Consider the following 111,890-nt stretch of genomic DNA (forward strand, 5'->3'; position numbering starts at 1 on the left):
TTGACCTTTGTTGTACATTTTTGCAGCGGTCTTTGTGCCATCTAGACAAGGCGGATGTTTGACGGTTTAGTGGTTCTAAGTCGAAAACATTCAACGCAGTATAGATGGCACAAAGGCGCTGCCCGAAGGGGTCGTTATAGAAGCCTTTTGCTCTTTGTCACAGCCCTTTAACTTAGCCCACTAGGCTTGCAGGACTATTTCGCGATTAAAAGGCTTCCATTTAGACCAATATTCGTACATTAAAGGTCAACAGGCCCTGATAATTCGCACACATTTCAGGTTTAGTTTTATTAGTATAAAAGCGCAAGTGAGCCGAGCTCGCTGGCACTTCTAATACTTTGAGATATACAGAGAAATTTTACAACCTCTGAAAGTCAATTCTACGAAAGTTTAAATACAGAGTGAATTAAACGCTTTTAAGAATTAGCTGTAAAAGCAAAGATAAGCGGTAGGCGTAGACACTTTTACGTCAAAAGAAGCATCGGCGGGTACATTAAAGCTGGTGCCTGTAGCAAAAGATTGCCATTCGTCACTTCCCGGAAGCTTCACAACTAGCTCACCTTCAACCACTTTCATTAGCTCTTTTTGTGATGTAGAAAATGTATATTCACCCGGCGACATCACGCCCGAGGTGCAGGGGCCGTTTGCAGATTCAAACCCAATCGAGCTCACTTTATTGTCGAAATAATGGTTTACTTTAAAGCTCATAGCTACTCCTTTCATTGATGCAAGAGATGCTTTTCTAGCGTTTTTGCCAAATAAGCATATGGTTATTGGCGGGCATGTCGATTATTTCTTGCAAGCTTAACTCGCCTGCCCAAGCAGTAAGCTCATTGATATCGCGGTAGCCACCATAACCACGCGCTAAAAGCGAAGTATGGAAGGCTTGGTTACTTTCAGAAGTAAACTTACCACTATGTGTAAAAGGGCCATACTGACAGAATACGCCCCCTTTGGGTAAGTGCAACGCTACTGATTCCATGAGTAGCTTCGCCTCTTCTTTTTGCATGATATGCGCGGTGTTTGCCGTAAAAATGCCGTCTATGTCGAGGTTGGGAAAGTCATCTTGCCCAACGGTGAATGCAATGGGAGGTTTCACATTCCCCGTATTTGAATCACTCAGCCACGCGGCAATGCCTTCGTGATAGTGTGGTTGGTCGCTTGTGTGCCAAATAAGATGGGGCAAATGCTCAGCCAAAAATACGGCGTGCTGACCTGTTCCACTCCCTATCTCTAATACCTGTCGGCAATTGGCAAATTTACGTTCAAGCACGCTCAAAATGGCGCGCTTGTTGTTCTCACAAGCCTGACTAAAAGGCTTTTCGATTTGCATACACGTTACCTGCCTTACCAGCATTAATCACTTAAGTTTGGACCCAACCACTTTTCAGCCTCTTCTAAGGTCCAGCCTTTACGTGTGGCGTAATCTTCTACTTGGTCGGCTTGAATTTTGGCGACAGCAAAGTATTTGGCATCAGGGTGAGCAAAATACCAACCCGATACTGACGCCCCCGGCCACATGGCGTAACTTTCCGTAAGCTTCATACCTGTATGCTGCTCTGCTGACAACAAATCCCAAATAAGCTGCTTTTCAGTATGCTCGGGACACGCGGCGTAGCCTGGTGCCGGTCGAATGCCTTGGTATTTTTCGCGAATAAGTTCTTCGTTACTTAGTGATTCGTCAGCGGCGTAACCCCAGTAATGCTTACGCACTTGCTCGTGCAGATATTCCGCAAACGCTTCGGCAAGCCTGTCTGCCACCGCTTTAACCATAATGCCGTTGTAGTCATCGCCAGTCTGAATATAGCTATCAGCAAGCTCGTCTTCACCTATACCGCCGGTGACGGCAAAAGCGCCCACATAATCATTTATGCCACTCGACTTTTCAGCTACAAAGTCTGCTAAACAATAATTAGCGAATTTGTCTTTTAGGGTTTGCTGACGCAAGTGATGGGCAACACCTTGAATCTGGTTTCTCGACTCATCGGTATAAATTTCAACATCGTCATTAACGCGGTTGGCAGGAAACAAGCCGATAACGCCTTTCGCCTGAAGGCTGTTCTCTTCGATAATTTTATCCAGCATGGCGTTGGCGTCGTTAAATAGTGACTTTGCCTGCTCTCCCACCACCTCATCTTCAAGTATACGTGGGTACTTGCCTGCCAAAGACCAGGTTAAGAAAAATGGCGTCCAATCAATGTAGTTGCGCAGCGTAGCCAAATCGGCGGTTACCGGTGTTACACCTAGGTTCGCAGGTTTTACTGGTAAAGTCGTAAAATCTGGCTTAAAAGCGTTTTCTCTGGCCTGTTCTAACGTCACCGGCTTGCTGCGCGGCTTTTTACGGGCGTGCTGTTCACGTACCGTATCGTATTCTTTTGCCAATTCCTGCGCGTAAATATCGCGGGACGTTTTGTTTAGAAGGCGCTGACATACGCCTACTGCTCTACTAGCATTTGGAACATAGGCTACAGGCGCATGGTAGTTTTGTTCAATTTTTACCGCAGTGTGCGCTTTAGACGTAGTCGCACCGCCAATAAGCAGCGGGATATCAAAGCCCTGACGCTCCATTTCTTTGGCAACGTGAACCATTTCATCTAGTGAAGGTGTAATAAGGCCCGACAGGCCTATCATATCAACGTTTTCATCTTTAGCGGTTTGTAAAATTGTCGCCGCTGGCACCATTACGCCAAGATCAATCACTTCAAAGTTATTACACTGAAGTACCACGCCAACAATATTTTTACCGATATCGTGAACGTCGCCCTTTACCGTCGCTAATAGAATTTTGCCGTTACTTTTCGCATCGTCTGACTTTTCTTCTTCAATGTATGGCTGTAAATGGGCTACCGCTTTTTTCATTACACGTGCCGACTTTACTACCTGAGGAAGGAACATTTTACCTTCGCCGAACAAATCTCCCACCACGTTCATGCCGTCCATTAACGGCCCTTCAATAACGTGTAATGGACGCTCAGCTTGCTGACGTGCTTCTTCGGTGTCATCAATGATGTAGTCGGTGATCCCTTTAACTAGGGCGTGCTCTAAGCGCTTATTAACCTCTTGCTCGCGCCAGGATAAATCTTCTTTTGCGACAGCCTTTCCATCGCCTTGATAGTTCGGTGCAATATCGAGCAAGCGTTCAGTGGCATCACTTCTGCGGTTTAAAATTACGTCTTCAACCGCATCTCGAAGTTCAGCCGGTATTTCGTCATATACCTCTAGCTGACCTGCATTCACAATAGCCATATCCATACCCGCTCGAATAGCGTGATATAGGAATACCGAGTGCATAGCTTCACGTACCGGGTTGTTACCTCTGAACGAGAACGAAATATTAGAAAGACCGCCTGAAATATGAGAGTACGGGCAGGTTTTACGTATCTCACGGGTAGCTTCAATAAAATCAACCGCGTAGTTATCGTGCTCTTCAATACCCGTCGCTACTGCGAAAATGTTAGGGTCAAAAATAATATCTTCAGGTGGAAAGCCGACTTCTTCTGTCAGCAGCTTGTAGCTACGCTGACAAATTTCTACTTTTCGAGCTTGTGTATCGGCCTGGCCGGTCTCGTCAAAGGCCATAACTACGGTTGCTGCACCATAACGCTTTATTAGCTTGGCTTGGTTTAAGAAGAGCGCTTCCCCTTCTTTTAAGCTAATAGAGTTAACAATCGCTTTGCCCTGTACACACTTAAGTCCTGCTTCGATAACATCCCATTTAGACGAATCGATCATAATAGGTACGCGGCTAATATCAGGCTCAGAGGCGATTAGGTTCAAAAAGGTGATCATGGCCTGCTTAGAATCAAGCATGGCCTCATCCATATTGATATCGATGATCTGCGCGCCGTTCTCTACTTGTTGCCTTGCGACATCAAGTGCAGTTTCATAATCACCTTCAAGAATAAGTCGTTTAAAACGAGCGGAGCCTGTTACATTGGTACGCTCACCGATATTAATAAATGTAGAAAATTCTGCGCTCATAATGCCCTCCTAGTGTACAAACGGCTCTAGGCCTGACAAACGCATTTTGGGTTCGAACTGTGGCACTTTTCTTGGCGCAATTCCATTGACCGCGTTAGCAATATCGCGAATGTGTTCCGGCGTACTGCCGCAGCAGCCACCTACAATATTCACTAGCCCAGACTGCGCCCATTCTTTGATGTGCTCGGCCATTTCAGGGCCTTCCATGTCGTATTCACCAAACTCGTTGGGTAAACCAGCGTTAGGGTGCGCTGAAATTAAGCACTCACTAACAGTAGCAACTTCATCTACGTATTGGCGCAGTAAGTCTGGTCCAAGAGCACAGTTTAAGCCGAATGAGAATGGACTGATGTGTCGCATGGAATAATAAAACGCTTCCGCGGTTTGACCAGACAGCGTGCGCCCTGAGGCATCGGTAATCGTGCCAGACACCATAACGGGCAGCGATATACCCAGCTTTTCAAAAACCGACTCTACCGCATAGGCTGCCGCTTTCGCATTAAGTGTATCGAAGATGGTTTCGAGCATGATTAAATCTGCACCGCCTTCAATGAGCGCTTCGGTAGACTCGCTATACGCTTCCACGAGTTCGTCAAAAGTAACATTGCGTTTGCCTGGGTCGTTAACGTCAGGCGAAATTGAAGCAGTGCGATTTGTTGGGCCAAGTACACCTGCCACGAAACGGGGTTTGTCTGGTGTCTTTGCTGTGAACTCATCGGCAGCTTTACGCGCCAATTTAGCTGCAGCTAAATTAATATCACGGGATTGAGCCTGCATATCGTAATCGGCCATAGCGATAGTCGTAGCATTAAACGTATTCGTTTCAATAATGTCCGCGCCAGCTTCAAAGTAATCACAGTGAATTTGATAGATGATATCGGGCTGGGTAAGAACCAGCAAATCGTTGTTACCCTTAACATCGCAGTGCCAGTCGGCAAACTGTGTTCCGCGATAATCTTCTTCTTCTAACTTATGGCGCTGGATCATGGTGCCCATGGCGCCATCTAATATAAGGATGCGCTTTTTAGCGGCTTCTGTAAGCGTTGCTTGCGCGCTAGAATTTGGTCTTTGGCTCACGTGCTACCTCTTTGGCTGTGACTTTTCAGCAAGCTGACTTAAATCGTAAGGCGTGGTCTGATAGACATAATAATTCAGCCAGTTTGTAAACAATAGGCTACCGTGTGAGCGCCACTGTACAATAGGAGACTTGGCTGGATCATCCCCTTCAAAATAATTTTTTGGAATTACTGGCGTTTGTCCCGCGGCAATATCTCGAAAATACTCGTCTTTAAGTGTATCTGGATCGTATTCCGGGTGACCCGTTACAAATACCATGCGCTTATCTTCTGACGCCACAATATAAGCGCCTACATCGTCAGACTCTGCAACAACACTAAGTCCATCGACGCTGTTATACAACGAGGTGTTAATATGCCCATAACGGGAATGTGGTGCGTAAAAAGAAGGATCAAAGCCTCTTAATAGCTCATTGTTCGGGTCATTCACTTTATGTTTAAAGACACCTGAAAACTTTTCGTCTCTAAGCTCTCGTGTAATGCCGTAAAAGTGATACATGGCGGCGTGAGCAGCCCAACATAAGTAAAGGGTTGAGTTCACGTGACGCTGCGCCCACTCCAATATGGTGGTCATGGTTTCCCAGTACTTTACTTCCTCGTAATCGATAAGCGCGAGAGGCGCACCGGTGACAATGAGGCCATCGTATTTCTTATTCGCTACCGCTGAAAAGTCGTGATAGAAAGCATCCATGTGCGATTGCGGGGTATTCTTCGGCGCTTGATTATCAATTCGAATTAAATCCACGTTTATTTGCAGTGGCGTGTTCGATAACAGACGAAGTAACTGTACCTCTGTTTCTATCTTGTTCGGCATTAAATTAAGAATACCGACTTCAAGAGGACGAATATCCTGATTGGCAGCCCTGTCCATGTCCATGGTAAAAATGTTTTCACCTAGTAGTACATTCTGCGCGGGTAACTGCTCAGGAATACGAATTGGCATAGAGGGCTCCAGTGATAAATAACAATATCTGTATTGTGTCTATAACTGGCGATATGTCAACATCTTTACGTCTAGACGTCTAAACGTTTTTTTTCTCTGGTGCTCAAAAATACTAATTATTTTGTTTATGCACCATTACCAACATCTCAGCTTCGGCACGAGGAATGTCGCAGGCTTCAATAATTTCATCAATGCTAGCGCCTTGCTTGACTAAGTCCGCCGCACGCTGATATAGGCGTAGGGAAGGATCTTGAAGCTTGAGTTCTCGAAGCTGGTTTTCAATATCAGTTTGCTTTTCGTCTAACTCTTGAAGGTGTCGAGTGATCACCAAGGTGCGTGCTTGCGCCTCAGTTTGTTGATTATTTGCATTTTTAGCAAGGGCTTCAGTGCGGGCAATAGCCTCTGCGTTAGCATGTTCGCTTTCGCTTAATGCAGAACGCAACTGCTTAATGTGTGAATACAGCACACCCATCGCGGCGATGAGTATAACTACAAGAATACACAATATGAGTTCTAATAAGGTAGGTGCAGCAAGCTGCCAATCCATGGACATAACCCTTGGGGAAATGTAGGCAGTATTATAATCAATACCGCCTATTCATTTATTTAGATGTTGCTAAGCTCATCCCACTCTTCGTCGCTTAACAATTTATTAAGATCTACAAGAATAAGCAGTTCGCCGTCGCGGTTACTTACACCTTGGATAAACTTAGCACTCTCTTCAGTACCTACGTTAGGGGCACTATCAATCTCTGAAGATTTCAAGTAAACCACCTCAGCAACACTATCCACCAGAATACCAACCACCTGCTCGTCAGACTCAATAATAACGATACGGGTATTGTCAGTAATTTCTGTTGGCGGTAATCCGAAACGAGCACGTGTATCGATAACCGTTACTACGTTACCACGCAGATTGATAATACCAAGTACATAGTCAGGTGCACCGGGTACAGGGGCTATTTCGGTATAACGCAAGACCTCTTGAACTTGCATCACGTTGATACCGTAAGTTTCTTCACCTAAGCGATACGTTACCCATTGAAGGACTTCGTCGTTGCTGTCGGTGGCGTTATTATTTATTCTTTCGTCGCTCATGAACCTGGCTCCCAATACTATGGCGTCTGGTCGTTACTGCCTAAGCCTTTGTTAAGCATAGATATTAATTCTTCAACGTCAATTAACGCGCACATTTTTTCTTTAACCATCCCTGCTAACCAGGGACGCTTACCTGTGGACTCGCGCCATTTAACATCATCGGTAGTCAAATTGACCGTATTGACTAGCTTTTCACTAGCCAGACCCCACGCACTTTCCCCTAACATTATAAGATATCGGTAGTTAAGCGATTGTGCGAGGTTTTCGTCATATTTTTCTGGCATTACCCATTTTGCAGAGTCAACAACACTTAGTTTAGACTCTCTGTGCAACATTACACCCATAAACCAATCAGGTTTTCCAAATAAAGGGCCAATCTTCTCAATTTGGTGGATCCCACCTAGCGACGTCAAAGGCACCGCAAGTGTTAACCCTGCAACCTCAAAGAATAGCGCCTGAAAGCGAAAACCGAGAGTATCCTTTAGTGGAACTTTTGTTTTTTCAGCGCGGTTTAACGCAGCTTCTTGTTCATTTTCTACTAAAGTTTCTGCGTGAGACTGTTGCTGTTCATCTTCAATTGTCTCTGCTTTTTGCGTTTCAATTAACGATGTAACCTTTTCCGCTATCGCTTCTTGTTCATTCGATTGCGGCTCACTTTCATTGGCGGTAGAAGCAAGTGCCGTTTCAGCCATCTGCTGAGAAGCCTGCTCGAGCAATTTTGCCGTGCGCGCAGTCACATCTTCCGGTGCTTCTGGCTCTTTGAGGAGACTATCAAGGTATGCCTCCATCACTTCTTCACGGGCAAAAGGCGATTGCTTGCTCATGTTCTCGTTATTTCTCCAATACCGCTAATAGTTTCTCGTACGCAGACACACCGCGTGTTTTGGGGTACGCTGCGGAAATGGGAAGCTGTACTAAACTTGCATCCCTGAAGTGCGTGTCGACGGGAATAACTCCTTCCCACACGCGCTCACCATAGTCATTCATTAAGCGCTTTCGCGATGCAAGCGCCGCGTTAGTGCGCTTATCAAACATAGTTGGAATAATCACAGTATCAAAGGATTTGTCCAACGAACGTCCCATGATTTCCATGGTACGAATCATTCTGTCTAGCCCTTTAAGCGCCAGATATTCTGTTTGGGTAGGCACGATAACCTTGTCACACGCTGCAAGAGCGTTAACCATCAGCACCCCAAGCACTGGAGGGCAATCGATGATAGCAACATCAAATTCTCCTGCTATTTTTGCCAACGCTTTTTTTAGGACTAAGCCCATACCTTGTTCGCTACCCATCGTTCTATCTAAGGTCGCGAGCGCCATTGTTGCAGGAAGCACATATAAGTTGTCTAACTTTGTCGGGCACAGACAGTCCATAACATTATCGGCCGTAATGTCATTAGACTTAATAAAAATATCGTAAACTGAATGACTTGACGCTTCTGCATCGATACCGAAGTAATAACTCAGCGATGCATGTGGATCAGTATCAATCATGAGCACTCGCTTGCCTTGCTGTGCAAGCAAGCCGCCAAGGCTCACCGTAGTGGTAGTCTTTCCTACACCACCTTTCTGATTCGCTACTGTCCACACTTTCATATTTGCTGTTCCATTACTGTTCAAACTGCTATCGCATTTCGGTTTGAACGCAACTGCTCATATCATCAATGTTTATATTTTTACTGGATATATTGGCAACGGCTACAGCTTGAGGCATACCGTACACAACACAGGAATCTTGGTCTTGAGCCCAAATCGTTGCGCCTTTTTCCTTGAGCATTCGGCATCCTTCTCTGCCGTCAGCCCCCATACCCGTTAATATAATTCCTAATACATCCCCACCATAAGCTTTAGCCAGAGAACTGAAAGTGAGATCAACACTGGGCTTATAATTCACCTTGTCACTCGCATTTGCGTCAACAATGGCAATGCGTTTATTCGCACCTATGGTTTCTAGCAACATTTGCTTCCCACCGGGAGCAAGATACGCATGACCTGGTTTTAGAATGTCACCGTGCTCGGCTTCTTTTACTCTAATCTTACAGTTTGTGTCTAAACGCTGTGCAAATGCCGTAGTAAATGTTCCAGGCATGTGTTGTACAAGCAAAATGGGGTAAGGAAACTCTGCAGGTAAAGGAGACAGCACTTTTTGAAGCGCCACAGGCCCGCCTGTAGAAGCCCCAATTGCCAAACACTTGTAGTGCTTTCCCGTCGCTCTTACAGACGAAACGGTTGGTTGTTTGGCTGCGTCTTTATGCCCTGATAGCAACCCTGATGTTTTAAAGAACGCCTGCTTTGGCGCATTATCAGGAAGCTTTCTTGCCTCTGTAGAGCGAAACGACGGACGCTTAAGACCAATACCACGACGCGCTATTAAGCGTACTTTTGTACACAACAAGCGCGATGCGTCTTTTCTGTCCTGCGCGATATCTTCAAATTTCTTAGGTAAGAAATCGAGCGCGCCCGCTTCTAACGCATCTAATGTCGCTTGCGCACCATGATGCGTAAGCGAAGAAAACATAAGAATAGGTGTAGGCCGTTTGTCCATTATGGCCTTTACAGCTGAAATGCCGTCCATGACAGGCATTTCAACATCCATCGTTATCACATCCGGCTTAAGCGCTTCTGCTTTTTCAAGTGCATCGCGCCCATTTCTCGCTTCCCCAACAACTTCAAGTTCCCTATCGCCATCGAGTATTTCTTTTACTCGACGACGATAAAAAGTCGAGTCGTCCACGACAAGGACTTTAAAGACCATGGATTATTATTCCTGTTAATTCATCGCCTTACTTGATGGGTTTACGCGCATACCGTTTAAGCAGGCTCGGAATATCTAAAATTAGTGCAATTCCACCGTCTGATGTAATCGTGGCTCCCGCCATACCAGGCGTGCCTTGCAATAATGCATCAAGAGGTTTAATAACCACTTCTTCTTGGCCTATTAGCGCGTCTACTACGAATCCTACTTGTTGTGTACCAATTTGCACTACAACAACGTGTCCCTTTTCTCTATCGATGTTTTTGGGACCTCGAATCAACCATTCACCAAGGAAGAACAACGGAATTGCTTTTGAACGAACTATCATTGTTAGCTGGCCATCGACCGTGTTGGTCTTTTTGATGTCCATATTTATTATTTCGTTCACCGCACCTAATGGTAACGCAAAGGTTTGTTTTCCTACAACAATCATTAGCGTCGGAAGAATGGCTAGCGTTAGCGGAACTTTGATATCCAGTCGCGTGCCTTTTCCTAGCTGTGAATCTATGTTCACGGTGCCGTTAAGTTGGTTAATTTTAGTCTTAACCACGTCCATGCCCACACCGCGACCAGAAATATCACTAATTTCTGTTTTGGTTGAGAACCCTGGCGCGAATATCAAGTTAAACGCTTCAACATCCGACATCCGTGCAGCTGCGTCTGCGTCTAGTACACCGCGACTAATAGCAATTTCTTTAAGCTTTTCAGGATCCATTCCTTTACCATCATCTTCGATGGTTAGAAGAATATGATCGCCTTCTTGAGATGCCGATAGCTGAACCGTACCCATGCGCGGTTTACCCGCTGCAGCACGATCATCAGGCATTTCAATACCATGGTCGACGGAGTTTCTCACCAAATGCACAAGTGGATCGGCCAGTGCTTCAACCAGGTTTTTATCTAAATCAGTTTCCTCACCCACAAGCTCAAGGGTTATTTCTTTCTTCAAGCTTCTAGCGAGGTCTCGAACAACGCGAGGGAAACGACCAAACACCTTCTTGATAGGTTGCATGCGGGTTTTCATTACCGCACCTTGCAAGTCGCCCGTTACCACATCTAAGTTGGCAATGGCTTTGGACATGCTTTCGTCGTTACTGTTGATACCCAAGCTTATTAGCCTGTTTCTCACTAGTACGAGTTCACCCACCATGTTCATAATTTGGTCAAGGCGCTTGGTATCTACACGTACTGTAGTCTCAGCAGGAGGCGCAGCTGGTGCCGCCTTCTTCTCATCTTTTTTAGGCGCTGCTTTTGGTGCAGCAGGTGTGCTTGCTTTAGCTGGCGCTGCGGCGCTAGGAGCAGGCGTCGCTTTTGGCGCAGCTGGCGCTGCTTGTTTCGCTTTTTGAACCGCTTCTGTTGCTGCCTTATCTACAGGAGGCTCTGGCGCCTTTGAAACGGCTCCCTGCTTGGTAGGCCCTTGCCCTGAGCCATGCAGTTGGTCAAGCAGTGCTTCAAATTCGTCATCGGTGATTTCTTCATCACCAGCTTCACTCGGCGTAACTGGTGCTGGAGCTGGTGCATTTGCCTTTGGCGCAGCTTCTTCACCACCAAACTTGCCTTTGCCATGTAAATCATCGAGCAGCGCTTCAAATTCTTCGTCGGTGATATCGTCGTTATCACTAGCGGCAGCAGGTGCAGCAGCCTTTGCAGGTTCGCTTTTAGCCGCTGAGGACTGTCCTGGTGCCCCAGAGCCATGAAGCTCATCAAGCAGCGCTTCAAACTCATCTTCAGTGATTTCGTCAATACCGCCGCTATCACCAGAACTTGGTGCCTGTGCAGTAGGCTCTTCAACAACTAATTCTGGCTCTTCAATCGCGGGCTCAGGTTCTGACACCGGCGCGCTTTGTTCACCAAAAATATTCTCATCTGGAGATTCCGGGCGACTTAGTTTGTGTAACAAGTCTACTAGGTGTGCATCTGCTGGCTCTAATGGATCCCGAGCTTTCACTCGTTCAAACATTTCAACCACCACATCTGTGGCTTGCAGAATAATATCCATCAGTTCAGGGGTTAGTGTTCGTTGACCGTTACGCATTACGTCAAAGACGTTTTCCGCACCGTGACAAATTTCTACTAACTCGGTAAGAGACAGGAACCCTGCTCCCCCTTTAACTGTGTGATAACCACGGAAAATTGCATTTAGCAAATCCGCATCTTCAGGATTGTTCTCAAGATCAACGAGCTGTTCTTGTAATTGTTCAAGTATCTCTCCAGCCTCAACTAGAAAGTCCTGTAATATATCCTCGTCAACATCAAACGACATGCGCCCGCTCCCCTAAAAACCTAAGCTAGACAGAAGATCATCTACATCATCTTGGCCTGACACGACGTCGTCGCGCTTATCGGCATCAATGATAGGGCCTTCTGCCTCTACACCATCAACCTTATCGGCCTTAACGCTAGATGGTTTAGTTTGTTCTGCACCGTCGCGTTCACCAAACATGGTAAGCATGTTAACTAAGCTGTCTTCCACTTCTTTAACCAAGTCGATAACGCGGCGAATAACCTGACCAGTTAAGTCTTGATAACCTTGAGCCATCAATACTTCTGTAAGTAACTGTGTAAGTTTAGCTGACTGTGCCGAACCTTCTTCCAACAATTCGTCTAAGTCTGCGCATAAAGCCTTGAATTCACCCAACTCTATTTGGCGATTCATCAGCTTCTTCCACTCAGGCATAACCTTTTCGATGCGCGCCGACAGCATTTCAGCTATAGGCATGCTCGCTTCAACGGCATCCATAGTAGTATTAGCAGCTTTTTCAGTTTCTTCAATTACGTAGGTTAGGCGGGATTGTGCATCGGGAATATCATCGGTCGCGAGATTTTTAATGCGGTCGTCTATTTGGAAATTATTCAGCGCGTCATGGAGCTGACGCGTCAGTTTCCCTACTTCAGCAAATAACTCAACGTTTTCTTTCATTGAGGCCGCTTCTAGTAGGGCATTGGCTGAAGCGTTGTCACCCTCTTCAAGGTAGGTGACAAGCTGTTTTGCTTCTTCCAACGAAATTGGAACGTTTACATTCGTTGACATCCAGTAAACCTCATTTCTCTGGTGAGCGTCTGGATCAACCTAAACGTTCGAATATTTTATCTAATTTTTCTTTAAGTGTTGCTGCAGTGAACGGCTTAACAACGTAGCCATTAACACCTGCTTGCGCGGCGGCAACAATTTGCTCTTTCTTCGCTTCAGCAGTAACCATAAGTACTGGTAGGTGCTTGAGCTTGTCATCGGCTCTAATCGCGCGAAGCAAGTCAATACCCTGCATTCCAGGCATGTTCCAATCGGTAACTACGAAATCGAAATCACCTTGCTGCAACATAGGCAATGCAGTACTTCCGTCATCCGCTTCCTGGATGTTGGAAAAACCCAAATCTTTAAGTAGGTTTTTGATGATACGTCTCATGGTAGAAAAATCATCGACCACGAGAATTTTCATGCTTTTGTCCAAAATAGCCTCCAGTGAGGGGTTAATTGTTATTAATTTCTATTCTTCGTCAGCTTGCCACGACTTCATTCGTGATTTGAGTTTTAACATGGCCTGACTGTGAATTTGACTGACTCTCGATTCACTTACATCAAGAACCTCACCAATTTCTCTTAGGTTCAGCTCTTCATCATAATACAGCGAAAGAACAATCGCTTCTCTTTCAGGTAATGTCGTAATTGCATGGGCAAGCGCTTTTTGGAAAGCGCCTTGCATTAAATCTTCCAGTGGTGCGTCGCTACCTCGATTTTGCTCTGTCGAAATAACATCTTCTGACACACCTAAATCTTCAATACCTACCAGCTTTCCGGCATTTACTTCATTAAGCATTTGGTGATAGTCCTGCAAGCTTACATTAAGCTTATCAGCAATATCAGAATCTCTAGCATCGCGGCCTGTTTCGCTTTCTACTTGCGAAATTGCTTCAGTGATCGCTCGGCCATTTCGATGAACTGAACGCGGTGTCCAATCCCCTTTGCGAATTTCGTCTAGCATAGCACCGCGAATGCGAATGCCGGCAAACGTTTCAAAGCTGGCTCCTTTTGAACCATCAAAGTTTCGCGCGGCTTCTAATAATCCAATCATGCCTGATTGAATTAAATCGTCTACAAGAACACTAGCCGGCAATCGCGCTATCAAGTGATGCGCTATACGCTTAACCAATGGCGCATGTCTTTCGACTAACTGCGCTTTATCGGTTTGTTGTTGATAAGCGGCTGCCTTGCTGTTCAACGCTGACTTCCTACGGCTTTTTCTGCAACTAATTGTTCAATGAAAAACTCTAAATGGCCACCTGGCTGCGCTGGAATAGGCCATGTTAAGGCTTTACTCGCCAACTGTGTTATTGCAACGGCTGCCGGTGAACCTGGGTAAGCATCGACAATGGCTGTTTGTTTACGCACTGCTTTACGAATGTTCTCGTCAAACGGTACTGTCGCCACTAATTCTAGTGCAACATCTAAAAAACGCCCTGTCACTTTGCTTAATTTACTAAATAGCTCTTGGCCTTCTCGCACGTCGCGCACCATATTAGCCACAACTTTGAAGCGGAAAACACCGTGCTCTCTATTCAGAATTTTTATCAATGCATACGCATCTGTCAATGAAGTAGGCTCGTCACACACAACGACCATGATGTCTTGTGAGGCTTTTGAAAAGCTCAACACCATGTCTGAAATACCTGCCGCTGTATCAACGATTAGCACGTCAATTTGCGAGCGCAGCTCACTAAAGGCACGAATTAGGCCAGCGTGTTGCGTTGGCGACAATTCTGCCATCGACTGCGTGCCTGATGTGGCAGGGGCGATCTTTATTCCGTGCGGACCGGTCACTAATACTTCATCAAGTGTACATTCGCCGGAAAGCACGTGGGATAAGTTTTTCTCAACACGCAAACCTAACATAACGTCTACGTTAGCAAGACCGAGGTCCGCATCGAGAACCATTACACGTTTACCTTGCTTCGCCATGGCGATAGCGGTGTTCAATGTAATGTTTGTTTTACCTACGCCACCTTTGCCACCGGTGACGGCGATTACTTTGATTAACCGTGATTGCTTCATTTTTCTTAAGCTACTCGCTTGGTCGTCAATCATACTGCTTATGCTGTTTTAATTGCGTTGTTACCACTAGTATGATTCAAACCGTACTTTTTATAAAGCTTTGCAGCAGCGGAAACCAAAGATTTCGCTTCTGCAATCTTAATGTCTTCAGGTACTTTTTGACCATCGGTGACATAACTAACCGGTAATTGGTATTCAACCGCTGCACTAAGCACCTCTCCTAAAGAGTAGCACTCATCTAACTTTGTGAAAATACAGCCACTTAGTTCAATATCATCATACGCTTGAATGATTCTCTGCAAAGCAGGATATTGCGTATTTGCTTGCGCTACCAAATATTTTTTAACATTTGGCATTTGTCCGTTATCAAACTGCTTAATTTGTTTAATTAATCGACTGTCTCTTTGACTAAATCCAGCCGTATCAATCAATACTAGTCGCTTATGACGAAGTTGGAATAATAAATCCGCAAGTTCTTCACTAGTCTGCGCTTTTCTCACCGTGCAGCCAATAATCTTTCCGTATGTCGCTAGCTGCTCATAGGCGGCAATTCTATACGTATCGATGGTAATCATCGCAACCGACTCTGCACCGTATTTTTGCGCATAGCGGGCAGCAAGTTTCGCAACGGTAGTTGTTTTACCGGTACCTGTTGGTCCTACTAATGCAACAGCACCTTGTGCGCTAAGTATATCGTTTCCTGTCACATTTATGCGATTAGCCAATAGGTTAAGAAGATATACCCATGCATCTCGTTCGTTGTAATGTGACGGCGTATAGCTAATAAGCTGTTTCGCTAACGCGTTGCTTAACCCCATATCGGTTAAACGGGTGATTAGATATTGATGAACAGGTTTTTGACGTTTGTTCTTAGCTTCCATCAAGTCGGCCACTTGATATTGCAATACATCGCGAAGAGACGCTAGCTCTTCCTTGATTTGCGCAAGCTCCGCTGACTGCGTCACAGCGGTATCATCCATACTTGACGCTTGATGCTCTGGGAAAGCGTTCTGACGAACTGGTTCATGAGAAGACTGCTGTGCTTCTACGTCGTCAATAAAGGCTTCTGAGAAGTCTAAGTGCGAAGCAATTTCATTGGCGTGCTTAGCATTCGCTGTCATTGGTTGGTTGGGTTGCGCGGGACTCGCTACGCCATTATTTCCACCGTGCTGCTTTTCTAGCAGTGCTTTAAGGCTATCAGGACCGTCGTCACCAATGATTTCGCTCAAGCTAGGCACTGCCTTTTGACCAGGTGTTTTTGCAGCGGCTTGTGGAGACGCTTTCGGCGTAAACAACTTCGCTTCAGGTTCTTTGTCGTAGGCTGCGACAAGCTCAATACCGTCAGCGACTTTGCGATTTGACATGATCACAGCGTCACTGCCCAATTCAGCTTTAACTTGGCTTAACGCCTCACGCATATCTTTGCCGAAGAAACGTCTAATTTTCATTGCAACCTCTCCAATCACCCAGTGTCAGATTATTGACCGACCGAACTGACTATTTTTATTTGTTTGTCGTCAGGCACTTCTTGGTAAGACAGAACATGAAGCCCAACAACCGAATATTTTAAGAAGCGAGACAGAACGGGTCGTAGCATGCCTGAGGTAAGGAGTACTGCAGGCTCTCCTTCTAACTCTTGCTGCTGACTGGCTTGCTGCAATGATTTTTGCAGCTTGTCTGCCAGGCCTGGTTCTATGCCAGCGCCATCTTCGCCACCTGCTTGAAGTGACTGGTGCAACATCTGTTCCAACTCTGGCGCCAAGGTTATGACAGGTATCTCTTTTGCACCTTGAGTAATTTCTTGGACAATTAAACGTTTAAGGGCAATACGCACTGCGGACACTAAAACATCGGGGTCTTGGCTGCGCGTGCCGTACTCACTGAGTGTTTGCACGATTGTACGCATATCGCGAATAGGCACGCCTTCAAACAATAAGGTTTGCAGTACTTTCACGACGGTGCTTAGCGGAAGGATGTCTGGTACTAACCCTTCAACCAGTTTCGGATGCTGCTTGGCAAGCATATCAAGAAGTTGTTGCGCTTCCTCGTGCCCTAATAATTGATATGCATTGTTAGAAAGTAATTGGCTTAAATGGGTCGCTACAACGGTCGCAGCGTCTACAACTGTGTACCCAAGGGTTTGTGCATGCTCCCGTTTGTTGGGCTTAATCCATACTGCGTCTAAGCCAAACGCGGGGTCTTTAGTGGCACGCCCTTCTAATTTACCGAACACTTGCCCTGGATTAATAGCAAGTTCTTCATCGTGACTGATGATGGAATCCCCAATCGTTACGCCTAGCATAGCGATGGTGTAAGTGTTGGGCTCTAAATCCAAGTTATCGCGAATGTGGACAGGCGGAATAAGGAAACCCAGCTCTTGCGATAGTTTCTTACGTACGCCTTTAATGCGCGTCAACAACTCGCCACCTTGGGATTTATCGACAAGAGGAATTAAACGATAGCCCACTTCCAATCCGATGGTATCTACCTGCTGAACATCATCCCAGCCAAGCTCTTTCACTTCAGGCGCAACCGATTCATCTTTTACCACATTGTCTGGCACTTTGGGCTCTGCGGCCTTTCTCTTTTCTTGGACCGACTGCCAGTAAGCAAAGCCTGCAATCAAGAATGAGAAGCCTAAGAATGCGATATGAGGCATCCCAGGAATGATACCCATCACAAATAGAACGCCCGAGGCTATATAAAGAGCTTGATTATTACCAAGCTGACCGCGGATTTCTTTGCCCATTTCCTGGGTCTCGTTTTCACGAGTAACGATAATGGCTGTAGCGACCGAAAGTAATAATGAAGGAATTTGCGCCACCAAACCATCACCGATGGTCAATATGGTGTAGATTTCTATAGCGTTACCGAATGAAAGCCCGTGCTGAATCATGCCAATAAAAAGACCACCGACAATATTAATCAGCATGATGAAAAGGCCTGCGACCGCATCACCCTTTACAAATTTTGACGCACCGTCCATCGACCCGTAAAAATCCGCTTCTGCGGTAATCTCTTCACGGCGTTTACGTGCTTGGTCTTGATCTATATACCCTGCATTTAAATCAGCATCTATGGCCATTTGCTTACCGGGCATAGCATCTAACGTAAAGCGAGCGCTTACTTCTGAAATACGTCCTGCGCCTGCGGTTACAACTTTGAAGTTGATAATAAGAAGAATGGCGAAAACAACAATACCTACGGCGTAGTTACCACCAATCACGACCTCACCGAAGGCTTCGATAACTTTACCTGCTGCATCGCCGCCTTCATGCCCGTAAAGTAAAACAACGCGAGTAGAAGCCACGTTAAGCGCTAATCTCAAAACGGTAGCGATAAGTAACACCAAGGGAAAAATGCCGAAATCTACTGGACGCTGGGTAAGTACAGCCACCAAGATAATGACTAGCGACAACGCAATATTAAAGCTAAACAGCACGTCCAGTAAGAATGGCGGCATAGGCAATATAACCATGCCCATAATTGCCAAAAGGACGATGGGTGCGCCTAAACCACTAGTGAAATTTTGCAGCTGATTTTTATCGAATCGCTGAAGATAACCGGATAACTGCATGGCTTGGTGTCTCTCTATCAGAAAATTGACGCTTTACGTGAAACTGAAGGAGAGTTTTCAACTAACGTGCCAGCTTTGTGTATTACGTAAAAGTTATCCAAATCCGAGCTGTAATCATGCGTGATTACTGTCTACAGCGACTTGTATAGAGCGATTAAGATTTTGTATCCGAGGGACATATGAACAGTTTATAATTACGTCACTATTTCTAGGGCCAGCTCTTACCTATGCCCCGCCTTCAAAGTCAATTTTTCACCCATTTAGCGGTTGGGTTAGTGTCGGTACTCTGGTGGGATAGGCAAATCCCGTTTAAGTGGCTTAGGACGTTTGCCCTTACCTGCTTTGTGCGCTTTTAACTGATAAACATGCGCAAGCACCTGCGCTACCGCCATAAATAAAGCGTTAGGAATTTCATCGTCCACTTCAGTGGAGTAGAAAATGGCTCGCGCTAACATGGGTGAAGGGATCAGCGGCACATCGTTGGCGGTAGCAATTTTTCTGATGTGCATCGCTAGCTCATCAGCACCTTTAGCGACCACAACCGGCGCCCTCACTCCCTTCTCATCATACTTGATAGCAACCGAGAAATGGGTCGGGTTAGTCACCACTACGTCTGCTTGTGGTACTTCCTGCATCATGCGCTTGGTTGCAGCCTGATATTGTAGACGGCGAATTCGGCCTTTAACCATAGGGTCGCCTTCCGCATTTTTCCGTTCGTCTTTAACCTCTTGCTTGGTCATCTTCATTTCTTTGTTGTGCTTATACATTTGATAAGGCACATCAATGAGCGCGATAGGGATCATGCCGCACACCAGAATAAGAAACGCCCACTTTAGCATGTCGAGTGCGTGAAAGATGTTTCCCGGATAAAGCTCCATATCAAGGTGGAGCGCTTCATCTTCAAAGAACAGTAACGCTCCGATGGCCATGCCAATTATGACCACCACTTTCGCTATAGACTTGAGTAACTCAACCAAGCCGTTCATGCCGAACATACGCTTGAAGCCTTGAATAGGGCTCATTTTTGAACCCTTAGGTTTTGCACCTTCCCAGGTAAAGTTAAAACCGCCAAGGGCGATAGAGCCATAAATGCCCGCTATCATTGCCACAACCATGTATAGCAGCACGGCAGGGCCTACTGCCGAAAAGGCTTCACCCCATGCGCCAAACATGTGGGTGATATCATAGGTTTCGTCACGAGAGAGAATGAACATTCTCTGAGTAAGTTTAAAAACAGACTCAGCAATCCACCCGCCCACAAACAAGAACATAAAAGCACTGACGATAAGTACTAGGGTCGTAGAGAGTTCACGGGATCGGGCTAGCTGCCCTTTTTTTCGGGCATCTTCGAGTTTTTTCCCCGTGGGGTCTTCTGTTTTTTCGCTTGAACCTGCCATGTTTTCCTACGAACAAATATTCAATAGTTCACACATAAACTGTTCGGCTCTAAACCATTGGGTTTCGAAGTGTGCAGTAAAGTTATCAAGTGTTATCCAAATAATCAGTAATCCCATTACCTGAGCAATGGAAAAACCAATACTAAAAATGTTTAGCTGTGGTGCAGCTTTGGTCATAACGCCAAACGCCAAGTTCACGATAAGCAGCGAGACAATTGGCGCAAGGGAGAGGGTCACTGCCGATATAAACATCCAGCCGGCCCAATGGGCAATATCGCGAAACTGTTCACCGGTCCACCATGCTTCGCCTATGGGAAACGCCTCAAAGCTCATGACTATCATTTGGATCATGGACAAATGCCCATCTAAGGTCCAAAACAATAAGGTTGCTAGAATTAGATAAAACTGGCCGACTGCGGGCACGTTAATACCGTTTACCGGGTCAACGATTGACGCAAACCCCAAACCGGTTTGCATTGCTATAATTTGACCTGCAAGCACGAAGGTATTGAGCACCATCATTGATATAAAACCAATAGCAATGCCTATTAGCAACTGCTGAATAACGATTAAAAATGTGCCCACATCCACCAAATTTTCTATGGGTGACGGGGGCACTACCGGCATGATAATGAGCGTGAGCATTATACCCAACAAGGCTCTTACCTGCGGCGGAATGGATTTAGCACTCAAGCCAATCATGGCCACGAATAAGCCGCTAATGCGCATAAACGGCAGCAGCATGTCTGCTAGAAATTGATTGATGGTCGCAAGTTCGACTTCCACAGCTTTAGCCTTCTATCCCACAACTTGCGGGATCATATCAACCATTCTGAAAGTAAAGTCCATAAGCTGTTGCACCAACCAGTTGCCTCCCCAGCTCAATGCGAGAAGCGTAACAAGCAAGCGGGGCAAGAAACTCATGGTCTGTTCGTTGATACTTGTCGCCGCCTGGAAAACAGCAACAACTAGACCTACGATCAAGCTTGGAACAATCACCGCAGATACCAACACAATAACCATGAACATGGCTTCTCGCAGTATTTCTACAAAGACTTCTGGTGACATAAGCCCTCCTAGACGCCCATACCGAAGCTGGTCGCCAACGTACCGAATATCAGGTTCCAACCATCAACCAACACGAACAACATGAGCTTAAACGGCAAAGATACAATCATAGGTGAAAGCATCATCATACCCATGGCCATCAATATAGACGCTACCACCAAGTCAATAATGAGAAAGGGCATAAATAGCATAAAACCGATTTGAAACGCGGTTTTAAGTTCACTGGTTACAAATGCGGGGATAAGGATGGTTAGCGGTACTTCATTGGTATCAGCGTATTTTCCTTCGTCTCCGGCTATTCGTACAAACGTTTCTAAGTCTTTTACCCGTGTTTGAGAAAGCATAAACGCGCGCATAGGGCCTTTGGCTTGCTCAAGAGCGTCTAAACTGGTGAGTTGCTCGTTAAGATAGGGCTGTAAAGCTCGCTCGTTCACCTCTTCAAACACCGGCGCCATAATAAACATGGATAGAAACAAACTAACGCCAATGAGTATCTGGTTTGACGGTGATTGCTGTAAGCCAATCGCCTGACGCAGAATAGACAACACCACAATAATACGCGTGAAAGAGGTCATCATCATGATAAACGCAGGAATAAGGCTTAGCGCTGTCATGATAAATAGCGCTTGAAGCGTCATGGTATAGTCTTGAGAACCATCTTGATTGGTTGTCACCGTGACTGCAGAAATCCCCTGTTGAGCATAGGCGGGCTCAACGAGAAGTAATAAGGGCAGTATTAAAAGTAGCCAGGCAAACTTACGCATCTCTCGACTCTTCCTTTGTTTTATTCTTTTCTATGTTGGGATTGAGCTTTCCCGCCATGGCAGCAACGAGCTTTTGTTTAAACGCATCGGCGCCATTTTGCTGCTCGCCTGTGGTTTTGTTCACACCTTTCACAGGCACATCGAGATTCTTATCCAATTTGCTTAAATGAGAGATGTTGTGACTGGTTACACCAATGAGGTGCTGCTCTTCACCTACCTGAATCACCATAATTTTTTCTTTTGTGCCAACAACCATGCTGGCCGCGACTTTCATTTGATTTCCACCCATGGCAGTGACATTAAATCGACGCATCACATAAGCCAGGGCGAAAATGACGCCAACAACGACAAGTAAAGAAAGGAAAATTGACAGTACCGAGGTGGGATTGGTGATTGACTGGGTCGACTGTGCGACGGCTATCTGGCTAAATAAAAGGGGCAGCATTGCGCAACCCCTTACTTTATAAGAAGTTTTATCTGAGCTTCTTGATTCTCTCAATTTGACTAATAACATCCGTTAATCGAATACCGAATTTGTCGTTGACCACTACTACTTCTCCATGAGCAATCAACGTGCCATTAACTAATACATCTAGTGGCTCACCGGCAACACGATCCAGCTCCACCACAGAACCCTGGTTCAACTGTAGCAGATTTCGGATACTTATTTGACTACGACCGACTTCCATCGAAATAGTCACAGGAATATCTAGAATAGTATCTAGCTTTTTCTTTTCTTCTTGCGTAATCGGCGCGTCGTCAGTTAATTCGTCAAGTTCAGCAACTTGTACGTCTTCGTTATCGCCAGCCTCTTGTTCCGCTTCAGATTCGGCTTGTTCGGCCATTGCCGCTGCCCAATCGTCCATACCGTCTTCACTCATGGGAACTCCCCTCTACCTTACAGGTCTTCTTCGAGTACTTGCAGTTCTGCGTCATTATCAATAATGCGCCCACCGCGGGTTAATAACTGTAGCTCAGACTTCACTGAAGTCGGTCTTGCAATCTTCTCTACAATTTTCAGCGCCAAATTGTCGCGACTGCGACCTAATTTAGCCCTGAACGTGGGTAAATCTTCAATTAATACTGTGATGGTTTCTGGCATCTCCACAGGGATGATATCGCCAGGTTTAAACTCCATCACATCGCGAAGCGGTACATCAACGTCTAGCATATGCGTAGTTAACGCTACTTTAACGTCCATGATTTCATCGCGAAGGGCCTTACTCCAACGTAAGTCTGTATCTTCTTTATCGCTTTGAACACCCGCATCAAGCAATTCGCGAATGGGCTCTAACATTGAGTATGGCAAGGACACGTGGAAGTCGCCACCGCCGCCATCTAGTTCGATATGGAACGAGCTGATGACCACCACCTCGGTCGGGCTCACAATGTTCGCCATCGCAGGGTTTACTTCTGAGTCCAAATATTCAAACGACACATCCATGACCGGTGCCCAGGCTTCTTTATAATCTTCAAAGATTATTTTAAGCAGCATCTGGATAATACGGCGCTCCGTTGGCGTAAACTCCCGGCCTTCAATCTTCGCATGATAACGTCCATCACCGCCAAAGAAGTTGTCTACCAGAATAAATACCAAGCGGGCTTCCATGGTGATAAGCCCCGTACCTTTAAGTGGACGGAAACGCACCATGTTCAAACTCGTTGGAACGAATAATGTGTGAATGTATTCGCCAAACTTAATCATCTGAATACCGTTAATCGATACTTCAGCTGAACGTCGCATCATGTTGAACAAACTCACACGCATGTGACGTGCGAAACGTTCATTAACTATTTCAAGCGTAGGCATACGCCCACGCACAATTCTGTCTTGCGAGGAGAAGTCGTACTCGAGCGTAGAAGCATCAGAGTCGCTGCCGCCGACCTCTTCTTCTTCTACATCATCTACCCCGTGTAATAGGGCATCGATTTCATCTTGAGATAATAAATCACTCACCGTCTTCTACCTTACTTAGTCAATGCATTACTGCATGACAAACCCAGTGAACAATACGCGCTCAACTACATCGCTGCCCGTAATGTCCTTTAATGCTTTTTGTACTTCTGTTACTGCCTGCTCGCGAAGCTCAATTTTACCGGCTTCGGTAACCAGATCGTCTGCGTTTGAAGTACTAAAAGCCTGTAGTAATGTCCCTTCAATTAGCGGTATATGCGTCTTCGCCAGCTCTTCATTGTCAGAACCGCGCACAAGCAACTGCACTTTTATCTGAACCAACCTGTCTCTTCCTGCGCCCGGCACGTTAAAAACAAATGGTCGCGGCATCGCTACGTAAAGCGCAGTGCCCATTTCAGCTTTCCCTGCTGCTGATGCTGGTGCACTCGCAGCCGCTGCTGCGGCATCAGTCTCGGCAAGCTGTTCGGCTGCTGGCTCATCACCGCCTGCGAACAATAAGAAATAGGCAGCTGCACCGCCTCCTAAAAGAACCACAGCGATAATGATGATCAACATCATTTTGCCTTTCTTTTTACCGCCTTCTTCTACTTGTAATTCTTCTTCAGCCATGTGTAACTCGTCAGTAATGCTCGGAAAAAACGTATTATCAAGGTTCCGTCAAAAATGGCAATGCCATTATTTGAGGAAAACAATATGCGTACGGGTAATTTTTTGCGTCTTCACGCTTCCTATTACCCTCTAATATCACCTACTGCTCACTCCTTTCATTCAAAACATAGCAGCGTTTACGTATTCTCTCTATGCGACCTATTGGTAATAATTCATACGGGATGTGGTTAAGCGTAAAAGTCAATGCCGCCCTTGTCCGCGCGCGAAATCGACTGCTCAATAACCCGCATGCCATCCGTGTCGTCTACACCGTCATTTTCTCCACGATCCCCAGCTCCCTGACCTTGATGACTGTTTCCTGCAAGTTGCTGGCCATTTTCTTGACCAGAAGAATTATCTTTCCTAACTTGGGCGTCGCCTAACTCAATACCCTGTTCTGAAAGCATATCCCTTAGCTTAGGCATAGCATCGGCCAACGCATCTTTAGCTTGCTGTGATTGCACAACAAAGCTCACGCTTGCAGCGTCACCCGCCACATTTACTCTCACCTGCATACTGCCAAGCTCAGGAGGATCTAAGCGAATTTCAGCCATGGTATTTCGCGCATTAACCATCCAGCGAATTTTCTCACTAAGCTGCTGCTGGCCGTCGCTCTTATGAATATTGACCGCTTTATCAAAACCTTCAAACTGCTGCTGAGTTTTTGACGCTTCAGCGCGAAGCTGAGAGTTTTCCTGCATAACCGATTCAGTTGGATTAACCAATCCAGCAATAGCGTGTTGAGCACTTGCTTGAGTTTGCGTCATCAAATTTAAGAATTGACTGGCTTGACCGTCGACACGCGCTGTCATTGAAGCAACCACATCAGCACTTACCGCAGCATCTTTTGCGGCATCGGCAACAATAGTTGATAAATCAATGCCAGGCTCTCTACCTTGCTGAACTTGTTGCTGAAACTCGTTAATGCCAGCGATAATGTTAGCCTTCACCGCTTGTTGCTGCGCACCACCAGGCAGAGCCGCGACTACACGCTCTGCAAACGCTTCCGTTGCCTTTTGCGCGCTTTGTGGCGATAGCTCACTTATCGCTGAAAGCAGGTCGCTTGAAATTTCTGTAGCACCAAAAGAATCAACTACCTTGGTTTGCTCGCCGCTGTTTTCAACGTTTAACAGCCCCTCAGATGATGCTGATTTAGCGTCGTTTGATGCTGCTGCATTTACCGCCACGCTGCCCGCAACAGCTGCCTCTGAAGTTAACTCGGCCAATAACTCTTGAGCCTCGGCGAGATTGTCATCAAGAGATTTTGCCTGAATATTGTTAAGTTCATCTGCTAGTAGACTTAGTACGAGCGATTCATCGGCCGATTTTTTACCGCTTTCAGATAGCCCATTTAACGTTTCTAACATACCGCTTAATGCATTTGCGGCTTCAGTGTCTGACGCTAGACCTTGTTCAGGATTTTCTGTGTTCTCAGTCTGCATGAGCTTGGCAATTAATGCTGAAAGCTCATTGTCATTTTTTACTTTTTTATCTGAATTAGTATTGATATCGGTTTGCGCATTTGAAGACGCATTGTTCGCTTCACTATCACTTCCACTCTGTTGATTGTTAGCGTTGCCACCAGTAAGAAGTGAAGTTAGTGCAGTGAGTGTTTGTTGTGCTTCAGACGACAGGGATTCGATGGCTAATTCACCATCATTGTTACTATTAAGTTGCGACAACAGATGAGCCATGACCGATGGCATATCGCTCGCATCCACATCCTCCGGAAGCTTCCAAAGTTTTCCGCTTTCTTTTATAGATACGACGTTAACTGCCTCGCCTGCAGCTTCAGAGATCCCCTTATCTTCTGTGGTACCTGATTCACCTGAAGATTCATCACTTTTTCCAAAACGATTGGCTACCGTCTCAACGTAGGCAATCCAGTCTGGCTCGCCGTCGTCTTTGCTTGGCTTTCCGTCTGGCGTGCCAGGTGAGGTTATAACGCCAGCCTCGGCATCTTTCCTGCCGCCTTCTCCAATGACATACTGCGCGTCGGTCACGTTTTTTTGTTCAACGGCGCCTTCAGCGTCGTCAATAACGAGATTGGTATTTTCACCGTCAGTCGAGGGCTGCGTTGTCGTTGCTGAACCTTGCGCAACCTCGTGCGCACCATGCGTTGCATTTTCTTCTTGATTTGCATTATGAGAGCCAGCTTCAGACTCAGCTGGAATATCTGTGACTTCGTCACGAACAGGTAAATCTGTATGTCCCGCATCGCGGTCTTTACCATTTTTGATCGTGTCACTGGAGACTGAAGATTGGGGAGCCGCTCTGTCCGAACGGTTTGCTGTTCGAGATTGAGCAACCTGATCTTCTTTTTCGTTTAAAACAAAATCTGACTTGCTCGATTTCGCTTCTTGATAAAGTCGGTTAAATGCTTGGTTATTTTCACTGTTCGCTTCTTGCTGAGTTCCAATACTTGTTCCAACGGCTTTCGCCGTACCAGAAGCAGAGAATGGTAATGCGGCAATGTCTGTTTTATGTGCGGCAACTTGTTGCATATTGTCCTACCGTCCTACATTTAAATCGTCTTTCACCAAGAAGACGTATCGTGATGCGAATGATTCACGTGGCGTTTTATTACAAAAAACTTGATGCCATTTCATCGCAAACCCACCAGCGCTTACTTAAATTACAATCACTTAGCATTTCTTAGTTAGCATGTATCGCTATGATTTTTCGCTACGGCCCTTAGTCGCCCCCGCTGAATTTCAAACGCTATACTGTGTGATGAAACTCAAAGAAACGATGATTTTCCGTAGTAGCGATTGCAAAGTAATTACGTCGCGCTAGTACATTATGAAATGGTTATTGCAAGGGTTGAGCCAAAGTGGCAGAGGCTCGACTAATTATCAGAAAGGCGAGCGCTTAGCTCTGAAAAATCGTTGGGTAGCAAACTCATCCATCATGGCCTGCTCAGCTCTGGCTTCTTTTTTCTGCTCTGCTAACTTTTTCTTATCTAGCAACAAGGTAACAGCTTTCACTTTTTGTTGTTGCTTTAGCCACAGTTGCTTTCGCTGATCCGCCGCCATTTGTGCACGAGCAATCACTTGCATCTGTTGTTCGCACGCTTTATCCAGTTTTCCAACGAAGGATAAATGCTGCTGATAATAGGTGGCGGTAACACCTGCTTGACCGGTTTGTTGAATACCTTTTATGTAGTCAATGCGGTACTGCTCAAGACTGGTTAGCTTTTGCTTTTGCTGATTAACGTTCTGTTGGGCCTGTTTGTAGTATCGGGCTTCTCGCTGCTCTTTTTCGCGCTCGAATTCGGCTAAACGTTCTAGTTGTTTAGACATTATGCGATACCTTTTGGAAAGTTGATGACTTCTGGATCATAGGCAAGCTAACTTGCATTGCAGCACTATACATTAGCCTTGCCCCAGCCCTTTAGCTAACGCAGCCATACCCTCTAAACTTTCGTCATAAGGTATGACTTGTTTCATTCCCTGCTGCAATAAAGCATTGATTGCAGGTTCTGCGCGAATTGCCAGATCAATTCGCGGGTCTGACCCTTTCGCATAAGCGCCAATAGAAATGAGGTCTTGGTTTTGTTTGTAGTTTGAATAAACCTGACGAATACGGCGCGCCATCAATTGATGTTCTTCGCTCACGACCATAGGCATTACACGGCTTATTGACGCCTCGATATCAATAGCAGGGTAATGACCGCTATCGGCAAGGGTTCGCGACAACACTACGTGACCATCTAAAATAGCGCGAGCGGCGTCGGCAATGGGGTCTTGCAAATCGTCACCTTCGGTTAGCACCGTATAAAAAGCCGTTATAGAGCCCTGTCGTTCGCTGCCGTTACCTGCACGTTCTACTAGTGCAGGCAGCCGAGCAAACACCGAAGGCGGATAACCTTTTGTGGCTGGTGGCTCACCCACAGCCAATGCAATCTCACGCTGCGCCATGGCATAGCGAGTTAACGAATCAATCAGCAACAGTACCTTCATACCTTTGTCGCGGAAGTACTCTGCAATCGTTACCGCAGTCTCACATCCTTTCAATCGCATAAGCGGCGAAGTATCGGCTGGCGCTGCCACCACAACCGCCCGTTGGCGTTCTTCTTCTGTCAGTATTTCGTGGATAAACTCTTTTACTTCTCGGCCACGCTCACCTACAAGCCCAACCACGACCACATCGGCTTCACAGCCTCGGGTCATCATGCCAAGTAGCACACTTTTACCCACGCCACTTCCTGCAAAAAGCCCCATACGCTGACCAACGCCAACCGTATTTAACGCATTGATGGCACGTACGCCAACATCCATAGGGGTGTTGATTGGACGGCGAATGAGCGGGTTCATAGGAGGACGCGTAGTGGGAGCTCGCGCTTCGGCATTGATTTCACCCAGTCCGTCAAGTGGCTGACCGTTGCCATCGACTACACGTCCCAACAGTCCCATACCTACCGGCAAACCGCTTTGCCGGTTTAACGGCATAACGCGACTCCCTGGCACAATACCGCGAACCGCTTCAGTGGGCATCAAATAGGTAATATCATCACCAAAGCCAACCACTTCAGCTTCTATTTCGCCTTCGATGGTTTGCACTAAACATTGACTGCCCACCGGCAGCTGGCAACCTACAGCTTCAAGGGTAAGCCCTATGCCCCGGACTAATTTTCCCGCCGCAACAACGGGTGGCGATGTCACTTGTTTAGTAAGTGATTCAAAATGGGCATGCCAAGGGCTAGTCATTAGATAAACCTTGGTTTAAAAGAAACTTATCGATAACGTCGCGGCATCGACGCTCAATCGACACATCTACGGCATTTTGCGCAGTGGTAATGTCACAGCCACCGCGTTCCATTGCTGGTGCTTCAACCAAATTCCAGCCTTTTTTGGTAATTTCCTCTTCACCAAAATGCTCTTTTACCAATTCAATATCTTCAGGATTCATATGAATTTGATAGTCAGCTTGATTAATTGGTAGCGCTTTAATACCTTCGCTTAACGCCTGCATTATAACCTGTTGGTTAGTACTTACCTCTGCTTTAATAACTGCTTTTGCAAGAGTTACGGCGAGTTTTACCAATTGATCTCGGGTTTCATCGTTGGCTTGCGAGAGTGGGTCGTGAAATTTTTCAGCAAGCATTTGCCACACTTCGGCTTGTGCCGTCATTTGCTGGCGGCCTTCTTCAAGTCCTTGTTCAAGCCCTTCGGTGTGACCTTGCTCTTTACCTTCCGCTAAACCTGCTTCAAGACCTTGCGCTTTTCCTTCTTCAAAACCTTTATCTTTGCCTTCCTGATAACCTTCATCGTAAGCAGCCTGACGTATAGCTTCTATTTCTTCAGCGGTAGGCGGCTTAATCTCTTCCTCAACTTCAGGCGGTTCATACTTCCAGTCTGAACGTTTGTTTAACGCGTTGGTCGGCTCGTTTTCTCGGGGTGCAGTGGGGTCATCAACGAAAGGTAGGTCCCATTTTTTAGCTTCATTTACTTCGTTTTCGCTGAAACTTTTTTTGGCAGTCATATATTTACCTAGGCTAAATGAGTGACGGGACTAGCGTTCCTACAGGAACTCTTCGCCACCGCCACCACCAAGCATGATTTCACCAGAGTCAGAAAGTCGACGGGCAACAGAAAGGATCTCTTTCTGCGCTGTTTCCACTTCACTAATACGCACAGGACCGAGCGCTTCCAAATCATCATTAAGCATTTCAGCAGCACGCTTAGACATGTTGCGCATAATTTTGTCTTTAAGCTCTTCGTCAGCACCTTTAATGGCTTTAAGCAGCGCGTCTTGCTGTACTTCGCGCAGTATGGCCTGAATACCCTTGTCGTCTACATCGACTAAATTGTCGAATACAAACATCAGGTCTTGAATTTGCTGGCTCATCTCTTCGTCTTGCTCGCGAATAGCGTCCATTAACTGACCTTCTATCGCGGTATCTAGGTAGTTCATAATGTTCGCTGCCGACTTCAAGCCGCCCATTTTGGCTGCTTGTGTACCCGCTTGACCTGCAAACTGTTTCTCCATGATTTCGTTCAGCTCTTGTAGTGCAGCCGGCTGAACTTCCTCTAGATTTGCTATACGCATTAGCAAGTCGAGTCGCACTTTTTCAGGGAACTGCGCCAATATTTCAGCACTTTGTTCAGGCTCTAAATAAGACAATACGATAGTTTGAATCTGCGGGTGCTCATTGCGAATAATGCTGGCTACTTGCTTAGAGTCCATCCACTTCAATGAGTCTAGGCCTTTTGCACCGCTTCCCATCAGGATTTGATCAATTAGGTTTGCGGCCTTATCTTCACCTAACGCGGCTGTTAGCGCACGTTTAACAAAGTCTTGGCTTTGGAAGCCAATGGTACTGTAATTCTGAATTTCTTCGATAAAGTGCTTATGAACCGCCGTAATTTTGGTTTGCGTCATATCGTCCACTTTTGCCATTTCAGTACCGAGCTTTTGTACTTGCTTGGGCTCTAAGTGTTTCAATATCTGGGCGGCGTCTTCTTCAGAAAGACTCAGCAGCAAGATGGCCGCTTTTTCTACGCCTTCTAATTTACTGACGTCGTATGACGGCTCGTCAACATTGGCAAGTTCTTCAGCCATAATCTTATCTCACTACTCGTCTTGCATTAACCAGCCCTTCACTACTTGGGCTGATAACTCAGGTTCATTGGCCACAAGGGCACGTACGGCTTTAAGTACATCTTCATCTTTGTGCAGGTCAGGCAGCATGAGTGAACCATCTGGCGCAAAGCCTACCTGTCCTTCATCAAAGTCAGACGTTAACATGCTAATGGTGTCATCGCCTAAATCTAAGCCCTCGTCTGCATCAAATTCATCGGCGTCGTTCGACTCATCAGGATTAATAAGACGACGTAGCATAGGACGAATCACGAAGATGATAAGCACTATTATAACCAAGCCACCAACAACTAGCTTTAGAATTGGTAGAAATCCGGGCTGCTCCCAAATAGGCGCGTCTTCAATTTCCCCTGCGTCCATCCGAGTAAAGGGCACGCTTACAACTTCTAACGAATCACCACGGGTAACGTCAAAGCCAATGCCGCCCTGTAAAAGCCTACGAATGTTTAGAATCTCTTCTTGTTTACGCGGTGTTGGCGTCATCGCACCGTCTTCACCCGCAACTTGGGTATAGTCCACCGCCACAGATACACTTAATCTGCGAATAACCCCTGTCTGTTTCTTGGTATGACTGATAGTGGTATCAAGTTCGTAGTTGCGCGTAGACTCTTTTGCTGTGCGCCCAGGCATAGTTTGTTGACTGCCGCCCACAGCATTTTCTGGAATATTAGAATCTAACGGAGGCTGATTAGACAGTGCACCAGGAATACCACCAACACCACCACCTACGCTGTTTTCTTCCATTATCATTTCACTGCGAACCGCAGGTAAATCAGGGTTGTAGCTACGCTGTGTTTGTTCCATAGCTGTAAAGTCCATGGTAACGTCAGCTTGTGCTGTGTAGTTACCTATGCCCAATACTGGAATCAGTATAGCGTCAATTTTTTCTAAGTACTCTTGCTCACGCTGGCGCTCAATCTCGTATTCTTTTCTGGCACGAGCACTCATAGAATCTTGAGAGCCTGAGTTTAGCAGACGACCATTGCTGTCTGTTACGGTTACCTTAGACGGCTCCATGTTTTGCACTGCAGACGCAACGATATCGACAACAGCATCAACCTCTTCACCTGCAATAACGGCACCGCGCTTAGCCGTTAGCACAACGGTTGCCGACGCTTTCTTCTCTCTTCGCGCAAATACGTTTTCTTTAGGCATAGCTAACAAGACACGGGCTTTTTGAATGCTTGCGATATCTTCGATGGTAGCCGCGATTTGTTGCTCGCGGGCGTGTTTTAGACGTTCCATCTCAACACGCTGGCTCACACCAAACCCCATATCCTGCATAATGATATCGGTACCGGCATCAGAGGCCTTTGTTAACCCTTGGCGGGTCATGCCTAAACGGATGTTTTGGAATTCGTCACTTCTTACGTAAACAATATTGCCTTCAAGCTTATAGTCGATTTGGTTCGCATCCATATAATCGAGGGTTTCAATAAGCTCTTGGGTTTCCATTTTCGCAAGTGGGCGGTAATCAGGCTCTTGCGACCAGATAAGAATAAAAATAGCGATGGCGACGCAGATTACCAAAACAACCACAAGGGCCATTTGGCGCATCATATCTGCGCTACCTAAAGTGTCCATAAAACCAGATTTGTTTTCTGGCTCATTGTCCACTGCTTGATTTTGATCAGGAACCGTAAGGTTTGTACCTGTAGCTTCAGCCATAACCTACTCCACTTACACCGGCATATTCATTATTGTTTTATAGGCTTCAAGTACTTTGTTACGTACTTGAACAGTGGCTTCAAAAGCAATGCCCGCCTTTTCTTTCGTCAGCATAACTTGAGCTAGGCTTAAGTTAGGGTCGCCCATTTCAAAACGCTGCTGCGCGTCTTTAGATTCGAGCTGCATGCCGTTTACACCATCTACCGCATTCTTTAGCATGGTCGAGAAATCACTTGCCGAGCTATTAACTTCACTAAGCGGCTGCTGTTGAGGCTCATTAACTTGAAGACGAGTTTGCCCAATCATGTTCTGCATTTCTTGATACAAACTATTGGCTTTAACGTCCATAACCACTCCTAGTGCTTTTTCGAGACCGCCTGAACATCGGCGTATAACTTATGTATAGAGGGGATTTAGCAAAGGGCTTGCCAACTTTAAAAAGCCATATATATCAACAGGATAAATTAAAAATAAGAGGATTAGCCAAATTTATGGCGTTTGACTTAGTGAGAGCAACAAAAAACCGCCGCCTTCTTTACTACAGAGGCGACGGATAAGGACGAGGAAACCGAAAGTGTAGAAAGCGACCTTATGCGGGCACTTCAATACCGTCTTCGCGCATGCGCGCTAATTTGTAACGAAGGGTTCTTGGACTAATGCCGAGCTTTTCTGCCACATCTTTACGCTTGCCGTTACACGACACCAACGTATCGAGGATAATTTGATGTTCTTGGTAGCGCAGCTCAGACCCTAGCCTATTTTCTTCAACATGCTCTTGCGGTGTCTCAACAGGTGCAGTCATGTCTTCGTCAATCATTAAATCGCTGGCGTCGATCTCATTGTGTTCGCATAAAATAAGCGCCCGTTGAACCACGTTTTCTAGTTCGCGAACGTTCCCAGGCCAGCTGTATTGTGAGAGCTTATTGCGCGCTGCTGCGCTTAACCTGATAGTACCCAGCCCTTGAGAACTAGCATGACGCTGCACCAGATGTTCGGCAAGAGGGACAATATCACCCGGACGTTCCGAAAGCGGGCGCCACTCGATAGGGAATACATTTAAGCGGTAGTACAAATCTTCTCTGAACTCTCCCGCATCCACTGCTTTTCTCAAATCTCGGTTACTTGTAGCAATAACACGGACGTTGAGCTTAACGGTTTTACGTCCGCCAAGACGCTCTACTTCGCGCTCTTGTAACACGCGTAGCAGTTTAGCTTGAAGCGCCAAATCCATCTCGGTTATTTCATCAAGTAACAGCGTACCGTCTTGGGCTTGTTCAAATTTACCCGGGCACGCTTGGATTGCGCCGGTGAACGCACCTTTTTCGTAACCAAACAAGGTCGCTTCTAGCATGTTCTCTGGTATGGCTGCACAGTTGATGGCAACAAATGGCGCATCACTTCGCGGCGACTGATCGTGAATATAGCGAGACAGCACTTCTTTACCCGAACCGCTTGGTCCCATTACCATCACAGTGGCGTCGGACTTCGCGACTTTGCGAGAAAGCTCAAGTAACTTCAAGCTTGAAGGGTCAGCAACAATAGGCGTGCGTGACTCTATTTTTTGAGCCGGCGCGTAGCGTCCCACTAAATTAAGCAGTACTTCTGGGGCAAACGGTTTTGATAGATAGTCTGTAGCGCCATCGCGCATTGCCTGCACGGCATCATCAATAGTGGCATAGGCTGTCATCAATAGCACCGGCATATTGGGGTACTTAGTTTTGATACTCTTAAGTAGCGTTAAACCGCTCATTTCGCCCATTTGAATATCGCTTACCACTAAATCGACGGAGCGCGAAGACAGCACCATTAACGCTTCTTCAGCACAGTCAGCGGCAACAACTTCATAGTTACCTAACAGAAGGGTGTCTAGGAGTGCTTCGCGTAATCCTGCGTCATCTTCAACAATTAAAATGGTAGTTTTAGACATTATTCTCTCCTATGACCTACGCAACATGAGTCAATGTTTGTGAAGATTGAGCGTTCACCACACACGGCAAAGACACACTAAAGCACGCCCCACCTTCTGGCATATTTGATACGCTCAGCAAACCGTTGTGGGCGTTTACGACGGATTTAACAACCGCAAGTCCGAGGCCCGTGCCATGAGTTTTAGTTGTGAAAAACGGTTCAAAAATTTTGTTTTTGAGTTTATCCGGTACGCCAGGACCTTTATCTATAATGGCCACATGCAAACGTTCATCAGACACTGCAGTTTCTACGTGTACGCACTCCCCTTTCGGAGTAACTTGGCTCGCGTTGTGAACAAGGTTTAATAACGCGCCTTGAAGCGCTGTAAGATTACCGGTAATAGATACGTTTTTATCGAAGCCGCTAAAAGTTAGCGTTTGCTGTGCTTGAGCCGTCATGGTTTGGGCACTGCCTTCAATTGAAGTAAACAACTCTCCCAAGCTAATTTGGCTGACCACTTGTTCTTCCCCTGACTTAGCGAAAAGCAGCATGTCGTTAACCTGACTCTCTAGCTCTTTAAGCCTGTCAGTTAGCTTGTTTGCAAATTGAGTTTGTGCTTCTTGTCCCAAGCCTTTGCGTGTTAAATTAGACGCATAGAGCATGGCCGCAGAAAGAGGCGTACGAATTTGATGAGCAAGGGATGCCACCATTTTTCCAAGAGAAGACAGACGCTGCATATGACTCACGCGAGCTTGCAGCTGCCGCGTTTCGGTTAAGTCGGTAATAACAATTAATTGTCCTGGCTCATTTTCTAACGGCGTAATAGAAAGCTTCACTCGGCGACCGTCAACAAGTGAGACTTCGTGGCCGTCGTCAGCGCGAGGTTTGAATGAGCGCGTGATAATACTTCGCCACACTTCCTCTTCCAGCGGTTCACCTAACAGTGCTTTCGCTTGTTCATTGGCTTGGCGTACGATCCCTTTACCGTCTATAACGATAACGCCCGCAGGCATTACCTGAAGTAAGTGTTCAAGTCGACTCGCCTGCAACCGTAACGACGAAATATCGTCACTGCTTGAGGGGTCGTATTCATCACGAGATATCGCATTATCAATACTATCTAACGCATAGCTTGATGCTGAGTACTCAGTTGATTGTGGTGTGCTGTCAAAAGCCATATTGCCCTCGTCAAATTGCAGACGCTGTTAAACTATGGCTTAGATAAAGCAGAAGATGTGCCAATTCATCATTGGCTTATTTTTCAATTAGATAGGATGAAATTATAGAGGAAAGCGCAACGTCAATTACCTGACATTACGCTTCTTCAGTACGTTGAATATCGTACTTCCGCATTTTCTCGACGAGCGTTGTTCTGCGCATACCAAGTTTGTCGGCAGCTCGAGCCACCACCCAATCTTGATTGTCTAACGCCTGTCGAATGAGGTTTACTTCCAACTCAGAAAGGTACTCTTTGAGATTAACCCCTTCCTCAGGTAAAGATGAAGAAACCATTCCGTTCAAACCCTCGTGGTTTTGCTCGTTAAGGTCTTCTTCTGGCTCTTGCGCGGCCGCTTCAGCAAAGAGTGCATTGAATGCTTCACGCTCAAGAATTTCTTCTGGATAATCAGGCTCGTAAGCCTGTACATCACCGTATTGATATTTCTCAGGTAAATCGGCGATATCAACGATTTGACCAGGATAAAGGATTGTTAGGCGTTCAACTAGGTTAGACAGCTCACGAACGTTGCCTGCCCATTCGTGCTCCATTAACGAGGCGATCGCTTGCTCGGTAAAGCGCACACCTTCTACCCCATCACCTTGAATACGGCTATTTAGCTCTTGAAGCAATAAGGGGATATCGTCTTTTCTTTGTCTGAGTGCAGGACTATCAATCGGGAATACGTTGAGCCGGTAATACAAGTCTTCACGGAACTTGTCTTCACTGATCATGGTTTCCAAATTGCGGTGCGTCGCAGCGATAATGCGTACGTTACACTGAAGGGGCTTGTTGCCGCCTACGCGCTCGAAGGTACGCTCTTGTAACACGCGCAATAATTTAACCTGCATCTGAAGCGGCATATCGCCGATTTCATCCAAAAACAACGTACCGCCTTCAGCTAACTCAAAGCGGCCTTTACGCGCGCTGATTGCGCCAGTAAACGCCCCTTTTTCATGACCAAATAGCTCGCTTTCTAGCAGCTCGCCAGGAATGGCACCGCAGTTTACCGGAATAAATGGCCCGTCTTTGCGTTCAGATAAGAAGTGAACATTACGTGCAACGACCTCTTTACCCGTTCCAGACTCACCTAGAATCAAGACAGTGGCATCAGTCGGAGCAACCTGTTCAACTAATCGACGAACTATTTGTATTTGTTCGCTTTTACCAATAAGGCTTCTAAACAGTCGCGTCTTTGTTCCCGATGTACGAGACAAGCTCGGTTTGCGCCTTGAGTATTCTTGGCAGCGATGGATAGCTTGGGTCAAAACGGGGTAGGTTAATGGCGTTGCAATAACGCTAACGAGATTACAACCTGCTGATGCTTGGCTATTATTTTCAACCAATGCTACAAATGGTATGTGAGGAAACTTCTCAACCAGTCCACTGACTACGGCTGGCGATATGTGCTCTATAAGAACAGCATCAGCTCCACTATCTTGCAAATACCGTTCGCAATCACTAAAGCCTCGCGATTGACACGATTCTCCCATGAAGGTAACGATAGTTTCCAAGTTTTGAATAAGTTCCTGGTTGTCACTAACCAGCAAAATGTTCTTCATCAATTCCCCGAGAACGCTTTGTTATTATTTACAGTTTAGCGCATTTATAAATTGTAACGACAAAAGATCGGAGCGCAACCGCTGTTTTCGGAAATGTATCAATAAAAAAAGCAGGTTACCCTGCTTCTTTCGATTAATTTTAGCAAAATTAACGTATGTCGGCTTAACTCAACAGTGATAAAACCTGACTTTGCTGCTGATTCGCTTGCGCTTGAACGGTTAGCGCCGCCTGACCGAGCACATCGTTTGACGCCTGCTGTGACACAGCTTGAGCAAAATCAAGATCTTGTATGCGGCTACGCGCTTCAGCGGTGTTCACATTAGCTTGAGTAAGAGAACGCGCCGCACTTTCGAAACGGTTTTGGGTAGCACCTAAATCGCCTCGCGCGTTACCGAGCGTTTCAATTGCTGCATCAGTTGCACCTAGCGCATCTTCAATGCTGGTTCCCGACGTAATATCGATAGACAGCACATCGTTTAATTGAGCAGCAACATCCTGTGTATTGACGCTAATTGATTGACCCGCACTTGAACCTGATTGGAATTCAAGTGAGCCATTTTCAGATAGTAACGGCTTGCCAGCAAAATTCGTTTGCTCAATGGTTTGGGAGATATTCTCTTGTAGCTGTGTTATTTCAGATTGGATAGCACGGCGATCGCCACTGCTCAAAACACCATTACCAGATTGTAAGGTAAGTTCACGAATGCGGTTTACATCGTCATTGATGCTGCCTAAACCACCCTCTGCAACCTGCGCCAGTGAAATACCATCATATACGTTATTGATAGCCTGACGGTTACCTTCTACTTCTGAAGTTAACCGGTCGATGATTTGCTGAGCTGCTGCGCCGTCAGTTGCATTGTTAACTTTCTTACCACTGGCAAGCTTCTCAAACAGGTTATTTTGCTTTTCTTGGATTTGACCAATAAGCGAGTTACCTGAATCGGAACCTATTTTAATCATGAGGCTACCCTATTAAACTTTCACTAAATATAGTGTAGTAAATAGACAGAAGAATAACGAGTGACTGTTTTTTTAAAGAGTATGAAAATGAATACCCAACGGCTTAACGGTATCGTTACTGTTGAGTATTTCACTTTTTATTTAAGGAAGACTCGTTAAAAACTAATGGTTTATGGCATTGTTGCCGACACATGATATATTTAAACGATAATCATAAAAATCGTGGGCGATCTATGTTTGACGGCAAGTCTATATTGATAACAGGTGGTACAGGTTCGTTCGGTCATAAATACACCGAAAATTTGTTATCACGCTATAACCCCAAGCGCTTAATTATCTATTCGCGTGACGAGCTAAAACAGTTCGAAATGCAGCAGAAATTTAATGCTCCCTGCATGCGCTACTTTATCGGTGATGTGCGAGATAAAGACCGCCTTACGCGCGCAATGCAAGGGGTAGACTACGTTATCCATGCTGCCGCCATGAAACAAGTTCCGGCTGCTGAATATAATCCCACGGAGTGCATCCGCACTAATATCGATGGCGCTGAAAACGTTATAAACGCAGCTATTGATAACTCGGTAAGCAAAGTTATCGCGCTGTCGACCGACAAAGCAGCTAACCCCGTTAATTTGTACGGTGCGACTAAGCTCGCTTCCGATAAGCTGTTTGTTGCAGCAAATAATATGGTTGGCGCGGGCAGACCTCGATTTTCTGTAGTGAGATACGGGAATGTAGTGGGCTCTAGAGGCTCGGTTGTTCCGTTTTTCAATAAGCTCATTGAAGAAGGCACTGACCATATTCCGGTTACGCATAAAGATATGACGCGATTTTGGATAACACTTCAGCAGGGCGTCGACTTTGTTTTGAAGAATTTCGAGCGCATGATGGGTGGCGAAATATTTGTGCCCAAGATACCGTCAATTAGAATTACCGATTTAGCCGAAGCCATGGCACCAGGTGTACCAATTAAGATAGTGGGTATTCGACCTGGCGAGAAACTTCACGAAATGATGTGCCCTGGCGACATGGCCTTTCACACTTTCGAATATGACGATCACTTTGTCATTGCACCATCCATCAAGTTCTTCCACAGGAGTAATAACTTTACTTCAAACGGACTGGAGGAAGTAGGTAAGCCAGTTTCAGATGGTTTCGAATATGTATCTGATACAAATCCATATTTTCTCACGGTAGAGGAAATAGTTTCCTGTAATAAGGATGCGGATAAGTGATCCCATACGGACGTCAGTCGATTGATGAAGATGACATTAACACCGTCGTTAATTCACTAAAATCCAACTGGCTAACGCAAGGCCCAGCCGTACCAGCATTTGAAGAAGCTCTGACTCTTCAAAGCGGTGCTAAGCATGCTGTAGCGGTTAACAGCGCTACGTCAGCACTGCACCTCGCTTGCCTTGCTCTTGGAGTAGAGAAAAACGATACGGTATGGACCAGCCCCAACTCCTTCGTTGCCTCTGCGAATTGTGCACTTTACTGCGGTGCCGAGGTAGACTTTGTTGATGTAGAGCCCACAACAGGCAATATGGATGTAAGTGCATTAGCCGCAAAGTTAGCGCAGGCTAAAGAGCATGGGACCCTTCCCAAAGCTGTCATTCCCGTGCATTTCGCAGGTCAGTCATGCGACATGAAAGCTATTGCGGCGCTCGCTGAAAAATATCACTTTCGTATTATCGAAGATGCTTCTCACGCTATTGGCGCGAAATACCGCGATCAGCCAGTTGGAAGCTGTCAGTATTCAGACATTACGGTTTTCAGTTTTCACCCCGTTAAGATAATCACTACGATGGAAGGCGGCGCGGCGTTAACCAACAACAGCGAGTTAGCTCGAAAAATTCAGCTGATGCGAAGCCACGGCGTTACGGCAGTTCAGGACGAAATGACAGAAGTTTCTCATGGACCTTGGTACTACCAACAGGTGCTATTGGGCTTTAACTACCGCATGAACGATGTAGAGGCTGCACTAGGCACAAGTCAGCTAACAAAACTGGCTCAATTCGTTGAGCAAAGAAACGTACTCGCGGCTTTTTATGACAATGCATTCGAACATCAAGCCAATATCACGCCTCTGGATGTAAAAAGTAACTGCTACAGTAGCTATCACTTGTACGTTGTAAGAGCCACAAGGTTGAACTCTGAAACGCATAAAATTGCTATAGAGACCTTGAGAGCGAAGGGAATTTTTGCTCACGTCCACTACATTCCCATTCACCTTCAGCCGTTTTATCAAAAATTAGGCTTCAAAAAAGGTGACTACCCGCATGCCGAACAATACTATCACCATGCTATTACGCTACCTCTTTACCCGTCATTAACGCAAGAAGAAGCGCAATACATAGTCGATACGACAATTGACGTTGTTAATCAATTATCGAGTTAACTTCAAGTTCTAATATAGGCTCGCCAATGTTGTAATGTTTAGACGCATCACGACTAAGAAGTGCGTCTAAATGTTGCGGAGCTAAGCCAAACCCAGTTCTAAGTGACTTAACATTATCGTGGGTAAAGGGCTGCCCTTTTTGAATGGGTGCACTGGCGTAAAGCGAACGACGTCTTAGCTTATCTTTTTCGCTTACCGCATAGGTGACTTTACCTAAAGTCTGCTCTACTTGGCGAACGCTTTCCACCATATCAGAAAATTCCCTAGGCTCCATCGAAAACGCTGAATCTGGCCCACCAAGCGATCTGTCTAAAATGAAGTGCTTCTCTATTACTCTCGCTCCCAATGCGGTAGCTGTTATGGGTACAATAGAGCCCATGGTATGGTCAGAAACACCTACAGTTACATCAAATCTAGCGCGCATATCGGCCATGGTTTTCAGATTAGCATCAGCAAGAGTGGAGGGATAATTCGAAGTGCATTTTAGTAGTGTTACCTGATGGTTGTTTTCCCTATGACAGGTTTCCAATGCTAAGGAAATATCCGCCTCTTGAGCAACTCCCGTAGAAATAATTATGGGTTTCCCCGTTTTTGCTACCGCCCTGATTAAAGGAATATCTGTGATTTCAAAGGAGGCTATTTTGTATAGGGGAACGTTCAGTTGCTCTAGAAATGCCACGCCATCTACATCAAATGGACTAGAAAAAAACACCAAGCCTAGCTCTTGAGCCACTTTCTGCAGTGGCTCGTGCCATTCGTAAGGCATAGACGCTTCTTTGTATAAATCCCACAAAGTACGCCCTTTCCACAGCCCTTCTTTGCGCTTTCCAAAAATGTCATTATCAACATTGATAGCTAGCGAATCTGCGGTGTATGTTTGTACTTTAACCGCATTGGCACCTGCTTTCGCCATCGCCTTTATCGTATCGACGGCCAAATCAAAATCGTTATTGTGATTGGCAGACAGCTCGGCAATGATGAAGACTTGGTCGTTAAATGGATACATCTGCTAAGACTTATTAAAATATACAAGCACGTCGTTAATAGACGTTAACTTATCGAGATCTTCATCTGGGACAGTAACGCCAGTCTTACCTTCAAGTTCAACAAATAGATTGAATAGATCTAAGCTATCTAACCCATACTCAGAAAATGCTTGTTCGCTGCCTAGGTTGCTTACATCAGTAGTCACACCAGAGTCAGTCATTGCTTGTTTTACATCTGCTTCAGTTAACATATTCTTCATTCCTCTTTAATAGGCATGTGGCCCACGAAAACCCGACCCCAAACCCGCTTAAAACGAGTCGCGCTGAGTTATCGTTAGACAAATAGTTTTTCAATATTAGGGGGATAGACGAAGAAACGGTGTTACCCGTATTTTCCAGTGCTTTAATAAACTTAGCTTCACTACCTTTGAAGCGTCTTGCTATGGCGTCAACAATAGCTAAGCTTCCTTGGTGTAAAATAAACGCGTCCACACTCTCTTCGGGCCAATCGTTCTTTTCTAATAACGTTTTTATTGCAGGAGCAACGTTCAACGAGGCAAAGTTAAAAACTTGCCTACCATTCATATAAAGCTCGCCTTGTTCAACCTTTAAATGTTCAGCGCCTTTTCCATCAGTACCAAATGAGCAGTCTGACACCACAAGCTGTGGATTTTCACCCATCCATGTGGCAGTAGCGGCGTCGCCGAACAGCATAGAGGTTGTTCTATTAGGCGTTGTAATTACTTTTGAATACGGATCAGCGGTTACCAATACACCATTCTTTTTGCCAGAAGCCGCTAAGAAGCCTTGTAAAATCGATAACCCATATACATACCCTGAGCACCCAAGTGAAACGTCAAACGCCGCAACATGAGTAGGTAGTGCTAACTTTTTATGAACTAATGCCGCACAGTGAGGCAAGCCTTGCCCGTCGGGGTTTTGTGTTACAACAATAAGGGCATCGATGTCTTCTTTGGCAAGATCAGACTCACACAGCAACGCATCAACCGCTTTTACCGCTATATCAGAGGTGTCATCACCTTGTTCTAACCTTGGCAAAAAGCGCGCGCCAAGCTTAGTCTCAACAAATGATGCCGACTCCTCGAAGGTCTCTGCTTGTTTGAAGTTATCGACACCTTCTTTCGGTATGTAACTTGAAATAGCTTTAATGCCTATCATGCTATTCTCCAACAATGAACTGTACGGTTCCAAAACGTTTTCCATCGATAACAACGTCGTTAATTGAAAACTTGTTTTGCATTATCCGCGTGGTTTTAATTGAAAGACTTTCATAACCTATCGGCAGTTCATCAAAAAAGTTAAGCTGCCCCACTAACCACTTGCCCGTCTTTAGACTAAAGAGTGTGTTATGGAGTTTTTTCGTCAAGGCAACCACTAGTTCTACAGTTGTGCAGTCGTTACGAAAAAAAGAAGTCGCCTGCTGCTCATCAGACATGACATCAGCACGTTGTACTAGTATATCTTCGTCAAATGGGTAGGATTCCTGTACTTGCCCTTCTGTCTCAACAATCACGCCTCGCGTTCTTTCTTGTGTGTTCTTATCAAGAAGCTCAACTGTACCAACAATGTTTTTTTCAACATCATCTTCGAGCTGCCCAAACAAAACCTCACACTGCCGATGAATCAATTGTTTAAACACGAGTTTGGTTACGATTTGATTTTCTTCACACACTGCAGTGCTAAACCACGTATAAAAGTCGGTACTATGGAGGTAGTTTCTCGAGCCTTTAAATTTGAGCTGTGTTTTCATTATCGAATCCTCTTAGCCGGATTTCCCAACATGGTAGACTCAGGGGCAACGTCCTTAAAAATTGCTGCTCCTGCTGCCACTGTGCTGTACATCCCAACACGCACGCTGTCTCTCACAACGGAATTTGGCGCTATTTGTACACCTTCCTCAATGTGTGCATAGCCACACAGTGTTGAATTAGGGCCTATATCGACTAAATCATCAACCGCAACATCATGCCCTAAATTAGCATTAGCGCGAATAAAGCAGTTGTCACCCACTCTTGTACCGGGCTGAAGCACAGTATTTGCTGCAATGACAACACCGCAACCGAGTTTAACGTTAAAACCGATGTTCGCTGACGGATGTACCAGCGTAGCTAACCGGTGCTGTGGAATGTTGAGACGCTTAAACTTTTCTGCACGGGCTTTCATTTTTCCCACGGACAACAGTGCATAAACGAATAACGTATCTTCGTCTAAACTTTCCCATTCATGGGGCGCGCCCAAAACTGGCCATCGCTCTATATATTCACCTGCAGGAATATTGTCATTCAAAAAGCCGACTAGCTCTAAAGGCTCGCCAATCTTTATTAGATCAAGCACGATTTGTGCGACAACCAAGCCGTTACCGCCACCACCTATAATCACTACCTTTTTCAACACATCCTGCCTTTATTTGATAATTTCATCTACCCACGGTTGATTGTGGTTGTATGCTTCCATAATCGATAACGCGCTTTGTGACATTGTTTTCAATGTATCTGGAGAGCATCGCAAATTCTCAAGCACATTGACAACGCGTTGTTGAATTTTTTCTAAGCGCTTCGACTCTGTGCTGTAGTCCCCAACATAGACCGCGGCCCCCTTTTCTTCTAATGCGATCGCTTGCGCAACTTGATTTTGTGCAATAGCGAGAACAAGGGTCGGTAGCGCCATTTTACAACGCTCCCAGGACATGGTGCCACCTCCACCAATTGCCAGGTCAGCCTGCGCCATTAATAATGAAACATTCGATGCTTGCACATGTAATTTAAAGCCGTGCTGATTACAAAATGCGTGTATTAACGGCTTGAATGGGTGATGCTCTCCAATGATGACGTCAACGCTAACAGGTTCATCTAAGCTTGTGCACCACTTTGCGAGCAGCTCGCAGATAAATAGAGTGGCATTGTCTTTATCCATTCCTCCAAAGCATACAAAAATGCGCTTTAGTGCTTGGGGCAATGTAGGGGGGGAAAATGCAAACTCTTCTCGCAACGGAAAATACTGGGGACCGATCATGAGCTTAGTATTATTTTGAATTTTTCCATCCCATTTTTTCTGAGCATCAAGTACTAAATTAGGGTCAATCAATACATCACATTTTAGTGTTCGGTCGGCCAGCCCATCAATAACGACAACTTTTGCATTTAGGGCTTCTTTTAACGCAATGTGCCACTGTGAAGTCAAAGAAAAATGATCTACAACAACAATAACGCGCTCGTTTAATGTTGTATGGTGCAATGCCGCTAATGACTCACGCGCATCATTGGATTCTGTTCCACCTAACCAATGAGCGTGAGGACACCAGTTTCCTGCGTATTCTTGAGCGTTGGAAGTCGGTAACTCGATTACCTTAAAATCTGCGCGTCTGATTTCATCTAAACAATGCCCCTTGTGAGGCTTTGAAATAAAGTATATTGAAATACCGCGCGCTCTTAATAGCTTTGCCAGTGTAAGGCAGCGCATAACATGGCCAGTTCCTATGTGTTCACCACTGTCTACGCGCACCAACGCTGTAATCGAGTTGTTCATTTTCACAGCCCTCGAGACTGGATCGCTCTGAATAGAAGCTCTGCGGTTTCCCAATCTTCTTCGGTATCGATATCTTGCACGCGGTATCTTGGCATCAGAAACGCGGTGGCGTGATGAGAATACATTGGCAAATTCTTTAGAAAAGCGTCAGCCTTGCCCCAATAGAATTGCCCTGCGTCATGGTAGGCTTCCAGCAGATCCTGAGAGCGTGTTTTCATGTGCTGTTTATCAAACATTTCAATATCACCTTGCGGCGTAAAATGGAAAGCACGTTGAATAGGAAAAGGAAAGCTTGTTGCAGAGAAACAGAAGTCCTTCTTCGAACTTTTTAATTTTGCAAACGCATTCACTAAGTCTTCCGATGTAACAAAAGGTGCGGTAGCGTAAAGCACACAACAGTAATTTGCTGGTTTTTCGTTGTCGGCCAGCCATGTCAACGCGTGATTAACAACATCGCGAGTTACCGCATGGTCATCAGACAATTCAGCTGGACGAACAAACGGAACGAAAGCCCCTTTTTCAATAGCAAACTGCGCAATTTCGTCATCGTCAGTACTTACAATAACCTTATCAAATTCCTTTGAGGCTAGAGCAGCTTCTATAGACCAGGCAATAATAGGTTTATTGCAAAAAAGGCGGAGGTTTTTTCGCAAAATGCGTTTGCTACCACCTCGCGCTGGGATTATTGCTACATTCATAAGTGTCTCTGCTGTTAGCGTATATCGGTTTAGCTACTTCTGACGCTAGTGGCACGGTGATTGAGTAATTTGCTCACGCTAAGACGACTTCTTTTTATTAAAAATGATCTTTGTTTTACAAAGTGATGCTTCTAACGGTCTTGGACATAACCAAAATCTATCACCGGCTTCATTGGTCATCTCTTTATCGGCAAGAGGCTCAGAAGCTAAAGCAAACATGCTGTACGTTTCAAAAGACGTCATACTATTTGACAACTTGTGGAAGTAATCATCGAAAAAACTCCCCCAATCCTCTTTCTCAAGCTTAGGAAACACCAATTTCAGTTTATTGCTCGAAACTAGCGCGAGTACCGCAGTAAACACGGATTTTTCCACGCCTTTTTTATCCGAATTGTTAAAGGGACTGAATACCAAAACGTCGGTTTCCGCTGTGTTGAAACCTTCATGTAACTCTAGCAAGAGTTCAGGTTCGTTTGTTATGAATGCCGCTCGGCTAACTTCAGGCTTGCGCTTTTTCAAATCAGCAGCACTTGAGATAAATTCAAGTTGATAGCGACGTTGACTGTTATCAATATTTTCGTTTAGGCCAAGAGTCTCAATAATATGGCTAGCAGAATCACTAATAAAACCTACGTTCTCACTCTTTACGTATTCTGATAAGCTGATCTCTTGTCTTTCTTTTGTGAAACTTGAAACTGAGTCAAAAGCATCAGGATACATCGAAACACTCGTTAACGCGTCATCAAGAAAGTTGTGCCAACACGATTTAATAGCTTCGAATTTCTCCATCACTAGTTCGTCATTTTTGAAATGCGTTAATTTACTGAAAATGCTGTTTATGTAATTCGAAGTACCATTGAAGTAAAAAAATAAAATGGAGCTTTTACGCAAATACGCCTCGACTAAGAACTTGCGCTGATCGAACACCAGTTTATCGATATCTTCGCGCCCATTAAATTCTTTGTCAGATAACGCTTTAAAATTGGTGATGTCCTCTATTAGCGCATCATGATTAAACCGTTTAGCAAAACGTTGTTGGAATTCAGCTACCGGAATAGGAACATGAGCCTGAGTTTGAATCCAGCTCATCGCAGCCTGTTTGTCTTCCAATGAATTAGTAATAATTAACGCGTCTTGCTCTAATGGAGGACTTCCAACGATTTTTGCGCCATCGTTTAAATTATAAACGTCAGCATCACTGAAAGCAGATAAGGTTTTCTCAATCACCGACTTTGACATGTTGAATTCAAACTTGGTATTTACATAGGGTCTAAAGTTCCCTCGCACTACCAATGAAGTGTCTATGCGCTCTGCGTGATTAAACAGTTCGCCGCCATCTTTTTTATAATAGCCTGAGGATTTAGAGTGATGGTGATTAACATCAACCATCCCCAAGTCAACGCCGAATAGATAAACTTGTTTAAAGCCCAGTTCTAACACGTAGTTAATGACAAAATTCGATACGGTAGGATAGGAAAAATGAAGGAATGGCAATTCTAACTCAGGAAAGAGTTCCTTCATAAAAACCGTTGACGACTCACCTTCTTTGAAAGCGAGAAAGGTGTCTTTATAGAGCTTTACCGTATCAGGGTGAACACCATTACAGCTGATAAAATTGATCTGCTTTAAATAGTCTTTATCGCCTATACGCGATGCCCAATCGAAAGACGCTCGGTTCGACTCTACTTCTGCGTGAAAGTCAGGAACAATACCATTACTGTGCATTGCCTGTAAGGCTGTGCCGCAAGATATGACTATAGCTCGCTCCCTTTCTTCCTTCAAAAGGGGCAGTAAATTATCAAGAGAGGGGCCATTTCCGACGATAAATACCGCTACCTCACTTAAATTTCTACTGAGCTCCGGCACGCCAGATTTGCGATAAAAGCCTATATTATTTTCTACCGCCCATTTCGTATGCGTCGTGCCAAAGCGAGAATGCTCGAAGTATTCCCCCATGGCGACAATTAAACGCAGGTCTTCTCTTAGCTTATCAACCGCAGGAAGAAGTACCTCGTTATCATAGCCGAGTGTTAAGTAGGTATTGGCAATGATATGTGTTCCGATAGAGTGGAATTGACTTAAAAGGTCCCGTACGAGGTTAGTTCCGTCATCCCCGATGTTAAGGTAAATACGGTGCCGTTTTTCTTCAACTTTGTTCAGAATTGCCGCCCAATCTATCGCAAACAGAGAAGCAAAAAAGTAGTCTCGGTTGGGTTCGCAAACAAAGAGTTTTTCTATATCTCGCGAGTCATTGAGCGCTTCTAACTGATATCCTGCTCCCATGCCAAAAAGGAGCATCGATTTAACGGTTTCCGGTAGCTTACTTTCTTCCTCTTCCATTCCCGCCAAATGTTCTTGGATTTTCCTTACCATTTTATGATGCGAATAATGAATGAGTTTTCCCCCTGCGTAGCCTAATATTAGGTTATCGCGGTTGGGCTGCTTCACAAATGCTTCATAAGCTAGTTCAGACTCGCGTTTTGGGCTGTCACCGTAAAGCGGTGTGCAGGTCTCTATATGGAAGAGGTTTACTTCACCTGATTGATTAGCTTTGGGCTCCCACTTGACCGGCTTGTAGTCGCTGAATTCTTTAGCTATATCAGGGTAATACTTCGCAAACGCTTCAATGTTTTTATCAAAAACGTCTTTACTAAGGTTACTGGTCGCCCAATCATTCGATGTAACCACCGGACTCCAAGGAACTAAATAGTCGTCAAATGGCTGCGAGGGAGAAAATGAAAATAGCCGCTTTTGCACGTCTTTAATTGTTAACCCAGATAGACTTCTAAGTACTGAGTCAAAGCTCGCACTATGATAATGCTGATAAAAATGAACTGAAGAAAAAGGACTTACCTGCTTTAATTCACTTAAATCTTCTAATACAGAACTACCGTCTAACTCGCTTTGAAAATAAATTGCCGTTCCCTTCTCTGCAGCAACTTTGAAAATTTCTGGCCAAACACCGGTGAGCATAGAGCAATGTATGAATTCAAAATTAGGCTCGTAAAGGACGATACTTTTGAAGTTAGTTTCATTTACCAATTTAAGTAGGTGAATTCCAAGAGCCAACCCCAGTACAACTAACACTTCTGCATCGTCTTCGATAGGCTTGAATTGCCGAGAAAAACCGTTTTTGTCCAATACCCAAGGAGAACTTATAAACGAGTCCACATGTTGGTGAATACTTGCGGTTACCTGTTCCCCGTAAAAGACCTTGCCGCTATTAAAGTCGACAATATCGAGTTCTTTATCTTTGTTAACGAAAACTGAGGTGGATGTACTTCTCGCCCGAATGAGCTGAGTAAAGATAGCCGGCATTACGCGCTTGAAAGCTATTAGGCTTTTTTCTTTGTTCTTTTTAATCGCGTACGCAGATTCAACTTCTAGCGATGTTTGTTTATCTTCATCATCTAAAAGGTAGAATTTAATAGCTTTAAGCATTATTTTTTATATCTCTTTGCCGCTTTTTGCGCTCTTGAAAAGCCAACTATCTCCTCTTTTGCAGCTAACTTCAACTTAAGCGCAAGTTCTTCTAATTCTTGATTAATAATTAGTTCATTTTCAGCGAAGATAGTGCGTTCATTTCCAGAGAGTCTGCTTAACTCGCGTAGAACCAACGAATGTCGCAGGCTGATTAGATGATAGAAAGTTTCAGTTGAAAGCGCGGCAGGCTCTGCTGCCACGCAAACCGCAATTGCTGCGTTGACTTTGCTTAGGAAAAGAGGTGTAGATGAATGGTTTAACTTATCGACGTTCAAATCGCTTGCTTACTTTCTCGTTGCGCTCGAAACGCCTCTTCTTTTGCTTCTTGGGGAATCTGCACCCAAGCATCTCTAATCGGCGATAACAGTGAAGATACCTCATCTAATAACTTAATATCATTGTTAACATGAGCCTCGTTCAGTTTCTCGATCATAAATTCATAGAGGGCAAACATGTTTTCAGCAACTTCGCCGCCCACTTTTACATCTAACGTATCGCGCAGGTGAATAATAATGGCCGTTGCTTTCGAAATAAATGTTGCCTTCTCTTGCAACTCTTTTCGTTCCATTGCACCTTTCGCATATGCAATCCTGTCTAACGCGCCTTGAAGCAGCATCAAGGTCAACTTGTGAGGATCTGCATTGGCAACATCTTGCTTTAAATTACCTTTTTTGTAGGCATTAATACCTTTAAGAGACATACTTTCTCCGAAACTCGTACGTTATAGTGCGGCTAATAATGCCGAGCTTGTCTGATTCAACTGTGCCACAGTCTGGTCTAAGTTAAGGTACTTGCTTCGTAAGATTTGCTCATAGTTGAACATACGAAGCTCCAAAGTTTCCCTTTCAGAATAAACACCCTCTCTATTCTCTTTCGCCGTTTTTTCGCGCAGAGAAATAAGGCCTCCAGATGACGTAAACTCATCAACGAAATCGTATAAGCGAACCGCTATACCTTCATTTTCGTCTGTAAACAATGTAGCGATATCGTCGAAATTGTCTTCCAACGCATCTTTTAATCTGTCTTCCCCAGACCCAATTCCAAAGTCTGACGAACTAATTTCTAACTTTCCATCTTCGTCTAGCTCTATACCAAGTCTGAATAACCCACCGAGCTGTGAAGTAGACACGTTATCGCCAATAATGGATGATAGTCCAGACTGGATTCCTCTTAGCAATGAGTCTCCAGCAAGCGCACCATCTTCTTCCAACTCAGATTCACCATAGCGCGTCAACGTTCCAATTTCGTCAATAATCGCATTATAGTTATCTACAAAATCCCTAATTTTCTGTTCAAGACCTTCTTTGTCAAAACCGATTTTCAGCGTCGTCGACAAAAAGTTGCCCGCATTATCTTTGGGTGAGATCTCGTTAACATCAAAAGTGACGTTTTGAATTGTGTTTTCGAACTTATTTGACTGGCTTTGAACTTCAATTCCGTCAACAAATGCAATTGCGTTTTTGGCAGATTCAATGTTAGCAGCGCTAATGTTATTAGTTCCACCCGCAGTTGAAAGTCTGTCTAGTTCTGCAGCGCCTGTATCATTGTTGATAACTAGATCATTGCCATCACCGGTCTCTTCAGACAGAAACACCAGGCGAGGCCCTTCGGCAGTACCTGTATCTATAATATTTGCGGTTACACCGAAATTATCGTCTGCGCTGTTGATCGCTTCTCTGAGATCTACAAGAGATGTGCCAGAATCAACGTTGATAGTAAATGAATCACCACCCGGAATGCTAAAGGTCAAAGAACCCGTTCCAGAACTTAAAACAGGATCTGAACTTGAAGTGAAAGCACCCGCGTCTGTAGTTATGCGACTTCCCGATGCAAGTTGTTGCACGGTAATATCATAACTTCCGCGTAATGCTGAGCTCGACGCATCAGCAGATAAAACGTCGTCATCTTCTGAAGGATTAACGATTGTAGGCTCTCGACCGTTAATATCAGTATCGCTACGTAAGTCATCGACAGCATCTTTAAAATCTGACAACTTAGACTTTATCTGTCCAAGACCAGAGATTTCTGCTTCGATCTTTTCTTCTTTTGTGTTGAGCCTTTCCTCTTTAGGCAATCTCTCAGCATCTAAAAGCTGCTGGACAAGATCATCAAGAGCTAAACCTGAACCTACACCTAGCGACTGAATAGTCATAACCTACCTCATTAAACCTGATTGTTGATAAACACCCCTACGCTATTCCCTACATCCTGCTGTAATTCCTGAATTCTTTCAGCAAGCTTTAAAAGCTCCTCGGAAGGAATCTGCCGAATAACGTCTCCAGATTGACTATCTTTAACTGTCACAACCGAACGATTGGTATTTTCGTCGATTGAAAAAGTTAAATCCCTGTTTTGAACAGTTAGAAATGACTCAACTTTTGCTACCGCCTCTTCAAGGTCAGCAACATTCCTCTCTCCACCTTGGTTATCGACTTGTCCAGATAAACCTTGAGATAAATTTTCATCTTCCACCTCAACGCTGTTGCTTTGAGATGAAGAAGACTTAGCAAGCTCATCTATACGATTTGCGTCACTGTTAACTTCTTTAGGTGAACTTAAACTGTCTCTTACCGACGATGCTGTATTTGGTGTTGTACCTGTTGAAGTACCTATCGCTGTACTTAATGCAAAAGGCTGACCATTTTGAATATTCGGTATTTCCACGTTTCTCCCCCCTTCTGAAACGACAAAACGGGAACCTGCCTAAGCAAGCACCCGTTACATCTCAACTAAGGCTAATTGTATTATAGCTTATCCAAGCAACGATAGCGCAGTTTGTGGACGCTGGTTGGCCTGGCTCAGAACTGAAACAGATGCTTGCTGAATAATCTGGTTACGCGTTAGTTCAGCCGTTTCCGCAGCAAAATCTGTATCTCTGATTTGAGAGCGTGCCGCAGACAAGTTCTCACTGATGTTACTCAGGTTACGAATAGTCGACTGGAATCTGTTTTGAAGCGCACCTAAATCAGCACGAACGCCCCCAACACCAGAAATTGCAGCATCGACGGCACTTAATAGCGCAGCAGCACCTGAAGCAGTTTCAACACTATCACCATCAATACCAAGACCGGCTGTACTAAAGCCAGTAATTGAACCTAGGTTACCGGTTGAAAGGTTTACTGAAATCGTTTGACCTGCGTTAGCACCCACTAGGAATGAAGCAGAAAAGTTACCATCTAAGATGTTAACGTTACCAAACTGAGTATCCGTTGCGATACGTGAAATTTCAGTTCGTAGCGCTGATACTTCTTTTTGAAGCGCCAAACGGTCAGCAGAAGAGTTGATGCCGTTTTGCGATTGAATTGATAGCTGGCGAATACGCTGTAGGCTCGTAGTAATCTCACTGATCGCACCTTCAGCTGTTTGTGCTAAAGAAATAGCATCGTTCGCGTTGCGTACTGCTTGGTTCAAGCCTTCAACTTGCGAAGTAAGTCTGTCAGAAATTTGAAGACCTGCAGCATCATCTGCGGCACTGTTAATTCTAAAACCTGAAGACAATCTTTCGAACGACGTGTTAAGACGATCATTTACGTCAAAAAGCTGACGTTGTGCGTTGATCGAAGACACATTTGTGTTAACGAATAAACTCATTGGAATACCTCCTAGGGACTCGTCGACCAATGTGGTACGATCAAATCCTTCCAGTTCAAATTAGCTTGGTCACTACTCCGAGCTAACGCCTCTGTTAAAAGTAAAGTAAATTACCCCTCAACTATTGGTATCGGCCAACCCTTTAGGTTCTTTAGTTTTTTTTTCGTTTTTTTGTCTTTTTTCGAAACAAACAGATAAGCTACTGAATTAGTTGACAAATAAATTTATAAAAATTTAAAAAGATCACATTTATTCGGTTGATTTATCAAGCAATGATTAAAACGACTTAAAGCGTTCAAGAAGGTTTGTCTTTTTCGCAACAAAGCGGCAGTACCTACTTCTCATACGCAAGACAGAATCGGCTTGTTAATTGAACGGCAAAGAATTGGAATGAGAATTGGAAAAAGAATTGGAATGAGAGTGCCACTGCATGTCTTATCAATAAGACAGGCGAAATCTTTTACTCTAAATTTAAAGTTGGCATTGATGCTGCAAGGTATGTTTTGAACAAATTGTCGTGCTCTGCAATTTGTTTGAAATTGGCGGGATGTTTCGGTATTACTAAAAAAAGGCCGAGACTATTTAATCTCGGCCAATTTGCTCACGTTAGGAGATTGAGCAAATTCAGTTTCTGTCGGCTGGCAGGTATTTAGTAGGATAAACTGGCCTCTCAACCAACACTTCTACACTCTCAGTCCTGTTAGTCGACGCTTTCTCAAAGGGGCGGCCTTACGGCCGCTATCCTTTTTCAGGGGATGGCCTCTCAACTCCTTCCCAAATTCAAGCGTCTTTTAATTAACCACCTAGTAGTGAAAGTGCAGCCTGTGGACGCTGGTTAGCCTGTGCCAGGATAGTAGTACTAGCTTGCTGTAAAATCTGGTTGCGGCTTAGTTCTGCCGTTTCGGTGGCAAAGTCTGCATCTTTGATTCGCGATCTTGCCGCTGATACGTTCTCTGAGATATTGCTCAGGTTTCTAATCGTAGATTGGAATCTGTTTTGAATAGCACCCAAATCTGCGCGAAGGCCACCAATTGCAGAGATTGCTGCATCTACATCGTCAAGAAGAGCAGACGCACCCGCTGCGGTCAAAACGTCGGCAGATATAATTCCAAGCCCTGTAGCACTGAAGCCGTTAACACCTGCTGCGGTTAATGCTTGAGTCGATAGGTTCACTGAAATTGTTTGTCCAGAGTTTGCGCCTACCAAAAAGCTAGCAGAGAACACACCTGAAAGAATACTAACACCAGCAAACTCAGTTGTTGTTGCGATACGTGAAATTTCAGTTCTCAATGCAGAAACTTCTTTTTGCAGCGCCGCTCGGTCAGCTGAGCTATTAATACCGTTCTGCGATTGAATCGCCAACGTACGAATACGTTGTAGAGCAGTGGTAGTTTCAGCCATCGCACCTTCAGCAGTTTGTGCTAGTGAAATACCGTCGTTAGCATTTCGTACCGCTTGATCCAAACCTTGAATTTGCGAGGTCATACGGTCAGTAATTTGCAGTCCCGCGGCATCGTCTGCAGCACTGTTAATTCTAAAACCAGATGAAAGACGTTCAAACGCGGTGCTCAAGTTATTACCGGTAGTGAACAATTGACGTTGTGCATTCAAAGATGACACGTTGGTATTAACAAATAGACTCATGGGTCTCTCCTAACAGTTTCGAGTGTTGCGCTATTGGTTTTATTATTTGCGCGATTAGTTTAAATATTTGGCATAGCCTGTGCTTTGAACTACATGTCAGTTTAATCTGACGTTTCATTGGCACACTACCAATGGAACTTGCTAAGTAGAGAAGTTACTTCTCTTTGCTGGTCGGTGGGTTTGGTGTTCCAGAACCTCAAACCTCTCACTACCTCCTGGCTCTAATCTCGCCGGTCAGCAGCTCTAACCATTCATCAGCAAACTCCATTTTTTATCGACCTTTACTTGAATTTACTTTAGTAATTTTTCCAAATAACTTTATTCGATTTAAAGCACTGTTTTTCCTAACTTTTAAATACAGTTAATTTAAAAAAATTTGTATTCAAACTGTGCTTTTTACGCTCTTAAACATTAGCTTTAGAAGCATAGAGAAAAGAAACATGGTTTATCTCCCCTTTGTAATAGTTATCGTCAAAGATCGAATTTTACTTTAGGTATTTTTTGCTAATTTTTAGAAAAACGGCGGATATAAATTAAAAATCTATATATTCCAGAGTGTTAGAGGGTAATTTTACGTGCACGAATAGTATAAATGAGGGGAATAACGCGTTTGAAAGGTCGGTATATAGAAAAGCTGGTCTTCAAAAGACCAGCTTTGAACGCACGTGAACTAGAGCACTACCTCCTGGCTTCACGTTAATGGCGATTAGCCTAGAAGCTGTAAAGCAGCCTGAGGACGCTGGTTAGCCTGAGATAATACAGTAGTACTTGCCTGCTGAATGATCTGGTTACGCGTCAAGTTAGCGGTTTCCGTAGCAAAATCTGTATCTTTAATCTGTGAACGTGCAGCCGACACGTTTTCAGAGATATTGCTTAGGTTACGAATAGTTGACTGGAAGCGGTTTTGCAAAGCACCCAAATCAGCTCGTAAGCTACCAATAGCAGAAATTGCGCTGTCCACATTATCAAGAATTGTAGAAGCATTTTCTGCTGAAAGAACATCACCAGTGCCAATACCAAGACCCGATGGGCCAAAACCTGAAACACCCGCAGCAGTAAGCGTAGGTGTAGACAAGTTAACAGAAATTGTCTGACCCGAGTTTGCACCTACTAGGAACGAAGCAGAGAACGCACCTGAAAGGATACTTACACCAGCAAATTCAGTGGTTGTAGCGATACGTGAAATTTCTGTACGTAGTGCAGATACTTCTTTTTGAAGCGCTGCGCGGTCTGCAGAACTGTTGATACCGTTTTGTGATTGAATAGCTAGAGTACGAATACGTTGAAGTGCTGTTGTTGTCTCAGACAACGCGCCTTCAGCAGTTTGCGACAATGAAATCGCATCGTTAGCATTACGAACGGCTTGGTTTAGACCTTCGATTTGTGAGGTCATACGATCGGTAATCTGAAGACCTGCAGCATCATCAGCAGCGCTGTTGATACGGAAGCCTGAAGATAAACGTTCAAATGAAGTACTCAATGAATTGCTTACATCAAAAAGCTGACGCTGGGCATTCAATGAGGATACATTGGTATTAACGAACATAGACATAAAGTCTCTCCTACACTCTCAGTCCAGCGTGCGCTGGCTGTCGGGATTTCCGACGTTTTGTTTTAGTAGTCATCAAGACCTGAGGGGTAATTGATGAACTGGCTCTCTCAGAAACTGTATCGACAACATATAAATTCTCTTTAGAAAAAATTACGATATTTGCCGATTAGCGGTAATATATTGCCGCTCGACGAGACAAGAACTTTCAGTAACCATCAGATTTTTAAAGGAGATTTCAATTGAAACAAAAACTTCAAATAGTTGAAATTAGTCGTGTATCACCACCTGCAGTTCATGCAGCCTTTACTGATTTGATGGAGAATCCCTTCGACAAAAGTAGCAGTTCACTGCTGTGCTGCTATCGCCAAGCAACAGATCATGTGAGCAGAGATGGCGCTATTGTTATCCTTACTTTGCGTAAAGAAACGTTAGAAGTGAACAACAAAGTGTTGATTAAAGAGCTCGGTACCGATTTAAGAGATCCTAAATTGATGTACGACGGTCAAAGAGCAATAGTAACGGCCTTCGCTAAGACAATTGATGAAAATGAACAAGCACATACTAAGATGCTAAGTGTTTTCTCCACAACTGGACAATCTTGGTCTAGCAAACACTGGTTCGGCGATGATGGCTGGTGGATATGGAAGCCGCAATGGATAAACAATAAGGCATTCGGCTTTGCTTATCACCGCCCCGCTGATTACATTTCGCTTTACGAAGGCGACCCCACCCGCGCAATGCGCGTCCACAAACCAAACGTTTTCGGTCTTGCTAAAAATAACAAGGGATTCCCAAATGAAAGCGCCCTCTTGTTTGACCACGACGGTGAAGCAACAGTATTTTTAAGACGAGATGCCGATACATTTTCTGCTCAATTTGGCACATCTACGCCTCCCTATACAAAGTGGTTCTGGCATGACTTAGGGATTTATATTGGTGGGCCTTGTGCCATAGTGCTCACTAAAACAACATTCCTTGTTGCTGGTCGGCATGTGAACTGGGAAACCAGAGAGTTTTCGACACGACTTTGGCATTTCGATAAGACAAATAAAACACTAACCGAAATACTAACAATGCCCAGTAGCGGTGATACGAGTTATCCTGGCCTGATATTAGATAATGATCTACTTTACATGTCTTACTATTCAAGCCATATAGATAATCAGGCGAGGGTCTATGTAGCCAAAATTGATGGGGTTAAGTCGTTATTTTAACCCGGACTAAATGTAGTTAAATAAGGAAAGGTTGGAAATTTGCGGAAATGTTGCCAGTGCCGCACTTAACGCGGTTTCCTGTTTCGCAAATTCAGTCGATGCTTCAGCGTAGTCAACATCTTGAATTGAAGAGCGCTGGGCTTTCGCTGCAATTTCCATGTCTAGGTTACTTTCATAAGTACTTTCAGCGATATTCAAGCGACTTCCCAAGGAAGCGCGCTCTAGAGATATTTTCTCTAGGCCGTTATCCAGACCTACCAATGCATCGGCGATAGCATCCTGTAGCGCTCCATGATTAATTGAAGTGTCTGATAGTAAAGACTGCACTTCATGGATTGTTTGTGCCATGCTTTTTTTCTCAGGTTGATCTAGAGAAAAACTGATCGAGTCGCCTGGTGACGCAACAGCTTCAAATTGCATACCTTTCAGCGTAAAGGGCTCTCCTGAGGTGTAGCCTACCGTTTCAATAACTGCACCACTGTTTTGATTAACAAGCTGAGCCTGACCTGTTCCGAGAAAATCTACCCTAAAGTCGTTGTTTGTTAGGTTAGCATTATCATAATTATTATTAAAAAAGGTATCGAAAGTACCTTGCTCCTTAATTGTCGCTCCCTCTAACGAGGTTACCGTATTCGCTGTTACTGAAAAGTTGAAACGAGATAGTACGTTCTCAAAAACTTCATACCCGTTACTGGTAGACTGAATCTTCGAGCTATTTGAAAGCTGAATGAAGTTTACGCCGGCATCGCCTGAAAAGGATATTGCATTACCTCCCGAAGCCGGGTTAAAAGTAAATGCTTGATTGCCAGATTGATAACCTGCGTACAGGTAATTACCATCTGCATCCTGCGTGTTCATCAAATCAAATATTTCGAGCTTAATTTGCTCTAACTCTGACCCGATAGCTCGTTTGTCAGGATCATCCAAAATGCCATTTCCCGCCTGAACGATCAGTGTTCTAGCACGATTAACTGAATTGGTAATATTCGTCAATACAGCTTCCTGCTGCTCGAGCGAACCTGTTACTAGATCATTGTTGCGCTGAAATTGGGTTAGCTCATCGATTTCTTCGGTTAAACGTAATACTTTTGCTGCACCAACAGGGTCGTCACTTGGAGTGATAATGCGTTTTCCAGAAGCCAGCTGCTCTTGAGTCTTTGCCAAATCGCCCTGATTTTGCATAATCGAGCGCATGTTTTGATCATAAATTTGATTCGTTGATATACGCATAACTCACCTACCTTGCTGACTGCAAAATGGTATTAAACAATTCTTGCGCCGTAGACAAAATTCGCGCTGCGGCAGCATAGCTTTGTTGATACTTTATTAAATTTGCGGCTTCTTCGTCTAAGCTAACGCCAGAGACAGACTCAAACCAATTCTGCGATTGAACCTTCATGGCTTCCGCTGAAGCAAGCGTTACTTTTGCCATCGAGGCATCTTCACCAATTCGGCCAACCATAGATGCATAAGCATCTTGGAAGGTACGTGGTGTATTCGTTGCCTCACTGCTCACTTGCACCGTATTTTCGTTTTGAATAGCCGCTAAATTAAGCGCATTACTGTTATCGTTAAAGCCATCCGTATTATAGCTGATCGAGAAATTATCCCCAGCTTTTGGCACGCCATCCAAGCTCAAATCAAAGCCTGGATCTGGACTTATTCCCGCTTGACTAATGAGGTTAGTTAAATCAGTTGTGCCAGTTACTGTAGCTAAAACATTTCCGCTTCCATCTACAACGTCGTATGTATCTGCGGCCGTAAAGTTAATTTGAGCTGGCGCTGAATTTATCAGCCCACCCGCTCCGTCAAAAGCAGAAGCGCCGACTTCTGTGTTAGATACCGTAACGTCAATAACATTTGCGCTTCCCAAATTTGTATTATTTGCTCCCGCTCTCACCGGGCTTGCAAACGCCAAATCTTCAGGGCGATTTGTCTCTAGTGTAATCTTAGACGCGATATCTTTAGTTGGCTGAATGTGGAACTCATTACCCACGGTATAGGGATCGGTTCCTGAGAAATCAACTTCAATACCACCGGGCAATTCATTAAACCCAGCTGTAACCGCGTAATTGGAATAGATAATATCATTGCCAGAAGCGTCTTTTTTCGGTGTGCCATCTGCATTTAATAGCGTAATTTCAATTTGGCTAGGCACGCCCGCAGTTACTGCCGTAACCTCAATTTTGTAGTCAGCATCCGTTAACTCTGCACCTTTACCTTCGGTAATCTGGGCAGTTACAACATAGTCACCATTGGTATCGCTATATGCTAATCCGCGAAACGAGGGTATATCGAAAATATTGCTACCAAGTTGACCGTCTAAGTCCATCCCCAATTTATTTTGCGTATTCATTGCATCGGCGAATGCTACTGATAGCTGACCAACATCCCGCATTGCAGGGCCTAAAATTTCGTTTCTGTACCCGAATAAACCGCCAAGTGCGCCACCTAAATCATCTTCTACGATACGTATTGAGGCATCAGCTTTTGTCTGTGAGCCAAAGTTTTTTTCTAGTTTAAGCTGCTTGAACGTTAAGTCAGCATTGGTATTCAGTTCAAATAAATTAAATGCGCCATTTTCTAATACCAATGACTCACCAGAAGTCAGATTAATTGTTACCGCTCCATTTTGCGTGGTGCTTTCTTTAACTGTTATTCCCATGATTGAAGCGAGCTCGTCTATCGCTTGATCTCTTTCATTAAGCAATGCGCTAGGCTGGTCGCTGGTATTGTTACCATTGGCAATAACAATATTGCGGTTTAGATCGCCAATGTTGCCAATCAAGGTGTTCGCCCGGTTCACCATCGACGTGAACTCTAGGTTTAATTCTTCTTCTTTCTCCAACATATAATCAGACAGTGTCTTCATTCGTTGGTACAAAGACTCAGATTTCCCTAACACTTGGTCGCGAGACGCTAGGTTAGTAGGATCGTCAGCAGCTGTCTGCAACGCGGCGAAGTACTCGCTCAATCCTTGGGAGATTGAGTTAGCCTCACTCGCTAATAGGTTGTCAATGGCCGCTGTTTTACTAGAGAATGCCTCAAGCTCGCCGACAGAAGTAATGTCCCTGCGCAATTGATTTTGAGCAAATACGTTGATGATACGTTCGGTATTGCCGATCTCTACACCAAAAACTTGGCTGTTTTGAAGCTCAGTGCGCTCGCGAACATAGCCTGGCGTGTTGACGTTGGCAATATTGTTACTGGTCGTTTGTAATAGCTTACTACTGGCGTTAACACCACTGGTCGCTAATGAGAATAAATCGACAGAACTCACAATGAAATCTCCAATGCTATGGCATTAACGTGCTGAGACGATCGCTGTTATACACTGCCATTATCTTGCGCGCGTATTCAGGGTCGGTAGCGTAGCCCGCTTCTTGAAGCGCATGGGTATAGCGCGCTGCGTCAGAAGCATTCTCGACAGCATGGCTGTAGCGAGGCTGTGATGTGATAAAGCGTCCATAGTCTTCCATTGCGTCTTCTACTGACGAGTAGGACCTAAAAGCAGCCTTTTGTTTTTGCGGTAGTCCATTGTTAAATTCCAACGTGTCGACTACAGCCTGATCTCCTTGCCATCTCTTATTTGCTTTGATGCCAAATAAGTTGTGCGAGCTTTCCCCATCCGCTTTATGGATAACGAATTTCCCCCACCCGGTTTCAACCGCGGCTTGGGAAATTATTGCTTTAGGATCCATTCCGTATTTTGCTGCCACTTTCTCAGCTATTGGCATTAGGCTCTCTACAAACTGCTCGGGACTTTCGAACATGGCATCTTTTTGTGCTGACTGGCTGCGAATAGACTGTGAAGAAAGGGCAATATCCTGCGCCTCAGCTACGTTGTACACACGGTTTCTGTTAAGTGATGATAAGTCGCCGTCACTTCTGATTACACTGGCAGGCGTATAGCTATCCTCAGTTTGACCTAACTGTTTAACAATGACATCAGCGAGACCTAAACCGCCACCGGAAGTGAGGTCTGTCGCTAGCTGTTGGTCGTGCATATCACGATAAAACTTAACTTGCTGCGAATTAAATGGGCTATTTTCGTCAGCAAGGGCATCTTGCGCTTTACGCATTGATTTCAACATCATTTGCACAAATATCGCTTCAAACTGCTGGGCAGCTTCTTGCAATACCGTCTCGTCGCCCGACGCAATGGCTTCACGCATTTTGTTTATGCTGCCCATATCGTGGACATTGCGAGCCATATCAAGCTGACTTTTTGTGCTAAGTGATTCCATCTGCTTATTCCGCTTTGACCTTATTTTTACTAACGTCTCGTAAATGCTCTTTGCTCGTTTTAAATAATAACGAGCTCTCCACGCAACGCGCCTGCTTGACGTAATGCTTCCAAAATTGCCATTAAATCGCCCGGCGCAGCGCCCACCTCATTGACCGCGCGCACAAGCTGGTCCAGAGTAACGCCTGGCTCAAACTTAAACATGCGGCTATCTGCCAAATCGACATCAACAATCGACTGAGTGGTAACAGCAGTCTGCCCTTCACCAAACGCGTTAGGTTGAGAAACTTGCTGATTTTCAGAGATGGTCACCGTTAGCCCGCCGTGAGTAATTGCTGCTGGTAACAAGCGAACGTCACTGCCAATAACAATGGTGCCTGTGCGGCTATTTATTACCACCCGCGCTGGCGCATCAGCTGGTGTAAATTCAAAGTTTTCTAAGGTAGCCAAAAAGCCCACGCGCTGACCGACATCTCGCGGAGCCGACACGCGAACAGACGCTGCATCAATGGGCTTAGCAATAACATAGCCATTTTCGGGCTGTGCACCTAAGCGCTCGTTGATCGTATCTGCAAGCGACTTAGCCGTTGAGAAATCTGGATAATGGAGGTTAAGCGTTAACGTGTCGCCATTGGCAAAGCCTGTTGGTACAGATTGCTCTACCATCGCACCGTTTGGAATTCTGCCTACCGTTGGCGTATTAACGACAATGCGCGAGCCATCACCGCCTTGTGCGCCAAACCCGCTCACGACTAAGCTGCCTTGCGCTACAGCGTAGACTTTACCGTCAACACCGCGAAGAAACGTTTGGAGCAGCGTACCGCCTTGAAGACTGGCCGCCTCGCCAACTGAAGAAACCGTAATATCAATGGTTTGTCCGGGTTTTGCAAAAGCAGGCAGGTCGGCGTGTACCGCCACTGCGGCCACGTTTCGTATTTTTGGCTTGGTGTTAGCGTCAAGACTGATACCAAAGTTACGCAGCATGGTTCTGAAACTTTGTTCGGTAAACGGGCTTTGTTCACCCGTTCCAGGCAAACCTACAACAAGACCATATCCCACTAATTGGTTACTACGTACGCCTTGAATACTCGCTACATCTTTAATGCGCTGCGCACCTGCCTGTGAAGATAAAAGCATTGTGAAAGCGGCTAATACTACTGAAAACAAACGCATGTTCACTCTCCTATCCTAAAACCTAAAGAGGCCACCAAGCAGAATCAAAGAACTTGGTTAACCAACCCTTTTCTTGTGCTCGCGCAAAACTTCCCGTACCCGAATATTGGATACGCGCATTTGCAACCTTAGTGGACACGATTTCATTCTCGGGACTAATGTCTGCCGGACGAATGATGCCGGTAAGACGGATATATTCATCGCCCTGATTCAGGGTTAGCCACTTTTCGCCACGAATAACAAGGTTGCTGTTAGGAAGTACGTCGACCACAGTAACTGAGATAGCGCCGTTTAAGCTGTTGCTTTGGTTAGCTGTGGCATCACCGGAGAAATCTCGGGATGAACTTATTCCCAATTGTACGGACTCCCCGCCAATATTTATCGCTTGCCCAGCTAGCCCGGTAATAGGGTTTAGATTGACGTTTGAATCTTTCGCTGTGCTAGTGTCGGCTGATTTACTCGCTTGGGTATTCTCGCTTAACGTTACAGTGATGATGTCACCGACTCTTCTTGCGGTAACGTCAGAATATAAGTTGTTAGCAAGCTGCGAACGAAAAAGCGAGCCATCCTCTACTACCGTTTCACGCGGGTAATCTGGCACTACCGGTGCAAACGACGGGTCGTTTGCCTGAACGGGAGGCTCGTTTGTACTGGCGCAACCGCCAAGTATCAGAAGTGCAGCAGATAAACCTAAAATACGCATGAAGCTACCTACTAAAGTTGCTGAATAACCTGACCAAGCATTTGGTCGACCGATGAGATAACCTTTGAGTTCATCTCATACAAGCGCTGGCTTTCGATAAGGTTTACTAACTCTTCGGTCACGTTTACGTTAGACGTTTCCAACGTGCCTTGTGAGATATAACCCAAACCTTGCAGACCAGGGATCCCCTGAATAGGTGCACCGCTTGATGCTGTCTCTACATAAAGGTTTTGTCCGGTTGGTTGTAATCCGGTTGGGTTAACAAAGTCAGAAATATTAAGCTGACCGAGTACCTGCGGTTCAGCTTGGCCCCGTATGCTCACGCTAATTTCACCATCTTGAGAAATTGTGATTTGTTGCGCATCTTCGGGAATAGCCACTTCAGGCTGAAGCAAAAAGCCCGCGCCAGATGTAACAATTTGGCCTTGGTCGTTCAGCGAAAACTGACCATTTCTCGAATATGCAATGGTGCCGTCTGGCTGCAATATTTCAAAGTAACCACGGCCCTGAATTGACATATCAAGAGCGTTTTCAGTGGTTAACAGGTTACCTTGCGTGTGTGCTTTTTGAGTAGCAACGACCTTCGAGCCTGAACCAAGCATGAGCCCAGAAGGTAGCTCTGTGTCAGCAGACGAACGACCGCCTGGCTGATTGATATTCTGATACAGCAAATCTTCAAACACCGCGCGATCTTTTTTGAAACCCACTGTTGATGCGTTTGCTAGGTTGTTAGACACCACTGCCACATCTGTCTGTGCGGCGTCTAGTCCGGTTTTACTAATCCACAATGCTGGATGCATGTTAACCTCCGACGTTGCTCATAGGGCAACGGTGATAAAAATTCTTTTACAGGATGCGTAGTAGCTGATTACCGCGAGTATCAAGCTCTTCTGCTTGCTTCATCATTTTGACTTGAAGCTCGTAGTGACGCTGCAGACTTATCATGTCCACCATTTCGTCAACAGCATTTACGTTGGAACCTTCAAGCATGCCCGACATTACTTTTACGTTGGCATTGGCTGGCGCTATTGAGCCATCTTCCATTCTAAATAAGCCGTCATTGCCACGTTCCATGTCTGCATAGTTTGGACTAACTAATTTAAGTCGCCCCACTTCTTCAATAACATTGGCAGGGGCACCTAACTGTCTCATCGACAACGTGCCATCGGCGGCGATATTGAGGTTATCTAAAGGAACAGGAAGGAATATTGGCCCATTGTCACCAAGCACGACGCGATCGTGGATATCTGTCAAAATTCCGTCATCGCCTAACTTGAAATTTCCATCACGCGAGTAAGCTTCTTGACCATTTTGATCTTGTACAGCGAACCAACCATCACCTTGAATGGCTACGTCTAAATCGCGGTCTGTTTTAATCATCGGGCCCGACTCGTAATTATTCGACGGACTTTCTGTCATGGAAAACACGCGAGTCGGCAAACCTTCGCCGTAGGCCGGCATTGACCTTGCCTGCTCTAACTGCGCTCTGAATCCCGTTGTCTGTGCATTAGCCAAGTTATTGGCCCTAATCCCTGTTCCTAGTAGGTCTTGGGAGGCGCCACTTGCTGAAATATAGAGAAGTTTGTCCATGACTGACTTTTGACTCTGATTAAACCTTAAACAAGATTTTGCAAAGGCAGTGCCAATCTGTGGATATTTAGTGCAATTGAAAAATAAGGGCGGTATTGAATTGATATATATAGAAAAATAAAAAGGTCGCATTGTTGCGACCTTTCTAAATCGGGTCAAATAGGTACGGTTTTCCGCGCCTAAAATTTGCCGCTTAGCAATCTGCTAATGTAGCTTACTGCAAACTATCGAATGTTAAGGATAGTCTGGTTTAGCGAGTTGTTCACTTCAAGCGCACGCGAGTTTGCCTGGAAGTTACGCTGAGCGATAATCATATCGATGAGCTCAGTGGTAAGGTTAACGTTAGCTTGTTCTAGCGCCGAAGAGTTAATTTCGCCGAAAGTACCAGTTGTTGCTTCACCCGCTAGTGCCTCACCAGAAAGAATACTTTCCTTCCACTGAGTACTGCTCTCTTGAGTTAGGCCTTGTTCATTAGAAAAGCGAACCAAAGCGACACGAACAATAGGTTCAGACGTACCATTAGAGAACGTTGCACGAACCAGGCCGTCAGGACCGATATCGATACCCGTCAATCGACCTACAGGCAAACCATCCTGTTCTAATGATGTAACCTCGAACGCAGAGGCGAACTGAGTCGGCTCATTAGGCGTAGCGCTATTAACATCGAGGTTGAAATCTATACTTATTTGCTGCGTAGGATCTGAGCCATTAGCAAGAATACCTGCGCCTAGCGCTTCTGTTTCCATTTTGAAATCAAGTGTAGGTAGGCCATCAGGCGTTTCCATACCAGCGAAATCACCGCCTTGAGAGAAGATGAGTTTAGATGCTGTTACGGCGTTACCAGTGTTACCACCGACACTATTTACTGCTGTTGCTGGGTCTGTGTCATTACCCGCTGAATCTGTCATATCAACTAGCGTGTCATCGATTGCAGTAGCAACATACCACTCATTATCAACACCCGGTGTCGCATCCTTTATGAAGTAATAGGTCATTACGTGACTATCACCTAACGAATCGTAAACGGTTACCGATGTTGCTGCGTTGTAGGTAAGCGGATCTTCAGGGTCAAAATCTTGTGGATCTAGGGCTGCATCACCAGCAGGCAAGTTCATTCGAATGTCAACTTCTGTGGTTTGTGCGGGAGAACCCGAAGAGTCTGGAATACGCACTGGCTCAGTAGTACTAAGTGCTACCGAGGCACTTGTACCATCAGAGTTAACGGGGAAACCCAATAAGTTATCGCCGTTACTATTAACCACGAAATTGTCGCTATCTAACTTGAACTGACCCGCACGTGTGAACGAGAAGTCGCGAGACGTAATTTCAGGTACTGTCGCAAAGAAACCATTACCCGTGATCGCCAAATCAAGCGAGGTATTGGTAAACTGAAGGCTACCTTGAGAAAATTGCTGAGCAACTTCTTGAGTGAGTACACCGTCACCTACTTTAGTTTTACCACCTGAAAGCAGTGATGCCGCATAAACATCGCCAAATTCAGCGCGAGATTCTTTAAAGCCAACTGTATTTACGTTTGCGATGTTGTTGGCGGTTACATCCAAATCTTTTTGTGCGGCTGATACGCCACTCAGTGCAATATTAAAAGACATTATTGATTCTCCTACTAACTGCCGATTTGAATGACGTCATCAAGATTGATACTGACATCACCATCCAAATTCAAAATTACGCCTTGACCACTACCAGCCAAGCTTACACTTCCAACATGGCGATTAACGGCGGTATTCAGCTGAACACCCTCTCCATTTAATTCGCCAGTGGCACTGATAACATATTCACCCGGTGCCATCTGGTTGCCATGCTTATCTTTGCCATCCCATTCAAACTCAATGTTGCCAGCGCTTTGTGTGCCTGCATCAATGGTTTTTATGACTTCACCAAACTGGTTCTCAATAGTGATCGTCATATTCTGAACTGTTTTTTCATTCACGATGACACCCGAAATGCCATCGCCTTCATTGGCCATATAACCTACGTTACCTTGAACCAGCACGTTTTGCCCGATAAGACTAGAGGCTTGTAACGCTTGATTCGATGTCATTGAAGCTGCAAACGACTCAAACTTTTCGTTAAGCTGGGAAATACCGTCGGCCATCGTAAATGATGTCATCTGCGCTACCATTTGATCGTTATCAACGGGTGCAGTGGGATCCTGATTGGCTAACTGCTCAGTTAACATTGAGAAGAAATCTTCCTGGGTTAACTGCTGCTCGGTGCCGTCAGCTATTTTGACGGTTTCCTCTTGCCAATACAGATCAGTATTCAAGCCAGTATTGTTTATGGTATTCACTGAGTAATCCTCACATTATTCAAGCGGCAAGTTACTGCCCTTGACCTAGCTGCAGTACGCGACGGAAAATACGCTTTGTGGTGTCCGCAACCTGCACGTTAGTTTCATACGCTTTAGACGCTGACATCATATTCGCCATCTCTTCCACAATGTTCACGTTGGGTTTATAGATGTAGCCGTTTTCATCTGCCATCGGGTTATTAGGCGAATACTCCACTTGCAAAGGAGCATCACTTTCTACAATCCCCTTTACTTGAACACCTGCACCTTTTGACTGATCGCGCATTGCATCTTGCAACGCCGTAGCGAAAACTGGATGGCGAGCTCGGTATGTTTCGTCATAGCTGCTGCTAACCGAGTTAGCGTTGGCAATATTACTTGCCGTAGTATTAAGACGTACATTCTCCGCCTCCATACCCGTACTCGAAATTTGCATTACATTAAATAAACTCATGACTACTGACCTCCTGAGCTAAGCGCTTTTTTCATGCCTTTAATTTTTCCGTTCAAAAATTCTAGGCTGGCTTGGTAGCGCAATCCATTGTCTAAAAACCGATTTCTTTCCGCTTGAACTTCAACCGTATTACCGTCGCCAGTGTCTGGTTGTGTTGGGATGCGGTATTGCATGTCAAAGTTTGCCGCTACTGACGTAGAATTGCCGCTTAAGTGGCGATCATTTGTCCGCACCATTCCTGAAGAAGCGTGATTGGCTGTACCACCAGATGCTTCTCGCATAGCCGACTCCATTGCTTTATTGAAATCAATGTCCCGCGCTTTATAACCAGGCGTGTTTGCGTTCGCTAGATTTCCAGAAATCACTTCCATACGCTCTGTGCGTATAGTGAGTGCTGACTCATGAAAGCCAACCAGCTTATCTAGGTTAATAGCCATAACATGACCTCTGACATACTAAAAATTTGTTTCGTGGTGACAATGTAAGCGGACAATTAAATATCGGATCTTGCCGTTTTACTGTCGTTTGTAGGAATAGTTAGCAAGGCAAATGCCATAATGAGATTTTGACGGAGGGTGTAAGTCAAAAGTGTCGACCTGATCATAAAAAAAGTATTAATTATCAGGCCGATAAGTTAGATCATTTTTTTTGATAGTAAAGGCCAGGGTGGCACTTAACCATGCTGTAGGTATCACTTGCAGCGCTGATTGATTCAGAGGCGCCAAGGAAAAGCACACCCTGAGACTGCAGCTGTCCGGCAATTTGTTGCAGGATGCGTTGTTTTACTTCGGCCGAGAAATAAATTAAAACATTACGGCAAAAAACGATATCAAAGCGGCCAAGTGCTGCATAGCTCGAAAGTAAATTTAGACTTCTAAAGCTTACCATCCGACGAACGTCGGGTTTTACCTGCATAAGCCCGCTATCATTTTGCTGGAAAAAGGCCTGTCTCCTTTGCGGGGACAATCCCCTTGCAAGGGACAGTTCGTCATAAATACCTAACTCACACTTTTGCAGCATTTCTGACGATAAATCTGTAGCAACAATTTCAACACCCGCTCTTAATGCACCTGGCCTTTGGCGCTGATATTCAAGTACAGACATCGCAATAGAATAAGGCTCTTGTCCAGACGAACAAGCGGCACTCCATATGCGAAGCTTCTGATTTTTTGCCGATAGTGTTGGTAGTAACTCTTTTACAAGTAAATCGAAGGGATAGTTGTCTCGAAACCACAACGTTTCGTTTGTGGTCATTGCGTCAATAACGTTCTGTAGTAAAGTTCTGTCGAACCCTTTCACAACCACGTCAATCAGTTCGTCAGCAGACTCATACTTATGCTTATAGAGTAATGAAGCTAAACGGCTGCGCACCAGGTATTGTTTATTATCACCTAATACTATGCCGCATTGCTTTTCCAAAAAATCTCTAAACTTGAGGTAACTTGCTGGCGAAACGTCTTTATTAGCCAATCCTATCTTGCTCCGTTATTCGCACTCAGTCATTAGCCACTTTTGTACCGCGGTAGCAAGTTCATCGGGGTGGAATTTCGCGATAAAGTCATCAGCCCCTACTTTCTGCACCATAGCTTGGTTGAAGACACCACTGAGCGACGTATGCAATACAACATGAAGCTTTTGAAGTTCAGGCGTATTCTTAATTTCGGCGGTTAGTGTATAACCGTCCATTTCCGGCATCTCGATATCTGAGACCAGCACGCCTACACGGTTAGTTACATCGCCATACTCTTCCGCAATTTCTTTAAGCCTATTTAATGCTTCAAGACCGTTTTTAGCTAGCTCAATTTCTAAGCCTAGTGAAGTTAGGGCCTTTTTAACTTGGTTTCTCGCTACCGCAGAGTCATCTGCAATAAAGATAATTTTGTTTTCTTGGCCTTCGGTTGTCAGACCTTCTGCCACCTCTGAACTTACTTCGGCATTCAACGGAGAAATTTCATTTAAAATTTTCTCAACGTCTAGAATTTCAATAAGTTCATTTTCAACTTCAGTCACCGCCGTTAAATAGCTTGCTCTGCCGGTACCTTGAGGTGGCGGCATGATCGCATCCCAATTGGTGTTGATAATACGCTCTACGGCACCCACCAAAAAGCCCTGAACTGAACGGTTATATTCCGCAATGACAATAAAGGCATTAGAGAGATCTTCAATTTTACGGCCGCGTGTTGCCATACTTAAATCAATGACCGATATGGTTTGACCACGGATGTGCGCCACACCACGAACCAACGGGTTTAATTTCGGCATTGCTGTTAGCGGAGGACACTGAAGCACTTCCCGCACTTTAAAAACGTTAATTCCAAAGCGTTGGCGGCCGTTCAGTCTAAACAGCAGCAACTCTAAGCGATTCTGCCCAACAAGCTGCGTGCGCTGGTTTACTGAATCTAAAATCCCCGACATAGGTCACCTCTAAGTAATACTGGGCATGATCATTGCCTCTTATGATAAAGATAGACAATATCACTAAATTTTTGCAGGTCAAACGACAGAAAAATGACACTAAATAGCATTTTTCAGTCTTTAGTAGGGTTTATACCTTAACTTAGTCAATGATCCTGCGTTGACGCTCGTGCTTGTAAACCTTATGGATTTACTTTGGCTGTTATTTATTTGCACTAAGCAAACCGGCCGTATTAAGCATAGTCAATAACTTGTAAACTGAACACGAAAAGTCATGATGAAAAATATGAACGCCAAAACGCGCCTTACATTCACACGATTACTGTCATTGACCGTTTTCAGTGTGCTTTCTATGAACTGCTTGGCGACACAAACCAATCACAAACAGGTTGAAGAAGGCGCAAAACAATACCTAATAACTCAACTTGCTGATAATACGCAGGATACTAGCATTGATGTGTCTATTGTGAAGATAGACGATAGGATAAATATTCCTGACTGCCCAACTGGGTTCGAATACAATGCGTCGCAAGAAGCGCTGAGCCAATCGTATATATCAGTTAGAGTGAGCTGCAGAAATAATGAATGGTACCTTTTCACCAGCGGGCAAGTAACGCGTACCAAAGAAATTGTTGTCACTCAAGGCGCAATAAGTCCAGGAACCGTACTGACATCATCGAATCTGTCTCTGGCAAAAGTTGATGTAAGACGATTACGCCATACCGCATTTACTGAGCTAGAAGCGCTTATTGGGGCTAGAATAAAACGCCGAGTGACTGACGGACAAGCTATACAGTCAAATATGCTGTGCTTTGTGTGCAAAGGCGACAGAATTACCATAACTGCTGAGGTAGCAGGGATGGAAGTGAAAACAGCCGGAATCGCTCAGCAAGACGGTGTCGTTGGTGACAATATTAAGGTAATTAATGCCAGTAGCCAAAAGGCGGTGATAGCAAGAGTCGCAAGCCCTGAAGAAGTCGTGATACACTTATAAACGAGGCAGCGAATACCTACTTTTTTGTTCACAATTTAGCTAAAGAAATTAGCCAAAAGGCCGATATACTTTACAGAGGCGAAAAAGTAGTGAGGACTAATTATGGCAATTAACAATATAAACAATGGGTTACCGAAAACACCCGTTGATAATGGAAAGGTTGCGCAGCAAAACCAAACGCAGCAATCTCCACAGCAGGCATCAACACAGGCTGCGCAAACCGCATCAGCTCCTCGTCAGGATTCTGTATCGTTGACGCAATCTGCTCAGCAGCTCAACCAGGTTCAGAAGAAAGGTTCGGAAGCGCCTGTGAACCAAGATAAAGTCGATCGCCTTAAGCGAGCGATTCAAAGTGGCGAGTATAAAGTTAATCCTGAAGTGCTTGCCAACAAGATTGCAAAACTAGAAGGTGAGATTTTTGGCGCTAAATAGTGAGCGACAAAACTCGTAACTAACCAGAAGAGAGCTAACGTGACTGAACAAGCAAGCCAATTGACACAAGCACTAATAAAGCAAGTGGAGCAACTGTCTTCACTTGCCGTATTGCTTGAAAAAGAATTGCAACTTATCAGTTCGCGAGACGCCGAATCTTTAATGAATTTGTTAGACGAAAAGACAGCACTGTTAACGTCTATTCAGGCTCTCGATGGAAGCATTGAGCGCACAATTAGCGATCAAGGCTCAATGTCAGAAGAAGATGATGCATTAATGGCTAATGCAAAGAAACTTCTGGACGATTGCAAATACCGCACGCAGGTCAATCAAAAAGCCGTAGAGCAAGGACAGCTACGCCTCACACACTTACGTAACTTGATGATGGAAGTTCGTGCCAAAGAATCGCTCACCTATGACAAAAAAGGAAAGCCGAAAGGCGGGACTTTAGGGTCGGGAGTGAGCGCCTAATTTTTTTGCGATTTCAGTAAACTCCACTCAGCGAGCTTTAGCCATTAAGCCTTAACCGATAAAAGCAAATTATATCTCTGTGAATTTGCGCATTTTTTAAGACTTCACGATACAGCTACTTGCGCAAACTGCCCTTTCGCTAACGTTTAATAATACTTTACATCCTTTATTCGACGCGGTTTTGCGGTCGACAGATATATATCGTAAACCTGCTGCATATCTAAAGCGAGTTCGGTGACGTATGTATCTTCACCTACCGGATAGGCTTTTACAACTTCAGCGCCTCTAATGACCCCCTCTACAGATGCTCGCAATGTTTCGCTATCTATAACCAAGTGAGACAGAGACTGGTTGCCCTCAATTTTTTGACCATAGACTTGTTCAGTTAGCTCTCGGTATGCATCTAATTTTGACGCTTTCATCGCCATTATAAGCTTCATGCTGTCGCTTTCGCCATGCTGAGAAGAAATTGGCGCATAGCCTACCGCCTTGAGCACGGGATAGCTTTCTGGCTCTATTGTTTCCCACTCAACGTGTTTATCAATAATGCCGCATCCACCAGTGCTTACTGCTAAACCAAGAAAGCAAAACAGTAACAGCGATTTTGATTTATGTATTTTTTTCAAGCACATAGTTTCATTTCCAAATTGCATTATTAATAAAATCAAATGTGTAGTTACGCTGCTCTCGTCGGCGGCAGCTTTGTTACTACGATATACCGCCATACTCGCGGTAGCAGATTTTGACATATCTAAACTGACGCTTTTTACAAACCTTTAGCAAGATACGCGTTGCAAGATATGTGCAAGATATGCGCCCGATTGATTTAACGGCGACGAAACCACATCAACTGGCACTCTTTTCGCATACTTCGCCTTATAAACCGGGCGCTTTGCATAGCGCAGTTAGACAAAAACCTCCAGAGGTGTGCGGTGCGACATATTAGCAAAACAACGCTGATAACTATTTTAAACGCTGTCGTGGCGGTAATTTGCCTGTTTGCATTTTTCGTTGGGCAAGCACATGCCGTGTGGTACGAGGCTACAGGACAGGCCGTGGTGCGAAATGGTGATAAAGAAACTGCCAGACATGCGGCTACCCAAGAGGCACTTAAGCAAGCCATGCTTTTTGCAGGCGCGTCAGTTCATAGCGTCGCCAAGCTTACAAATGGTCTTCTTAAAAATGAAGAGATGACCATTCGCTCTACCGGCGAAGTTGAACAATTGGAACTAGTTAATGAAGTTTATAGCGGCGATGTGATTACGGTGAGTATTCGCGCTGACATTTTTCCAAGAGGAAAAGTCTGTGCCGCACAAAATGACCAAAAACACTTCGCTACCACACATTTCAGGGTACGTAACAGAACGCAGCTAACACAGGGTAATATCCCCAATTTCGATGCTTCATTCACCCAGCAGTTAGCGCGGGCCATGCGAAATAAAACCGAAAACCTAGATATTATCTATATCGCGCCACATACTGCAAAATTTGACAGTCGGTATACTGACCAAAATGTACGCACGCTTTCAGCACAAAGTAATACTCAATTTGTGTTGGTGGGCATGATAGATGATTTAAGCGTGACACGGGAAGAGGCTTCGGTTTTTACACCGTGGCGTGAGGGTACTTCTAGACGCTCCTTTTCTATGACCATTCAAGTCTATGACGGCATTAATGGAGGCCTGTTGTTGACTAAGTCTTATCAGAATCAAGGAGAGTGGACATTCGACAGATTCGAAGATGTTGATGAGTTTTCGACAAAATTTTGGCAGTCGCTTTATGGGCAAACCGTCAACGCGACAATAGCAGAAGCGATTGAAGACATAAAAGAAGCCACTGCCTGCCAGCCGATGACAGGTAGAGTGATTAATGTTGCCGGCGATAAAATTTCTGTATCTTTAGGCAGAGACAATGGCATTTCTGAAAAAGATGAACTATACCTTTATCAAGCTAAAGAGATTGTCGATAACCGTGGCCGTAAATACTTACAGTACTCGCTATATCCTGGCAAATTTGTAGTGAGTAGTGCCTACGGTAATTCGTCTCTAGTAGTAAACGAAGGTGCAGGAATTATCGCAAACATTCAGGAACACGATTTTGTAGTAAAAAAATAGTCTTTCTCGATCTGCCTCAAACAGTTTAGAGTTCCTAGTTTATATAGTACTTTCGTCATCTAAGTGAATTAATTGCCTTTGGAAATGTATCGAATATCAATTACTTCAAGCATTGAATAAAGCGTATCTATAATCTTTTGCTTCAATTCGTTTTTGTAAGAATCCAAACTATCATAGGGAATTTGTTCAACAAAACATGCTGTTTTGTCCACCAGCGGCATATAAAATTAACAAATTGAACAATCCCCATACACTGCTCTTTAGATTTACGAGACTAGCGGTACACTTTGATATTTAAAAATACGCTGACCATAGCCAAAGCCCTCGTATCTACGAGGGCTTTTTATATGCATTACAAAACCAGGCCATGGGCTCATTACTTTCACGTCAATGACAGAGACGTTCTTCTCATAGCGCTGCACCTTGTTGACAAAGGGTTTCGTATTTTCCCGAACTACGTATAATAAAACTCCCTACGCATTAGGTCCCCATAGTTTAATGGATAAAACAAGGCCCTCCTAAGGCTTAGATGTTGGTTCGATTCCAGCTGGGGACGCCATTAATTGCGCAACGTTTCTGCTTTTTAGTAAAGATGCTTATACACACCGTCGCCTGTAATATTGAAGAATTTATTATACTTTGGTTGTAATTTAGCCAATTTAAGTAATACTCTTCAAAACAGGAGAGCATTATGACTTTCGATTTCCCCCCACCTGATAACGCTGATAGTTGTGCCGAAACAGCTGAGCAGTGCCCATTTTCTGAAGAAGAGTGGGATGCTATTGAAGCTTTAGCGGAACCCGGTGCCATTTACTAAACGATGATTTTTAGAATTTAATCCCCACTTTATAATTACACTGCAATCGACGGTGCTGCTGTTCGTTGCGCCCGGTGATATATCGAGCGGTTATGCTCCATAGACCAACGGGGCAGAAATAGCGTATAAAAGATAGAGAAGTAGCTTATACGGGGATTAATATGAGCCAATTTGAAAACGACGATATCGATTCGTTTTTTGCAGAAATGCAAGATGTAAAACCAATCGCTTCAGATGATAAGGCTTTATTACACGATCCTGAAAAGGCGCTCGCTGAAAAACAAAAACGAGCGGCTAGGCAGTTAAGCGTCCGCGAAAAACTCGCTAATCCACTGAGCATGGAAGGTGTAAAGCCGGTACCCCCTGATGATTTCATACACTTCCAGCAGCCCGGTATTCAAGACGGCGTTTTTAAAAAACTTCGCCTTGGTAAATACCCTCTAGAGGCCAACGTAACACTTTCAGGGAAAACCTTAGAACAAAGCCGAGACCTGGTTTATAGCACCATTAAATCTAGTCACGAACGCGGGGTTCGTGCACTGCTCATAAAACATGGAACAGGTGAAAATAGCAAACCCTTTCCCGCTTTGAAAAAAAGTTATGTTAACCATTGGCTAAGAGAACTAGACGAAGTCATTGCCTACCATACGGCTCAACCGATGCACGGAGGCTTTGGTGCTACATATGTGCTTTTGAAAAAGCATCCGCAGCAGAAATTAATTAACAGAGAAAAAAATAAGAAAGGATAAAATGAGAGGCAATAACTCGTTGAGTCAGCTTTGCTTTTTTGGGCTTGTCTTTAAGTATAGCTTTTAGGCTTTTCTCATGAAGCGCTATATGCTGAACGTTTTTATTGTCCCCTAATGATTAACGCCCGTATCAAGCAACTTGATACGGGCGTTAGAATTTTTCTTTCAGACTACTTAACTGAAGACTGCACACTTAGCGTTGTTGGAGCTTCGGCAGACTTCGCAGATGTGCTAAAAACAGCAGTTACGAACATCAGCACTACAGCTACAGCCACTCCGGTTAAGCCAAACCCTTTAGAAGAACGATTCATCGGTCGTCTCTTATTATTTAAACCAGCTGGCACATGCCTTTCACTGGTACAACCCTAACTCAACTCCTGTAACCTAATTGCATTCCTTGCTTGCACTACAATAGATCAGTGACAAACTGATGACAAGGGCAAAAATCAGATTTTTGACACTTTGCCAAAGCTTTGACGCCTATTTATGGTATGTGCATTTATTAAACAGTATTTTTCTAGTGACTAAAACAGGGGTTTCCCCCCTGTTTTAGTCAAAATAAGCGTGTTTTATTACCCAACAAATTTACGGGCATTTCTAAAAATACGCATCCACGCACCGTCTTCTTGCCAATCGTCTGGACGCCACGAGTTTGCCACGGCTCTAAATACACGTTCAGGGTGCGGCATCATAATAGTGCTTCGCCCGTCCTGTGAAGTTAAGCCTGTGATCCCTTGCGGTGAACCGTTCGGGTTTGCAGGGTATTGCATGGTTGGCTTGCCGTAGTTGTCTACATAACGCATCGCCACCTGCGCGCCTACTTGTGATAGCGCGTTGTCATTGGCAAATTCTGCCTGACCTTCACCGTGCGACACCGCAATAGGCATACGCGAACCTGCCATGCCATCAAGCAGCACAGACTTAGATTCCATCACTTCGACCATTGCAACACGGGCTTCAAATCGCGCCGACTGGTTAGTCACGAAATGTGGCCAGTGCTCAGTACCAGGGATCAGTGATTTTAGGTTAGATAGCATCTGACAGCCGTTACACACACCTAAGCTGAACGTGTCGTTACGGTTGAAGAAACCTTCGAATTGATCGCGAGCCATACTGTTAAACAATATAGATTTCGCCCAGCCTTCACCTGCACCTAATACATCACCGTAAGAGAAACCGCCACAAGCCGCAAGGCCCGCAAACTGTTCAAGAGTAATGCGCCCCGCCAACACGTCACTCATGTGCACATCGATAGCATCAAAGCCTGCACGGGTAAATGCAGCCGCCATTTCTAGATGTGAATTAACACCCTGCTCTCTTAATATCGCCACTTTTGGCTTAACGCCTTTGGCAATATAAGGCGCCGCAACGTCTTCGTTTACATCATAAGACAACGCCGCATGCAAACCTGGGTCGGCAGCATCTTGCTTGGCTGCGTGTTCTTGTTCAGCGCACTCTGGATTATCGCGAAGCTTTTGCATTTCAAACGTGGTTTGTGCCCACGTTGTACGCATTGATACGCGGCTATCTGCAAGTACAGCAACGCCATCACGACTAAACTCAATCATGTCTGTGCTATTAAGCGTACCGATATTGTGAGTCAATTCAGTTAAACCGAATTCAGTCAGTACTGCGTTAACGGCATCCATATCGCTTTCAAGCACTTGGATTACGCCACCTAGTTCTTCATTGAACAATACGGCAATGTCGTTTCCAACTAGGCTATCAAGGTTAATGCTTACACCTGTTTTACCAGCAAAGGCCATTTCAGCAACGGTGGTAAACAGGCCACCGTCTGAACGGTCGTGATAAGCACACACCAAGCCTTTTTCAATTAACGTCTGCATTGCGTCAAAGAAGGCTTTAAGGCGATTTGCAGAGACCACATCCGCTGGGCTATCACCAAGCTGAGTATAGACTTGTGCCAGGCAGCTTGCGCCCAAGCGATTTTTCCCTTCGCCCAAGTCGAGTAGCAGCAAGCGGCTTGCGCCTTTGTCTGTACGTAGCTGAGGCGTTAGGGTTTTGCGAATATCTTTTACTGCGCCAAAGGCAGAGATAACGAGTGATAGCGGAGAAGTCACCGCTTTATCTTCACCGTTTTCATTCCATGCGGTTTTCATCGACATAGAGTCTTTACCCACAGGAATGGTTAGGCCAAGCTCTGGGCAAAGCTCCTCACCCACTGCTTTAACCGCTTCATAAAGACCCGCATCTTCACCTGGATGTCCAGCTGCTGCCATCCAGTTTGCTGACAGTTTAATGCGCTTAATATCGCCGATGTTTGCTGCGGCAATATTGGTTAACGCTTCACCCACAGCAAGACGTGCAGACGCGCCGTGCGATAGTAACGCGACAGGCGTACGCTCACCCATCGACATCGCTTCACCGTGGTAGGTGTCAAACGCTGTTGCAGTAACCGCCACATCTGCCACTGGCACCTGCCATGGGCCTACCATTTGATCGCGACTTACAAGGCCGGTAACCGAACGGTCGCCAATGGTGATAAGGAAGGTTTTCTCTGCCACGGTAGGCAAAGATAAAATGCGATTTGCTGCATCACTTAAGGTAATGCCTGACTCGTCTAGTGCTGGCGAGCTAACCTTGGTCGAGCTTACGTCGCGGTGCATTTTAGGCGGCTTGCCTAAAAGTACATCAAGAGGCATATCGATAGGTTTGTTGTCAAACTGGCTGTCGTTCAGGTTGAGGTGCTGCTCGGCAGTGGCTTCACCAACCACAGCAAACGGCGCGCGTTCGCGGGCACAAATTGCTTCGAACACTGGCATATTTTCAGGCGCGACAGATAAAACATAGCGCTCTTGGGATTCGTTACACCATAGCTCTAAAGGTGTCATACCAGGCTCATCAGACAATACTTTTCTAAGTTCAAAGTTACCGCCGCGGCCACCGTCATTAACCAGTTCAGGCAGTGCATTTGAAAGACCACCTGCGCCCACATCGTGGATAAACTGAATAGGGTTGTTATCCCCTAGCTGCCAACATGCATCAATCACTTCCTGGCAGCGACGTTCCATTTCAGGGTTGTCACGCTGTACTGAAGCGAAGTCTAAGTCTTCGTTTGACTGGCCAGATGCCATTGATGAGGCTGCACCGCCGCCAAGACCAATGTTCATTGCGGGGCCGCCAAGCACAATAAGCTTAGCGCCTACCGTGATTTCGCCTTTTTCAATATGCTCGCGACGAATATTACCTAAACCACCAGCTAACATAATAGGTTTGTGATAGCCGCGCACTTCAACACCGTTGAAGCTATTGACTTCTTGTTCAAAGGTACGGAAATAACCCAGTAGCGCAGGACGACCAAATTCGTTGTTAAACGCTGCGCCACCTAGTGGGCCTTCAAGCATAATATCAAGGGCGCTTACAATGCGCTGTGGCTTGCCGTATTCGAATTCCCACGGCTGTTCAGCACCAGGAATACGTAAGTTAGATACGGTAAAACCAACCAAACCCGCTTTAGGTTTTGAACCACGACCAGTAGCACCCTCATCACGGATTTCACCACCAGAGCCTGTTGCCGCACCTGGGAAAGGTGAAATTGCCGTTGGGTGATTATGGGTTTCTACCTTCATCAAAATATCAATATTTTCATGATGGTATTCGTATTGGTGTGACTGCGGGTTCGGGAAGAAACGACCTGCTTGCCACCCTTCCATTACCGCTGCGTTGTCTTTGTAAGCTGAATACACGTGATCAGGTAACAACTCGTAGGTGTTTTTGATCATTTTAAACAGCGACTTCTCTTGGTCCTCGCCATCAATGGTCCAGCTAGCGTTAAAAATTTTGTGGCGACAGTGTTCAGAGTTTGCTTGCGCAAACATATAAAGTTCAACGTCAGTCGGGTTTCTGCCTAGCTTAGTAAAGCTATCAAACAGGTAGTCAATCTCATCATCAGCTAAAGCAAGGCCTAACGACACATTTGCATTAACTAGCGCGTCTTTGCCTTCGCCTAATACATCTACACTGGTAAAAGTATTGGCTTCGGTATGTGAAAAGAGTACCGCAGCTTCATCAGTATTGGTGAACACTGATTCGGTCATTCTGTCGTGTAAGAAACTAGCGATAAGCGCAAAATCATCTTCACTCACACCGTTTTCTGTTTCTATATAAAACGCACAACCTCGTTCTATGCGGTTGATATTTTTTAGACTGCAGTTGTGAGCAATGTCGGTGGCTTTAGAAGACCAGGGAGAGATAGTGCCGGGGCGAGGAGTAATGAGGAAGAAGGTTCCAGAAGGGGTTTGTGCTTGCCTCGCGGGGCCGTAAGTGAGCAGCTTCTCGAGTATCTCTATTTGCTGCTTAGACAAGTCACCTTGGGAATCGACTAGGTGAACATATTCGCTATATAGGTTTTTAACCCTAACGCCGGATTGACCCAGCTTTGCAATCAGTTTAGTTTGGTTAAACTCTGATAGTGCAGGAGCGCCTCGAAGGACCAACATATTGATTTACCTGGTTTGTTAGAAACAACGACCACCAATGCGACGCGTTGCCTCTTGGATTGATGAGTATTTCGGCGCGGATTATAGAGTAATTATGCGCAGTAAGTAACCTCATAACGCGCTTACATGAACTTTTTTTTAAACTTAGATGGTTTAATGACAACAAGTAAAGGTCTATGCAGTCACAAGACTATAAAAAACGATTAAAACTACAATTAATAATCATATTATCTATTGCTGTTATGAGTTGTGGCGTTCCTTCTGTTCCCACTGCCCTTTCTTCATTGTTGGAACGAGAGTCGATCCGCGTGGGAACTGTTTATGGTGCAGGAACATTTTATAACGGCGCAGAGGGGCCGCAGGGTTTTGAATATGAACTGCTGGCAGGATTTGCCGATTACCTTGGCGTGACGCTCGACCTTTACCCCTTCTACAGCTATGAAGTCATGTTAGAACAGTTAGAAGAAGGTAATCTGGACATTGTCGCGACAGGCGATGCGGTAACGCCTTCACTTAAAAGTCGTTTTGCTTACGGTCCAGCCTATCAACACGTTCAACAAGAGCTCGTCTTCCAAGCAGGGACATCGAGACCTAGAGACTTATTAGAGCTTGATGCCCCTATTGTTACCGTGGCAGGTAGCAGCCAAGCTCACTTACTGTCTAATTTATTAGACGAGGTAACCGACCAAGCAAGTGACAGTGAAAGCCCAATAATAAAAACCCAACTTGTTACCACCGAAGATTCTGACTCTGAAGAACTGTTGCAACAAGTTGCCAATGGCGACATTGCCTATACGGTAGCAGACAGCAACCGTCTAGCCCTTCAGCGCAGGCGATATCCTAACTTAGCCGTGGCAAAAACCCTTAATGAAGATATGCCGATGGCGTGGGCGCTCCCATTACATCAAGATGACTCAGTGAAAGCAGCGCTGATTGAATATTTTGGTACTGTACATCAGTCAGGCTGGTTTACGGTGTTAGAAGACAAGTACTTTGGCCATATTCGCCAGTTCGATTACGTCGACAGTCGCGCGTTTAATTATGCCGCCGAGACAGCACTTGCCCAATACAAACCCTTATTTCAACAGTATGCAGGTGAATTAGACTGGCGACTGCTTGCGGCCATGAGTTATCAAGAAAGTCACTGGGACAGTGACGCTATTTCAAGAACTGGCGTTCGCGGTCTAATGATGCTCACCATGGATACGGCAAGTGACTGGAACGTAGATGACAGAACCGATCCTGAACAAAGCATTCGCGGAGGCTCTCGTTATTTTGCCAGTTTGCTCAATCGCATACCTGCGCGAATTAGCGAGCCAGATAGAACCTGGATGGCTATGGCGTCGTATAATATTGGTATGGGCCATTTGGAGGACGCACGCATTCTTACCGAGCAACAAGGTGGCAATCCAGACCTTTGGGTAGATGTAAAGCGTCGCTTGCCACAGCTTAGGCAAAAGAAATATTACCGTACTACTCGCTATGGCTATGCAAGAGGCGATGAAGCGTTACAGTATGTGGAAAATATTCGTCGTTATTATGACAGCTTAGTATGGTTGGACGAACAAGGAAAAATTTGACGCAGTTCACCTTGCTTCTCTCTTGAAAACTGTCATTTCGATGTCATCTTTGTACTGTACCCTAAAAAGAAGTTAGTCAGACACTGACTTACTTTCTCAGTAATAATTATTTTCTCAACGATGACAAGCTCTAGAAGAGCTGCAGCTCTTAAATGACAACATCTCTCGAATAACGTGAGACTTGTTCAAATAAAGAGAGCTGCGCACGAAGGAAGAAAAGTGGTCACGAAAAACATAAAGTGGCCACAACGCGAGAAAGGAGAACAAATGAAAAAAAATCGATTTATGAAAAAAGGAATAAAATTGAAAAACAACAACAGACGCAGACTTATGCTCAAGCGTTGTCACCAAAAAGTACTTCAGCGCCGCAAGCTATTTGTTACCAGCGATATGTTCACTCAGTTAACCCGTACGCCTGGCTAAGCCACCTCTATGCCATCTGGTTCACAATGATTGACCATGTAACCGGTACATACCAAATGGGCGAAAACACTAATAAGCACAACTTCAGGCAACGCTATAAATTAGCTTGAAGCATCACCCTCTAGCAGTCTTTTCGCCTTTTTGGCAGCCTTTATTTCTTTCCTGCGCTTGCGAAAAAAATCTGACAATTTGTTAGCACATTCGTCAGCTAATACGCCAGATACAACCTCAAGTTGATGATTAAGCGCAGGATGTTGCAATAAGTTCATGACCGAGCCCGCAGCGCCTGTCTTCGCATCCTTTGCGCCAAACACCACCCGCTTTACCCGTGCATGTACCAGCATACCTGCGCACATAGAGCAGGGCTCTAATGTCACATACAACGTAGCATCAATAAGTCGGTAGTTTTGCACCGCAGCTGCTGCTTCTTTAACAGCGCGTAGCTCTGCATGCGCAGATGGGTCATTATCCGTTATCGGCGTATTGAAGCCTTCACCGATAAGCTCACCGTTTAATACTACGCAGGCGCCGACTGGCACCTCACCAATCGACTCAGCCTTATCGGCAAGCGTTAACGCATGCCTCACCCACATTATGTCTTCTTCTGTCGCGATGTCTTCCATTGCGATTTCAGTCAACGGCTCCTGCACAGCCTCTTTTTCTTGCGTTTGCTTGTTTGCAAGGTCGAAGTTTGGTGTTGGACGGTTGCTATTTTGGTCACTCATTCGTCAATTTTGCTACTTTACTTGGTGAAATTCATTAACATTTATTTTGTATTAGCTTAGGTAAACATTCTAACTTCTTAGAAAGTAATGACTTTTGTCACTTGGCAACCTACTTGCAATCTCTCATTATAACACTGCTAGTGTGATGGACTTAACAGGTTACATTTTTTACTAAAAAGTATGTTAGATAACCGCTATAGTACCTGAAGCGAAGCAGTAATTTTACCGATAAGTATTTAACTAAATACGGGGTGAATTAGGCAACAGGCCAAATTTTCACCTACACTGTTTTAAAGCCATTTGTGAGGGATACCACCGTGAATATGACCGCGATTGCAATAGTAGCCATTTGTGCCTGGGCCTTAGTTACCATTGTCGAAAGTGCAAAAGACAAAAGTAAGAAGAAACTTAGCAGCAAAGAAACCGATGCTTATAAAGCCGAAATTGCAGAGCTTAAGGAACGAGTTTCTGTGCTTGAGAAGATAGTGACAGACGAGCGCTACGACCTAAAAAAGCAATTTGCAGACTTAGAAAGCGACCGCGTAGCGTAAGCTTGAACTCACGTAATTCAACACACGTTCCATGGCAAGCGCGCTAGATTAAACAACGCTAAGTTTAACTGCGTGCTAGCTCCCTTCTAATAGTTTTCGCTCTGCTCGCTCCACACGCCGGGGTTTACCCGCAATCACTAGCACGTCATGGGCTTGCAAAATAGCGTCTTGGTCTGGGTCTTTAACTTCATTTCCATCCCGTCTTAGGCCCTTAATCGCTACTCGCATTCTCGAGAAATCGATATCTTTTATGGCTTTGCCAATACAGGAAGCGTGTTCGGACAACACCACAGCATGGATAAACTCTAACTTGTCTTCTGTGCCATAGGTGATCTCTGTTGTTTCTCCCGGGTAAAAGCCGTGCATATGATCGTAGCGACCTTTTCTCTCAGCTCGCACCCGCTTTAAAATACGAGACATTGGCACGCCGGCGTAATGCAGCACCTGCGATACCAACATCAAGCTCCCCTCTTGCAGCTCTGGCACGACTTGATTGGCACCCGCGCTGTATAGGCTTTCAAGCTGGTAGTCTCGTTTGGTACGCACCATAACATCTATAGTGCTCGTAATGCTTCGGGTCTGCGTTATCACCTGCTTGGCCTTATCGACTTGATCAAACGTAACAAGCACAAGCTTGGCACCTTCTACATTGGCAGTAATCAATATATCTTTTTGACTCGCATCACCGAAGATGACGGGCTCTCCCGCGTTTCGACTCTCGTGTACTCTGACAGGATCCATATCTATGGCAACAAAATGAATGCCTTCCATTTTCAGCATGCGAGCTACCGACTGTCCAACGCGGCCAAACCCACAAATAATGACGTGGTTGGTTAACGGCTCTGCATTACCAAAGCTCACATTGTCATCGAACGAGATATCCTTGTTAACAATACGCCTTGCTATGGTGACGCTGTTATTCATAAGCCACGGGGTTAACGCCATACTGATTACACCCATGCACACAATCAGCGATGACTGCTCTGACGTTAACACGCCGTGTGTCGTAGCAAGCGCAGCAATTACAAAACTAAACTCGCCAATCTGACAAAGTTTAACCCCAGCAGACCAGCCATCTATTGCATCGGTTTTAACTAATAGAGATGCGCCTCTTACTAAAATGACTTTAACTATCATCAAAGCAAAAACGCCAAAAACAATCTCAAACAGGCTGTTCCACAGTACAGTGAGTTCTAACTGCATACCCACGGTAACAAAAAATAACCCCATTAAAATATCTCGAAACGGACGAATGTCGGCTTCAAGTTGATACTTGTATTGGCTTTCCCCCAACATCATACCCGCCAAGAAAGCGCCTAGCGCCATGGATAGCCCGAAGTAGTAAGTTAGCCCTCCTGCCAATAGGGCAATCAATATAGTGGTCAGAACAAACAGCTCGTCAGTCCTTGTTCTTGCTACCTCTCTAAACACCCAAGGTAGTAACCACTTACCCACTGACATTAGAAACGCAATGACAAACACACCTTTAAGCAACGCCTCGCCTAAAGCTAGCGCAATACTTACTTCACCAGTCTGGGCTAAAAGAGGAATAGCAATTAGGAACGGAACCACCGCTAAGTCTTGAAAGAGTAAGATACTCACCGCTAATTGTGTACGCCTGTTATTAAGAATGCCCATTTCGGTAGCTTGCTTAATTACAATAGCGGTTGAGCTTAACGCCAGCGTACCACCAATAATGATGGACGCACTCATTGGAATGCCGAGAAACAGAGGAACACAGGTAAACACTGCCGTGGTAAACACCATTTGCCCTAATCCTACACCGAATACTAAAGAGCGCATTGCCAACAATTTAGGTAACGAGAACTCAAGACCAAGTGAAAAGAGCAAAAACACTATGCCCACTTCAGCGAGCAGGTGCATTTCTTCTGGGTGGGCAAACACAAATAATAGTTGTGGACCCGCGAGTACGCCGGCAAACAGATAAGCAAGAATAGGAGGGAGATGAATGCGTTTAAATAATGCGACCGCGCATACCGATATGAACATCAATATCACGATATTTAAAAAGCTCGTCCCCACACTACCTCCTAAAGCTACATAAACTTCCATTTGTAAAACAGGCGCGATAAATCACGCGATTTTACGCTTTAAACTAAAGACTAATGCCTGAAACACTTTGTTGGCATCTAGTTTGCAAAATCCACTGTGCAAATGCAGATCCGGCAAGTTTTGCCGCTGTGATCGCCATAAATTCCGCGAAAATGCAGATGTGGCCACAGAAACGTCAGGGCTTTGACACTTGGTTCTTTGCATATCAACGCATTTTGTATAGGGGCACTACTGTGGATTTTTCAACGTCAGTCTACGATAGCACACAACATAACAATTTTTACCCTGCTGAGAGCACAGGTAAATCACTCTCTTTTAGTGAATTATCAGGCTTTATCACGCAGCTACTTTCTACTCTTGAACTACAAGAGCTAGGTGGCGTGTATTTTCAGCAGCTAAACACGTTGTTACCTATTGTCGGGTTTAGCTTGTCTGACTTTGACTCGCGTTGGGTGTACGGTAATGCAAAGATATCGTCAACACTCATTGATTTACCACTACAAGGTGCCAATGCCGTTAATGGCGATCAAGCTCATGTCTATTATTACATTAGTTCACCTTTGTCGTTATCGCAACGGGAGAGTCTATTCCAACTGCATGATTTATTTGGAAAACAAGTAAAGCACGCTCTTTCATTGATGCGTGTGCAACAGATGGCGACTAAAGATGTGTTAACTGGCTTAGGTAACCGAGCGGGCTTTGAGCAGTCAATGACAAGACAACTCGGCTGGGCGCAAAGACACGATGATCCTTTCGCACTTTTGGTGATCGACTTAGACAACTTTAAGTATGTGAATGATAATTTTGGTCATGGCGAAGGTGACAAAGTACTTGTCCATGTTGCATCACATTTATCTAATGTTCTGCGGGATGAAGACGAAGCATTTCGCTATGGCGGCGATGAGTTTTGTTGTTTGCTAGACTGTCAGTCGCAACAGCAACTAGCTTGTGCAGCCCAGCGTATTCAAATGAGTATCAATAGCTCTAGCTACTTATCTCGCTTAGGCGTATCAACCAGCCTTGGCGGCGCGATTTATCGCGACGGCGATACGATGAGTAGCCTATTTGACCGTGCTGACAACGCCCTGTATCGCGTGAAAAATTCTGGAAAAAATAGTTATCACGCAGCGTAACGTCGCGATTCGAATTTATCAGGATGGCGGCAAAGCAATGCCGCTTTTGCACATTATTGCCATGGATACCATAAGCAAGAGTATCTAGCCCTTTCAAAAAACGGCACTTTTAGTGCTACATAGATTCAGTCGAGACTAAAGGTTATTTCTATATCTGGCGCTTTGGGCTGCAGATAAACACAACGTCCTTCAACAATCAGTGCGACAGGCTCGTCGTTAATTAAGATTGCCGGCACGCCGTTTCGCTCCCATCTTGGCACGCGCCATACCTTAAACCATTCTTTCAGCAACTTAGATACGTTCGCATTTTCTGGCTTTACTTTAAGGTTGCGAGCATTGGTTTGCAGAGAAACGGTATCTTCTTCTCGCGCCTTTGGTACTGCAATTCGAATATGACCTCTAAGCCAAGGAAGCGCGATATTTTGGTTGGGCACTAATTTTAAGTTTTGCGGTACTTCATGAGTAGCGTTCACCACCCAATAAAGGTCTTGGTCAAACCGTATAACCCTCCCCCATTTAAAGTTCACTTCAGGGGTTGCATCATGCTTTGCTTTTAACATAGCAAGCACTTGGTCTGTCTGCGCTTTTGAGGGCGACAGCTCGCCTTGAGCTCGAAACCACGCGCGAATGACCATAGCCTGCCAAGGTAAAGACAATGCAGCGAGTTGTTGCCCGTCGAGCCTGAGATCTGTGCGTTTACAATCTTCAAAATATTTTTGGGCAGAATCGCTGACTAGTGCACTTTGCTCAGCACAAAGCTCGGCGCTGCGCCCCACGGTTTTGGTTAACTTAGGCCATCGCGCCAGCAAGTGAGGTATAATTTCGTTCCTTAAGAAGTTCCTATCAAAGCTATTTTGCTGATTAGATTCATCCTCAACCCACTGCAACATTTCCTCTTCGGCATAAGCCACAATCTCGGCTTTCTCTAGTGCTAGCATAGGGCGCATTATCAAGGTGTCACCTCGGTACTGAACTTCTCCCATACCCGCTAAGCCCTGAGGACCAGCACCGCGTTTAAGCTGAAGCAATACGGTTTCAAGCTGATCTTCGGCATGTTGTCCTAGTAACAGTACACCGCCTATTTGGTCACACACTTCTAACAATGCGTTGTATCGAACCTTACGCGCTTCTGCTTCCAGGCTTTTTCTCGACCCCGTGTCAACATCAACTCGATACAAATGAAATGCTACGTCTTCAAGACGACACTGTAATTCGCAGTGCTTTGCCCATTGTTCGGCATTATCACTTAAACCGTGATGTACATGTACAGCATGAATTGGGCTATCAAACTGCTCCCTATACGCAATAACGGCTTGGAGCAGAACGGTCGAATCCACACCACCGCTGTAAGCAACGACGAGTGGCGTTTGAAGCGGTAGCTCTACATCAGTGAGAGATGTAGCTATCCGGTTGACGATATGTTCGATTGTTGGGGATTGTAGAGGGGTCACAGACCGGTAATACCTTATTCTTTCAACGCTATATTTTACTGAGGTTTAACTTTGTATTTGGCTAAGCACTGGCTTTCTAATAACACACTTTCTAATAACACAAGGGGGTTGGTTACCTTTGGTAAACAACCCCCTTGTTCGTATACGACATTACATGACCGACATGAATTAAGCCGCCGCTCGCTAGTTTTTATAGCAAGCGTTTAAACTGATAGAACGCAGCTGTACATAACGGCTAAATGCACCTTTCATGCTAGTTTTCTTAATGAACTTATAATGAGCTTAGCAATAACCGAACGACATCAAACGCTGGTAACGCTCTTCCATCAATTTAGTCTTATCTAGCTCTTTAAGCTGGTTAAGCTGCTGCTTAATGACCGCCTTCAAATTAGCCGCCATGCCATTATGATCGCGATGCGCACCACCTAATGGCTCTTCAACAATACTGTTAATCAGGCCTAGCTCTTTAATTTGTGGCGCACTTACGCCCATCGCTTCAGCAGCGAGTGGGGCTTTTTCTGCGCTTTTCCACAGAATAGACGCACAACCTTCTGGTGAAATCACCGAGTACGTAGAATATTGAAGCATATTAACACGGTCGCCAACACCAATTGCTAGTGCGCCACCTGAACCACCTTCACCGATTACGGTACACACGATTGGAACAGTAAGCTCAGCCATTTCGAATAAATTTTTCGCGATTGCCTCGCTTTGGCCGCGCTCTTCAGCACCAACACCTGGATACGCTCCCGGCGTATCGATAAAAGTGATGATAGGCATGTTAAAGCGCTCGGCCATCTTCATAAGACGCAGGGCTTTACGGTAACCTTCTGGTTTAGGCATACCGAAGTTACGCTTAATTTTTTCGTTGGTGTCACGCCCTTTCTGATGACCAATAATCATCACCGGCTGATCATCTAGCATTGCTGGGCCACCAACAATCGCTTTATCGTCAGCAAATGCGCGATCACCAGCAAGCTCGTCGAATTCTGTAAAAATACGAGGAATGTAATCTAACGTGTATGGACGCATTGGGTGACGTGCAAGTTGAGATACTTGCCATGCGCCAAGATCAGAAAAGATCTTTTTGGTCAGCTCTGCGCTTTTACCGCGAAGCTTATTGATTTCTTCTTCAATACCAACGTCAAACTCGCCACCTTGATTCACCAACCTAAGCTCTTCAATTTTTGCTTCTAGTTCGGCTATTGGCTGTTCAAAGTCCAAAAACTGTATACTCATTTCATGTCCTATTCGTACTACGCTCGTCTATGCAAACGCGAGATGTCCAATCTATCGAACTCTTACCCTTAATGGTAGAGAATTGAAACGGCTTTGTCTCCCAAACATTGTTTGAGATCGTGTAAAAGTTGGTCTTCAGGGGTAACGTACCATCTTGCACCACACGCTAAGGTTACTTCAGCGTCTGGATGGGTTACCGCTAACTGAACAGGACAACTTCCACCGTTAAATGCCTGCAGGATAGATTGCATCTGACTCATTTTCTTCGGTTCAAGCAGCTGGGTATCAATATTAAGTGCCAGCGCTCTCGCGTTTTTCTCTCGTGCCTGAACAATGTCCATTACATCACGGGCGGTGATTGTATTGCCCCCAGAGAAATCATCAAAGCTGACCTGTCCCTTTATAAGCAATATTCTGTCAGTTTCTAACACACTTTCGAACTGTTCGTACATATCGGGGAAGAAACGTACGTCTATTCTGGCACTCTTATCATCCAGTGTCACTATGGCCCAGCGACGACCCCGCTTGTTCGTCATAACACGCACGCCAAGCACCAGTCCTACTGCACTGGCCATTTGGTCTTTATTGGTTGGTTTTAAATCAACTAATCGACCGTCGGTGTAGTAACGCAGTTCTTCCGCGTACTGATTGATGGGGTGGCCGGTTAAGTACAAGCCTAGGGTGTCTTTTTCACCTTCTAGCCATACTTTTTCAGGCCACTCAGGGACATCGGCAAACGCTTGCTTCACGTCTTCTGGCTCGGTAGTCAGTAACCCGAACATGTCTGACTGACCAAAAGACTCGGCTTTTGCATGCTGTCCAGCGGCGGCAAGGGCTTCGGGTAAACTCGCCATAAGGCTAGCGCGATGGGGGCCTAAGTTATCCATTGCCCCCGCTAATACTAGCTTTTCTAGCACTCGCTTGTTTACCCGTTTAATGTCTATCTTGGCGCAGAAATCAAAAAGATCTTTAAATGCCCCTTGGGTCTCCCGCGCTTCAATAATCGCTTCAATCGGGCCTTCACCTACCCCTTTAATCGCACCGATACCGTAAACAATGCGACCTTCGCTATCGACGGTAAATTTGTATTTACCCGCATTTAAATCTGGCGGCAGTATTTCGATGCCCATGCGCTCACATTCATCGACAAGCGTCACGATTTTATCGGTGTTATCCATATCCGCCGACATTACCGCAGCCATGAATTCCGCAGGATAATGCACTTTCAGCCACAGGGTTTGGTAAGACACCAAGGCATAAGCGGCAGAGTGAGATTTGTTAAAACCGTAACCCGCGAACTTTTCTACCAAGTCGAAGATTTTCATCGCAAGGTCCGGGTCAATATTATTGCCCTTCGCACCCTCGGCGAACGTGCCGCGCTGCTTCGCCATTTCTTCAGGCTTTTTCTTACCCATAGCACGACGAAGCAAGTCAGCGCCGCCCAGTGAGTAGCCCGCCATTTCCTGGGCTATCTGCATTACCTGTTCCTGATACAAGATAATGCCATAGGTAGGCTCTAGAATTTCTTTCAAGCACTCGTGCTGATATTCAGCATCGGGGTAGGAAATTTCTTCACGTCCGTGCTTACGATCAATAAAGTTATCTACCATGCCTGATTGCAGCGGGCCCGGACGGAACAGGGCCACCAGTGCGATAATATCTTCGAAGCAGTCAGGTTTAAGGCGCTTAATCAATTCTTTCATACCGCGAGATTCCAGCTGGAATACCGCAGTTGTCTCGGCGTTTTGAAGGGTTCTGAAACTCTTAGGATCTTCAAGCGGTATGGCGCTGATATCTACATCAACGTTCTTCCCTTCTTTGATCATATCAATTGCCCACTGAATAATAGTCAGCGTACGAAGACCTAAGAAGTCGAATTTTACTAAGCCCGCCGTTTCAACGTCGTTTTTGTCGAATTGGGTTACGGGGTTTTTACCTTCGTCATCACAATACAAAGGCGAGAAATCAGTAATTGTGGTTGGCGCAATAACAACACCACCGGCGTGTTTACCAGCGTTTCTGGTAACCCCTTCAAGTATTCGCGCCATATCGATAAGGTCTTTCACTTCCTCATCGCTTTCATACACTTCTGGTAGCTGTGGCTCTGCTTTAAACGCCTTTTCAAGCGTCATGCCTGGATCTGGTGGAATAAGCTTTGAGATCCTGTCTACAAAGCCGTATGGGTGACCAAGTACGCGGCCTACGTCGCGCACTACCGCTTTTGCTGCCATAGTACCAAACGTAATGATTTGCGATACCGCCTGACGTCCGTAAAGCTCAGCAACGTGGTCGATTACCTCATCTCGTCTGTCCATACAGAAGTCGACGTCGAAGTCGGGCATGGATACACGCTCTGGGTTCAAGAAACGTTCGAATAGCAAGTCGAATTCAAGCGGGTCTAGGTCGGTAATTTTTAGGGCATAAGCCACCAGTGAACCCGCACCAGAACCCCGCCCTGGCCCTACCGGAATTCCGTTATCCTTACTCCACTGAATGAACTCCATTACAATAAGGAAGTAGCCTGGGAAACCCATTTGGTTGATAACTTCAAGCTCAATGCGAAGTCGGTCATCGTACTCTGGACGTTTCGCTTTGCGCACTTCTTCATCGGGAAATAGAAATTCTAGACGTTCTTCCAATCCCTCTTCAGACACCTTAACCAAGAAGTCTTCGGTGGTCATGCCGCCGGTTGGAAATTGCGGCAAGAAGTACTCGTTTAACCGTACTGTAACGTTACAGCGCTTGGCAATTTCAACCGTATTTTCTATGGCTTCAGGAATATCGCTAAATAACTCAACCATTTCCTCTGCAGTACGAAGGTACTGCTGGTCACTGTATCGTTTAGGGCGGCGGTTATCATCAAGCGTGTAGCCATCGTGAATACATACACGAATTTCGTGAGCATCAAAGCCTTCACGGTCAATAAAGCACACTTCATTGGTGGCAACCACGGGTAAGCCGCGCTGCTCAGCAAGCTCCACGGCAAGGTGCAAGTAATCTTCCTCACCTTGCCTACCGGTTCTGATAAGCTCTAAATAAAAGCGGTCGGGAAAATGTGTTTGATAAAACTCAAGGGCACTATCGAGAATTTTGGCGTTGTTTTTCATTAAACCCACACCAACATCACCATGCTGTGCACCCGATAACGCAATCACACCTTCGCTGTGCTCTGCCAACCATTCTTGATCAATGACCGCTCGGTGTGAGAGGTGCCCGCGAAGATAGGCCTTGGAGATAAGAATAGTAATGTTCTTATATCCCTCATTGTTCATTGCAATAAGGGTTAGTCTGAAAGGTTCATCGCCAAAGACTTCATTAGTAACCCAAAAATCAGTGCCGATGATGGGCTTAATACCTAAGTTATGTGCCTCGGAATAAAACTTTACCAAGCCACACATATTCATTTGGTCGGTGATCGCCACGGCAGGCATGCCAAGCGCGGCCACTTTACCTAGAATAGGTTTAACCTTATTCAGGCCGTCCATCATCGAAAAGTCGCTGTGAACACGTAAATGAATAAATGGCGATGACATGATGTTATTTCTCTTCGAGTAGCGCTTTTACAGGTTTAAAACTTTTTCGATAGCAATCTAAGATGCCATATTCAGCGATGGCTTCAAAGTGTGCTTTTGTGGGGTAACCTTTGTGCCCGGCAAAGTTATATTGCGGGTAGGCCTCGTGAAGCGAAATCATATCGTTATCTCGCTCTACTTTGGCAATAATGGAAGCCGCTGAAATTTCTGCGTGCAGGCTATCGCCTTTCACTACCGCTTCAGACTCAAAATTCCACGCAGGAACCCGGTTGCCGTCTACGCGCACAAAGTCAGGCCTTACTGGCAGGCCTTCCACTGCGCGGATCATAGCGAGCATGGTAGCGTGCAGTATATTAAGCTTGTCTATTTCTTCTGGGCTCGCTCTGCCGATATTCCAGTAGAGTGCTTTTTCACGAATTTCTTGGGCTAGCGCTACGCGCTTTTTTTCACTCAGTTTTTTAGAATCGGTTAGCCCTTCAATGGGATTTTCAGGGTCGAGAATGACCGCGGCGGTGACCACATCACCGACTAACGGGCCACGACCTACTTCATCAACGCCGGCAATTAACTTATGCAAACAATTCCTCCACGACAGCTTTTGCTGCTGTTTTATCAGCGTTGCATTTTAGCGTATGGTGGAGGTCGGTGAAACGGGAAATAAGGGCTGAATTATCACTTTCGAAGAAGTTGAGTAGCTGATTGCTCATATTCTCTGCATTTACTTCTTCTTGTAGTAATTCAGGAATAATAGCTTCATTAGCCAATAGATTTGGCAACGTGAAGAAAGGCGCTTTATACAAGCGCTGCATAATTTTGTACGTGAGTGGTGCAAGTAAATAAGCGGCCACCATGGGGCGCTTGCATAACATGGCCTCTAAGGTAGCCGTGCCTGAAGCAAGCAAGATAACATCGCTAGCTATCATCGCATCTCGCGATGTGCCTTGCGTTACCTGAATGGGTAAACGTTCCTCTGCATTATTGGCTTCCAGCAAGAGTGCTTTTATTTGTGAAAGACGATGTTCGTTAGCAGCAGGGATAAGAAATTGAATGTCGCTGCGTTTAGCATGAATAGCTTCTATGGTCTCCAGAAATACTGGAAGTAGCGTTTCTACTTCGCCTCTGCGTGAGCCGGGAAGTACAGCCAATACGGAAGCATTACTATCTACACCTAATTCTTGCCGCGCCGCATTTTGGTCGGGCTCAATTGCTATAGCGTCAGCCATTGTGTGTCCCACAAAGGTATAGGGAACATGGTATTTATCGTAAACCTGCTGCTCGAAAGGAAATAAACCCAACACGCGATTAGTCGCTTTCGCTATTTTATGGATGCGCTTTTCACGCCACGCCCACACAGTAGGACTCACATAGTGCATGGTTTTGATACCGCGTGCTTTAAGCGCTTTTTCTACTCTTAGATTAAAATCAGGCGCATCAATACCCACAAAAATATCAGGCGGATTTTGCTCGAAGTGAGCAAGAAGCTGCTTTTTAACTTTCAAGATGGCAGGTAGATGGGAGAGAACTTCAACAAGTCCCATAACCGACAAGGTTTCCATATCGAACAGACTATGAAAACCCGCGTTTATCATATTTGGACCGCCAATACCTTCGATAACAGCATCAGGGTATTGGCGTTTTAACTCTGCAACCATTCCGGCGGCAAGCACGTCACCAGAGGGCTCTCCGGCAACCATGCCGATACGGATAGGCGTAGACATAATTAGCGAATAATGCCTCGCTCAGAGTCTTGTAAGAACTTCACCATAAGGGCCACACCAGGGAACTCCTGTGCGGGTTCGGCAAGTTTTTCAATGGCTTCGTCTACGGTATTGCCTTCACGGTATATTGCTTTGTAAGCGCGTTTAATGGCCATAACTTCTTCTTTGCTGAAGCCACGACGCTTAAGTCCTTCAGAATTAATACCCTGAGGAATATTTTTCTGGCCGCTGACCATAACAAAGGGAGGCACGTCGCGCAGAATAATGCCGCCAGCCCCCAAGAACGAATGGGCACCAATCTTACAGAACTGGTGAATACCTGCGGCACCGCCAACGATGACGTGGTCGTCCATGTGAACATGGCCAGCAATCGCAACACTGTTTGCAATAATAATGTCGTTGCCAAGAACACAATCATGGGCAACATGAGAGTTAGCCATAAATAAACAGCGAGAACCGATTATGGTAATGCTGTTGTCTTGAATAGTGCCTCGGTGAACGGTTACCCCTTCCCTAAACTCGTTATCGTCACCGATGACAAGTTCAGTAGGCTCGCCCGCATACTTCTTATCTTGGCAGTCTTCACCAATTGAAGAAAACTGATAAAATTTATTGTTTTTACCGATACGCGTTGGGCCGCGTACCACCACATGTGATTTCAGAATACAGCCATCGCCTATGGTGACGTTGTCGTCTACCACACAAAATGGGCCAATGGTGACATTTTCACCAATCGTTGCACTTTCTGAAATTACCGCAGTTGGATGGATCACGTTAAGCTATCTCTCTCATCGCACACATAAACTCTGCAACACAAGCGATATCGCCATCAACGCTTGCAGTGCCTTTAAATTTCCAAATCCCTCTGCGCTCTTTAACTAGAGCAACATCAAACTCAAGCCTGTCACCTGGAACAACAGGACGCTTAAAGCGTGCGTTATCAATCCCTGCATACAAGTATAACTTATCATTGTTACCCATTGTCTTAAATCCTAAAACACCGGCAGCTTGTGCCATAGCTTCAAGAATTAATACCCCTGGGAAAATTGGCTGTTCAGGGAAGTGCCCCATGAAACACGGCTCATTGATAGTGATATTCTTATAAGCCTTTACAGACTCACCCAGAACATAGTCTGTTACACGATCAACAAGTAGGAATGGATACCGATGAGGTAACAGTTCCAATATTTCCTGAATTTCGATGGTATTAAGTGAATTGGCCAAAAACTTTCTCCTGTATACAAGCATGACCTACAACTATTTTATACCAATACAGATGATTGATTGGCATTCTGGTCAAACTCGCCGTAAAAACTAAAAACGGCGGCAACCATACGCTGTTAAGCGCAAAAAACAAATCAGACCAACACCTTTGGGGAGTTGGTCTGATAAATTTTACAACTGACTAGTGCAGTTATTAGTTAGTTTTGCTTACTTGCTGAAGAACTTGCTCAGATAAGTCGTGCTCTTCTTTTGCAAACGCAACCGCACCAGCGTTAAGCACTAGGTCATAACCTTGCTTTGCTGCAACAGAGTCAATAGCTTGCTTGATTAGGCCAAGAAGCTTGTTGCGCTCTTCGTTGCTGCGACGTTGAATGTTTTGCTGCAAAGGTTGACCTTTTTTAGCTAGCTCTTCACGTACTGACAAGATTTTTTGTTCTAGTTCTTTCTTCTCTGCATCGCTCATTGTCGCTGCGTCGCGCTGAAGACGTTCTGCGTAGAACTGACCATCACGCTGCAGTTGATTCACTTCTTCAAGCTGATCTTTAAATTCAGCCTGAATAGCGTTTTGAATTTCAGCCGCTTGAGGCATCGCTTGGAAAATACCTTGCACATCGACAACTGCAACTTTCTGCTCAGCCATTACAGATGTACTAACTAAAGCGCTACCCAACATTGCTCCTGCAACGATATGTTTAACCAACTGTTTCAAAGGGAACTCCTTTTGTGAATCTTATTATAGAGCGCGCCTAAAAACGCGCTCGCTTTAATGTCTTAGAAAGTTTGACCAATGTTGAAAGTGAAGAATCTCGCATCGTCACCATCACGTTGCTGTATCGCTTTCGAGAAGCTGAATACCATCGGTCCCATTGGTGATACCCATTGGACCGATATACCTGCCGAGCTACGATACAGGCTCCAATCAGAATAGTCCAATAGCTCACCGCGTTGTGTAGATGCTATGTCAAACTGACGGTAATAGTCATAGTCGAACTCAGTATCCCACACGTTACCCACATCCACAAACAAACTTGTACGAACTGAGTTATCCATTTCTTCTTCAACAAATGGCGTAGGAACAATAAGCTCGATACCGCCAAGTGCCATCGCGTTACCACCTAGGCTTCGCGTCGACCAAGACAGCTGCGCATCAGCTGGATCGCCTGGGAACACTTCACCATCAGGCCCAACTATAGTGCCCGTATTGCCTAGGAATACACCGCGAGGACCTACCGTGTTATTCTCGAATCCTCGTAGTGAATCAGAACCACCTGCCGTAAAGTTCTCTGTAAACGGTAATATTTGCTCATTGCCGTTAATATCACCGTAACCATTCCCGTAGCCAAGACGTACGCGCGCTAGGAAAGACCAGCGCTGGTTACGAGATAATGGGAAGTACCACTTACCGTCAAATACTGTCTTGAAGTAGTTCACGTCTGAGTTAGGCGTGGTAATGCTGAATGACGCACGCTGAGACGAACCAGCAGTAGGGAACAGACCACGGTTAAGCGTACTTCTGCTCCAGCTTACGCTTGCCAAGAAGCTATCATATTTAATAGCCGCATCAGGATCTTCACCGTTAGTAAACTGATTATAGAACTGCTCAGTTTGCTCGTAGTAACCACGGTTGAATAGCTCTACGTTGCTGTAGGTCAAACCGAAGTTAATACGATTAAACTCGTTAATCGGATAACCAATGTTCGCACCAATAGACCAGCGCTTAGAGTTGTACTGAATAACGTTAAAGTCAGAACCGTCGAACTCACTATAGCCCAAGCTTCCACCCAAACTAATACCGTCAATGGTAAAATAAGGGTCGTTGTACGTGATTTGCGCACTGCGCTGATATGAAACCGTGCTTAGGTTAAGACCCACACGTTTACCTGTACCCAAGAAGTTATCTTGCTGGATACCCGCCTGTAGGCTTAGCTTCGTTCTGTCACCATAGCCGATACCAGCATTAAACGAGCCCGATGGCTGTTCTTTTACGTTAAAATTAACGTCTACTTTATCTTCTGAACCCGGGATACGTACCGTTTCAAATTCAACCTCTTCCATATAAGTAAGTCGAGAAAGCTGGTTCTTTGAAGACTCAAGTAAGTTATTCGACAGCCACGTACCTTCCATCTGGCTGACATTTTGACGCAGAACGCTATCGGCTGTTACTACGTTGCCGTTAAATTTAATGCGGTTGACGTAAATACGTTTGCCAGGGTCAACGGACAGCGTAAGCTTAACCGTTTTGTCTTCATCATTAATTTCAGGAACCGTAGTTACTGTTGGGTAAGCGTACCCAAAGCGACCAAGATACTTACTGATAAATTCTTCTGTATACGTTACTTCTGCTTGGTTATACAATTCACCCGTAGTAAGCGGAAGCACGCGTTCAATATACTCTTCGTGCCCGAGTACATCGCCTACCAGCTCAACTTCAGAGATAGTGTATTGCTCACCTTCTGTTACGTTCATGGCGATGTAGATACCTGACTTTTCAGGTGTCATTGAAACTTGTGTAGAGTCAACGTTAAAGCGAAGGTAACCACGGTTTAAGTAATGGTTACGCAGCGTTTCCATATCCCCTTGCAGCGTTTGCTGCTGGTAGCGAGTTTCCGACAGAAAATCCCACCAAGGCGTGTCGTATTGTAGCTCGAAAGCCTCCATCAGCTCTTCGTCTGAGAAGATTTCGTTACCTACAATATTGATTTGTTCAATTTCAGCCGCGTCGCCCTCTTCGAAAAGTAATTTCAAGTCAACACGGTTACGCGGTAGCGGCGTTATAATAGCCGTCACGTCAGCATTATATTTACCTATGCTGTAAAAGAAGTCTTTCAGGCCATTCTCGATAGAGGTTAGTACGGTCTTATCGAGCGGCTCACCAATACGAACGCCGTTCCCGTCTAAGCTTTCCTGAAGTTGCTCATCTTTAATATCATCGTTGCCTTCAAAGATGATATTACTAATGGTAGGACGCTCAGCGACACGCACGACAAGCGTATTGCCATCACGAAGAATTTCAACATTTTCAAAGTGAGTTGAAGAGTACAACGAGCGAATAAGCTGCGTTACCCTGAATGTATTAAGCTCGTCGCCAACTTGAACGGGCAAGTAGGTTAAGGCTGCACCAAGTGCAACTCGTTGCAAACCTTCTACGCGAATGTCTTCAACGACAAATTCACTGTCTTGCGCCGCAGCATTGGCAAAGCTAGCACTGGAAAGAATGGCTCCGGCTGCTACTAACTGTTTTAACTTCATCTATTTTTCTTTTCCTGGCCGCGTTTTGTATTAGCTGTTTTGTACTTCCTGATTTGTATCAGGTTATGCGAGCGATATCGTTAAAAATTGCGATACCCATGATCATAAACAGAAGCACGCCACCTATTCTGTAACCCCATTCCTGCACCGCTTCAGGCACAGGTTTGCCTGTGATCCACTCCACGATAAAAAACATGAGGTGACCACCGTCAAGCATGGGCAAGGGTAATAAATTTATTATGCCTAAATTTACGCTTATTAAGGCAAGAAAACTCAAAAAGTACGCAAGTCCATACCCAGCACTTGTTCCCGCACCTTGAGCAATTGAGATAGGCCCACTCAAATTCTTCACTGACACGTCGCCCGTGATGAGCTTACCTATCATTTCGACACTGAGTGTCATAAGACGCCATGTTTTATCTAGCGCATTCCCAATAGCCTCTATAATGCCATATTGATGCGTAAACACATACCCTTCTGGCCAAGGCTCAAATGTTGGGCTTACACCGAGATATCCACTTTGCCCTTGTGGTGTATCGCGGCGCGCTATCGTGGCATCTAACGTCAGTTGTTGTCCATCCCTTTGTATATCAAGCGAGATATTCTCGCCGGGACTTTCAACAATAACGTCAACTAATCGCTCCCACGATGACAACTTAGCGCCATTTAATGCAAGAAGCTCATCACCGGGTTTTAAACCCGCTTGTTGAGCCGCGCTTCCTTCACCTACAAACCCAACGGTTAACGTTGCATCTGGACGATAAGGGGTTAACCCTAAGCTGCTTAAAGGAGACTCGCTATCTGGGTCAAAGTTCCAAGAACCCAGTGTAAAAGTCAGTTCTTTTTCAACATTTGACGAATTTTTAACCGTAACATTGGCTTTTTCGGCGCCAATGTTTGAGACTATTTCCAGGTTTACCGCTTCCCAATCAGGCGTATTCCTGTCGCCAACTTTAATAATTTCATCACCAGGTTGCACACCAGCGATAGCTGCGATGCTTTCTGGCTCAACCTGTTTAACTACTGGCTTAACCGTTTCCAGCCCCACCAGATACATCAACCACAGTGCGAAAAACGCAAAAATAAAGTTAACGCCAGGTCCAGCAGCAATAACCGCCATGCGCTGCAAAACGGGTTTATTGTTAAACGCTTTGTCTTCTAACTCAGGCGGTACGTCATCAATGCGTCCATCGAGCATGCGCACGTATCCACCTAATGGGATCATAGCGATGACATATTCTGTGCCTGATTTACTTGTTTTACGCCATATAGGCTTTCCAAAACCAATTGAGAAGCGCTCTACCTGCACACCGCATTTACGAGCCACAAAAAAGTGCCCCCATTCATGTACAGCAACCAAAATACCTAAGGCTACAATGAATGCACCAAGGCTCCATAAAAATGCTAGCACTGGAATTTACCTCGAATAATCTCGTTAGCTTTTGCTCTTGCAAGGCTGTCTTGCTCTAGTATTTGCTGAATAGAATTCACCGACACATTGGGCATAGCATTAAGCGTGGCGTCATTTACTTTAGCAATATCACAAAACTGAATCTTGCCTTCTAAAAAGGCTTCGACAGCCACTTCATTAGACGCATTCACTCGCGTTGTTGCACATTGCCCTTCTTTACACGCATCAATAGCCAGCTTCAAATTCGGATAACGTTCAAAGCAAGGGGTTTGAAAACTGAAATTGCCAATGTCAGAAAAGTCGAGCGGCGTCACGCCCGCTTCAATTCGCTCAGGGTGCGCCAAACCATAAGCAATAGGGGTACGCATGTCAGGATTGCCCATTTGTGCGATCACCGAGCCATCAACATATTGCACCATAGAATGAATAATACTTTGCGGGTGAATAACCACATCAATATCATCTGCACCAGCACCGAACAACCAACAGGCTTCAATGAACTCCAGCCCCTTGTTCATCATAGTTGCAGAGTCGATTGTAATTTTTCTGCCCATCGACCAGTTAGGGTGTGTACTGGCTTCATCGATTGTAATTGACGAGAAGCTATCAAGCGGTCTTTCTCTAAACGGACCACCAGAACCCGTTAAGAGAATTTTACGAATGCCGGATGCAGCAAAGTTACCGTATTCATAATCGTGCGGTAGGCACTGGAATATGGCGTTGTGTTCGCTGTCGATAGGAAGAATTTCAGCGCCGCTTTGGTTCGCAGCCTCGATAAATAAAGCACCAGACATGACTAACGCTTCTTTATTGGCAAGCAAAACCCGTTTACCCGCCTTTACTGCTGCCAGTGTGGGTAAAAGCCCTGCTGCACCCACAATGGCTGCCATTACAGCATCAACTTCTGGCGCGCTGGATACTTCTTCCAGCGCCTTAGCACCAGCGAGAATTTCTGCATCCACACCGTACTGGGATGCTAACTCACAGGCAAGTTTGTAGTTAGCGTCATCAGCAATTACCACATAGCGCGGCGCGCATTTCTGAGCCTGCTCCATAAGCAATTCAAGCTGTGAGTTGCCAGTAATAGCAAATACGCGATATTTGTCTGGGTGGCGATTTATTACGTCGAGTGTATTACAACCAATGGAGCCTGTGGCCCCTAACACTGTTACTGTTTGCATTACGCCATCCAGGTTACATAGCAGAACGCAAAAACAGGGAATGCCGCGGTTAAGCTGTCGATTCTATCGAGTACACCACCGTGCCCAGGGAGAATTTTGCCGCTGTCTTTAATGCCCGCACAACGCTTAAGCATGCTTTCGTTTAAATCGCCAAGGGCGGAAACAGCCACCGTAATACCGCCGATAGCAAGGTGAAGCCAAATACGCGAAGGCTCTACCTGATAGTGAAGGGCCGCAAAAGCGATAATAGCGAAAGAAGCTGCAATACCGCCTAACAAGCCTTCTAAACTTTTACCTGGCGATACGTTAGGGCGTAACTTGTGGCGTCCGAATTTTACGCCAACAAAGAATGCACCTATATCTGCAGCCCAAACAATCCCCAGCACATAGAAGATGAGTGAAGCGCCGTAGAAAGGATCAACATCGTGCAAGCTCGTGCGAAGCGCAACAACCGCTACCCATGTAGGTATAAGCGTAAGTGCCCCAAATAGGGTTCTAACGCTGCGACTGTCTTTCCAGAACTTGGAATATTTGGGATAGGCTAGCACCATAAATAAAGACGCTATCCACCATAATACGGCAACCGTTAATATGGCACGGTATAAACCATGTAATTGGCCTTGATACCAAATCGTGCTGGCATCAACAATAAGAGATAAGGCTATACATATGGCAAAGGCACCTGCCATATAAATGAGCTTTTTAGGACGTTCACATACGCCCGACATATTCGCCCATTCATAAGCGCCAATGCCGACAACACCGGCAATGGCTATTTCAAACCAAAAAATAGGGAGAAAAAGAATAGCGTAAAGCGCCAGTGGCGCGAGGATTAATGCAGTTATTATTCGTTGTTTTAGCATAATTTGCCCTTGGCTATCGTTACCAGGGCAAGCCTGATAATTGCCTGTATGGTGTTAACCATCGGCTGTGACTACCTGTTCACCAGTTAAACCGAAGCGACGTTGGCGAACATTAAAATCGTCTACGGCCAATTGAAACACATCTTCGTTGAAGTCGGGCCATAGTACGTCGGTAAAGTACAACTCTGCATAGGCACATTGCCACAGCAAGAAGTTGCTAATACGGTGTTCGCCACCTGTGCGAATAAGAAGGTCTAACTCAGGAAGGTTAGCTGTTGAAATGTGCGCATTCAGTGCGTCTTCACAGATGCTTTCCACATCAAGCTCGCCGCTTTTCACTTGCGTAGCAAGTTGCTTAGCCGCGTTTACAATGTCCCATCTACCACCGTAATTTGCGGCGATATTTAAGACCAAATCTTTGTTATCTTTGGTCATGTCTTCAGCTTTACGAATTTTTTCGACCAGCTTGGCATCAAACGCCTCAACATCACCAATAACCTGTAGACGTACACCGTTCTTGTGTAGTCTTTTTGCTTCGCTATTGAGGACAAGATTGAACAGCTCCATCAAGACACTGACTTCTTCCTCAGGACGCTTCCAGTTTTCACTTGAAAACGCGAATAGCGTAAGTGATTCAATACCGTTTTGACGTGCAAAGCGCACAACAGAACGAACAGACTCTACCCCGGCTTTATGACCAAAGGTACGAATTTTCCCTTTCTTTTGCGCCCATCGACCATTGCCATCCATAATGATTGCAACGTGCTTCGGGCCAGCAGATTCTGCTGGCACCTCTGCTTTTGTCGATTTGGCTGCGCTTAAACGCTTTCCAATCATAATACTTACTTATACTTCCATTAGTTCTTTTTCTTTGTCAGCAAGCATGCTGTCAACTTTCTTAATGAAATCGTTAGTAATAGATTGAATGTTCTCTTCAGCAGCGCGGCTCTCATCTTCACTGATTTCTTTTTCTTTAAGAAGATCTTTGATGTCACCGTTCGCGTCACGACGGATGTTACGGATAGCGACACGACCACCTTCCGCTTCATTGCGAACAACGCGGATAAGGTCTTTACGACGCTCTTCAGTAAGAGGAGGAAGTGGAATACGAATTGAACCACCTGCACTCATTGGGTTTAAACCCAAATCAGACTGCATAATGGCTTTTTCTACCGCTTGAATGGCGCTTTTATCAAACACAGTTAACGCTAGAGTACGACTGTCTTCTGCAACGACGTTAGCCACTTGCTTTAGCGGCGTGTCTACGCCGTAATAAGGTACCATGATGCCATCTAGAAGGCTTGGATGCGCACGACCTGTGCGGATTTTGCTGAATTGGCCCTTAAGAGAAACTAGGCTTTTTTCCATGCGCTCTTGCGCATCTAATTCAATTTCATCAATCACGATTTGTATCCTATTGTTCTTAATTAATCGTTGTCAGCGTGGCGAATAACAGTACCTTCTTTTTCGCCCATCACAACACGCTTCAGGCAACCTGGCTTATTCATGTTGAATACGCGAATTGGCAAGCTGTGATCGCGCGCCAAAGTAAACGCTGACAAGTCCATCACTTTAAGTTCTTTTTCTAGTACTTCTTGATAAGTCAGTTCTTCGTAAAGCGTTGCTTCTGGGTTTTTCACCGGATCATCACTATAAACACCGTCAACTTTTGTCGCTTTCAATACCGCATCGGCTTCAATTTCGATACCGCGTAAACAAGCCGCTGAGTCTGTGGTGAAGAAAGGGTTGCCTGTACCGGCAGAGAAGATAACAACACGGCCTGACTTAAGAAGGCTAATGGCTTCTGCCCAGTTGTAGGCATCGCAAACACCGTTTAGCGGTATTGCTGACATCATTCGCGCATTTACAAATGCACGATGAAGCGCATCGCGCATGGCTAAGCCATTCATTACGGTAGCCAGCATTCCCATGTGATCGCCAACAACGCGGTTCATTCCCGCTTTTGCTAAGCCTTCGCCACGGAACAAGTTACCACCACCGATAACAAGACCAACTTGAACACCAAGTTCAACCAGCTCTTTAATTTCTTGCGCCATTCTATCTAGCACTTTAGGGTCTATGCCAAAGCCTTCCGCCCCCATTAGGGCTTCACCACTAAGCTTTAACAAAATGCGTCGGTATGCTGATTTTGGTGTGATACTCATAGTTTGAATTGTCCTCGTAAACCCGTTTTGTCCTATGTCTTTCAACAAGCCACTGATGTAAAAAACATAGGACAAAGCGCTTTCGTTTGTCAGGCAGGCGCGTACTTAATCTCGCCTAGCTTCACACTTACGCATTGCAATGGCAACACTAAAGACGTTCAGCTATAAAAAAGCACCTCCTAAGAGGTGCTTTGTAGTTTATCTAACTATTGCTTAATGCAAAAGATAAACACTCAATTATTTCTTAGCAGCAGCCATTTGAGCAGCTACTTCAGCAGCGAAGTCTTCAGTCTTCTTCTCGATACCTTCACCAACTTCGAAACGTACGAAGTTGATTACGTCTGCGCTGTTGTTCTTAAGAAGCTCAGCAACAGAGATTGAAGGATCTTTAACGAAAGGCTGACCAGTCAAGCTCACTTCGCCAGTGAACTTCTTCATGCGGCCTGCAACCATTTTCTCAGCGATATCAGCTGGCTTACCAGACTGGATAGCGATTTCGATTTGGATTTCTTTCTCTTTCTCAACAACTTCTGCTGGAACGTTTTCAGGCTTAACGAACTGCGGGCTTGCAGCTGCAACGTGCATTGCAACGTCTTTCGCAAGCTCTTCGTCACCGCCAGTAAGAATAGAGATAACACCAATACGGCCGCCGTGTACATACGCGCCTAGTGTATCGCCTTCAACGTTGATAACACGACGAGGAGAGATGTTTTCGCCGATTTTAGCAACAAGTGCATCACGCGCTTCGCTAACTTTAACGCCGTTCATGTCTGCGTCGTTAAGCGCTTCGATGTCGTTGATGTTGTTAGCAGCAGCTACTTCTAGTAGCTCGTTACCAAACTTAAGGAAACCTTCGTCACGTGCTACGAAGTCAGTTTCACAGTTTAGTTCAAGCATAGTCGCACGACCTGCTTCAACCTTAGTAAGGATTACACCTTCAGCTGCGATACGGCCTGCTTTTTTAGCCGCTTTCGCTTGGCCTGATTTACGCATGTTTTCAATGGCTAACTCAATGTCACCATCCGTTTCAACCAGGGCTTTTTTACAATCCAGCATACCTGCGCCAGTACGTTCGCGCAGTTCTTTAACTAGTGCTGCAGTCACTGCCATTTTTCAATTCCTCAGCATTAAATATAAATTCGTTAGGTAAAAGGGGCGATGTCGCCCCTCTCAATACGTTTCGTATTGTAGTACTGCCATATTATTAAGATATGACAGTAAGCAATCAGAATTACTCTGCTGCTTCTACGAAGTCGTCTTGCTCAGCTTGTACTTCAAGGTTGCTTTCGCGACCTGAGTTGATAGCGTTTGCAGCAGCATCCAAGTAAAGTTGGATAGCGCGGATAGCATCGTCGTTACCAGGGATGATGTAATCAACACCGTCTGGGTTAGAGTTAGTATCAACAACACCAACAACAGGAATACCTAGGTTACGAGCTTCTGTTACAGCAATGTGCTCGTGATCTGCGTCGATAACAAAGATCGCGTCTGGAAGACCGCCCATGTCTTTGATACCGCCAAGGCTGTTTTCAAGCTTGTCCATTTCGCGCTGAAGCATAAGTGCTTCTTTCTTAGTTAGCTTCTCAAACGTACCGTCTTGGCTTTGCTGCTCAAGATCTTTAAGACGCTTGATTGACTGACGTACTGTTTTCCAGTTAGTCAGCATACCACCTAACCAACGCTTGTTTACGTAGTACTGGTCGCACTTAAGAGCAGCATCTTTAACTGCTTCGCCAGCTGCGCGCTTAGTACCAACGAAAAGGATTTTACCTTTCTTAGACGCAACACCTGAAAGGTAGTTAAGTGCGTTGTTGAAAAGTGGAACCGTTTTTTCAAGGTTGATGATATGAACTTTGTTACGAGCGCCGAAGATGAAAGGCTTCATCTTTGGGTTCCAGTAACGAGTTTGGTGACCGAAATGCACACCTGCTTTCAGCATGTCACGCATAGAAACATTAGCCATTTTATTTTCCTCTTGGGGTTAGGCCTCCATATACCCCTTGTATCGATTCAGACCAACCTAAATTGAACTGAACACCCCGATACGAAGTGTCGGTATATGTGTGTTTTAATAAAATAAATTTACCCTCTAAAACGGTGCCAAATGCACGTGGCAAAATGAGCTTTCCGTCAGGGCGCGCGCTTTATACCACAATACCACCTAAGCCTCAAGTTTTGAGGGTAAAAAGCGACAATTTGAAGTATTTAGGTTAAAGAAAGTATAGAACCCTTAATGAGCTCGCTTTCCACCTCTGCCTTTAGCAGATAAAAACCAACAATATCATCACCTTACTAAGAATGACCTGAATAGTGTTATAATGCGTAAGTAATCAAAATTCTTCATCAAACTAGTTTCAAACGATTTGAGAGGCGCTGTGACAGCTATTATCAAAACCCCAGAAGAAATCGAAAAAATGCGCGTAGCCGGTAAATTGGCAGCCGAGGTGCTTACTATGATAGGGCCTTACGTAAAGAAAGGCGTTACCACAGATGAGCTAAATACTATTTGCCACGACTACATTGTAAATGAGCAAAAAGCGGTACCTGCGCCTTTAAACTACGGCCACCCGCCTTTTCCAAAGTCTATTTGTACGTCGGTAAACCACTGTATTTGCCACGGTATTCCTTCTGACAAGAAACTGAAAGACGGCGACATCATTAATATCGACGTGACAGTTATTAAAGATGGCTATCATGGCGATACGTCAAAAATGTTTGTGGTAGGTAAGCCTTCTATTCTTGCAGAACGCCTAATTCGCGTTACCCAAGAATGCTTGTACAAAGCTATTGAGCAAGTGAAACCGGGCATGCGTCTTGGCGATATCGGTCATATTTGTCAAACCCATGCTGAAGCGCATAACTATTCAATAGTTCGTGAATACTGCGGCCACGGTATTGGCGCTAGTTTCCACGAAGAACCACAAATTGTTCACTACGGTAAGCCAGGGACGGGTGATGTGTTAGAGCCAGGCATGTGCTTTACCATCGAACCTATGGTAAACGCAGGCAAGCGCTACTCAAAAGTGCTACCAGACCAATGGACTGTGGTAACTAAAGACAGAAGTTTAAGCGCCCAATGGGAGCACACCCTATTGGTCACTGAAACCGGCGTTGAGATTCTTACGCTTCGCGAAGAAGAAACCTTGGAACGCATCATTTCTCACGGATAAATCGACTTCGACAATATTGATAACGTTTCGAATAATCGCGTTAAAAATATGATTACAGAAGATTGAGTCTATCGAATTATGCAAAGCAGCCGTTGAATTCGCGGCTGCTTTTTTATTGGCTCGTTAGCTCAAATTCCAACTATCAAAGTTCGGCATCGTGTGCCCACTCCCCTCATATTTACTGCGCTACACACCTATAACAAAAAACCATAAATATTCACAATTCAACCTAACTTATGCATTAATTTGCTACTGCGAACTACTAGCAATTCATGCTATTGTTCTTAGCGTCTAAAAAGAAGTCTATTTCAAAGGTGTATTTTGACGCTGCAATCACTGATAAAGAATATCGACACAATTAGCTCTGTTGATGAAATCCCCGCCATTAAATCGTGCGTGGAAGCCAGTTATGCCTGGATAACGGAGTCCTTCGACGCTACGCCGGTTAATCAACTCGTTACCGGTCGTGCACAGTTCGTCGATGCGTTGCTTTGTCATCTTTGGCAACTTTATGGTTTAGATACCGTCGACGAATTATCGCTTTGCGCCGTTGGTGGTTACGGCCGTGGTCATCTGCAACCTCATTCAGACATCGATTTACTCATAGTTAGTAAAAAGAAGCTTAAGCCCGATGTACAAGAAAAAATTGGCATGTTCATCACCCTTTTATGGGATATCAAATTAGATGTTGGCCAGTCAGTTCGCACTATCAAAGAAACGGTCAAGCTAGCAAAAGACGATATTACGATTGCGACCAATTTAGTGGAAAGCCGATTACTTTGCGGCAGTGAAGCCACCTTTGATAAATTGTGGGATGAAGTTAACGGTCGAAACTCATGGTCGAGCAAAGCGTTTTTCTCAGCCAAGTACGACGAGCAGAAAAAACGCCACGCCAAATTCAACGGTACCGCTTATAACCTTGAACCTAACATCAAAGAAAACCCCGGGTGTTTGCGTGATATTCAATCTATTGGCTGGGTCGCCAAAAAGCATTTTAAAGAATACGACGGCTGGAACTTAGTTGGCCACGGCTACTTTACCGAGCAAGAGCACAGTGAGTTAATTGCTTGTCGCATGCACCTTTGGAAAATGCGCTGTGCACTGCATCTGATTGCAGGCAGAAGCGAAAACCGACTGCTGTTTGATTACCAACCTGACGTCGCAAAAATGATGGGATATGGTGAAGAAGGCAAATCATCTGTCGAGAAAATGATGCGGGACTTTTTCCGCACAGTGGCGCGGGTGTCTGAACTGAATCAAATGCTGCTTCAGCGCTTCAAGTACGACATGCTGAACCAAAGCGTTCAGAAAAGCGTGATCATAAACGAAGATTTCGAGCTGCTCGATAACATGATATCGCCACGACACGAAACCGTGTTCTCCTCTCCCGAAGCAATCTTGGACTTTCTGCATTTGGTGGCCAACACGCCAGAAGTACAAGGCCTCAGTACGATTTGTATTCGTCAGCTGCGCAACGCTCACCGCGCTTTTGAAGCAGAATACTATGTAGAGCGCCCACTGTGCCGCGAAAAATTCATGCGCTTAATGAAACAGCCTGAGTTCTTTGATTTTGCATGGGACATCATGCATCAATACGGCATTTTACAAGCTTATCTTCCTGAATGGGATGCCATTGTAGGTATGATGCAGTTCGACCTGTTTCACGCCTACACGGTGGACGAACACACTCACCGATTAGTGAAGCATGTTAACTACTTTTTCTCAAAGGCAAATAAAGACTTCCCGCGCTGCGGCAGAATTTGCAGAAACCTCGATAAACCAGAAGTGCTTTACATCGCTGCTATTTTCCACGATATCGCCAAAGGTAGAAATGGCGATCATTCCACATTAGGCGCCCAAGATGTAGCAAAGTTCTGTCAGCAACACGATGTTCCCAGCGACGATGCTGAAATGATTGCATGGCTTGTAGAAAACCACCTACTGATGTCAGTGGTAGCCCAACGCCGCGATATTTATGACCCAGACGTTATAAGCGAGTTTGCTGGCGCGGTAAGAAGCCACAATCACCTTAATTTGCTTTATACGCTAACCCTTGCCGATATTCGTGCCACCAATGACAATCTTTGGAACGACTGGAAAGCATCTTTACTTCGCGAATTATATTTAATGACGCAAAAGGCATTGGATAATGGACTACAGTGTCAAGTAACATTGAACGAGCGAGTAACTACTCACAAACACCAAGCAAGGCAAATTTTGCAAGAGCGCGCTATTGAGCCTGTTGCTATTGATGCATTGTGGGCCCGCCTGGACGACGATTACTTTGTCCGCTTTAAGCCCACGCAAATTGCATGGCATACCGATGAAATTATTAAAGCTCAGAATGAATGGCTAACACCTGAGCACGATGGTTTGTTAGTTAAGGCCAATGATAACAGCGCCAAAGGTGGAACCGAGGTGTTTGTTTACGGCAAAGATAGAAAGGCCTTGTTTGCGCAAGTCGCTTCAGTGCTGGACAGTCGCAACTGTTCTATACATGACGCACACGTTACCGTAACTAGAGACGGCTATGTATTTGATAGCATGCTTATTCTTGAAAATGACGGCAGTCGTATAAGCTCAGAGTCTCGCATTGCGTCCATTGAAAATGCTATTTCTGCCCAACTTGAAAAGCCGGGGCGTTCGCACGAAAATAAACGTAAATTGCCTCGGCAAATGAAACAACTTGACGTGCCTACTAAGGTACGCTTTTTCAATATCAACGATGAAGCCACGCTTATTGAGTTAGAAGCCCTGGACGCTCCGGGCATTTTAGCTAAAATTGGTCACGCATTCGTTGATACTAATATGACGCTTAAGCTTGCGAAAATTGCCACCATTGGCGAGCGAGCCGAAGATATTTTTATCGTCAGCAATGAGGCTGGCAAAGCATTAACCCAAGAACAACAGGTGAACCTTAAAAAGCGTATCCTGTTCAAACTCGACCAACTTGAAGATATCACAATACCATGAATGAATTGAAAGCCATCATTGAAGACGCCTTCGAAAATCGCGATAGCATTAGCCCTTCATCTGCACCTGATGAAGTAAGAGATGCAGTAGCACAAGCTATTGACCTTTTAAACACAGGTAAAGCGCGCGTTGCAGAAAAAATTGCTGGCGAATGGGTAGTACATCAATGGCTTAAAAAAGCTGTTCTACTTTTCTTCCGTCTTCACAACAACGATGTGATTGAAGGCGCCGAAAGTAAGTTTTATGACAAAGTACCGCTTAAGTATACAAACTATACTGCTGAACAGTTTGCGGCTGACGGCGCGCGTATTGTTCCACCAGCAGCGGTACGTACGGGTACATTCGTAGGTAAGAACGCGGTTGTTATGCCTTCTTATGTAAACATTGGTGCATTTGTTGACGAAGGTACCATGGTTGATACGTGGGCGACGGTAGGCTCGTGTGCGCAAATTGGTAAGAATGTTCACCTTTCAGGTGGCGTGGGTATTGGCGGCGTATTAGAACCACTTCAGGCTAACCCCACCATTATTGAAGATAACTGCTTTATCGGCGCGCGTTCTGAAATCGTAGAAGGCGTGATTGTTGAAGAAGGTTCTGTTATCTCAATGGGCGTTTACATCGGTCAGAGCACTCGTATTTATGACCGCGAAACCGGTGAAGTTCACTATGGCCGTGTACCAGCAGGTTCAGTAGTCGTGGCGGGTAACCTGCCAAGCGCAGATGGTAAATACAGCCTTTACGCCGCTATCATCGTGAAGAAAGTAGATGCGAAGACCCGCGCGAAAGTAGGTATCAACGCGCTACTTCGCGGCGTAGAATAAGCAGTATTTCTGGCTTATCGCTAACGGCTCGGGTTAATTTCAATTAGCCGAGCCACATGCTGAAAGACTCACAAATTAAAAGAGGCGCTTATGCGCCTCAGATTGATGATAAACCCCTCTTTTTTCGGAGGGGTTTATTTTTTCTAGCAGCCGAAGGCTGCGATCGCGATATT

The 111,890-nt window shown here is 45.1% G+C and carries 102 protein-coding genes and 1 tRNA gene; 17 read left to right on the forward strand and 86 right to left on the reverse strand.

The annotated features are described in order from the left end of the window. Positions 1-423: 423 nt before the first annotated feature. The 36 genes from NO989_RS02880 to NO989_RS03055 all read right to left on the reverse strand — a co-directional run bounded on the left by NO989_RS02880 (position 424) and on the right by NO989_RS03055 (position 38,190). A complete protein-coding gene (locus NO989_RS02880; protein WP_014948660.1) occupies positions 424-708 on the reverse strand; it encodes a pyrimidine/purine nucleoside phosphorylase in 285 nt (94 codons plus the stop codon). 34 nt (positions 709-742) lie between these two features. Then, positions 743-1,333 (reverse strand): DUF938 domain-containing protein, encoded by a 591-nt coding sequence (locus NO989_RS02885; RefSeq protein ID WP_061485050.1) that lies wholly within the window; start codon positions 1,331-1,333, stop codon positions 743-745. Between the two features lie 23 nt (positions 1,334-1,356). Then, entirely contained in the window at positions 1,357-3,981 is a 2,625-nt protein-coding gene (gene metH / locus NO989_RS02890; protein WP_371342017.1) for a methionine synthase, read from the reverse strand. A gap of 9 nt (positions 3,982-3,990) precedes the next feature. Then, on the reverse strand, positions 3,991-5,058 hold the full coding sequence (locus NO989_RS02895) for a homocysteine S-methyltransferase family protein (RefSeq protein WP_156078040.1): 1,068 nt from the start codon (positions 5,056-5,058) through the stop codon (positions 3,991-3,993). A gap of 3 nt (positions 5,059-5,061) precedes the next feature. Continuing rightward, the gene (gene metA / locus NO989_RS02900) at positions 5,062-6,000 is read right to left on the reverse strand and encodes a homoserine O-succinyltransferase (protein WP_039224879.1); all 939 of its coding nucleotides are present in this window, start codon (positions 5,998-6,000) and stop codon (positions 5,062-5,064) included. Between the two features lie 112 nt (positions 6,001-6,112). Continuing rightward, positions 6,113-6,547 (reverse strand): DUF2802 domain-containing protein, encoded by a 435-nt coding sequence (locus tag NO989_RS02905; RefSeq protein ID WP_014948655.1) that lies wholly within the window; start codon positions 6,545-6,547, stop codon positions 6,113-6,115. A gap of 59 nt (positions 6,548-6,606) precedes the next feature. After that, a complete protein-coding gene (locus tag NO989_RS02910) occupies positions 6,607-7,098 on the reverse strand; it encodes a chemotaxis protein CheW (RefSeq protein ID WP_014948654.1) in 492 nt (163 codons plus the stop codon). A 17-nt stretch (positions 7,099-7,115) separates the two neighbouring features. Continuing rightward, positions 7,116-7,922 (reverse strand): chemotaxis protein CheW, encoded by an 807-nt coding sequence (locus tag NO989_RS02915; RefSeq protein ID WP_014948653.1) that lies wholly within the window; start codon positions 7,920-7,922, stop codon positions 7,116-7,118. A 7-nt stretch (positions 7,923-7,929) separates the two neighbouring features. Next, on the reverse strand, positions 7,930-8,694 hold the full coding sequence (locus tag NO989_RS02920) for a ParA family protein (protein ID WP_014948652.1): 765 nt from the start codon (positions 8,692-8,694) through the stop codon (positions 7,930-7,932). Between the two features lie 28 nt (positions 8,695-8,722). Further along, positions 8,723-9,853 carry a chemotaxis response regulator protein-glutamate methylesterase gene (locus NO989_RS02925; protein WP_014975914.1) on the reverse strand — a complete coding sequence of 377 codons (1,131 nt, stop codon included), beginning with the start codon at positions 9,851-9,853 and terminating at the stop codon, positions 8,723-8,725. Positions 9,854-9,881: 28 nt separating this feature from the next. Continuing rightward, on the reverse strand, positions 9,882-12,116 hold the full coding sequence (locus tag NO989_RS02930) for a chemotaxis protein CheA (RefSeq protein WP_049588036.1): 2,235 nt from the start codon (positions 12,114-12,116) through the stop codon (positions 9,882-9,884). A 12-nt stretch (positions 12,117-12,128) separates the two neighbouring features. Next, the gene (locus NO989_RS02935) at positions 12,129-12,884 is read right to left on the reverse strand and encodes a protein phosphatase CheZ (RefSeq protein WP_014948650.1); all 756 of its coding nucleotides are present in this window, start codon (positions 12,882-12,884) and stop codon (positions 12,129-12,131) included. 34 nt (positions 12,885-12,918) lie between these two features. After that, positions 12,919-13,302: a chemotaxis response regulator CheY gene (gene cheY / locus NO989_RS02940; protein ID WP_012517682.1), complete on the reverse strand. Its 384-nt coding sequence runs from the start codon at positions 13,300-13,302 to the stop codon at positions 12,919-12,921. A gap of 36 nt (positions 13,303-13,338) precedes the next feature. Beyond that, a complete protein-coding gene (locus NO989_RS02945; RefSeq protein ID WP_014948649.1) occupies positions 13,339-14,070 on the reverse strand; it encodes an RNA polymerase sigma factor FliA in 732 nt (243 codons plus the stop codon). Further along, positions 14,067-14,933 (reverse strand): MinD/ParA family protein, encoded by an 867-nt coding sequence (locus NO989_RS02950; protein WP_014948648.1) that lies wholly within the window; start codon positions 14,931-14,933, stop codon positions 14,067-14,069. The genes NO989_RS02945 and NO989_RS02950 overlap by 4 nt, the downstream gene beginning before the upstream one ends. 5 nt (positions 14,934-14,938) lie before the next feature. Beyond that, positions 14,939-16,348: a flagellar biosynthesis protein FlhF gene (gene flhF, locus NO989_RS02955; RefSeq protein WP_061485040.1), complete on the reverse strand. Its 1,410-nt coding sequence runs from the start codon at positions 16,346-16,348 to the stop codon at positions 14,939-14,941. A gap of 29 nt (positions 16,349-16,377) precedes the next feature. Then, a complete protein-coding gene (gene flhA / locus NO989_RS02960; protein ID WP_039224872.1) occupies positions 16,378-18,477 on the reverse strand; it encodes a flagellar biosynthesis protein FlhA in 2,100 nt (699 codons plus the stop codon). A 272-nt stretch (positions 18,478-18,749) separates the two neighbouring features. Then, positions 18,750-19,874, reverse strand: coding sequence for a flagellar biosynthesis protein FlhB (flhB, locus tag NO989_RS02965; protein ID WP_371342018.1), 1,125 nt, complete (start codon positions 19,872-19,874; stop codon positions 18,750-18,752). Between the two features lie 6 nt (positions 19,875-19,880). Further along, positions 19,881-20,660: a flagellar biosynthetic protein FliR gene (gene fliR / locus NO989_RS02970; RefSeq protein ID WP_014978604.1), complete on the reverse strand. Its 780-nt coding sequence runs from the start codon at positions 20,658-20,660 to the stop codon at positions 19,881-19,883. A 12-nt stretch (positions 20,661-20,672) separates the two neighbouring features. After that, the gene (gene fliQ / locus NO989_RS02975; protein WP_012517675.1) at positions 20,673-20,942 is read right to left on the reverse strand and encodes a flagellar biosynthesis protein FliQ; all 270 of its coding nucleotides are present in this window, start codon (positions 20,940-20,942) and stop codon (positions 20,673-20,675) included. A gap of 8 nt (positions 20,943-20,950) precedes the next feature. Then, complete coding sequence (fliP, locus tag NO989_RS02980) at positions 20,951-21,706, reverse strand: flagellar type III secretion system pore protein FliP (RefSeq protein WP_061485036.1); 756 nt, start codon at positions 21,704-21,706, stop codon at positions 20,951-20,953. Further along, positions 21,699-22,151, reverse strand: coding sequence for a flagellar biosynthetic protein FliO (gene fliO / locus NO989_RS02985; RefSeq protein ID WP_014948640.1), 453 nt, complete (start codon positions 22,149-22,151; stop codon positions 21,699-21,701). Before fliO ends, fliP begins: the two co-directional genes overlap by 8 nt. 28 nt (positions 22,152-22,179) lie before the next feature. Next, on the reverse strand, positions 22,180-22,587 hold the full coding sequence (fliN, locus tag NO989_RS02990; protein ID WP_014948639.1) for a flagellar motor switch protein FliN: 408 nt from the start codon (positions 22,585-22,587) through the stop codon (positions 22,180-22,182). Positions 22,588-22,604: 17 nt separating this feature from the next. Continuing rightward, a complete protein-coding gene (gene fliM / locus NO989_RS02995; protein WP_014948638.1) occupies positions 22,605-23,663 on the reverse strand; it encodes a flagellar motor switch protein FliM in 1,059 nt (352 codons plus the stop codon). A gap of 27 nt (positions 23,664-23,690) precedes the next feature. Beyond that, positions 23,691-24,230: a flagellar basal body-associated protein FliL gene (fliL, locus tag NO989_RS03000; protein WP_014948637.1), complete on the reverse strand. Its 540-nt coding sequence runs from the start codon at positions 24,228-24,230 to the stop codon at positions 23,691-23,693. A gap of 227 nt (positions 24,231-24,457) precedes the next feature. Continuing rightward, a complete protein-coding gene (locus NO989_RS03005) occupies positions 24,458-26,773 on the reverse strand; it encodes a flagellar hook-length control protein FliK (protein ID WP_371342019.1) in 2,316 nt (771 codons plus the stop codon). Between the two features lie 351 nt (positions 26,774-27,124). After that, positions 27,125-27,571 (reverse strand): flagellar export protein FliJ, encoded by a 447-nt coding sequence (fliJ, locus tag NO989_RS03010; RefSeq protein ID WP_014948635.1) that lies wholly within the window; start codon positions 27,569-27,571, stop codon positions 27,125-27,127. 72 nt (positions 27,572-27,643) lie between these two features. Next, on the reverse strand, positions 27,644-28,978 hold the full coding sequence (gene fliI / locus NO989_RS03015; protein ID WP_014948634.1) for a flagellar protein export ATPase FliI: 1,335 nt from the start codon (positions 28,976-28,978) through the stop codon (positions 27,644-27,646). After that, complete coding sequence (gene fliH / locus NO989_RS03020; RefSeq protein WP_371342020.1) at positions 28,971-29,753, reverse strand: flagellar assembly protein FliH; 783 nt, start codon at positions 29,751-29,753, stop codon at positions 28,971-28,973. The genes fliI and fliH overlap by 8 nt, the downstream gene beginning before the upstream one ends. A gap of 39 nt (positions 29,754-29,792) precedes the next feature. Then, positions 29,793-30,833, reverse strand: a complete 1,041-nt coding sequence (gene fliG / locus NO989_RS03025) for a flagellar motor switch protein FliG (protein WP_014975903.1) — start codon at positions 30,831-30,833, stop codon at positions 29,793-29,795. 12 nt (positions 30,834-30,845) lie between these two features. Further along, on the reverse strand, positions 30,846-32,540 hold the full coding sequence (gene fliF / locus NO989_RS03030) for a flagellar basal-body MS-ring/collar protein FliF (protein WP_014948631.1): 1,695 nt from the start codon (positions 32,538-32,540) through the stop codon (positions 30,846-30,848). A 12-nt stretch (positions 32,541-32,552) separates the two neighbouring features. Beyond that, positions 32,553-32,888, reverse strand: coding sequence for a flagellar hook-basal body complex protein FliE (fliE, locus tag NO989_RS03035; protein WP_014948630.1), 336 nt, complete (start codon positions 32,886-32,888; stop codon positions 32,553-32,555). A gap of 241 nt (positions 32,889-33,129) precedes the next feature. Beyond that, entirely contained in the window at positions 33,130-34,467 is a 1,338-nt protein-coding gene (locus tag NO989_RS03040; RefSeq protein WP_371342021.1) for a sigma-54-dependent transcriptional regulator, read from the reverse strand. A gap of 16 nt (positions 34,468-34,483) precedes the next feature. Then, positions 34,484-35,626, reverse strand: a complete 1,143-nt coding sequence (locus tag NO989_RS03045; protein WP_039224851.1) for a PAS domain-containing sensor histidine kinase — start codon at positions 35,624-35,626, stop codon at positions 34,484-34,486. Between the two features lie 136 nt (positions 35,627-35,762). After that, on the reverse strand, positions 35,763-37,226 hold the full coding sequence (locus NO989_RS03050; protein WP_371342022.1) for a sigma-54 dependent transcriptional regulator: 1,464 nt from the start codon (positions 37,224-37,226) through the stop codon (positions 35,763-35,765). Positions 37,227-37,389: 163 nt separating this feature from the next. Continuing rightward, positions 37,390-38,190 (reverse strand): flagellin, encoded by an 801-nt coding sequence (locus NO989_RS03055; RefSeq protein ID WP_371342023.1) that lies wholly within the window; start codon positions 38,188-38,190, stop codon positions 37,390-37,392. A gap of 233 nt (positions 38,191-38,423) precedes the next feature. On the opposite strand from NO989_RS03055, the gene pseB reads away from it, so the two are divergent. Next, on the forward strand, positions 38,424-39,425 hold the full coding sequence (gene pseB, locus NO989_RS03060; protein WP_061485020.1) for a UDP-N-acetylglucosamine 4,6-dehydratase (inverting): 1,002 nt from the start codon (positions 38,424-38,426) through the stop codon (positions 39,423-39,425). After that, positions 39,422-40,591: a UDP-4-amino-4,6-dideoxy-N-acetyl-beta-L-altrosamine transaminase gene (gene pseC / locus NO989_RS03065; RefSeq protein WP_039224844.1), complete on the forward strand. Its 1,170-nt coding sequence runs from the start codon at positions 39,422-39,424 to the stop codon at positions 40,589-40,591. The genes pseB and pseC overlap by 4 nt, the downstream gene beginning before the upstream one ends. Here pseC and pseI read toward each other — a convergent pair. From pseI to NO989_RS03140, 15 genes are all read right to left on the reverse strand, one after another. Continuing rightward, positions 40,572-41,597, reverse strand: coding sequence for a pseudaminic acid synthase (gene pseI / locus NO989_RS03070; protein ID WP_014975896.1), 1,026 nt, complete (start codon positions 41,595-41,597; stop codon positions 40,572-40,574). The genes pseC and pseI overlap by 20 nt on opposite strands. Before the next feature lie 3 nt (positions 41,598-41,600). Then, positions 41,601-41,828, reverse strand: a complete 228-nt coding sequence (locus NO989_RS03075; RefSeq protein ID WP_014975895.1) for an acyl carrier protein — start codon at positions 41,826-41,828, stop codon at positions 41,601-41,603. Then, entirely contained in the window at positions 41,818-42,756 is a 939-nt protein-coding gene (locus NO989_RS03080) for a ketoacyl-ACP synthase III (RefSeq protein WP_014975894.1), read from the reverse strand. Before NO989_RS03080 ends, NO989_RS03075 begins: the two co-directional genes overlap by 11 nt. A gap of 1 nt (position 42,757) precedes the next feature. Continuing rightward, complete coding sequence (locus NO989_RS03085; RefSeq protein ID WP_014975893.1) at positions 42,758-43,348, reverse strand: hypothetical protein; 591 nt, start codon at positions 43,346-43,348, stop codon at positions 42,758-42,760. After that, the gene (locus NO989_RS03090) at positions 43,348-43,992 is read right to left on the reverse strand and encodes an acetyltransferase (RefSeq protein WP_039224837.1); all 645 of its coding nucleotides are present in this window, start codon (positions 43,990-43,992) and stop codon (positions 43,348-43,350) included. Before NO989_RS03090 ends, NO989_RS03085 begins: the two co-directional genes overlap by 1 nt. Before the next feature lie 9 nt (positions 43,993-44,001). Then, positions 44,002-45,123, reverse strand: a complete 1,122-nt coding sequence (gene pseG / locus NO989_RS03095) for a UDP-2,4-diacetamido-2,4,6-trideoxy-beta-L-altropyranose hydrolase (RefSeq protein WP_269349646.1) — start codon at positions 45,121-45,123, stop codon at positions 44,002-44,004. A gap of 2 nt (positions 45,124-45,125) precedes the next feature. Further along, positions 45,126-45,821 (reverse strand): pseudaminic acid cytidylyltransferase, encoded by a 696-nt coding sequence (pseF, locus tag NO989_RS03100; RefSeq protein ID WP_075176133.1) that lies wholly within the window; start codon positions 45,819-45,821, stop codon positions 45,126-45,128. A 78-nt stretch (positions 45,822-45,899) separates the two neighbouring features. Further along, positions 45,900-49,262 carry a 6-hydroxymethylpterin diphosphokinase MptE-like protein gene (locus NO989_RS03105; RefSeq protein WP_371342024.1) on the reverse strand — a complete coding sequence of 1,121 codons (3,363 nt, stop codon included), beginning with the start codon at positions 49,260-49,262 and terminating at the stop codon, positions 45,900-45,902. Next, complete coding sequence (locus tag NO989_RS03110) at positions 49,262-49,579, reverse strand: hypothetical protein (RefSeq protein WP_269349641.1); 318 nt, start codon at positions 49,577-49,579, stop codon at positions 49,262-49,264. The genes NO989_RS03105 and NO989_RS03110 overlap by 1 nt, the downstream gene beginning before the upstream one ends. Then, a complete protein-coding gene (fliS, locus tag NO989_RS03115) occupies positions 49,576-50,004 on the reverse strand; it encodes a flagellar export chaperone FliS (RefSeq protein ID WP_014975887.1) in 429 nt (142 codons plus the stop codon). The genes NO989_RS03110 and fliS overlap by 4 nt, the downstream gene beginning before the upstream one ends. Before the next feature lie 21 nt (positions 50,005-50,025). Continuing rightward, positions 50,026-51,456: a flagellar filament capping protein FliD gene (fliD, locus tag NO989_RS03120; RefSeq protein WP_014975886.1), complete on the reverse strand. Its 1,431-nt coding sequence runs from the start codon at positions 51,454-51,456 to the stop codon at positions 50,026-50,028. Positions 51,457-51,467: 11 nt separating this feature from the next. Continuing rightward, positions 51,468-51,968 carry a flagellar protein FlaG gene (locus tag NO989_RS03125; RefSeq protein WP_239244381.1) on the reverse strand — a complete coding sequence of 167 codons (501 nt, stop codon included), beginning with the start codon at positions 51,966-51,968 and terminating at the stop codon, positions 51,468-51,470. Positions 51,969-52,055: 87 nt separating this feature from the next. Continuing rightward, complete coding sequence (locus NO989_RS03130) at positions 52,056-52,895, reverse strand: flagellin (protein WP_014975884.1); 840 nt, start codon at positions 52,893-52,895, stop codon at positions 52,056-52,058. Positions 52,896-53,690: 795 nt separating this feature from the next. Next, positions 53,691-54,539 (reverse strand): flagellin, encoded by an 849-nt coding sequence (locus tag NO989_RS03135; protein ID WP_014975883.1) that lies wholly within the window; start codon positions 54,537-54,539, stop codon positions 53,691-53,693. A 706-nt stretch (positions 54,540-55,245) separates the two neighbouring features. Continuing rightward, the gene (locus NO989_RS03140; protein WP_014975882.1) at positions 55,246-56,091 is read right to left on the reverse strand and encodes a flagellin; all 846 of its coding nucleotides are present in this window, start codon (positions 56,089-56,091) and stop codon (positions 55,246-55,248) included. 239 nt (positions 56,092-56,330) lie between these two features. On the opposite strand from NO989_RS03140, the gene NO989_RS03145 reads away from it, so the two are divergent. Then, on the forward strand, positions 56,331-57,305 hold the full coding sequence (locus NO989_RS03145; protein WP_283626889.1) for a hypothetical protein: 975 nt from the start codon (positions 56,331-56,333) through the stop codon (positions 57,303-57,305). A gap of 6 nt (positions 57,306-57,311) precedes the next feature. On the opposite strand, the gene flgL is transcribed toward NO989_RS03145, so the two are convergent. The 13 genes from flgL to NO989_RS03210 form a co-directional block, all read right to left on the reverse strand. Beyond that, entirely contained in the window at positions 57,312-58,535 is a 1,224-nt protein-coding gene (gene flgL, locus NO989_RS03150; RefSeq protein WP_075176129.1) for a flagellar hook-associated protein FlgL, read from the reverse strand. Positions 58,536-58,542: 7 nt separating this feature from the next. Beyond that, complete coding sequence (gene flgK, locus NO989_RS03155) at positions 58,543-60,585, reverse strand: flagellar hook-associated protein FlgK (protein ID WP_371342025.1); 2,043 nt, start codon at positions 60,583-60,585, stop codon at positions 58,543-58,545. 16 nt (positions 60,586-60,601) lie between these two features. Beyond that, positions 60,602-61,552 carry a flagellar assembly peptidoglycan hydrolase FlgJ gene (gene flgJ, locus NO989_RS03160; protein WP_283645083.1) on the reverse strand — a complete coding sequence of 317 codons (951 nt, stop codon included), beginning with the start codon at positions 61,550-61,552 and terminating at the stop codon, positions 60,602-60,604. 59 nt (positions 61,553-61,611) lie between these two features. Then, a complete protein-coding gene (locus NO989_RS03165) occupies positions 61,612-62,724 on the reverse strand; it encodes a flagellar basal body P-ring protein FlgI (RefSeq protein ID WP_014975877.1) in 1,113 nt (370 codons plus the stop codon). A 22-nt stretch (positions 62,725-62,746) separates the two neighbouring features. Beyond that, complete coding sequence (flgH, locus tag NO989_RS03170; RefSeq protein WP_014948599.1) at positions 62,747-63,427, reverse strand: flagellar basal body L-ring protein FlgH; 681 nt, start codon at positions 63,425-63,427, stop codon at positions 62,747-62,749. A gap of 11 nt (positions 63,428-63,438) precedes the next feature. Next, positions 63,439-64,227, reverse strand: coding sequence for a flagellar basal-body rod protein FlgG (gene flgG, locus NO989_RS03175; protein WP_014948598.1), 789 nt, complete (start codon positions 64,225-64,227; stop codon positions 63,439-63,441). 46 nt (positions 64,228-64,273) lie between these two features. Beyond that, positions 64,274-65,017: a flagellar basal body rod protein FlgF gene (locus NO989_RS03180; protein WP_014948597.1), complete on the reverse strand. Its 744-nt coding sequence runs from the start codon at positions 65,015-65,017 to the stop codon at positions 64,274-64,276. A 224-nt stretch (positions 65,018-65,241) separates the two neighbouring features. Next, a complete protein-coding gene (gene flgE, locus NO989_RS03185; RefSeq protein ID WP_101563668.1) occupies positions 65,242-66,627 on the reverse strand; it encodes a flagellar hook protein FlgE in 1,386 nt (461 codons plus the stop codon). A 14-nt stretch (positions 66,628-66,641) separates the two neighbouring features. After that, the gene (gene flgD / locus NO989_RS03190) at positions 66,642-67,328 is read right to left on the reverse strand and encodes a flagellar hook assembly protein FlgD (protein ID WP_012517628.1); all 687 of its coding nucleotides are present in this window, start codon (positions 67,326-67,328) and stop codon (positions 66,642-66,644) included. 31 nt (positions 67,329-67,359) lie between these two features. Beyond that, on the reverse strand, positions 67,360-67,782 hold the full coding sequence (gene flgC, locus NO989_RS03195) for a flagellar basal body rod protein FlgC (protein WP_012517627.1): 423 nt from the start codon (positions 67,780-67,782) through the stop codon (positions 67,360-67,362). A 2-nt stretch (positions 67,783-67,784) separates the two neighbouring features. Then, positions 67,785-68,219 (reverse strand): flagellar basal body rod protein FlgB, encoded by a 435-nt coding sequence (gene flgB, locus NO989_RS03200; protein WP_283626885.1) that lies wholly within the window; start codon positions 68,217-68,219, stop codon positions 67,785-67,787. A 202-nt stretch (positions 68,220-68,421) separates the two neighbouring features. Then, positions 68,422-69,252 (reverse strand): protein-glutamate O-methyltransferase CheR, encoded by an 831-nt coding sequence (locus tag NO989_RS03205; protein ID WP_283626883.1) that lies wholly within the window; start codon positions 69,250-69,252, stop codon positions 68,422-68,424. A 15-nt stretch (positions 69,253-69,267) separates the two neighbouring features. Then, entirely contained in the window at positions 69,268-70,197 is a 930-nt protein-coding gene (locus tag NO989_RS03210; protein ID WP_014948591.1) for a chemotaxis protein CheV, read from the reverse strand. Positions 70,198-70,474: 277 nt separating this feature from the next. On the opposite strand from NO989_RS03210, the gene flgA reads away from it, so the two are divergent. The 3 genes from flgA (at position 70,475) to flgN (ending at position 72,094) form a co-directional block, all read left to right on the forward strand. Continuing rightward, positions 70,475-71,191 carry a flagellar basal body P-ring formation chaperone FlgA gene (gene flgA / locus NO989_RS03215; protein ID WP_014948590.1) on the forward strand — a complete coding sequence of 239 codons (717 nt, stop codon included), beginning with the start codon at positions 70,475-70,477 and terminating at the stop codon, positions 71,189-71,191. Between the two features lie 102 nt (positions 71,192-71,293). After that, on the forward strand, positions 71,294-71,623 hold the full coding sequence (gene flgM / locus NO989_RS03220; protein ID WP_371342026.1) for a flagellar biosynthesis anti-sigma factor FlgM: 330 nt from the start codon (positions 71,294-71,296) through the stop codon (positions 71,621-71,623). A 39-nt stretch (positions 71,624-71,662) separates the two neighbouring features. Continuing rightward, a complete protein-coding gene (gene flgN, locus NO989_RS03225; protein WP_156078006.1) occupies positions 71,663-72,094 on the forward strand; it encodes a flagellar export chaperone FlgN in 432 nt (143 codons plus the stop codon). A 146-nt stretch (positions 72,095-72,240) separates the two neighbouring features. On the opposite strand, the gene NO989_RS03230 is transcribed toward flgN, so the two are convergent. After that, complete coding sequence (locus tag NO989_RS03230; protein WP_371342032.1) at positions 72,241-72,726, reverse strand: LPP20 family lipoprotein; 486 nt, start codon at positions 72,724-72,726, stop codon at positions 72,241-72,243. Positions 72,727-73,026: 300 nt separating this feature from the next. On the opposite strand from NO989_RS03230, the gene NO989_RS03235 reads away from it, so the two are divergent. From NO989_RS03235 to smrA, 4 genes are all read left to right on the forward strand, one after another. Then, positions 73,027-74,208, forward strand: a complete 1,182-nt coding sequence (locus NO989_RS03235; RefSeq protein ID WP_371342027.1) for a flagellar assembly protein T N-terminal domain-containing protein — start codon at positions 73,027-73,029, stop codon at positions 74,206-74,208. A 484-nt stretch (positions 74,209-74,692) separates the two neighbouring features. Continuing rightward, a tRNA-Arg gene (locus NO989_RS03240) sits at positions 74,693-74,767 on the forward strand. Between the two features lie 132 nt (positions 74,768-74,899). After that, positions 74,900-75,025 (forward strand): hypothetical protein, encoded by a 126-nt coding sequence (locus NO989_RS03245; protein ID WP_014948577.1) that lies wholly within the window; start codon positions 74,900-74,902, stop codon positions 75,023-75,025. 161 nt (positions 75,026-75,186) lie between these two features. Continuing rightward, positions 75,187-75,774, forward strand: coding sequence for a DNA endonuclease SmrA (smrA, locus tag NO989_RS03250; RefSeq protein ID WP_014948576.1), 588 nt, complete (start codon positions 75,187-75,189; stop codon positions 75,772-75,774). Between the two features lie 170 nt (positions 75,775-75,944). Here the strand turns inward: smrA and NO989_RS03255 are convergent, their stop codons facing one another. Both NO989_RS03255 and purL read right to left on the reverse strand, forming a co-directional pair. After that, a complete protein-coding gene (locus NO989_RS03255; protein ID WP_162889815.1) occupies positions 75,945-76,085 on the reverse strand; it encodes a hypothetical protein in 141 nt (46 codons plus the stop codon). Positions 76,086-76,346: 261 nt separating this feature from the next. Continuing rightward, on the reverse strand, positions 76,347-80,234 hold the full coding sequence (gene purL, locus NO989_RS03260; RefSeq protein ID WP_371342028.1) for a phosphoribosylformylglycinamidine synthase: 3,888 nt from the start codon (positions 80,232-80,234) through the stop codon (positions 76,347-76,349). 176 nt (positions 80,235-80,410) lie between these two features. Here purL and mltF point away from each other — a divergent pair, with 176 nt between their 5' ends. Together mltF and NO989_RS03270 are read left to right on the forward strand one after the other, a co-directional pair. Further along, positions 80,411-81,814, forward strand: a complete 1,404-nt coding sequence (gene mltF, locus NO989_RS03265; RefSeq protein WP_371342029.1) for a membrane-bound lytic murein transglycosylase MltF — start codon at positions 80,411-80,413, stop codon at positions 81,812-81,814. A 267-nt stretch (positions 81,815-82,081) separates the two neighbouring features. Next, positions 82,082-82,237, forward strand: a complete 156-nt coding sequence (locus tag NO989_RS03270) for a hypothetical protein (protein ID WP_014975860.1) — start codon at positions 82,082-82,084, stop codon at positions 82,235-82,237. A gap of 101 nt (positions 82,238-82,338) precedes the next feature. Here NO989_RS03270 and tadA read toward each other — a convergent pair whose 3' ends face one another. Continuing rightward, positions 82,339-82,962, reverse strand: a complete 624-nt coding sequence (gene tadA, locus NO989_RS03275) for a tRNA adenosine(34) deaminase TadA (protein ID WP_371342030.1) — start codon at positions 82,960-82,962, stop codon at positions 82,339-82,341. Between the two features lie 323 nt (positions 82,963-83,285). Here tadA and NO989_RS03280 point away from each other — a divergent pair, with 323 nt between their 5' ends. Continuing rightward, positions 83,286-83,513 (forward strand): hypothetical protein, encoded by a 228-nt coding sequence (locus NO989_RS03280; RefSeq protein ID WP_014975858.1) that lies wholly within the window; start codon positions 83,286-83,288, stop codon positions 83,511-83,513. A gap of 75 nt (positions 83,514-83,588) precedes the next feature. Here NO989_RS03280 and NO989_RS03285 read toward each other — a convergent pair whose 3' ends face one another. Then, positions 83,589-85,556: a cation:proton antiporter gene (locus NO989_RS03285; RefSeq protein WP_371342031.1), complete on the reverse strand. Its 1,968-nt coding sequence runs from the start codon at positions 85,554-85,556 to the stop codon at positions 83,589-83,591. A gap of 263 nt (positions 85,557-85,819) precedes the next feature. Here NO989_RS03285 and NO989_RS03290 point away from each other — a divergent pair, with 263 nt between their 5' ends. Next, complete coding sequence (locus NO989_RS03290) at positions 85,820-86,719, forward strand: GGDEF domain-containing protein (protein WP_014975856.1); 900 nt, start codon at positions 85,820-85,822, stop codon at positions 86,717-86,719. 125 nt (positions 86,720-86,844) lie between these two features. Here the strand turns inward: NO989_RS03290 and tilS are convergent, their stop codons facing one another. The 17 genes from tilS to rpsB form a co-directional block, all read right to left on the reverse strand. Next, positions 86,845-88,170: a tRNA lysidine(34) synthetase TilS gene (gene tilS, locus NO989_RS03295; protein ID WP_014975855.1), complete on the reverse strand. Its 1,326-nt coding sequence runs from the start codon at positions 88,168-88,170 to the stop codon at positions 86,845-86,847. Between the two features lie 282 nt (positions 88,171-88,452). Continuing rightward, the gene (gene accA / locus NO989_RS03300) at positions 88,453-89,409 is read right to left on the reverse strand and encodes an acetyl-CoA carboxylase carboxyl transferase subunit alpha (protein WP_014948567.1); all 957 of its coding nucleotides are present in this window, start codon (positions 89,407-89,409) and stop codon (positions 88,453-88,455) included. A gap of 68 nt (positions 89,410-89,477) precedes the next feature. After that, positions 89,478-92,942: a DNA polymerase III subunit alpha gene (gene dnaE, locus NO989_RS03305; protein WP_014975854.1), complete on the reverse strand. Its 3,465-nt coding sequence runs from the start codon at positions 92,940-92,942 to the stop codon at positions 89,478-89,480. A 4-nt stretch (positions 92,943-92,946) separates the two neighbouring features. Next, positions 92,947-93,519 (reverse strand): ribonuclease HII, encoded by a 573-nt coding sequence (gene rnhB, locus NO989_RS03310; protein ID WP_014948565.1) that lies wholly within the window; start codon positions 93,517-93,519, stop codon positions 92,947-92,949. After that, positions 93,512-94,660, reverse strand: coding sequence for a lipid-A-disaccharide synthase (lpxB, locus tag NO989_RS03315; RefSeq protein WP_202285460.1), 1,149 nt, complete (start codon positions 94,658-94,660; stop codon positions 93,512-93,514). Before lpxB ends, rnhB begins: the two co-directional genes overlap by 8 nt. Before the next feature lie 2 nt (positions 94,661-94,662). After that, positions 94,663-95,433: an acyl-ACP--UDP-N-acetylglucosamine O-acyltransferase gene (gene lpxA / locus NO989_RS03320; RefSeq protein WP_014948563.1), complete on the reverse strand. Its 771-nt coding sequence runs from the start codon at positions 95,431-95,433 to the stop codon at positions 94,663-94,665. Position 95,434: 1 nt separating this feature from the next. Further along, on the reverse strand, positions 95,435-95,884 hold the full coding sequence (fabZ, locus tag NO989_RS03325) for a 3-hydroxyacyl-ACP dehydratase FabZ (protein WP_014948562.1): 450 nt from the start codon (positions 95,882-95,884) through the stop codon (positions 95,435-95,437). 193 nt (positions 95,885-96,077) lie between these two features. Further along, positions 96,078-96,593: an OmpH family outer membrane protein gene (locus tag NO989_RS03330; RefSeq protein WP_014948561.1), complete on the reverse strand. Its 516-nt coding sequence runs from the start codon at positions 96,591-96,593 to the stop codon at positions 96,078-96,080. A gap of 62 nt (positions 96,594-96,655) precedes the next feature. Beyond that, a complete protein-coding gene (bamA, locus tag NO989_RS03335) occupies positions 96,656-99,133 on the reverse strand; it encodes an outer membrane protein assembly factor BamA (protein WP_014975852.1) in 2,478 nt (825 codons plus the stop codon). Between the two features lie 58 nt (positions 99,134-99,191). Beyond that, the gene (rseP, locus tag NO989_RS03340; protein ID WP_269349610.1) at positions 99,192-100,544 is read right to left on the reverse strand and encodes a sigma E protease regulator RseP; all 1,353 of its coding nucleotides are present in this window, start codon (positions 100,542-100,544) and stop codon (positions 99,192-99,194) included. After that, positions 100,538-101,725, reverse strand: a complete 1,188-nt coding sequence (ispC, locus tag NO989_RS03345; RefSeq protein ID WP_014975851.1) for a 1-deoxy-D-xylulose-5-phosphate reductoisomerase — start codon at positions 101,723-101,725, stop codon at positions 100,538-100,540. The genes rseP and ispC overlap by 7 nt, the downstream gene beginning before the upstream one ends. Further along, positions 101,725-102,588: a phosphatidate cytidylyltransferase gene (locus tag NO989_RS03350; RefSeq protein ID WP_014948557.1), complete on the reverse strand. Its 864-nt coding sequence runs from the start codon at positions 102,586-102,588 to the stop codon at positions 101,725-101,727. The genes ispC and NO989_RS03350 overlap by 1 nt, the downstream gene beginning before the upstream one ends. Before the next feature lie 54 nt (positions 102,589-102,642). After that, entirely contained in the window at positions 102,643-103,425 is a 783-nt protein-coding gene (gene uppS, locus NO989_RS03355) for a polyprenyl diphosphate synthase (protein ID WP_014948556.1), read from the reverse strand. Positions 103,426-103,434: 9 nt separating this feature from the next. Continuing rightward, positions 103,435-103,992: a ribosome recycling factor gene (gene frr, locus NO989_RS03360; protein WP_014948555.1), complete on the reverse strand. Its 558-nt coding sequence runs from the start codon at positions 103,990-103,992 to the stop codon at positions 103,435-103,437. Positions 103,993-104,015: 23 nt separating this feature from the next. After that, complete coding sequence (gene pyrH, locus NO989_RS03365; protein ID WP_014948554.1) at positions 104,016-104,753, reverse strand: UMP kinase; 738 nt, start codon at positions 104,751-104,753, stop codon at positions 104,016-104,018. Positions 104,754-104,990: 237 nt separating this feature from the next. After that, positions 104,991-105,863, reverse strand: a complete 873-nt coding sequence (gene tsf / locus NO989_RS03370; RefSeq protein ID WP_014975850.1) for a translation elongation factor Ts — start codon at positions 105,861-105,863, stop codon at positions 104,991-104,993. Positions 105,864-105,984: 121 nt separating this feature from the next. Further along, on the reverse strand, positions 105,985-106,716 hold the full coding sequence (rpsB, locus tag NO989_RS03375) for a 30S ribosomal protein S2 (RefSeq protein ID WP_014948552.1): 732 nt from the start codon (positions 106,714-106,716) through the stop codon (positions 105,985-105,987). A gap of 412 nt (positions 106,717-107,128) precedes the next feature. On the opposite strand from rpsB, the gene map reads away from it, so the two are divergent. The 3 genes from map (at position 107,129) to dapD (ending at position 111,717) form a co-directional block, all read left to right on the forward strand. Beyond that, the gene (gene map / locus NO989_RS03380; protein ID WP_014948551.1) at positions 107,129-107,923 is read left to right on the forward strand and encodes a type I methionyl aminopeptidase; all 795 of its coding nucleotides are present in this window, start codon (positions 107,129-107,131) and stop codon (positions 107,921-107,923) included. 321 nt (positions 107,924-108,244) lie between these two features. Continuing rightward, the gene (glnD, locus tag NO989_RS03385; RefSeq protein ID WP_049585981.1) at positions 108,245-110,896 is read left to right on the forward strand and encodes a [protein-PII] uridylyltransferase; all 2,652 of its coding nucleotides are present in this window, start codon (positions 108,245-108,247) and stop codon (positions 110,894-110,896) included. Further along, entirely contained in the window at positions 110,893-111,717 is an 825-nt protein-coding gene (dapD, locus tag NO989_RS03390; RefSeq protein WP_014948549.1) for a 2,3,4,5-tetrahydropyridine-2,6-dicarboxylate N-succinyltransferase, read from the forward strand. Before glnD ends, dapD begins: the two co-directional genes overlap by 4 nt. The last annotated feature ends 173 nt before the right edge of the window (positions 111,718-111,890 follow it).

The organism is Alteromonas sp. DY56-G5 (assembly GCF_041414725.1).
GTDB lineage: Bacteria > Pseudomonadota > Gammaproteobacteria > Enterobacterales > Alteromonadaceae > Alteromonas > Alteromonas macleodii.

Excerpts from the sequence above, each read along its gene's own strand:
- accA (WP_014948567.1), bottom strand. The coding sequence starts at position 89,409 with ATGAGTATACAGTTTTTGGACTTTGAACAGCCAATAGCCGAACTAGAA.
- bamA (WP_014975852.1), bottom strand. The coding sequence starts at position 99,133 with ATGAAGTTAAAACAGTTAGTAGCAGCCGGAGCCATTCTTTCCAGTGCT.
- metH (WP_371342017.1), bottom strand. The coding sequence starts at position 3,981 with ATGAGCGCAGAATTTTCTACATTTATTAATATCGGTGAGCGTACCAAT.
- fliG (WP_014975903.1), bottom strand. The coding sequence starts at position 30,833 with ATGGCTGAAGAACTTGCCAATGTTGACGAGCCGTCATACGACGTCAGT.
- NO989_RS03130 (WP_014975884.1), bottom strand. The coding sequence starts at position 52,895 with ATGAGTTTATTCGTTAACACAAATGTGTCTTCGATCAACGCACAACGT.
- fliP (WP_061485036.1), bottom strand. The coding sequence starts at position 21,706 with ATGCGTAAGTTTGCCTGGCTACTTTTAATACTGCCCTTATTACTTCTC.
- flhB (WP_371342018.1), bottom strand. The coding sequence starts at position 19,874 with ATGGCAGGTTCAAGCGAAAAAACAGAAGACCCCACGGGGAAAAAACTC.
- NO989_RS03270 (WP_014975860.1), top strand. The coding sequence starts at position 82,082 with ATGAAAAAAAATCGATTTATGAAAAAAGGAATAAAATTGAAAAACAAC.
- flhF (WP_061485040.1), bottom strand. The coding sequence starts at position 16,348 with ATGAAAATTAGACGTTTCTTCGGCAAAGATATGCGTGAGGCGTTAAGC.
- NO989_RS03005 (WP_371342019.1), bottom strand. The coding sequence starts at position 26,773 with ATGCAACAAGTTGCCGCACATAAAACAGACATTGCCGCATTACCATTC.
- tsf (WP_014975850.1), bottom strand. The coding sequence starts at position 105,863 with ATGGCAGTGACTGCAGCACTAGTTAAAGAACTGCGCGAACGTACTGGC.
- NO989_RS02880 (WP_014948660.1), bottom strand. The coding sequence starts at position 708 with ATGAGCTTTAAAGTAAACCATTATTTCGACAATAAAGTGAGCTCGATT.
- flgH (WP_014948599.1), bottom strand. The coding sequence starts at position 63,427 with ATGCGTATTTTAGGTTTATCTGCTGCACTTCTGATACTTGGCGGTTGC.
- metA (WP_039224879.1), bottom strand. The coding sequence starts at position 6,000 with ATGCCAATTCGTATTCCTGAGCAGTTACCCGCGCAGAATGTACTACTA.
- fliF (WP_014948631.1), bottom strand. The coding sequence starts at position 32,540 with ATGGCTGAAGCTACAGGTACAAACCTTACGGTTCCTGATCAAAATCAA.
- NO989_RS02920 (WP_014948652.1), bottom strand. The coding sequence starts at position 8,694 with ATGAAAGTGTGGACAGTAGCGAATCAGAAAGGTGGTGTAGGAAAGACT.
- NO989_RS03085 (WP_014975893.1), bottom strand. The coding sequence starts at position 43,348 with ATGAAAACACAGCTCAAATTTAAAGGCTCGAGAAACTACCTCCATAGT.
- fliD (WP_014975886.1), bottom strand. The coding sequence starts at position 51,456 with ATGACTATTCAGTCGCTAGGTGTAGGTTCAGGTTTAGCTCTTGATGAT.
- flgA (WP_014948590.1), top strand. The coding sequence starts at position 70,475 with ATGAAAAATATGAACGCCAAAACGCGCCTTACATTCACACGATTACTG.
- flgC (WP_012517627.1), bottom strand. The coding sequence starts at position 67,782 with ATGAGTTTATTTAATGTAATGCAAATTTCGAGTACGGGTATGGAGGCG.
- NO989_RS02935 (WP_014948650.1), bottom strand. The coding sequence starts at position 12,884 with ATGTCAACGAATGTAAACGTTCCAATTTCGTTGGAAGAAGCAAAACAG.
- NO989_RS03050 (WP_371342022.1), bottom strand. The coding sequence starts at position 37,226 with ATGAAGAACATTTTGCTGGTTAGTGACAACCAGGAACTTATTCAAAAC.
- NO989_RS03245 (WP_014948577.1), top strand. The coding sequence starts at position 74,900 with ATGACTTTCGATTTCCCCCCACCTGATAACGCTGATAGTTGTGCCGAA.
- NO989_RS03040 (WP_371342021.1), bottom strand. The coding sequence starts at position 34,467 with ATGTCTAAAACTACCATTTTAATTGTTGAAGATGACGCAGGATTACGC.
- NO989_RS03350 (WP_014948557.1), bottom strand. The coding sequence starts at position 102,588 with ATGCTAAAACAACGAATAATAACTGCATTAATCCTCGCGCCACTGGCG.
- lpxB (WP_202285460.1), bottom strand. The coding sequence starts at position 94,660 with ATGTCTACGCCTATCCGTATCGGCATGGTTGCCGGAGAGCCCTCTGGT.
- NO989_RS03165 (WP_014975877.1), bottom strand. The coding sequence starts at position 62,724 with ATGCGTTTGTTTTCAGTAGTATTAGCCGCTTTCACAATGCTTTTATCT.
- pseB (WP_061485020.1), top strand. The coding sequence starts at position 38,424 with ATGTTTGACGGCAAGTCTATATTGATAACAGGTGGTACAGGTTCGTTC.
- purL (WP_371342028.1), bottom strand. The coding sequence starts at position 80,234 with ATGTTGGTCCTTCGAGGCGCTCCTGCACTATCAGAGTTTAACCAAACT.
- NO989_RS03080 (WP_014975894.1), bottom strand. The coding sequence starts at position 42,756 with ATGATAGGCATTAAAGCTATTTCAAGTTACATACCGAAAGAAGGTGTC.
- NO989_RS03140 (WP_014975882.1), bottom strand. The coding sequence starts at position 56,091 with ATGTCTATGTTCGTTAATACCAATGTATCCTCATTGAATGCCCAGCGT.
- flgG (WP_014948598.1), bottom strand. The coding sequence starts at position 64,227 with ATGCATCCAGCATTGTGGATTAGTAAAACCGGACTAGACGCCGCACAG.
- NO989_RS03280 (WP_014975858.1), top strand. The coding sequence starts at position 83,286 with ATGACCGCGATTGCAATAGTAGCCATTTGTGCCTGGGCCTTAGTTACC.
- mltF (WP_371342029.1), top strand. The coding sequence starts at position 80,411 with ATGCAGTCACAAGACTATAAAAAACGATTAAAACTACAATTAATAATC.
- smrA (WP_014948576.1), top strand. The coding sequence starts at position 75,187 with ATGAGCCAATTTGAAAACGACGATATCGATTCGTTTTTTGCAGAAATG.
- NO989_RS03230 (WP_371342032.1), bottom strand. The coding sequence starts at position 72,726 with ATGTGCTTGAAAAAAATACATAAATCAAAATCGCTGTTACTGTTTTGC.
- fliJ (WP_014948635.1), bottom strand. The coding sequence starts at position 27,571 with ATGTCTAAACAACTAGAACGTTTAGCCGAATTCGAGCGCGAAAAAGAG.
- NO989_RS03210 (WP_014948591.1), bottom strand. The coding sequence starts at position 70,197 with ATGTCGGGGATTTTAGATTCAGTAAACCAGCGCACGCAGCTTGTTGGG.
- NO989_RS02950 (WP_014948648.1), bottom strand. The coding sequence starts at position 14,933 with ATGATTGACGACCAAGCGAGTAGCTTAAGAAAAATGAAGCAATCACGG.
- dapD (WP_014948549.1), top strand. The coding sequence starts at position 110,893 with ATGAATGAATTGAAAGCCATCATTGAAGACGCCTTCGAAAATCGCGAT.
- NO989_RS02915 (WP_014948653.1), bottom strand. The coding sequence starts at position 7,922 with ATGAGCAAGCAATCGCCTTTTGCCCGTGAAGAAGTGATGGAGGCATAC.
- fliH (WP_371342020.1), bottom strand. The coding sequence starts at position 29,753 with ATGACTGCCAAAAAAAGTTTCAGCGAAAACGAAGTAAATGAAGCTAAA.
- fliL (WP_014948637.1), bottom strand. The coding sequence starts at position 24,230 with ATGGCTGAAGAAGAATTACAAGTAGAAGAAGGCGGTAAAAAGAAAGGC.
- ispC (WP_014975851.1), bottom strand. The coding sequence starts at position 101,725 with ATGCAAACAGTAACAGTGTTAGGGGCCACAGGCTCCATTGGTTGTAAT.
- pseI (WP_014975896.1), bottom strand. The coding sequence starts at position 41,597 with ATGTATCCATTTAACGACCAAGTCTTCATCATTGCCGAGCTGTCTGCC.
- NO989_RS03045 (WP_039224851.1), bottom strand. The coding sequence starts at position 35,626 with ATGGCTTTTGACAGCACACCACAATCAACTGAGTACTCAGCATCAAGC.
- fliS (WP_014975887.1), bottom strand. The coding sequence starts at position 50,004 with ATGTCTCTTAAAGGTATTAATGCCTACAAAAAAGGTAATTTAAAGCAA.
- flgE (WP_101563668.1), bottom strand. The coding sequence starts at position 66,627 with ATGTCTTTTAATATTGCACTGAGTGGCGTATCAGCCGCACAAAAAGAT.
- flgM (WP_371342026.1), top strand. The coding sequence starts at position 71,294 with ATGGCAATTAACAATATAAACAATGGGTTACCGAAAACACCCGTTGAT.
- dnaE (WP_014975854.1), bottom strand. The coding sequence starts at position 92,942 with ATGTCATCGCCATTTATTCATTTACGTGTTCACAGCGACTTTTCGATG.
- pseG (WP_269349646.1), bottom strand. The coding sequence starts at position 45,123 with ATGAACAACTCGATTACAGCGTTGGTGCGCGTAGACAGTGGTGAACAC.
- pyrH (WP_014948554.1), bottom strand. The coding sequence starts at position 104,753 with ATGAGTATCACACCAAAATCAGCATACCGACGCATTTTGTTAAAGCTT.
- fliE (WP_014948630.1), bottom strand. The coding sequence starts at position 32,888 with ATGGACGTTAAAGCCAATAGTTTGTATCAAGAAATGCAGAACATGATT.
- NO989_RS03075 (WP_014975895.1), bottom strand. The coding sequence starts at position 41,828 with ATGTTAACTGAAGCAGATGTAAAACAAGCAATGACTGACTCTGGTGTG.
- flgB (WP_283626885.1), bottom strand. The coding sequence starts at position 68,219 with ATGGCTATTAACCTAGATAAGCTGGTTGGCTTTCATGAGTCAGCACTC.
- fliO (WP_014948640.1), bottom strand. The coding sequence starts at position 22,151 with ATGCTGCCCCTTTTATTTAGCCAGATAGCCGTCGCACAGTCGACCCAG.
- NO989_RS03255 (WP_162889815.1), bottom strand. The coding sequence starts at position 76,085 with ATGAATCGTTCTTCTAAAGGGTTTGGCTTAACCGGAGTGGCTGTAGCT.
- NO989_RS02925 (WP_014975914.1), bottom strand. The coding sequence starts at position 9,853 with ATGGTCTTTAAAGTCCTTGTCGTGGACGACTCGACTTTTTATCGTCGT.
- pseF (WP_075176133.1), bottom strand. The coding sequence starts at position 45,821 with ATGAATGTAGCAATAATCCCAGCGCGAGGTGGTAGCAAACGCATTTTG.
- flhA (WP_039224872.1), bottom strand. The coding sequence starts at position 18,477 with ATGCAGTTATCCGGTTATCTTCAGCGATTCGATAAAAATCAGCTGCAA.
- NO989_RS03180 (WP_014948597.1), bottom strand. The coding sequence starts at position 65,017 with ATGGACAAACTTCTCTATATTTCAGCAAGTGGCGCCTCCCAAGACCTA.
- flgL (WP_075176129.1), bottom strand. The coding sequence starts at position 58,535 with ATGCGTATATCAACGAATCAAATTTATGATCAAAACATGCGCTCGATT.
- NO989_RS02905 (WP_014948655.1), bottom strand. The coding sequence starts at position 6,547 with ATGGATTGGCAGCTTGCTGCACCTACCTTATTAGAACTCATATTGTGT.
- NO989_RS03105 (WP_371342024.1), bottom strand. The coding sequence starts at position 49,262 with ATGCTTAAAGCTATTAAATTCTACCTTTTAGATGATGAAGATAAACAA.
- rpsB (WP_014948552.1), bottom strand. The coding sequence starts at position 106,716 with ATGGCTAATGTTTCTATGCGTGACATGCTGAAAGCAGGTGTGCATTTC.
- fliQ (WP_012517675.1), bottom strand. The coding sequence starts at position 20,942 with ATGTCACCAGAAGTCTTTGTAGAAATACTGCGAGAAGCCATGTTCATG.
- NO989_RS02885 (WP_061485050.1), bottom strand. The coding sequence starts at position 1,333 with ATGCAAATCGAAAAGCCTTTTAGTCAGGCTTGTGAGAACAACAAGCGC.
- tadA (WP_371342030.1), bottom strand. The coding sequence starts at position 82,962 with ATGAGTGACCAAAATAGCAACCGTCCAACACCAAACTTCGACCTTGCA.
- fliI (WP_014948634.1), bottom strand. The coding sequence starts at position 28,978 with ATGACTAGCCCTTGGCATGCCCATTTTGAATCACTTACTAAACAAGTG.
- NO989_RS02910 (WP_014948654.1), bottom strand. The coding sequence starts at position 7,098 with ATGAGCGACGAAAGAATAAATAATAACGCCACCGACAGCAACGACGAA.
- fliN (WP_014948639.1), bottom strand. The coding sequence starts at position 22,587 with ATGAGTGAAGACGGTATGGACGATTGGGCAGCGGCAATGGCCGAACAA.
- NO989_RS03135 (WP_014975883.1), bottom strand. The coding sequence starts at position 54,539 with ATGAGTCTATTTGTTAATACCAACGTGTCATCTTTGAATGCACAACGT.
- NO989_RS03055 (WP_371342023.1), bottom strand. The coding sequence starts at position 38,190 with ATGATTAAAATAGGTTCCGATTCAGGTAACTCGCTTATTGGTCAAATC.
- flgJ (WP_283645083.1), bottom strand. The coding sequence starts at position 61,552 with ATGGAATCACTTAGCACAAAAAGTCAGCTTGATATGGCTCGCAATGTC.
- NO989_RS02930 (WP_049588036.1), bottom strand. The coding sequence starts at position 12,116 with ATGTCGTTTGATGTTGACGAGGATATATTACAGGACTTTCTAGTTGAG.
- uppS (WP_014948556.1), bottom strand. The coding sequence starts at position 103,425 with ATGATTGGAAAGCGTTTAAGCGCAGCCAAATCGACAAAAGCAGAGGTG.